A 115,343-nucleotide genomic window follows, 5' to 3' on the forward strand; every position below is an offset into this window, starting at 1 on the left:
CGTCAATGTCCTTGTATTGAGTTTTTGGATCGGGATTGTATATGAATGGTCCGGAAATCAATTGTTCGCTGTCATGGCGATGCACTTTACAATCGATTTTTTGCTGGGAATATATATAAAAAAGAAGTTTGATCAACAACATAAGAAGGGGTTAAATGATGGGTATGAATAAAAAGGGAAATGAATCGGGTGCAAAAATAGAAAGTCTGCCTTCAAGGACGGAATACCACAGATCAAGACATAAAAAAAAGCGTAAGGTGAAAATATCCGTTCCGCTTATCCTGGTGATGGTGCTGTTGTTGCTTCCGGTTGCGATATTGGCAATCATTAACGGCAGCGACAAGTCAAATGCCGATCGTGTAAACTCCAGTTCCGGGGAAGAAGTCCTTTTTGAGACTGATGAAGCGAAATCCTCAAAAGATACTGAAAAAGAGGTAAGTGAAAAAGAACAGAAACAAGAGGCAGAAAAAGAGAATACTGCGCAGCAAAAGGAAGAATCAACTGAGGTCAAAGAACAGGAGCCTCCGCCAAAACAAGAGGTGAAAAAAGAGGTACCGGTTAAAGAGGAACCTAAAAAGGAAGAGCCGATAAAGCAGACACCCAAAAAGGAAACGACACCTAGCAACAATGAACAAGCTCAGCAGGGGCAGGATGGTGTCATTTATCATCAAGTACAACCTGGAGAAACCTTGTTTAGAATAGCGATGAATTATTATAAATCCCAGCAAGGTGTTGACAAAATCAAACAGGCAAACGGATTATCCAGCAATGAAATCAGTGTCGGCCAAACGTTAAAAATTCCTAAGCCATAAAGATTTATCATAGATGCCCAAGTTGAATCATAGATTGAGGAAGAAGTCTATGAGGAGGCAGGGAACAATGACTATGGAAATGATTTTTCAAAAACTGGATGATCAAACAGACCAAGCGACGAAAAAAATGATTCAGAACTTAATTGAAAGAAAGCTCAAGTTTGACCGCTACAAAAACATTCATTTTTTTCTTTTAACGATTGCTTGTTTGTATTGTCTTGCGATAGGTTATGTTTGCTACGAGTATTTCATTATCCCTCATGACCTATCGGCGATAGAAGCGGTTTCGGCCATTATGGGGACAGCCTATTTTGCTTACCTATTCATCATTGGAGCATTATTGTTCGGTTCCGTCAAAATTTTTTATGAGAGAAAAGAGAAGGCTGAAAAGGAATATCAAGAATTGCGTTGTGAAATTATTGATAAAAGCAAGGATTTATGGCACGAAGACAGCTGGGGCGATCGCTATCAGGTTTTTGAACAAATCAAACGCCAATATGATATCAACTTGTTTCATGAAAGTAAGTAATTTCGAAACGATCTGCCGTTTAATTCGAAAATTGAATCGTATGTTTTTACACAAGCATGGGGTTTCCAGTCGAATGATCGACTAGAAACCCCTCTTCTTTTGAAAAAACAGGCAAACTTTCCGAATAAGTCACGTTCAATCTTTGTACACTAATACATATTCCAGCATTGGGAGGATGAACGGTGTCCGAAAATTGTTTTTATTATACGAAGCATATGAAGGAAAATGAATGGCATTTCGTCACTTTCCAAGTAAGTGACATGGACAGGGAAGAAGTACTTTGTGATGAATGTTATGATGATTGGCTTCAAGGCATGAAAGGATAATTTGTAGAACAGGCAAACACCCCGATATTTTCGGAAAATATCGGGGTGTTTGGTAAAAGCTTAAAAGAATTTCTTCTTGCCCCTTTCTTCTTTTAGTATTTCCACTGCCTCGCGGAAGCGTTGTGAATGAACAATTTCCCTCTCCCTTAAAAAGCGCAGGCCGTCATTTAAATCAGGATCATCACTCATGTTAATAATCCATTGGTAAGTGGCTCGCGCTTTTTCTTCCGCCGCGATATCTTCATACAGGTCGGCAATGGGATCACCTTTTGCCTGGATATATGTGGCCGTCCAAGGATTACCAGCGGCATTGTGATAAAACAGTGCCTTGTCATGATCCGCATAATGGGCTCCCAGCCCGGCCGCTTTCATTTGTTCGGGTGTAGCGTCTTTTGTCAGTTTATACACCATCGTGGCAATCATTTCCAGGTGGGCAAACTCTTCCGTTCCAATGTCCGTCAAGAGCCCAATGACAGAATCGGGGATCGAGTATCGCTGATTCAAGTAACGAAGGGCAGCGGCCAGCTCTCCATCGGCTCCACCATATTGTTCAATTAAAAATTTCGCAAGCATCGGATTGCATGTGCTTACTCTTACAGGATATTGCAGCTTTTTTTCATAAACCCACATGAGTGGAAGAACCTCCTTGTCATTATTTAGTCATCCTGGAATTGCAAGCAGTTATACTTGCCATGGCCATGGAGCCTCTTTCCAATCCCATGGGTGCCTTGAGTAAGTGGAACCGTGCGATAAGGCGCCAAATTGTTTTTCAAACTTTTTCACAGCGGTCTTTCTTAATTTTATATACTCATTATATTGGCGAATCGCGTCCATGTCGTTTGGGTGTGTATCTAGGTAAAGTGTCAGTTCCACAAGAACGAAGTCGATCGTTTGTATTTCTTCCAATTGGCTGTAATATTCAGGAGGCATCTGTTTCATGGGTCAGTCCTCCTTCGCCCTTTCATAGGGGCTATAATACGGATCGTAAAAAACTTTCCACAATGTTCCTGCTTTGAGCGCCTCCCTGGGAGGGAATTGAGGTAAATTAGGTGGTTGAAATCCCAAATATAAATTTGGAGGGGTGGAATAAGATTTTACTGTTATGGGCGGGCACGGATCAAAAGGACTGACGTATGGTTTATACGTCTTGTAAAGCGTGTACATTGGCTTCCTCCTTTTCCTATGGTCATTCCATTGTATTGTAGTTGTTCCGATAACATTCTTTAAAACAATAAAATTTTCTTATTTAAAGCATATTTTACTCTTCGTATGGTAAGATGTTACCCATATGATAAGGTGAAACTTCAATCAGCGGGGTTTTCATCCGCTGATTGTTAGTAGAACCAATCGGGCATATACAGGCAGTTGTCCCACCACTAGCCAATCACGTTTTATCTTGATTCTTAAAGCGGTGGGCTTACTGCCAGTTAATGCGGGGTAAGGTGAAACTTCAATCAGCGGGGTTTTCATCCGCTGATTGTTAGTAGAACCAATCGGGCATATACAGGCAGTTGTCCCACCACTAGCCAATCACGTTTTATCTTGATTTCTTAAAGCGGTGGGCTTACTGCCAGTTAATGCGGGGTAAGGTGAAACTTCAATCAGCGGGGTTTTCATCCGCTGATTGTTAGTAGAACCAATCGGGCATATACAGGCAGTTGTCCCACCACTAGCCAATCACGTTTTATCTTGATTTCTTAAAGCGGTGGGCTTACTGCCAGTTAATGCGGGGTAAGGTGAAACTTCAATCAGCGGGGTTAGGGATGCGGGGCGTACAGGCGCTGTACTTGTTGAGGCGTTCTGAGCCCGCGAACTTCTATCCGTTTGAATAAATAGGGTGATCGCATGTTTTTGGTGATGTTGTTAATCTTTTTGTTAGCCGTGTTTTTGCTGTTATTTATGGTAAAAGAGGCTTTTCGCAATGAAGTGAAAGAAGAGGTGCTCGCATTTCCCGACTTTCCAACACAATGGGGAGAATTAACGATTTTCTTCATTTCCGACATTCATAAAAGGCTCATTCATGAGAGCATCATTCAACAAATAAAAGGCAAAGCCGAGATTGTCATCATCGGCGGGGATTTGACGGAAAGAGGCGTCCCTTTGGCAAGAACGCGGAAAAATATTGAAATGCTGCAACAGGTGGCACCAGTCTTTTTCATTTGGGGTAATAATGATTATGAGGTTGATACTAAAAAGCTGAATGAATTGTTTGATGAATGTGGCGTCACTGTTTTAAAAAATGAAACGGCTTTTCTTCAAAAGGGAGAAAGTTCAATCGCATTGATCGGCCTTGATGATTATGAACCGTCCGAACCTTTATCAAGGGCTATTTCACATTCCTTGGACGATCGTCATTTTAAAATCTTGCTATCCCATAGACCTTCCATCCTCAAGCATATCAGGCCGTCCGATCATATTTCTCTTATTTTGAGTGGGCATACACATGGCGGCCAAATTCGAATTTTTGGATTCGGGCCTTACCAACGAGGAAGAACGTTTCATTGCCCCAGCGCTACGGTACTGATCAGTAACGGGTATGGAACAACACTATTGCCATTAAGGCTCGGCGCCCCGGCAGAAACCCATCTGATTACGATCAAAAATAAGGAAAATGACTAATCGTCATGAAGCGTGCTTTTTCGACAATTCGTCAATGAAAATGGTAGTCTGCAATGATTTATACTATTTCTCGTGAGGAAGCCCGCTTGCCAATACTCCTTTAAATTGGGTGTACGTGTCCGTTTTTCCACAACCTAGACCGCATCGCTTTGTTGGCGGAGGGATGAAGCGGATACGGCGATCTTGGGGGTTGCATATCATGGCGGGCGAGGTGACCTCATGAAGCAGGGACATCAGTTATAAACGAACTGGTATTAGTACGAATCGTGAAAATAAAAACCGCATGAAATCAAGGTTTTCCCATTTGATTTCATGCGGCCTATTCATTTTTACAGGTTTTTCCCCAGCGTCATTCTACTGGCAACTTGTTACCTGCTCCTCTTATAGTCTTCATTGGCGACCTGCCAAAATATGTAGGAATCGATTCGCTAAAATGTTTGATTATCGTGAGTTTTAGACCAGTGTACCGTCCTTCATGCGGATGATTCTGTCGCCATATTGTGCTGCTTCATTCGAGTGTGTGACTTGAATAATGGTAACCCCTTTTTCCTTATTGATCCGATAGAAAAGCTCCATAATGTTCGTTCCCGTCTTGCTATCTAAATTGCCAATCGGTTCATCCGCCAGGATGAGCTTCGGATTGATGATCAAGGATCGAGCAATGGCCACCCGCTGCTGTTGTCCTCCAGACAACTCCCTTGGGGTGAATTTCTTTCTATCTGCTAATCCAACAATTTCTAATGTTTCATCCAGCTGGCGCTGATAGTTAGCTGCTTTTTTTCCATCCATGATTAAAGGTAGCATGATATTTTCCTCAACGGTAAGATTGTGCACTAAATTATAAAACTGAAATACAAATCCGATAAAGCTTCGACGTATCGAACTTTTCTTTTGATCGCTTAGTTGATGAAGGTCTTGTTGTTCGATCAGGACTCTGCCCGATGTTGGTTCGTCAATGCCGCCAAGTAAGTAGAGCAATGTACTTTTTCCGCAACCGGAAGGCCCCATGATCGAGACGAATTCTCCCTTTGCAATAGAAAGGTCAATATTTTTTAAAATGGGCACGTCTTCCTGGCCCACCTTGTAAATCTTACAAAGATTTTCCGTTTCAACAATATGTTCCAACATAAGCACTTCCTCTCATCCGGCTCTCTATTCATACCGCAGTTCCTTCATCATATTTAATTTAAAGACTTGTCGGGCAACCGGTATTGTGGAAAGAATGAGTAAAATAAATACGAACGCACATAAAATTCCAAATAATTCAAAGGTAAACTGATATTCGATCCGTAATCCAATCGCATATAACAATTTTGTCATCAATTTATTTAATGCAAGCCCCCCTAAAAGACTAATCATGACCACAGCAATAAAAGTGATAAACATCTCCCAAAATAACATGCGTATGATTTGCATTCTGCTCATACAGACGGAATAAAGCACGGCGTATTGTTTTTTTCTCTGGGAAAACGAAACCAGCAAATTATTAGAAATGCCTAGTAGTCCGACCACCAGTCCCATAGCAATAATGACTTTGATTCCATTTATCAAAGTGTCAATCGTCGCCTTTTGCGAAGCGATCATTTCGTCAAACGTCATAACCGTTATTGGAGTATCCATAAATTGATCAGCAATCGCTTCCTTCACATCTTCAGCTTTATCTTCATCTTTGATTTTCACGGACAATTGATTGAAGAAACCGTCAAAGTGCTGAGCGAAATATTCTTGATGAATGAGAACGGTGTTTCTGTTTTGGGAAAAGGCTGAACTTTCCATCGCACCAGAAATTACGACTTCAATGAAACCGTCCGCCAACGGTTGAAAGTTGTCATCCAAAGGCTGCAAAAGAATTGTTTCACCGATTTTAAGGTCGTATTTATCGAGTTGATATTCATCTATAATAATGCCATTCCGAACTTCTTTCATTTTTGTTTCGGCGTCACCGAGCAACGTAATTCCCGAATAAAATGTATCAAATTCTCTAATATCATCTACCCCATGGACTGAAAAGGTCTCGCGGTTCCCATTCACCTGATACTCTGCCAGACTGACGTGATCATAATATGTGCGCGACACTTCGTCCATGGCCTTTACATTCTCTATCAGACCAGGTTCTAATTCACCACCTTCTGATCCTCTCACGGTCACGTCGAAGTCTTTTTTAAATGAATTTGTTAAAAATTGGTCTATCCCGGAACTGACCATCCCCACCATTAGCAATAGTAAGAGAACCACGATGATCATACTGGAATTATTAGAGACGATCTTGTTATTTGCAATATTTTTTGTTGAAAGGATGAGATTTCCACTTCTCGTCTGTTTTACAAAAAGATGAAATAAGTTGGATAGTCCATTTAACATACGCGGAGTTAATAAGACAATTGAAATAAATAAACATAAAACCGAAAAGATGGCCATGAGCAAGTGATCGGTATTATTTAGATAATATAAAATAAAGGCGGCCCCTAAAAAACTGATTCCAATCATTGTCGTGATTCTGGAATGCTGTTGTGATACGTGCTGTGTATTGAGGATTAAGTCTTTGAGCGGTGTCGAATTGGCCTTATGAATACGTAAAAAATTAATGCCTACCGGAAAAAGCAGCCCAAACAAGTATGCAATAGTCAACTGACTCAATGGGAGGTCTGTCACCAGTTTAACGTCATACTCTTTATATTCGTTGAAAATAGATGCCGTATAAGGGAGTATGATATAGGCGAACACGACTCCCAGTGTGGAGCCAAGCAAGCCATATACGAAAAATTCCAATAAAATAACGCGATTCATCATCCGCTTACTAAATCCGATACTGCGGAACGTACCTATGACGGGCATGCGTTCGGCAAGAATGAGTTTAGATAACGTTGAAATGACATAGGCACTGATGAGGACGATGATGATAATGGCTAACATCATCGTGATTTGAAACGTTTCTTCATCGCGAACGAGTGTATCGGCCGCGTTTGTTTGTTGAACGGTAAAATGAACGTTTTGATCCGCCAGCGTATTTATTGCTTTATCCAGTTCGTCCTTCGGGACTTGAATCAATGTTTGATTCACCGCTTTATCCATGCCATAAATACGATTCAGTTCGTCTAGCGATGTAACAAGAAGTATCTGCCCTGTCTCTGAGTAAAATATGCCATTCGTTTCACTTATCGCTCCAATGGTAAATGTTTCGTTACCCAGACTGTGCTCAATTTCAATGGCGTCCCCAAGGTTCAAACCATAATCGGATGCCGTTTTTTGACTGATCATAATCATCGTTTCATCCGAACCGTATCCATCCAGTTGACGAAGGGGGGAAACCAACTCGGCATCTTTTGCTTGCTCAACATTCATGCCACATAGTGAAACTCGAACATCTTTGTCAGCGGATTTCCATTTTCCATTCATGTAAAGTTGATCAATCCGCTGACCTATAGAAACGGAATCAAGCATAATATCAGACGGGGCATAAAACGGAGCATCACCATTTTTTTTCAAGACAATGTTTGTGTTTCCATACACGCCTTGCAACATTTTAGAGTACGTTTCGTTAATGACAGAATTCAAACTAAGCCCTGCAAATAAAACCGCCGTTGAGAGAAAAATGCTCAATAGTAAAATCAATGTTCTGAATTTTTTCTCTCTTATATTTCTTACCACATGTTTTAATATAATACTCAATTTATGACCTCCATTGGAAGTTTATCTTGCGTATTTTTATCATGTTGAGTGTAACAAAGTATGTTTTTTAATTCAATATATAAAAATAAAAGAAAAATAAAAATATAAAAATAGTTCCTAAGTCTCTTGTCTTATTAAAATAGTTGGACTATTCTATCGGTGAGATATGTACATGTACATAACGTCTTTGAAAAGGAGGGTTGAGAAATGAAAGTAACAAAAAAAGGTGAAGTAATTCGTGAGAAGTCATGCTTCTGTGTCGCTTGCACATGATTTGAAAACTCAAATAGTACCTATGGTGGTTTTCCTCCATAGGTACTATTCATGTTGTTTAAAGGGGGCATGAAGGTTTGAAAACATATGGTATAAAAGAATCACTTGAAATCTATGTAGAAGGTGAGGAATTTATACATTTTTTGTTTGTACATAATCAAAAACAACTTATCTATGATTATGATCCTGGTTTTTTGTCCTTGTTAAAAGTCATGGAAGAAAAAAGAAGCCTGAAAGAAATTATCTATGAAGTTAAACTAGTGAATCCAGAAATAACGGAAAACGATATAACTAATGCAATTAAACTTCTTCTAGAGGACGGAATTGTCTTTGAAGTATCCGGAAAATTAACACAAATAGACTCGTATAACAGAAATCAAAGACAAATTGATTTTTTCAACGAATACGATTCGTCACGGGGTGGAGAGATCATTCAGAAGGAATTATCTAGTAAAAAAGCCGTCATTATTGGACTTGGTGGAATTGGCAGTTGGGTCATTACCACACTTGCAATGGCTGGTATCAATCACTTTGTTATTTTAGACGGGGATATTGTCGAAGAAAGCAATTTAACAAGGCAAAATTTGTATACATATAATGATATTGGAAGAAAAAAAGTGGATGTTGTCAAACATAAAATTCGAATGTTGAACCAAGAGGCACAAGTAGATACATTTGATATATTTTGTCATCAAGACACCGACATACATAGTGTCGTAAATGGTAGTGACATTGTCATCAGTTGTATTGATGAACCAAGCGTAACCGAAACTGGGAAGTGGGTATCACGGGCTGCACAAGATTTAAAGATTCCACACATTGTTTCTGGTGGTTATTTGGGGCACTTGGGTTTTATTGGACCGACTATCATTCCGGGGGAAACAATTTGTTGGGAGTGTATTGTGGAAAGCTTAGAGAGTGATTATAAGGATTGGAAATTGATTAAATCCTCCAGACGAGTTGGTTCAATTGGCTCTCTCTCCTCAATTGTGGCAAATCTACATGCGTGGGAAGCTATTCGAGTCCTGACAAACATTAGCGAACCGATCATGAAAAACAAAAGAGGAGAATTTGATTTCATTAAATTGAATATTAAGCTCTTTGATATAGAAAGAAATAAAAACTGTGGGATTTGCTCTCATGCACAAAAACTAAAAAAGGTGAGATGATGATGGATAAGAAAGCCCAAAATCTAGTAGAAGGATTCTTTAACCCGATGGATTTACTCGACAAAAATGAATTATTTAAGCGCTTGAGAAATATGGAACCAGGAAACTTGTTTGACGTCATGGAAAGTATCCGAAGAGACGAGATAAAAAAATTAAGAGAGACGGGATTTTGGGAGTCCAACTTACAGCACATTCATCAGAATCTTAAACATTTCGACATGGAGAATGTGTTCCCAAAGGATCAGTTGGTTGAGTTCATCCAATACTTGATGTCTACAAGTTCCCTATGGCCTGCTTATTTTATGATCATGTCCCACGATGACCGGTTTATTTCAGAACATGTAACAATTAGGAATATTGAGTATTTAGATCAGGCTCTAATAGATGGGAATGGCGCTATTTTAGGCCAACTGCACTGGGGCCCTTTCCAGTTGTTATTTCCATTATTGGTAAAACTAGGTTACCCTATTTTCCAGTTATTTGGGGAAAAAGATGCTGAAATATGGGCAGTAGATATGATAAAAGCATATTTTCCCGAAAACTTATGGTCTAATTTTAAAACAGCAACCGTTCCGGAAAGCGGATTTTTAGTGAAGGCATTAAAAGCATTAAAACGGAATTCTTTTGTCGCTTTACCGCTTGAAGTGAATGGTTCAGATATTTTACCTAGGCAAACTCTTCAGTTCTTGGGTAACGAAATCTATGCGCCAGATGGATCGGCTTCCATTGCGGCAATCACGAAATCACCTATTATATTAGTAAGAGTTGAAGCCGTGCGTGATCAAGTGGAAATCATATTCGACGAACCTATTTATATTCATCATAAAAAAGATGTTGCTGAGGTGAACAAGCGGATTTTCAATAAAATGGAATACCATATAAAAGAGAATCCTCTACAGTGGAGAGGGTGGGCATTCTTAGAGGAAATGGTTGTGCAGAAAGAAATGAGTAAATAAAAGTTCATTTATGGTTCTGTTTATTTTAGCAGATTGACTCCCGGCGCAACCTGTACAACCAACCGTAACGAATCCATCTCACCGACCATCTTCCCCTTTATTGGGGTAGCTTTACCGAGTACTCTCGGAGGTTTGCGATTTCTTATATGAACGATGAAGATGTAAATGGATTCTTGATTCGTCTCTTGCGTAACTTAAACATAAAGGAGAGGATGAAGTAAGTGGGACTGGTGGTGGAGGTTAACAATATTACAAAAGCATATAAGAAACGAAAATCAAAAGAGCAGGTTCAAGCAGTAAATGGAATATCTTTCTCGGTTAAAGCGGGAGAAGTTCTTGGACTTTTAGGGCCAAACGGGGCCGGAAAAACTACAACGATCAAAATGATGTGTGGTCTCTTAATACCGGATGCGGGCACCGTTTTTATCAAAGGCATCGATAACAAAAAACACCGATTAAAAGCTCTAAGTCATATTAGCGCTGTTTTAGAAGGCAATCGAAACTTGTACTGGCGTTTAACTGTTAGGGAAAACATGGAATATTTTGCTGGTAACAGAGGAGTGTCGCAAAAGAAGATTACTTCGCGAGTGGATGATTTGTTGCGGAAATTTCGTCTTGAGGAAAAAGAAAACGAACTCGTTAATCGCTTATCTCGAGGAATGCAACAAAAGCTGGCGATTGCAGTAGCGATGCTTGCTGACAGTGATGTTATTTTATTGGATGAGCCTACTCTTGGTTTAGATGTAGGAACAAGGCATGAGGTTCGGGAACTATTAAGAAGTATTGCCCAGGTTGACAATCGCACAATTATTATTAGCACTCACGACATGGAAGTCGTTCAGGATTTATGTGAGCGAGTCATCATCATTAGTGACGGAGAAATCGTAGCTGATGATCAGGTTAGTAATTTGCTGCGCTTGTTTGACGCCCGTGCTTATTCCATTTCGTTGGAAGGACATTTAAATGAGCACCAATTGAGCAAATTAAAGAATAAATTTCCAATGTTCAATTATTTGCCGGCTTCTCACCATTCGGTATTAGAGATTAGCTTCTCTGTTAGTGAACAGATTTATGAACTGTTTGATATGTTGAGACATGAAGGAGTTGTGATTGAATCCATTGATCGCGGGATGCTCCATTTTGAACAAGTCTTTATTAAGCTGATAAAAGGGGAAAAAACACATGAAACGCTGGCTCAATCTATTTAAAGCAAATTTAATAAAAGAATATCTCGAATTAAAACGTTATTTGCCCAATACGATTGCGTTAGCGTTTACCTTCTACATCGTCTTTTTAGGAATGTTTCTGGGCATTCAGTTTTTTGGTGAAGCAACGATACAAGAGATTACGACACAACACGTGATCGTCAACTATGTTATTTGGTTTCTAGGAATCATGGTTATGCAAAATATTGGTTATGAAATCACGAACGAGGCGATGCGCGGGACGTTGGAACAGCTCGCCATGTCCCCTATGGGAATGTGGCGAATCATGGTTACCCGCTTAGTATCCCTGTCAATACTCTACTTTGTCATTATCTCTGGATTGCTCTTTCTTTCAATGGCGACCGCAAGACAATGGTTAAACTTGGATGTAATAACCATCCTGCCGATCTTATTTCTTACATTGCTAAGCATGTTTGGGGTCGGGTTCATGATTGCCGGTCTTTCTGTTATTGTGAAACAGATCCATGCCTTCCTGCAAATTTTTCAATTTATTTTGATGGGTTTGACCTTTGTTCCCTTATCGGTCGCTCCTTATCTCAAATTTGCTCCCTTCGTAAAAGGGGTTGATCTTATCCGGCATGTAATGATTTATAATGCTGGTTTGTTTGATTTTACTTGGGGTGACTATCTGTTTTTAGGGATTAACACAATTGTATATTTTGGTCTGGGTCTTTTTGTTTTTCTTGGTTGTGAACGTTTCGCGATGAAAAAGGGCTTACTGGCTCATTATTAAAAAGCTCCAGCCTATGCTAATGAGAACAAAACTTGCAAAAGCAGGAAGGATTGAAAAATCGTCCTTGCTTGAGATTTGGCTGGCGAAACCAATTCTCAAGCAAAAGAGGACGATAGCCATGAGTATAAATCGATTATCACACACTTCGATTGTACTGTAATGAACATCATCATATTCATTTCAAATACTGTCGGTAAGCTTTTCAATGAGATACGAAAAAAAGTACGGACCTACTTGAGGAGCTATGCCAACACAAAAAAGTGAATTGATCAAAGCAAGTGTGAGTGACGGAAAACGTTCATGTAGTGAAGATATACGACAATAGTGGGTCAGCATTTATGAAATTCCTCAAATGAAAAAGTGCCCTCATGGTGCTTGATCGTATTCTAAATGAAAAAGGAAGCGGCAGCCCAGATCTATTCCGCGAGAATAATGTCAGTTGCGCAGCAGGGATCAATAGCGAAGGTATATCCAGCAGCAAGAGGAAGCAGAGATCATCGAAGACGAGGCATCGTAATAAACACTCTCTTTAGTCGGCATAGGCAGTTATTAAACAGGAACAAGCGCCATTAGGCGCGGCAAGCATTATGCCTTATAGAGCCGAAATCAAACCACATGTTGAACGGGTGGCAATGATAAAACACGCCAATCCCACGCCATAGAACAAACAGCCCGAGTGGAAAGCGTTCTTCCTCGTGAAACGCAAACTTTTTCTTGAAGCAGTCTAAAACGCTTTCTTTTGGGTTCGCTCCATTTTTTAGAAACCATTCTTCACCCGTTTCAAGTTTCTTCCATTCCCGTTGCATTTTCAGCAGTCGGTTTTTGGTCAGTCTTGTCCTTTCCCGGTTTTCCTTTCCCGTATTTAGTCCGACCGTTTAGTATTGACCTGATCCGTGTTATGGATGCGTAAAAACGTTGCGCGCCTCTCATCCACATGGATGCGACGCACTACTTCCCTTAAAGCTCGGTGCCAGGCAAAAAAACCATCTTACACCGATCACACATGGAGAAAGTTAAAAGTAAATTTCATTCCAAAAGACCTTTCTTGAACCATCCGCCCGCTCCTTCATATGATGGAGGTAACAGCATCGGGCAGGGGGCGGATGACATGAAACTCGAAAGAATAGCAGCCAACAAAATTAAATATTCCATTACATTTGAAGAGCTGACGAAAAAGGGGTTTCTCCAAGATGAAATTTTGAAGGAATCTTTTTTATGGGACGTTTTATTTGATGAAATGTTGGATGAAGCCGGTCGCATATTTGAGTTAAATCATTTCGGCGCCGTCTCCGTTGAAATTTTTTCACTGACATCCAAAGAACTTGTTCTCATTTTGACGATTGAAGAAGATGATGAAGAAGACGATATTCCATCCATCATAGCTGGAAATGATTCCAATAAAAGGAACCGAAGTCTTCTGTTTCAATTTGATGATTTTGAACATGTCATATTATTGTCAAAAAGGCTAAAAGAATCTTCGGTGCCATTAGGGAAAAACTCTTTATATGCGTTTAAAAATAAGTATTTTTTCAAAGTGAAGGCAAATCCGAAGCACTATGAGTATTTTGACAGTCTGTTCAGCGAGTATGGCGACAAGTCCATCTTTTCTGATGCCTACTTGGACGATTATGGAGAATTGATTGTTAAAAATGAGGCAATCTATATATTACAGCAACACTTTTAAGGCCGGCACGTAAGTTTTGCACAACTTCTAAAAATCTCCTATCATAATGAATAGGAGCTTTTTTTGTAAGGTAAGGAAGTACAAGTTTTTTCGTTTTACATTTTAAACGTAAGGTTTTGTTGTCTAGTTCCAGCGCGCATCGACTAGCAGGCTTCGCCAGCAGGTTCGATGAGGGTTAAGCCTCGCCTCGTCGCACCGTGCACGACGGCGACACGAGGAAACATTATACGAGCACCATCTCAACATCGCTTCCTTGTTTCCTTTTTCCCGCCGAGGTGTTCCAGTCTGTGGGTCGATGAACAGACGCTTGCGCTTTTCTTATTAATCGCCAAGATAGGGGAGTTTTCGCACATGGTACAAGAAGAATGCATCATTGTTGGGGGAGGGCCCTGCGGCCTGTCTGCGGCAATTGCATTGAAAAATATAGGAAAAAATCCATTGATCATTGAAAAAGGAAATATTGTCAATGCCATATATCGGTATCCAACCCATCAAACCTTTTTCAGCACAAGTGAGAAGTTGGAAATCGGAGATATTCCATTTATCACCGTTAATCGTAAGCCTAAACGGAATGAGGCCTTGACGTATTATCGTGAAGTCGTCAAAAGAACGAATGTAAGGATCAACAGGTTTGAGAAAGTTTTAAGTATCCAGAAAGAGAACGGTTTTTTTACAATCACAACGGATAAAGACATCTATCGCGCGCGGTATGCCATTGTCGCCACCGGCTATTACGATAGTCCGAATATGATGAATATCCCGGGTGAGGAGCTTGACAAAGTGTACCACTATTTCAAAGAAGCTCATCCGTATTTTGATACAGATGTCGCCGTGATCGGCGGCAAAAATTCGGCCATTGATGCAGCCTTGGAATTGCAAAAATCCGGGGCGCGCGTGACTGTCCTATACCGTGGCAGCGAATATTCACCGAGCATTAAACCGTGGGTATTGCCGGACTTCGAAGCGCTCGTGAGGAACGGTGAAATTTCCATGGTTTTTAATGCTGTTGTTCGCGAAATTACAGATAAAACGATTCGGTATGTTGTGGATGATAAGGAAGAGGAGCTACATAACGACTTTGTTTTTGCCATGACAGGTTATCATCCGGATCACTCTTTTATCAAAGCAATGGGGGTCAACATGGATGACAGGACAGGAAAGCCTTTATTTGACCCGGAAACGATGGAAACGAACATCCCGGATTTATTTATTGCGGGAGTGATCGCAGCCGGAAACAACGCGAATGAAATATTTATAGAAAATGGGCGCTTTCATGGCGGCCAAATCGCCAAAGCGATTAAAGAAAAAGAAATGATGTGTGCATCCCGGTCTACTTAATATCCGGGATGTTTTTTTGTTAAAAGAAAAAATAAAGCCTTATTCGTACACGTGGTGAACACATCTTTTGGGAAAGTTTCCTGAAAGATGCATTCACCCATAGTAAAATGTTGATCTTTCAAGTATGACAATCGGTTCTGATCTGTAGCTTTTTGCAATCGCCACCATCGTCCTCCTCCGAGTCGGTACGTCAATCGCTTGCGGTTTTTAACGAATGTTCAATGGAAGGGGAAGAGTGTGTTGCCATGATTCGGGATAATTCGTTTCGGTCTTCCGTGTTCATCAATGCGGCCATTAATTTGATCCGGGCTTTTTGTCCGTTTACACCATGGCAAAAAATGACGCCCAAGTCTTTCAAGTGGCTTCCTCCTCCTTGGTAATCATACGTTGGATAAACGAATCCACTTTGACACCTTGACACAACCACAACAGGACATCCAGAATTTATAAGCATTTCGATGCCTCGTATTGATCCGGGAGGAAGATTTCCTTGCCCCAATGCTTCAATGACGATACCGTCATACGCCATATCCCTTAGTGCCAAAAACATGGATGAATCCATTCCGGCATATGCTTTTAACAACCCGACCTTTTTGCTCATTTCTTGTACTGGCAGTTTCTTCTGCAATAAAGGATTATAGTGGAATAAAATTTGATGGGGGGTAATGGTTCCGACAGGGCCTGCAACAGGGCTTTGAAACGCGGCCACGCTTGTAGTATGTGTTTTCGTTACTTCAATAGCTGTATGTATGTCATCATTAAAGACAACGAGCACCCCTTTGTTTTTCGCTTGTTCTTCCTCAGCCGTGCGGATCGCTGAAATGAAATTACGCAAACCGTCGGCGCCGTTTTCATTGCTTGAACGCATCGCCCCGGTCAATACAACTGGAACATCCACTTGTACTGTCAAATCCAGAAAAAAGGCGGTTTCTTCCAATGTGTCTGTTCCGTGAGTAATCACGACCCCATCGTAATCTTGCTCGGAACATTCCTTTTCAATGATTTTTTTTAAGTAAACCATGTCGGTGACGGTCATATGGGGAGAGGGCTTATGAAAAGGCTCAATGACGTTTATATGGGTGGAATCCGACAATTCGCCGGTCGATTCGGTCAACGGATTGCTTGGTCCGATTCCCACTGTTTGTGTAGTCGAATCTTTCTTCATCGCTATCGTACCGCCTGTATGAATCACAAGCAATGTTTTCATCTTTTCAACTCCTAGAATTTTTTACGATCTGCCATGTTCAAAAGGTCAGTTCCATGATACGATGAAAGGAAAGAAAAAGAAAGAAAAAGAGAGAAAAAGAGAAAGAGGGCCGCATAATGCTTGCAATTATATCAGCTGGAGTTGCCCCGGGGCTGGCTTTGCTGAGTTATTTCTACTTGCGGGACCAGTTTGGGCAGGAACCTGTGCTGATTGTCTTTAAAACATTTTTGCTTGGTGCCATTTTGACCTTTCCAATCATGTTTATTCAATATGTTATGAGTGTTGAAGGGATTTTTCAAAGCGATATTTTGTCATCATTTTTCTCTGTATCGTTAACGGAAGAATTTTTTAAATGGTTTGTCCTGTTTCTATATGTGTATAAACATGCCGAGTTTGATGAGCCGTTTGATGGGATTGTTTATGGAGCGAGTATATCACTCGGCTTTGCCACCGTGGAAAACATTATATACTTGGCTGCAAACGGCGTAAGTCTCGCCTTTGGCCGCGCTTTGCTCCCGGTGTCAAGCCATGCTCTATTCGGTGTTATAATGGGCTATTACTTGGGAAAGGGTAAGTTTCAAACGGAAAAAAATAGTTGGAAATGGGTGTTTACTGCTTTTTTTGTGCCTTTTGTTCTCCATGGATTATATGATTATATCTTGCTGTCCGGAAGGAACTGGATTTATTATATTTTTCCATTTATGCTATTTCTTTGGTGGCTTGGACTCAAGAAAGTGAAGCATGCCCATCTGATGACAAAAGAATTTTATAAGAAAAAACTTCAAAGCAGGGACGCCTCCATTTCTTAAGTGGGGGTGTTCTTTTTTTATAGTGGCCAAGGCCGGCCATTATGAATAAAAAATGCGTCATTCCTCATAATAACCCTATGACAATTTATTCTTTGGAGGGTGTGACATGAGGTTTGGCGCAAAATATAAACTTGTTCTCATCTTAATGATGTGCTGTTTCGGGCTATCAGCCGCACCTGCCCATAAAACGGACGCCTTTACAAACCAGGTGATCCAAAAGGGCGCTGTTGGTGATGATGTGATCGAATTGCAGTCACGGCTTCAGTATTTAGGCTACTATCAAGGGCAAATAGACGGAGTATTCGGTTGGGGCACATATTGGGCGCTTAGAAACTTTCAAGAAAGTTTCGGATTAAAAGTGGATGGTCTGGCTGGTGAAGCCACAAAAGCAAAATTGGTAAAAGCGTCCAAGTACAACAAGCAATTTGTCAAAGAGCAAATCAAGAAAGGAAAAAAATTCACTCATTACGGCGGAACAGAACCATCAAAGCAGACAGGTCCCGCTCCTGCTCCCAAAAGGCAGGCGCCAACAGCGGTCAATACGCCAGCAGGGTTTTCACAAAATGACATACAGCTAATGGCAAACGCTGTGCATGGTGAAGCAAGGGGGGAGCCTTATGAAGGGCAAGTGGCGGTTGCCGCCGTCATATTAAATCGGGTAAACAGTCCGCTATTTCCAAACACAGTCTCGGGAGTGATTTTTGAACCGAGAGCCTTTACCGCGGTAGCTGACGGACAAATATGGCTAACGCCGAATGAAACATCAAAACGAGCGGTTTTGGATGCCATTAATGGGTGGGACCCATCAACCAGCGCCCTATATTATTTCAATCCAGACACCGCAACAAGCGCCTGGATTTGGACAAGACCGCAAATTAAGCGAATCGGGAAACACATCTTTTGTAAATGACTGGAGGTGCCATCATTGCTTAGAAACATATTATTGGTTGTTCTTGCCGTTGCAGTTGTCGGGACAGGGGCGTGGGGCTATCAAGAACACCAGGAAAAAAACGCGATTTTGATCAATGCCGAAAACAACTATCAAAGAGCATTTCACGATTTAACATACCAAATGGACTTATTGCACGATAAAATTGGCAGCACACTCGCTATGAACTCAAGCAGGTCACTGTCGCCCGCTTTGGCCGATGTGTGGAGGATTACTTCCGATGCCCGCGGGCAGGTGGGACAATTGCCATTGACGCTGCTTCCTTTCAATAAGACAGAACAATTTTTGTCAAATATCGGTGATTTCAGTTATAAAACGGCAGTTCGAAACTTGGACGATGAACCGCTTTCTGCAAAAGAGCAAAAAACATTAAAGAGCTTATATAACCAAAGCGGTGAAATCAGGAATGAGTTAAGAAAAGTACAGAATCTTGTCCTCAAAGAAAATTTACGGTGGATGGATGTCGAATCGGCAATGGCCTCAGGAAAAGAAAATGCTGATAATACGATCATCGATGGTTTTAAGACAGTAGAGAAAAAGGCAACCGGTTATGATGAAGAAAATTTACAAAACTCGTCAATCGTCAGCTTTCAACAGCGGGACGAAAATTTTGATCACTTAAAAGGGAAAAAAATCTCCAAAAATGAAGCGATAAAACTCGCTCAAAAATATAGCGGGATACAAAAACCGAAAGATGTCCGTGTCACTGAAAACGGAAAGGGGTCCGCATATGGATTCTATAATGTCGTACTGAAAAACGGCAAAGGACATGAGGCTGCCATGGATATTACAAAAACCGGAGGTTACCCCATATATTTTATGGATAACCGTGAAGTAAAGGACCAAAAAATCAGTTTAAACGAGGCCGCGAAAAAAGCGGAACAATTTTTACAAAAGCATGGTTATAAAAAATTACAATTAGCGGAAAGTGTCCAGTACGATTCGACAGGCTTGTTGACATATGTCACCATGCAGGACGATGTCCGAATTTATCCGGAATCCATTAAAATCAAGGTGGCGCTTGATAATGGACAAATTGTCGGATTTACAGGCAGTGATTACTTGCAAAGCAATCGCGAGCGGGATCTGCCTTCCCCGAAAATAACGAAAGAAGAGGCTCGCGGTAATCTAAATTCCAATGTCAAGGTCATGGAGGACGGGCTTGCCGTCATTACGAACGACCTTGGGGATGAAGTGCTTTGCTACGAAGTAATTGGCACAATGGACAATGATACGTATCGAATATATATCAATGCTGAGAATGGCTATGAAGAAAAAGTGGAAAAAATGCAAAATGCCGAACCCATATACGAAGACGTGATTTAAGCAGCCCACTAGCGGCTGCTTTCTTTTATCCCTATTCAGAAATAATCTGGAAAATGTTGTTTTTTCATGACATAATAGATGTAACAAGAATGAGTAGGAAGTGCTTGCCCATGCTGTATATAGGTTTGGATTTAACGCTGGAAATGAATCAAGATGGGATGGTGAAACATTACAAAGGGAAAGTCGCTGACCTGAATGATACTCATTTCTATATCTATTACCCGATTAACAAGGAAACAAAAAGAGTGGCCTTTATACCTCCTGATACCGAGTTGACTGTTTTTTTTACAGATGAAAACTCCGCAAGTTATTGTTTTCATACGAAGGTAAGCCGAACTGTGAAAGATACTGTTCCGTTGGTTGAGCTCCCGCTTCCTGGAGATCACCATATAAAAAGAATACAGAGGCGGGAATACGTCAGGGTGGAAACAGCAGTTGACATCACCTTTCGCTTCCCGGGAAAGGCTATCGAATTTGTGACCGTCACTGACAATATCAGTGCGGGAGGTTGTGCCGCCATTCTTCCCGATGGCGTGCAATTGCAAAAAGGAGAACATGGCACCGTAGAATTTACCATTAAAATGAAATCCGGGAAAATGTATACAATGACTTTTCAATGTATCGTCATCCGAACATTTACGAGAAAAGAAACGGAGTATGTTTCCGTAAAGTATATGAATCCCGACCGAAATGACCAACAAGTGTTGACGAAATTCTGTTTTGAAAAGCAGCTTGCTCACCGAAAAAAAGGATTCTTACACTAAGTTTCACCGAATAATGCTCCCTCATTTATTGCATACTATAGAAAAAGGAGGGAGCCTATGTCTATTTTTGAACGGCTGCTTTGCAAGTTGATTATTGTTCACCTCATTATTCTCATCCTTGTTCAAGGTTTTTTTCAACCGTCTACTTATCTTTTAAATTTAAACAAAGTATTTTTATATGAGGGGGTTTCTTCCGAAATAAATGAAGCACCCCTCGATTTATGAACAGCTTTTCGAGATTTTTTAATATTTGTTTATGATCGACGTGTACAGAATATGGTAAAATAAAACATGTCCATAAACAGGTAAGCAGGTGAACAGGTTGACAAAAAAAATAAGCATTGCCATAGACGGCCCAGCCGGAGCCGGGAAAAGCACCGTGGCCAAAATTGTTGCGGATCGGCTTTCTTACATCTATATTGACACCGGTGCTATGTACAGGGCGTTTACATATAAGGCAATAAAGGAACATATAAATATACGCAGCGAAGAAGATTTGATACGTGTTCTAAAAGAAACAACGATTGAATTGAAACATGACGGCCAAAAGCAGATAGTGCTTCTTGACGGGAAGGATGTTACGAAAGAAATACGCGAGCCAGATGTAACGAATAATGTGTCTATTGTTGCTGCCCATAAGTTGATTCGCGATGAAATGGTTGCCCGTCAAAAAGCCTTGGGCAATGCCGGCGGCGTTGTAATGGATGGCAGAGATATCGGGACCAATGTACTGCCCCATGCAGAATTGAAAATTTTCTTATTGGCGAGTGCGGATATTAGAGCTGAAAGACGCCATAAAGAAAATATGGAAAAAGGATATCCTTCCGATCTTGCCAAAATCAAAACAAACATCCTGGCTCGGGACAAACAGGATACGGAGCGTAAAATATCGCCGCTCAGAAAAGCGGAAGACGCGATCGAAATAGACACTTCATTCCTCTCCGTGGATGAGGTCGTTTCCAAAATCATACATTTGGCAAATGAAAGGATCGAAGTGTCTTGAAATTTTATATATTTGCAAGAACAGTCGTCAAAGGCATTTTGAAGGTTTTATACCGGGTGGAAATAAAAGGAATTGAACATTTTCCAAAGTCAGGCGGGGTGCTCCTTTGCTCCAACCATATATCTAACCTCGATCCCCCGATGGTTGGGATAACTTGCCCGCGCCCAGTATCTTTTATGGCGAAAGAAGAGTTGTTCAAAGCCCCGGTTTTAAAGTGGGTATTGCCTCATGTGAGGGCGTTTCCGGTAAAAAGGGGCATGAGTGACAGAGGTGCTTTGAGAACGGGGCTGAAAGTCTTAAAAGAGGGGCATGTCATCGGGCTGTTTCCGGAAGGAACCCGCAGCAAAACAGGGGAAGTCGGCAAGGGGCTTGCCGGAGCCGGTTTTTTTGCTTTAAGATCTGAGGCAGCTGTTTTGCCTTGTGCGATTATCGGACCGTATAAACCTTTCGGAAAAATTACGGTCGTTTATGGGCCGCCCATCGACTTTGAAGAAATAAGAAGGGGAAAGCGTTCTGCCGAAGAGGCGACAGAAGTCATTATGTCTCACATAAAAAAATTAATCAATGACAACAAAGGCTGACGTGTATTGCTTGACAAAGATTCTTATTTGTAAGAAGTTAATATCAAGACGATTTTAAAGAAATGTGCGGATTGGTGTTCTTCTTTTTTGCTAAATGGAATCCATTCATGCGCATCTTTAAGCCGGATAGGAGGAGTAAAAGTGTCAGAGGATATGAACAATATTGAAGAGGTAACATTTAACGAAGGTGACAAGTTAAAAGGAACAGTTACCAAAATTGAAGAAAAGCAAGTTCTTGTGGACATTGAAAACAGCAAAGTAAATGGAATTATCCCGATTAGTGAACTTTCCAGTCTCCATGTTGAAAAAGCATCTGATGTAATATCTGAGGGAGATGTCCTTGACTTAATCGTTACGAAAGTAGAAGAGAACTTACTCATTCTTTCAAAGCGTAAGGTTGATGCTGAAAATGCGTGGGAAACATTGGAAAGACGCTTTGAAAATAATGAAATATTCGATGCAGAAGTAAACGAAGTGGTTAAGGGCGGCCTCGTGGTTGATCTGGGTGTTCGCGGCTTTGTACCAGCTTCTTTGGTTGAAGATTATTATGTAGAAGATTTCAGCGGATATCAAGGAAAAACTCTTTCGTTTAAGATTGTGGAACTGGATAAAGAAAAAAACCGCCTCATTCTTTCCCATCGCGCAGTTGTTGAAGAAGAAAAGAAACGGGAAAAGAAACAATTGCTGGAAAATCTTGAAGTTGGACAAGTGCTTGAGGGAACAGTTCAACGCATAACCGATTTTGGCGCATTTGTCGATATCGGCGGGGTGGACGGATTGGTGCATATTTCCCAGCTGGCCCACCATCATGTTGAAAAACCTTCGGACGTCGTAACGGAAGGCGAGAAAGTACAAGTAAAAGTATTGTCGGTAGATAAGGAAAACGAGAGAATTTCTCTGTCCATCAAGGAAACTTTGCCTGGACCTTGGACAAATATAGCGGAGAAGGCTCCCAGGGGAACAGTTCTCGAAGGAACAGTCAAACGTCTCGTATCATTTGGCGCCTTCGTTGAAGTCTTCCCGGGAGTAGAAGGACTTGTCCATATCTCCCAAATTTCCCATAAGCATATCGGTACGCCGCATGAAGTTCTTCAAGAAGGGCAAACCGTACAAGTAAAAGTTCTTGACACGAACGAAGAAGAACAAAGAATGTCTTTAAGCATGAAGGAATTGGAAGAACAAGATTACAGCCGGGATAACAATTACGAACCGGTTGAAGAGACAAAGGGATTCCAGCTTAGTGACATGATTGGCGACAAGCTAAAAGATTTTAATAACGAATAAGTCTGCAAACCTTCCGTTGAAGAACGGAAGGTTGTTCTATAAGGAAAACTTTATCGCGCGTAAACCGGCAGCAAGCTCCCTGCTTCAATCGCCTGATTGATGCGGGGCGGGTCGCCAAGACACGTAAAAAGCTTCGACCTTGATTCATGAACGCATCCTAAAGCGACCTGCGGGAAGTACGAGTGCGAGCGCGGCGATGGACAAGGAAAGCTTGGCCGCCACCGTCACGCTGAAGAAAAAGCGCGGGCTTCGGGGATGCGTTGCTTGAGCTTGCAACAGGGCGCTTTCGATCCTAGCCTTCGTCCTGTCTAAAAAGCCCACTGCTTGAAATTTCGCTCTATCAATTTGATTAAAGCCCTCATTTGTATCCCATAATGAAACAAATGGGGGTGATTTTCATGTCAGGAATTATATTTTTATTTTTTTTGTGGGGCGTATGGATTGTCGCGACCTTTTTATTAAATAAGGATGATCCGGCAAGGCTGCCGATTGCCGCTTTGTCTCTGTTATTGCTCGTAGTTTCATCGATATCGTTTTCTGTAAAATCCGTTACTGTGAACGGAGCCGCCGTTTTATTAATGATGGGAAGCTGTGTGGTGATCTCGAAGTGGTCTTTTCTCCAAAAAATGTATTTCATTTTTTCGGCACTCACGATCATGGTCGGCTACGCAGGTGCTTATTTACTTGAACTATATGATCCCGTATGGGTTCTCATAGATAAAAGAATCCTTCTTTCTTCCGCTTTGTATATCATCGGATGGATTCTATATCCTGCTTCATTGTTTTACCGATTTTTTGCGATCGTTGTCGGAACCTTGCTCGGGGAGATTTTTTTAGGAGTGTTTTTGTCACAGTGGAGTATGCCATATACAGTCGGCTCCTTGGAATATTTGGATATTTTTGGACTGAGCGCCACATTGCTTTTGATTGCTCATCTATTAACTGCTGTTAAACGAATAATGAAACAGCATGCCACTCAAAGGGTCATGCACTAACACTTCCCGCTGCCGGTTTCTTTTTGGCATAAAAATAAGTGCTGTGATACCATGTATGGATGTAATATAATTTGTACTGATATTTATTTAAAGTGAGTGATGAGAATGGGAATGCCGACCGTAGCTATTGTTGGAAGACCAAACGTCGGAAAGTCAACGATCTTCAACCGGATCGTGGGCGAAAGGATTTCAATTGTTGAAGACGAGCCTGGTGTAACGAGGGATAGGATATATGGAACCGGCGAGTGGCTGACAACATATTTTCATGTAATTGATACCGGTGGCATTGATATAGGTGATGCCCCTTTTCTGGAAGAAGTCCGCCAGCAGGCAGAGATTGCCATAGAAGAGGCTGATGTTATTATTTTTGTCAATTCCCGTGAAGGGGTTACGTCGGCTGACGAGGAAGTGGCAAAGATTTTATTCAGATCCAAAAAGCCGGTAGTTTTAGCTGTCAATAAAGTGGATAATCCGGAAATGAGATCGCAAATTTATGATTTTTACTCCCTTGGTTTTGGCGAACCTTTCCCTATATCGGGGTCCCACGGTTTGGGACTGGGAGATTTGCTGGATGAAGTGATAAAACATTTTCCGGCTGATCACGGAGATCCGTATGATGAAGATGTCATTAAATTTAGTTTGATCGGAAGACCCAATGTCGGAAAATCTTCTCTCGTGAACGCTCTTCTTGGTGAAGAAAGAGTCATTGTGAGCCCGATTGCCGGCACAACGCGTGATGCGGTCGATACCCCATACATTGTGGACGGCCAGGAATATGTCATCATTGATACGGCAGGCATGCGCAAAAGAGGAAAAGTATATGAAAGTACGGAAAAGTACAGTGTATTAAGAGCGTTAAAAGCCATAGAGCGTTCTGATGTCGTCCTCGTCGTGCTGGATGGGGAAGAAGGAATCCGCGAGCAAGACAAACGGATTGCCGGCTATGCCCATGAGGCTGGACGTGCGATCATTATCGTCGTCAATAAATGGGACGCCGTTGAAAAAGATGAGAAAACGATGCGGAATTTTGAAGAGAAAATCAGAGACCAGTTTCAATTTCTTGATTATGCTCCCATCGTTTTTCTTTCCGCCAAAACAAAGAAAAGAATCGGAACATTGCTTCCGGCGATTCAAATGGCTAGTGAAAATCACGCCAGGCGTGTCCAATCCAGCGTGTTAAATGAAGTCATTTTGGATGCGGCCGCAATGAACCCGGCGCCGGCAGATAAGGGAAAACGCTTGAAAGTTTACTATGCCACTCAAGTTTCTGTCAAGCCGCCAACCTTTGTTGTCTTTGTAAATGAACCAGAATTAATGCACTTTTCTTATGAAAGGTTTCTGCGAAACACGATACGGCAGGCATTCGAATTTGAAGGAACGCCGTTAAAAATTATCGCTCGAAAAAGGAAATAAAGTCAAAGCAGGTGAGTCTAGTGGACAATGATAAAGAAACCGTCGCGGTAATCGGAGCCGGGAGCTGGGGAACGGCCTTGGCACTCGTATTGGCTGACAACGAACACCGTGTACAATTATGGCTTAGAAATAAAGAACAGCAAAAGGAGATCAATGAGCAGCGGACCAATTCGAAATATTTGCCGGGGGTAAAACTGCCGGAAAATATTCAGGCATATGTTTCTTTGGAAGATGCCCTGGAAGGGGCCGAGACTGTCATTATCGCTGTTCCATCCGAGGCGATCAGAGAAATTGCCAAGGATATTGCCGCCATTATTGCCAAACCGCTGACATTTGTTCATGTAAGCAAAGGAATTGAGCCGGATACGCATAAAAGAATATCGGAGATGATCGAAGATGAGATTCCGTCTCGTTTGCTGAAAGACTTGGTCGTTCTATCAGGACCGAGCCATGCGGAAGATGTAGGTGAGCGGCATCCAACAACAGTGACGGTTTCCTCAAAAAATATGAAGGCCGCCCAAAAAATTCAAGATTTGTTTATGAACAAACATTTTCGGGTGTATACGAACCCTGACCTCATTGGAGTGGAAATTGGAGGAGCTCTGAAAAATATTATTGCGCTGGCGGCCGGTATTTCCGACGGCCTTGGATATGGAGATAATGCCAAAGCGGCACTCATTACGAGAGGACTTGCCGAAATATCCCGGCTGGGAACGAAAATGGGTGCGAATCCATTAACATTTTCCGGGTTGACCGGCATCGGTGATCTAATTGTCACATGTACCAGTGTCCATTCCCGCAATTGGAAAGCGGGGAATCTTCTCGGCAAAGGCCATAAATTGGATGAGGTGTTGGAAAATATGGGGATGGTTGTCGAAGGTGTACGGACAACCAAAGCTGCGTATCAGCTTGCACAAAAATATAAAACGAATATGCCAATTACGGAAGCGTTATACAATGTATTGTTTAATGCTGTCAATCCGAAGGATGCAGTTGACCAATTGATGGGAAGATTGAAGAAACACGAAATGGAAGATCTTGTGGGCATTCTGAGTGAGCAGATGGAACAAAGATAGCGGCCATAGGCATACGAGGATGCGTTCTTTTTCATGCAACATATGCTGTAATGAGATTCGCAGAAACCGTGGGCATGGGGTTTTTTAGTTCCAACACTTGATGAAGCAAAAAATCCATCTTTTTGCTTCATTTTTTTGTGAATTTTATTTTACCGGCATTTGCCGGGGTGTTATAATGATTTCGAGTTAAAGCCAAGTTTTTTATTTCTATACAATTTGGAGGGGACCTTCCGTGTCAGTATCAATGCAAAAAATGTGGATATCGATTATTGCCATGGTGCTTATGGCACTGGCGATGCTTACGATATATATTAGCAGATTCAAGCTTAATAAAGGGCTTTTAAAGGTTGTGACGGCCCTCGCTGCGTGGGCATGCATGATTATCGGGGGGCTGCTGATGCTGTTTGTCGTCTTGACAGGCCCGACCTATTAAGAAATGGAATAAGTATCAGGCATTTTAAGGAGTGTACATATACATGAAAAGGTGGTTGTTGCGATCACTGCCCATAATAGCCATTGTGCTCGTGTTACCCGGATGTTTTTTTCCTCAGGAACGAAAAGTGGAGAATCAGGTCCCTTATGAAGAGCAGATTGCATCAGTACAGCGGGCGGTGGATAAATACCAGGAAGCAAATGAAGGACTGCTTCCTATCAAGGAAAAAGAGATGGGCACACCCATTTATCAAAAATATCCGATAGACTTTAAAAAGCTGATACCGCAATTTTTAGAAGCCCCTCCAGGAAACGCTTATGAAAATGGGGGAGTATATCAATATGTTTTGATTGATGTAGAAACAAATCCGACGGTGAAAGTATTTGATTTGCACATCGCAGAAAAAATAAGAGAGTTAAAGATCAGGATGCAAGCGTATCGCTATCCGCCGTTTAAAGAAACTCTAGCAGATAATGTCTTTACGCTCGATTATAAAAAACTGGGATACGAAGAGGAGCAATATGCTACATCTCCCTATACGAACAACAATCTGCCGTTTGTCATTAATGGGGAAGGCGAGATTTTTGTAGACTATATTTCGGACCTCTATAATGCTTTGCAGGAGGAAAAAACAACATTCAAACAAGGAGAAGATATTAGGCCGATATTATATAAAAATTCGCCCATCGTGCCTGCCTTTTCCGTTCCGTATACAATAGATGAGAATAATGAGCCAATATATATGGCGAAATAGGCATAATCCTTCTTCCGCAAAATATAATGTGGAAGAAGGATTTATATTTTATCAAGTACATTTAAATCGGACAACATCACGCACCTTCTAGGTCTTACTTCGATAAAACGGGATCATGTTGTCCCTTGAATTCTAGGATAGGAGGGAAACTCTTGGAAAAGGTCGATATTTTTAAAGATATTGCAGAAAGAACGGGCGGGGATATTTATTTGGGCATTGTAGGGGCCGTCCGAACAGGGAAATCTACTTTTATCAAAAAATTTATGGAACTGGCCGTTTTGCCGAATATTAAAAATGAGGCCGACAGGGCTCGTGCTCAAGACGAATTGCCACAAAGCGCAGCCGGCAGGACGATCATGACAACCGAACCGAAATTTGTTCCAAATCAGGCAGTTTCCGTACATGTTGATGATGGACTGGAAGTAAATGTAAGGCTGGTAGATTGTGTAGGATATACGGTTCCTGGGGCAAAAGGATATGAAGATGAAAATGGTCCGAGGATGATTCATACCCCATGGTATGAAGAACCGATTTCTTTCCATGAAGCGGCCGAGATTGGTACGAGGAAAGTGATTCAAGAGCATTCTGTATTGGGGATTGTCGTAACGACAGATGGTTCTATCGGAGAAATTCCGCGGCAAGACTATGTAGATGCGGAAGAGCGTGTCATTGAGGAATTAAAAGAAGTCGGTAAACCTTTTATCATGGTTGTCAATTCAGCAAGGCCGCATCACCCGGAAACAGAAATGCTCCGTGGCCAGCTGCAAGAGAAGTATGATATTCCAGTGTTAAGCATGTCAGTGGAAAATATGCGAGAAGACGATGTGTTAAATGTATTAAGAGAAGCACTCTATGAGTTTCCGGTGCTTGAAGTCAATGTCAACCTTCCAAGCTGGGTAATGGTGTTAAAAGATCATCATTGGCTCAGGGCAGATTACCAGGAGGCCGTCAAAGAAACAGTGAAGGACATTAAACGGCTGCGTGATGTAGACCGGGTAGTACAGCATTTTAACGATTACGAATTTATCGAGGATGCCGGGCTTGCCGGAGTCGATATGGGCCAGGGTGTCGCGGAAATAGATTTATTTGCTCCAGATGCTCTTTATGATGAAGTTCTTACGGAAATTGTCGGAACTGAAATTCGAGGAAAAGATCATTTGCTGGAGCTGATGCAAGATTTTTCAGAAGCAAAGAGGGAGTATGACCAAATCTCCGATGCGCTCGTCATGGTAAAGCAAACAGGATACGGGATTGCTGCTCCATCATTACAGGACATGAGCTTGGATGAGCCAGAAATTATCAGGCAAGGCGCCCGGTTTGGTGTCCGGCTGAAGGCTGTGGCCCCTTCTATCCATATGATAAAAGTGGACGTAGAATCCGAATTTGCCCCAATCATAGGAACAGAAAAACAGAGTGAGGAACTTGTGCGTTATTTAATGCAAGACTTTGAAGATGACCCGCTTTCCATTTGGAATTCCGATATTTTTGGAAGAAGCTTAAGTTCCCTCGTTAGAGAAGGCATTCAGGCAAAGCTTGCGATGATGCCGGAAAATGCCCGTTACAAGCTGAAAGAGACATTGGAAAGGATCATCAACGAGGGTTCCGGAGGCTTGATTGCGATCATTTTATAGGACAAAAGGCGCTGAATATACAAAAATTCAGCGCCTTTTCCATTATTTATTGCATTTCTTCTTGCTATCACAATTTTTATATGATAATCTGTTAAGCAGAAAAGCTCGTTGAACCTTGATTCAAAAGCTTTTTCAACGATTTCTGGCATGAAAATGTTTAGAAATCCAAAAATTTGATAACACATGTAATAAGGCTTGTGAAAGGTTATAATGTGCCGATAGAGGAGGTGAACAGAATGAACAAAACAGAACTAATCAATGCGGTGGCAGAATCAGCTGAACTTTCCAAAAAAGACGCTACAAAAGCGGTAGAAGCTGTCTTTCAATCCATTCAAGATGCATTGTCCAATGGAAATAAAGTTTCCCTAATTGGATTTGGCAACTTTGAAGTGCGCGAGCGTGCAGCTCGTAAAGGACGCAATCCTCAAACTGGAGAAGAGATTGATATCGCAGCAAGCAAAGTACCTGCATTTAAACCGGGGAAAGCGCTTAAAGATGCGGTAAAATAATTACATACCTCATTGAGTGTATGAGAGGAACTGCCCGAGGCAGTTCCTTTTTATTTATATATTTGTATGGTAATATTGGACTGTTAGTGAAAGTATGGCAGGAGGATATCAAATGGCGAAAATGAATAAACCTAAAATCGAAGAAGCAGTCCGGATGATTTTGGAAGCAATTGGAGAAGATCCGGACCGGGAAGGACTCGTTGATACGCCAAAGCGTGTTGCCAACATGTATGAAGAAGTATTTGCGGGCATTCATATCGAACCAGAACAATATTTTGAAACGATTTTCGGGGAAGACCATGAAGAACTCGTATTGGTGAAAGATATTCCATTTTACTCGCTGTGTGAACACCATTTGGTTCCGTTCTTTGGGAAAGCCCATATTGCATATATTCCGAGAAACGGGAGAGTTACCGGTTTAAGTAAACTCGCGAGAGCTGTTGAAGCTGTTGCGCGGCGGCCACAGCTTCAAGAAAGGATCACGTCTACAGTAGCGGACGCCATTATGAATAGATTACAGCCTCACGGTGTTATGGTGGTATTAGAGGCGGAACATATGTGTATGACGATGAGAGGGATTAAAAAGCCTGGATCTAAAACCATTACATCCGCGGTAAGGGGAATCTTTTTAAAAGATATCCAGTCACGCAATGAAGTTCTCTCTTTAATCAAGTCGTAGAATAGAGGGTGTTACTATGAAAAGCCAATTGGGGCAAGGTGACTTTATCGTCATTAAAGCCATGGAGAATGGAGTCAATGTGATGGGGTTGACGCGTGGAACGGATACGAGGTTTCATCATGCGGAAAAGTTGGATAAGGGTGAAGTTCTGGTAGCCCAGTTTACAGATCATACATCAGCCATCAAAATAAGAGGGAATGCAAAAATCATCACAGCGGTCGGTGAAGTCGAAAGTGAAAGAAACGAATGATCATGTTATAATAGTGAAATTGAACCGGGAAGTAATGATGTGTAAAAGAAATGGGGAAAACGGATATGGGTCTTTGTGTAAATGAACAGAAAATTGATTTAATAAAAGCCATTGTTGAAAGGAAATTGCACCATCACTTTCTTTCAAAACAAATCGAATTTCCGGTTATTGACGAAGACCGTATCCTGATGTTGGCGATGGCGGTAAATGAGACGGAGCTGCCAGATACGCAGGCTGACCAATATGTGACATCTGCCATGCTTGTTCAAGTTGCCTTGGATACGCATGAAAAGGTGACGAATCCTTTATCATCCATGAAAGAGAGGCAATTAACGGTGTTGGCGGGCGACTATTTTAGCGGTCTTTACTACCGCCTTCTGGCTGATCACGAAAATCTTGACTTAATCCGAACACTTGCAAAGGCGGTTAAGTTCATCAACGAGTACAAAGTTTCTCTGTATCAATTTGAATTGGATGATATTGACACCTTCATGCTGTATTTAAAAAGAGTAGAGACAACGATTATTGAACAATTTTGCAACCATTTTAATTTTGTCCATTACCATTCATTATTTACGGAGCTGCTATTCTTTAAGAGGCTTGTATCAGAATGGGAGAAGTATAAGAACGGCCACTTTTCGATATTATTTGAAGGCCTTAAAAGATATACCGCCCAGGACAGAATGGAAAATGGACAGAACTTGGAAAGCATTTGTCAAATGTACATAGAAAAAAGCAAGACTGTCTTGCTGGAAGCAATGAGAGGGGTGGGCACACTGCCGTCCATCCTGCAAACACGTATTGTGGATCTGGTAAATGGCCATCATTTTGCAACATAATTTTGGAAGAAGGTTACCAAATGCAATCTAAAGAACAGCGTGTACATAACGTATTTGAATCAATTTATAAAAACTACGATAAAATGAATTCTATCATCAGTTTTCAGCAGCATACAAAATGGCGCCGAGAAACGATGAAAAAAATGGACGTGCAAAAAGGCGAAACGGCGCTGGATGTTTGCTGCGGCACCGGAGACTGGACGGTCTCACTAGCGGAGAAAGTCGGACATGAAGGACAGGTGTTCGGGCTTGACTTCAGTAAAAATATGTTAAAAATTGCCGAAGAAAAGAAAGCACAAAGAAATATGGAGCAAATGACACTCATTCACGGAAATGCAATGGAACTTCCTTTTGAAGATAATCGTTTTGATTATGTCACGATAGGATTTGGCCTTCGTAATGTTCCTGATTATATGCAAACATTGAAAGAGATGTATCGGGTGACAAAACCCGGCGGAATGGCCGTTTGCCTGGAAACTTCCCAGCCGACTCTGCCTGTCTACCGCCAACTCTTCTATGCCTATTTTCGGTATATTATGCCCGTTTTCGGGAAGTTATTTGCGAAAAGCTATGAGGAATATTCATGGCTGCAGGAATCTGCGCGTGACTTTCCTGGAAAGGAAGAGCTGGCCCAAATGTTTTGGCGGGCGGGCTTTACGAACGTCATCTACAAATCTTTTAGTGGAGGGGCTGCAGCGGCCCACATTGGATGGAAAGAGAAAAAATAGCTGGGTGGAAATGACATGAAACTAAAAAGGCTTTATTCAACCTTTAAATACGATCTGGATTTAATTGAAAAAGAACTGGAAAACGCCGTTTGTTCCAATTCAACATTACTGCAAAACGCCTCCCTCCAATTGTTGAAAGCTGGCGGTAAGAGAATACGGCCAGTCTTTGTATTGCTCTCCGCTCAATTTGGCGAATATAAAATCGACACGATCAAAAATGTGGCGCTTGCCCTCGAATTAATTCACATGGCGTCTCTTGTTCATGACGATGTCATTGACGAAGCCGATACAAGAAGAGGCAGGCCGACCATCAACTATACTTGGGATGACCGGATGGCCATGTATACAGGCGACTTTATTTTTGCGCGTTCTCTGGAATACATGACCAATATTTCCAACCCGATTGCCCATAAAAAACTGGCAAAGGCAATAGTCGAAGTTTGCATTGGGGAAATGGTGCAAATCCAGGATAAATTTCGTTTTGACCAAACAATAAGAGATTATTTACGGCGGATCAAAAGAAAAACAGCTTTGCTAATCGCGGTGAGCTGCGAACTAGGGGCTATTGCAGGGAAAACGGATGAGCGTATATACCGGCGCCTATACAAGTTTGGATATTATATCGGAATGTCCTTCCAAATTACAGATGACATATTGGATTTTACCGCGACAGAAAAAGAACTCGGTAAACCCGCCGGAGAGGACTTGCGGCAAGGAAACATCACCCTCCCGGCTTTATATGCCATGCAAATTCCCGAGCTGAAAGCTGAAATTATAAAGGTAAATGAAGATACGAATAAAGAGGAAATGCAAAAAATCATTCACCTCATCAAGCACTCCGGAGCGATTGAAAAGTCCCACCTGCTCAGCAGGCGCTATCTTGACAAGGCGCTTCACATTTTGCAAGAGTTGCCGGCCAACCGAGCAAAAAGACCTCTTCAAGAGATTGCCAACTATATTGGAAAAAGAAGGCATTGATGAGCCAAACAAAATTTGCCAGCTTGTATAAAAAGTGTTATCATTCTTTTTGAGTTTTTGTTTGTTATTTGTACTTGATCTTATGGCAGGAGTGAATGCAAATGGAAAAAACATTTTTAATGGTTAAGCCTGATGGTGTGCAAAGAGAATTGATCGGCGAAATTGTCTCCCGTTTTGAAAAAAAAGGGTTTCAGCTCATCGGAGCAAAGCTTATGCAAATTTCCAACGAACTTGCGGAAGAGCATTACGGAGAGCATAAGGAACGTCCTTTTTTTGGGGAGTTAGTTGACTTTATTACTTCCGGTCCTGTATTTGCCATGGTGTGGCAAGGAGAAAACGTGATCGCCACGGCAAGACAAATGATGGGGGCTACCAACCCTAAAGATGCAGCCCCAGGCACAATCCGCGGTGATTTCGGTGTTACGGTCGGCAAAAATGTTATTCATGGATCCGACTCCCCTGAAAGTGCCAAAAGGGAAATTGGCCTCTTTTTCAAGAAAGAAGAGCTGATTGAATACTCCAAGTTAATCAATAACTGGGTGTATTAAAACGAATGAAAACCGCCTGCGTCGAGCAGGTGTTTTTTCATTTTCATAACGAGGTGATTTGATTGAAAATGATCGTTCGCACTGCATCTAAAAGTTACCCTGTATTCATCGGTCCGGCTTCTTTGGACGAGCTGGGAGACCTCGTCGTTCAAAACAATTATACAAAACTGCTCGTCATTACCGACGAGATTGTAGGCTCCCTCCACTTGGATACTTTAAAAGCGAACATGCCGCAGGAGATTCCATCGGTTGTTTACACCGTTCCCGCCGGAGAAAAAGCGAAACAATTGACGGTTTTTGAAGCATGCATTACGCATGCGCTCGAACATGGCTTAGATCGGAAATCTTGCATCATTGCCTTTGGCGGAGGGGCTGTCGGCGATTTGGCCGGCTTTGTCGCAGCGGCATATATGCGGGGAATTTCCTTTATTCAGGTTCCGACAACGATTCTTGCCCATGATAGTGCCGTAGGTGGAAAGACCGCCATTAACCATCGGCTTGGCAAAAACATGATAGGCGCATTCCATCAGCCTGATGCAGTGCTGTATAATACATATTTTTTAAAGACGCTCCCGATAAAAGAAAAAAGATCGGGCTTTGCCGAAGCGGTGAAGCATGCATTTATTTCCGATCCCGCTTTTTTACAATATTTGATGACCGAAATTACTGATCTAGCTACTATTGCCGATGACAAGCTGGCATATATTTTGCGGCGGGGAATCGAAATTAAAGCTGGAGTAGTTTCTGTCGATGAAAGAGAAAGCGGGCTGCGAGCCATACTAAACTTTGGCCATACACTGGGACATGTTATTGAAACATCCAAAGGTTACGGTATTTTTGCCCATGGCGAAGCGGTGATGGTTGGAATGATTTACGCGCTCCATTTAAGTGAACAAGTCACTGGCTTGAGATTTTCAATCGGAGATTTTGTCCAATGGGCGAAACAGTTGGGATATCAGACGACCATACCGGATGATCTTGAGTTTCAGCAAGTATATCAAACGATGTTGCGGGATAAAAAGACACTGAGTGATCAGCCGCGCTTCGTATTGTTGGAGGAAATTGGCAAGCCGGTAATCGTTGACATGGACCAAAAGATATTGGAAAATACGTTCTCTAAACTAAAAAAATAAGCTTCATTTTTTAAAAATGAAAAGAGGATTTTCACAAGTTGATGGAGAAACAATAATATAATCTTCTTGATCAAACCATAGATGGTTTTTGGAAGGGTTTTGCTTATGACAGATGCCGAGTTAATGATACAATATATACAAACGCAAAATGTTGACAAAGCCATGCAATCTTTTTCAAGAGTGAAAAAATACAGTTCCGATGAGGAAAAGTACTCACTTGCCGGCCAGTTGGCTCAGTATGGATTTTTGGAAGAGGCGATTGAGCTTTATGAATCTCTTCTGAATCAATACCCTGATCTCAGTGACATTAGGTTGTCCATGTCTGAACTGCTCATTGAAATGGGCCAGGAGGAAAAGGCACTGCTTCTTCTGGAAAAAATCCCTGATACGGATGAGCTGTATGGGGCGGCACTTCTCCTTGAAGCAGATTTATACCAAATGCAAGGCTTGTATGAGGTAAGTGAACAGAAACTTCTTACAGCAAAACAGAAATTTCCTGATGAACCGATCATAATGTACGCATTGGGAGAGCTGTATATGTCACAGGGCCGCTTTCTTGATGCCGGCGTATGCTACAAGCAATTATTAAGCACAGGGGAGCACACTGTTGCAGGACAGAACATGGATGCAAAGCTTGCTGAAGCGTTAAGTTCGGGCGGCGCCTTTGAAGATGCCATCCATTATTATGAGAAGGCTCTGGAAGAACATCAGGAATTAAACGTGCTTTTTGGCTACGGCTTGACATGCTACCAAGCAGGAAACGACCAAAAAGCAATAAAGGCATTCAATGAACTGAAACAGCTTGATCCCGACTACACTTCACTTTATTTATATTTGGCCAAATCCTATGAGCGGGTCCGCGAATTGGAGAAGGCCATACAGATTGGCAAAGAGGGGTTGGCTGTCGATGAATTTAATCCCGATTTGTATGCATACACTGGAACATTGTTATTAAAAGCCGGCCGGAGTGACGAAGCGGAAAGCTTTTTGCGAGAGGCGCTTTCGCTTGACCCGGAACTTTCGGAGGCAGCCAAACGGCTGACAAGGCTTCTTATGAAACAGGAAAGATATCATGAAGTGCTGGAAATGACAGCCATGTTTAAAGACAATCAGGATGCTGAAATGCGCTGGGATGCAGCGTACAGCCATCAGCAACTGGAACAGTATTCTGATGCATTAAACGAGTACAAGCAGGCATATAATGATCTTAAACACAACCCGGAGTTTTTAAAACATTTTGCATACTTTTTGATTGAGGATGGAAAAGCGGAAGAAGCGGTGGATATCTTTCATTCATTGGCTGAAATGGAGCCTGAGAATGAGGAATGGCACGAATGGATTGACCGTCTGCAAGATTAAGATCAGCCTTTGGGGCTATATCTTCACAGAGGAGGGAATAGAAATGGCCACCCCTGTATCTGTCAACGAAAAAAAAGATTTTATTCGCTGGTTTTTAAATCGTTATCAACTCAAAAGGAGAGAATCTGTCTGGATTCTGAATTATTTGATGAGCCACGATCAGTTGATGGAGAAAGTTCATTTTGTTGAAGAAGCCCAGTTCTGTCCCAGAGGATTAATCATGTCCACTCATTGCACAAGAGAAGTTCCTTTCCGGTTTTATAAGGATAATATTATGACAACCGATGCGGAAAAATCTTTTCATGATATTCGATTGAATCGGGATGAAGATATTTATATTCAGATCAACTTCCGTGGTTCACACTTGTCTCATCAATATGCCGCGGTATTGGAGGAGAATCCATTCGTTAAAAAGACGGTTCTGATCAGTGAAAAAGATAAAGCCATCGCGGAACAATTTTTGAAAGAAAGTCTGCTGAAATTTCAAGAGGACAAATTGTTAACGGCCATTGATGAGGCGCTTGATCGCCGCGATAAGGATCTTTTTGAAAAGCTGTCGCTGCAGTTAAAAGAACTGAGAGAGCAAAAATAAAGTCTGGGACACAACTAAATCAGCTGATGAAAAAACGAACCATAAAGTGAAACTTCATTCAGTAGGGCCTCCTACTGAATGTTGGTTGAACGAATCGGGCATTTAGGTGCCGTTTTCTCCCACTCGGACCTTTTGTATTCACTCAAGATTTTGAAGTGGGAGTTTTACGGCACCTTACATGCGTGCCGGGATAAATGGATCCCATTGTATCATACGCAAACTTTTAGCGTTGTCAAAATAGGTAGACTCCTGCGGGAATAGCTCGAGCCGAAGATCCCGCAGGAAAGCGGCCTTTGCTTTCCGAGGAAGCGGAAGAGACCTGCGGAAAGCGAAATATGTTGACGTAGCGATGATAGGGATTTTTTTAACACAAATAAACCGAACAATTATAAATGAATTGTTCGGTTTTTGCTATTTCGTATTTGCTTATGTTCCAGCCTTGTTTTTTTTGTCTTAGTCGCATTCTTTTGGTAGAATGGTAACCAGTGTCTTGGAGCATACTTAAAGAAAGGAGAGTGAAACATGGAGTGGAAGGCAAAGGATATTGAAGTTTACTTGAAGGAAAAAAGTTACATTGATACTGTAATTGTTCCGCTCATACCGATCAGCTTTGGCTCCCACATGAAACAAATTGCCGAAAAGGGAGAATTCACCCATTTGTTGTCACAGCACCTTGAAAGACAATTTAAGGGAAGAGCGCTTGCATTGCCGCCTTTTACATACTTAAGCGAGATGGCGGACAATGAAAAAGTTTCTTCGATTCAAAAGTGGGTCGAGCACATGAAAGAACATGAAGTGAAGTATGTCTTTTTACTGACATCGGACGAAAGTTGGCGCAGTATGGCTGAACAGCTTTCCGCTTCTCTGCTGTTTGCCGCATCTGTTCCCTTGGAACATTTGGATGAGCAGTATAAACACTCTATCATGGAAACTCAGGTCAAGCAGCTGATGAATGAAATCGTTCAAGGGTGGCAGGGAATCGCCACATAGTTGACATTGTTTCCGATTGTATATTATTGATTTTCATGGTTTATTGATATATTATTATGATGTCCTAGTTTGTAAATGTGCGCAATAAATTGTCCGATGGACTAACCTTACTGACAGAGGGGGGATAGGGATGAGCAAAAATCCAGTAACAAGACGCCAATTTCTAAGTTATACGCTAACTGGAGTGGGCGGCTTTATGGCGGCTGGAATGCTGTTGCCGATGGTTCGGTTTGCAGTGGATCCTGTGTTAAAGGCAGAAGCTGCTGGTGATTTTAAAATGACCGATAAAAAGATGGCCGATATTACAGAAGAACCTGTCCGTGTTGACTTTAAGTATGAGCAAAAGGATGGGTGGTACACCTCCGAGGTAACGCAAACAGCTTGGGTGTATAAAAATGACAAAGGAGAGGTTGTAGCACTTTCTCCCATTTGTAAACATTTAGGCTGTACCGTTAACTGGGCAGGTAGTGAAAAGCACCCAGATATGTTTTTCTGTCCATGCCATAACGGCCTTTACACGAAAGACGGGAACAATGTTCCGGGAACTCCGCCCAGAGGACCGTTGGATGCTTATCCAGTCAAGGAAAAAGACGGCTTTTTAATGTTGGGTAATCCAGAAGAAAATCCGTTCGTTAAAAAGAAGTAAAGGGGGCGTAATCATTGCTGAACAAAATGTACGACTGGATTGACGAGCGAATGGATATTACGCCGATTTGGAGAGACATTGCAGATCATGAAGTGCCCGAACATGTCAATCCGGCACACCATTTTTCTGCGTTTGTTTACTGTTTTGGCGGGTTAACGTTTTTCGTTACCGTTATCCAAATTTTATCGGGAATGTTTTTAACGATGTATTATGTACCCGATATCAAAAACGCCTGGGAATCCGTTTATTACCTTCAAAATGAAGTGGCTTTCGGACAGATCGTCCGTGGCATGCATCACTGGGGAGCCAGTGTCGTTATTGTTATGATGTTTTTACATACGTTGCGTGTGTTTTTCCAAGGAGCATATAAGAAGCCTCGTGAGCTTAACTGGATTGTAGGAGTCCTTATCTTTTTTGTCATGCTGGCCCTTGGACTTACAGGTTACTTGCTCCCATGGGATATGAAGGCATTATTCGCAACGAAAGTTACATTGGATATTGTCGAATCGATTCCGTTTATCGGAGTTGCTATGAAAACTTTAATAGCAGGAGACCCGACGATTGTCGGTGCGCAAACGTTGACACGCTTTTTTGCCATACACGTATTTTTCCTTCCTGCTGCATTGTTGGCTTTAATGGGTGCTCACTTTATCTTGATTAGAAGACAAGGAATTTCTGGTCCACTATAAAAAAATAACCCATTAACCATTATTGAATAGTAACGGATTAAAGGAGGGGACAAAATGAAACGAGGAAAAGGGATGAAGTTTGTCGGCGATTCACGTATTCCTGCTGAACGGATGCCGAACGTTCCCAAAGACTATTCCGAATATCCGGGAAAAACGGAAGCATTCTGGCCGGACTTTCTGTTGAGAGAATGGCTTGTTGGCGCTGTGTTCCTCATCGGATTCTTATGTTTGACGGCAGTTCATCCGGCACCGCTGGAACGTATTGCCGATCCGACGGATACCGGTTATATTCCACTGCCTGACTGGTACTTCTTGTTTCTTTATCAATTAATCAAATATCGTTTCGCTTCCGGGCCGTATAACGTCATTGGCGTCTTGATTATCCCGGGTCTTGCCTTTGGTGCTTTAATGCTTGCGCCATTTCTAGATCGGGGGCCTGAACGACGTCCGATAAAGCGTCCATTGGCAACGGCCTTTATGCTGCTTGGATTTGCTTCCGTTTTTTACCTTACTTGGGAAGCAGTTGCGAATCACGATTGGGCAGCGGCCAAGGAACAAGGGAAAATTACCGAAGAAGCCGATGTTGAGATAGACACAGAGGCAGAAGGTTATAAAATATATGCGGCTCAAAGCTGTATTAATTGCCACGGTGAAAACCTTGAAGGCGGACCTGCGGCGCCACCATTGGTCAATCTTGATTTAAGTCCAGACGAACTTAAAGATATTGCGGTAAATGGTGTTGGGACAATGCCCGCGGATCAATATAATGGCTCTGAAGAAGATTTAGACAAGCTTGCAGAATTTATTGCCAGCTTGAAAAGTGAATAATATACTCTGAAAGCCGGCAAATTTGCCGGCTTTTTATGTAAAGGGAAGGCGGTGTGCCCCGTGAAGTTGTTGTTAACGATCTTGATGGATAGACGTATATTATGGATGTTATTGATCGTCAATGCCATCGGTACAATGTATGGCTATTACTGGTATAAAAGCCAGTTGGAAATCACACCTTTGATCTTTATTCCATTCGTTCCGGATAGTCCGACAGCCAGCCTTTTTTTTGTTTTCGTGCTGATGGCTTTTATTCAAAATAAAAACTCCCCCATCTTTGAAGCGTTTGCCTGCGTAACGCTTGTAAAGTATGGAATTTGGGCTGTTGTCATGAATATCCTGACACTGAATGTCACGGGTGTACTGCCCTGGCAGGGATATATGCTGATCGCTTCTCACGGGGCAATGGCCCTGCAGGCAGTATTATATGCACCTTTTTATCAATTGAAGATCAAACATGTTTTGGCGGCAGCAGTATGGACTTTCCACAATGACGTCATAGATTATGTATTTATGCAATATCCCAAATATCCCGGACTCGAGCTGTATGTACGTGAGATTGGCTATTTTACATTTTGGCTGAGTATTATATCGGTGGGAATTGCTTATTATGCAGCGCGCAGAAATCGTGACACAATACATATTCAATAATCATTAGGCAAATATTAAAAAAGGTCTATTCTTGTCCACTTTCTCATACATTTTTACAAGTAGTATGAGGAGGGGCACTTATGAAATTGTTATCCGGGATCCTTCTGAGCCTGACTCTCTTTCTAAATGGCGGCTTAGCCAATTCAAAACCTGATCCTGTCATTGAGGAGCTCGATCAACTGGCTGACGAGGCCTTGCAGCTAACAAAATTTTCGCGGTTCGACGAAGCAAAGGTCCTTTTGGAACGTTATGCCGTGCAGTTCTCTAAGCAAGGCATGAAAGAACAAACGTTTACTATGGACGAGTTAAGAGTGCTTACTGCCGCTCATCATGAGGCGCTCAGGGCAGTTACAAGCGTTGACATGGATAAAGAAGAAAGGATTCGGATGGTGACAGCCTTCCGATTGGCCAATGACGCTGTCCAATCCAATCATCAACCCATGTGGCTTGAAATGGAAGGCTCTATCATGGACAGCTTTCGCCAAGTGAAAAATGCTGCGCTGGACGGCGACCAGGAATCTTACAATCGTCATTTAAACGACTTTCTTTCCATATATAGCGTAATCCAGCCAAGTTTAAAAATTGATCTTCCCGCTGAAAAGCTTCAGAAAATTGATTCAAGAATTGCTTTCTTTGACAATTACCGCTCACAATTTACTGAACAAAATTGGACATCCCAACTAGAGGATTTTGAAGCCGATTTAAAGCGTCTCTTTGCCGAAGTGGATGAGGATGAGGCGGATCCTTCATTATGGTGGGTCATATCCATGACCGGAAGCGTGATTATTTTGACACTTTCCTATGTCAGTTGGCGCAAGTATAAAGGTGAGAAAAAAGAGAGGAAGCGAAAAGATCCAAATAATTGACCAACAGCAAGTTATCCCATAAAATAATAGTAAAGCTACTTGTATTGGAGGGTAAAAATGGGCGGATATTTAATGTATTTTTTGTTGATCATAATCATACCCATATGGGCACAATTTAGGGTCCAAAGTACGTATAAAAAATTTGCAAAAATTCCAACAACCGCCGGCATTACAGGAGCAGAAGTGGCCAGAAAAATATTGGATGCCAACGGTTTATATAATGTCCAAGTTAAGGAAACCCCTGGCGTTTTAAGTGACCACTACAATCCGATCACCAAATCGGTGCATTTGTCATCAGACAACTTTCATCGTCCATCGGTTGCCGGTGCCGCTGTGGCAGCCCATGAAGTCGGACACGCCATTCAAGACCAGCAGGGATACGCGCCTTTGCGCTTTAGACACGCATTGGTACCGGTTGCAAACATCAGCTCCAACATTGCCTGGATATTTATTATCATTGGCTTGCTTTCCACCGCGTTTTCCAACATGCTGTTAATCGGCATTGTTTTGATGGCGGCGGGAGTTTTATTCCAACTCGTTACACTGCCGGTTGAATTCAATGCTTCTTCCAGAGCCATGGACCAGATCGTCTCGCTTGGCCTGATCAGCAACTCGGAAGAACGCGACGCGAGAAAAGTCTTGAATGCGGCAGCGATGACATATGTTGCGGCAGCCGCTGTCGCCGTATTGGAATTGCTCAGATTGATCCTTATTTTTACAAATCGTGAATAGGTAAATATGTCCGGCGCTCTTTTGCACCGGGCTTTTTTTATGATTGATTCAACTGGAGGAAGGGCTAAACATCAAGCTGATGCAAGCTAAGTGAGAGAAGGGAGGAAACATAATGTCAGGTGCCTATTGGCTTACTCCCAGCTCTCCGGTTAGCTCCACTCAAAGCTGCATATGAAGTTCTTGAACTGCTTGCGCGCTGACAAGCCGCCTCCTGGAAACGTCTACGTCTCATTCCTGGCGGGCGGCTTAAGGTTCTTCATTTCAGCTCGTGCTGTTAACATATCAAGAAAGCCTACCTTATAGATCAAGCGGTCTTTTATTTTCATCAAGTGTAAATCCTTCGCCCATCACATCGTGAACGACGATGACAGACACAAACGCCTGCGGGTCGATTGTTGAAATAATCCGTTTTAAATGGACAATTTCATTTCGGCCAACCACACAATAGAGCACATCTTTTTCCTCTTTTGTAAAAGATCCCCGTCCTCTTAATACAGTTACGCCCCGGCCCATATCTTTCATGATGGCGTCAGCTACTTCGCCGTGGTGTTTCTCAGAAATGATCATGGCGCCCCTCGCTGCATAAGCCCCTTCCTGCATGAAATCAATGACACGCGCTCCGACAAATACGGCAACGAGCGTATACATTGCTTCCCGATGATCCAAGTAGGTGATTAAAGATAAAAGGATGACGCATGCATCAAAAATGAACATTGTTCTGCCCATGCTTATGCCTTTGTATTTGAATAAGAGACGGGCGATAATATCAACGCCTCCCGTTGTTCCCCCAAAGCGAAAAATCATTCCCAGGCCAATGCCGGCAAACACTCCGGCAAATAACGCAGCGAGAAAAAGGTCGCCATCCAGCGGAATGGAAATCTCAAATCTCTGAAAAATGAACAAAAATATCGAAACGGCAACCGTCCCTATAAGGGTATAAAGAAAAGGTTTTTTGCCAAGCAATTTCCAGCCAATGAAAAATAAGGGCACATTCAATAGTAAATTTGTGAGGGAAGGATCAATGTGAAATAGAAAATAAAGAAGAAGGGTAATTCCCGTAAATCCTCCTTCAGCCAAATGGTTTTGCATGTTAAAATGAACAAGTCCGAATGCAAAAATGCCCGCACCCAATAAGATATATAGGATATTCTTTACTTTTAATTGAAAAGGCACAATTCCTTCTCTCCCTGCACATTTTTTTCACCGAGTATTTCACATTATATCCAATAACTCCATTTAGCGGCAACTTTTACCCCACATGTAAGGTGCCATATACACCACTTCAAGACCTGATTTGATACAAAAGGTCAAAGTGTGAGAAAACGGCACTTAAATGCCCGATTGGTTCAACTAACATTCAGTAGGAGATGGAACTCCTACTGAATGAAGTTTCACTTTACTGAAGCATTTTCATTTGTATAAAAAAAAAGAATTAGCTAACATATGGTAAGAAGGTGAAGAAATAATGAATCAAGGTGAGAAATGATGAGTCATAGAAAAACGTTACAGGAAATGCAGCATGAAGTGGATAACTATATCGGCCAGTTTAAAGAAGGGTATTTCAGTCCCTTGGCCATGACTGCCAGATTAACCGAAGAGTTGGGGGAACTGGCAAGGGAAGTTAATCATTATTATGGTGAAAAAAAGAAAAAAGCCGATGAAACAGAAAAAACAGTAGAGGAAGAACTTGGCGATTTGTTATTTGTCGTGATTTGCTTGGCCAATTCCTTGGACATCGATTTACAAGATGCCCACGACCGAGTCATGCATAAGTTCAAAACGAGAGACAAAGACAGATGGACTAAAAAAAATGAAGGTGAACAAAATGATGAATGAGATTAACATTATTGTAGCCGGCCCGCGGGGAAGAATGGGCAGGGAAGCAGTAAACCTTGTAAAAGAAACACCGCATTTTCGGCTTACAGCCGTCATTGACCGCATCAATAACGGAAAGCTGTTATCGGATACGGAAGGTTTTTCGGGACTGGATGTTCCGATCTACACTGATATACATGAGTGCTTCCGGGAGGTGGAAGCGGATGTATTGATTGATTTAACAACCCCCGATCTAGGTTTCTTACATACAAAATCAGCTTTGGAAAACGGAGTGCGCCCGGTTGTCGGCACGACCGGTTTTACGCCGGAACAACTTGAAGAGTTAAAAGAGCTTGCTGAACGCAAAAGTCTGGGTTGCATCATTGCTCCGAATTTTGCGGTCGGCGCCGTATTAATGATGAAATTCGCCCAAACGGCGGCAAAGTACTTTGAAGACGTTGAAATTATTGAAATGCATCATGATCGAAAGTTAGATGCTCCATCAGGAACCGCTGTCAAAACGGCAGAAATGATCGGCGTCAACAGGGAACCAAAGGCACAGGGACACGAAAATGAAAAGGAAACCATTTCAGGTGCGAGAGGCGCCGAAGTTGACGGTATGAGAATACATAGTGTAAGACTTCCGGGATTAGTCGCCCACCAGCAGGTGATCTTCGGTTCTAACGGACAAACCTTAACAATCAGGCATGACTCGTATAACCGGGCATCTTTTATGTCCGGAGTGAAAGTCTCGGTGGAGACCGTACTTCAATTAAACACCCTTGTCTACGGTTTGGAATCTATCATAGACTAAAAAGGGGGATTTCTGTTGAAACTGGAGCAAATAGATATTCTTGCTTTTGGGGCTCATGCCGATGATGTAGAAATCGGCATGGCCGGCTCCATCTATAAATGGGCATCTGAAGGCAAAAAAATTGTCATTTGTGATTTAACTGAGGCCGAACTCTCTTCCAATGGAACTGTCGAGAAGAGACACGCTGAAGCAAAGGAAGCGGCCCAAAGGCTGCATGTGCATGAGCGAATTAATCTGCATTTTCCGGACCGCGGCTTATTCATGAAAGAAGAATACATAAAAAAAATCGCGGGGGTCATTCGCCGTTACAAGCCGATTGTCGTTTTTGCTCCTTTTTGGGAAGATCGGCACCCAGACCATGGCAATTGCGCGGCTCTTGTGAAGGAAGCCTTTTTTTCGGCCGGCATTCAAAAGTATGATGCGGATGGCCAAAGTGTACATAAAGCAAGACAGTTACTATATTACTTTATCAACAGCCAGCCGCGTCCTGATGTTGCCGTGGATATTTCTTTGTTTATCGAAGAAAAGCTGTTCGCGCTTCGTGCCTATGAGTCGCAGTTTATGAAAGGGCCTAACGGCGTGGAGACAGTGCTTACAAACGGTTATCTAGAACGAATTGAGGCAAGGGAAAGGCTTTATGGTCTTGAAACAGGGGTTGCTTTTGCAGAAGGGTTTAAAACGGATCGCCCTTTGCTTGTAAATAACAACATATTTGGGGAAGGCTTGTAGCTTATGAAACTGAAAATTGGTGTTACTTGTTACCCGACAGTGGGCGGATCGGGTGTCGTTGCGACCGAGCTTGGGAAACTTCTTGCCGAAAGAGGGCATAAAATCCATTTTATATCTTCCAATATTCCGTTCCGGTTGAATAGATGGGACCCGAATATTTTCTTTCATCAGGTTGCTGTAAATCAATATTCGCTTTTTCAATATCCGCCGTATGACATCGCCCTAGCCAGTAAAATGGCGGAGGTAATCAAACGGGAAGAACTGGATATACTGCATGTGCACTATGCGATCCCGCACGCAGTTTGCGCCATTTTGGCCAAACAAATGTCGGGGCAGGATATAAAAATTGTAACGACGCTTCATGGAACAGATATATCCGTTTTGGGCTATGATTCAACCTTGGCGGATGCCATCCGTTTCGGCATTGAAAAATCAGACCGGGTAACAGCTGTCTCATATGCCCTTGCTGAACAAACACGAACGATTGTATCACCTGATAAGGAAATTGATGTCATTCACAATTTTATCGATGACAGGGTATATAAAAGAATACAAGTAAATGGATTGAGAGAAACGTACGACATCTCTCCTGAGGAAAAAGTGATCATCCACGTTTCCAATTTCAGGAAGGTAAAGAGGGTACAGGACGTTGTTAAAACTTTTTCAAACATCGCCTCCCGCTTGCCCGCAAAACTGCTGCTCGTCGGTGATGGACCGGAAATGACGAAGATATGTGAACTCGTAAAAAACTTGTCTTTGGATGGAAAAGTGTTGTTTCTTGGTCGGCAAGATCATCTCGAAGAGCTATATTCGATGAGTGATTTGATGTTGCTATTATCCGAAAAAGAGAGCTTCGGGCTGGTGGCATTGGAGGCAATGGCGTGCGGCGTGCCTTGCATTGGAACAAGAGTCGGGGGAATCCCCGAAATTATTGAAGATGGATACAACGGTTTTCTCTGTGAACTAGGAAATACCGATGAAGCAGCCGAAAAAGCACTGATTTTACTTGAAGATAAGGAGAAGCATGAAATATTTTCGGCGAATGCCGAACACACTCCGCAGGAGCGATTCCAGGCTGATGCTATCGTATCATCATATGAAACGTTGTATACATCTCTCCTTAACTTATGAGAAAGAAGGATCGGCATATGAAAGAACCTTTCTTGTCCGCATTGCCGCTTATTCATGAGATTGAAGCGGCTGGTTATGAGGCTTGCTTTGTCGGCGGTGCTGTGAGAGATTTTTTGCTTGGCAGAGACATTCATGATGTGGATATTGCAACATCGGCGACGCCGGCTGAGCTGAAAACCATATTTTCAAAAACGGTCGATGTGGGTATTGAACACGGAACGATTATGGTCATACAAAATGGAAAATCTTACGAAGTGACCACATACCGCTCAGAAGGCGACTATCAAGACTATAGAAGGCCGGAATCAGTTACATTTGTCCGAAGTTTATACGAAGACTTAAAAAGACGCGATTTTACAATGAATGCGATCGCCATGGATAAAGAGGGAAATTTCATTGATCCTTTTGCAGGCCGTTTGGCACTGGAAAAAAAAGTCATTGTCACCGTTGGATCGGCTGATGAGCGCTTTCAGGAGGACGCCTTGCGGCTAATGCGTGCTGTAAGATTCGTCAGCCAGCTCGGTTTTCATTTGGAGAAACAAACCGAAAAAGCGATAAAAGAGCATGTCGATTTGTTGCGCCATATTTCCGTAGAAAGAATAACGGCTGAATTTGAAAAGCTATTAGATGGAAAATACAAAAAGAAGGCTTTGGAATTGCTTTTTCATACAGGCATTTATAAGCAATTGCCTGCTTTATTCAATCAAGAACATGTCGTGCAGTCAGTGACCAAGCTGGAAATCTCTTCCTTAAAAAACCTTGATATGTGGCTGTTAGCATTATATTTCTCCGGGGAACATCCTGTTACTATATTAAAGAAATGGCGGCTTCCGTCCAAAAAAATAAAACTGCTTTCAATGGCTCTTTCATACCTGATGCTGCGTAAAGATCACTTTTGGAGCAGGGATGAACTGTTTACCGCTGGAAAAGAAATCGCTCTTCTTGTAGAAACGGCTTTTCTGACGATCAAGAGAGAGGATGTACAATTGGCTCATTTGCTGGATAAGTATGAAAGTCTTCCCATTAAATCGTTGAAGGAATTGACTGTGAACGGAAATGATCTCATTCGCTGGACAGGTAAACAAAGCGGGCCCTGGATCGGAAAGGTTCTCCATGAAGCGGCGCAGGCGGTCATAAACGGTGAAATCGCAAATCATAAACAAGAAATCAGGAGTTGGATGGAAAATTGTCGATTGATATAAGAAAACAATTGATTAAAGCACTTTCTGATGCCGATGGCGAATTTTTGTCCGGCCAGACACTTGCCGAGAAGATCGGTTGTTCCAGGACAGCTATTTGGAAACATATAGAAGAACTAAGGAAGGACGGCTTCATTTTGGAAGCTGTCAGAAATAAAGGTTATAAAATCATCAATACGCCGGAAGATTTGACCGAGAGTGACATTTTATTTGGTCTTGAAACGGAGCATTTTGGAAGAAATATACATTTTTACGAATCAGTCGAATCCACCCAAAAGGTAGCGCATCAGCTGGCACATGAAGGAGCGCCTGAAGGGACTATCGTTGTGTCCGAAGAGCAGAGAACAGGAAGGGGCCGGCTAGGGCGGAGTTGGTCGTCATTGCCGAAAAAGGGAGTATGGATGAGTATGATCGTCCGTCCGGTTCTGCCTCCCCAAAAAGCTCCGCAGTTTACTTTGATTACGGCTGTTGCAGCAGCAAATGCCATTGGCGAAGTGACAGGCCTTCATCCGGAGATTAAATGGCCGAATGACATCTTGATAAACGGTAAAAAAGTAGTCGGGATATTGACCGAGCTTCAAGCGGAAGCGGATAAAATCTCATCTCTCGTTATTGGCATTGGTATAAACGCCAACCATGATATAGAAGATCTCCATGAAAGTATCCGGGGAAAAGCCACATCATTATATATTGAAAAAAGGAAAAAAATTTCGCGAGCGCAACTGATCCAAACGTTTTTAAAAGATTTTGAAAAATACTATGGCATTTATTTGGACAAGGGGTTTGCGCCGATTAAACTATTATGGGAAACGTATGCGATCAGCATTGGAAAAGTAATCACAGCCAGAACGGTTACCGGAGAGATTGTCGGCAGGGCACTTGGCATTACGGATGAAGGCGTATTAAAAGTGGAGGATGAACACGGCACGATACACGAAGTTTACTCTGCCGATATAGAACTATCGGATTGATAGAATTTTTCTATTTATTTTGCTATTATGTTATTGGGCGGTATCTTAACGAGCTGCACCATTTTCATTTGATGTATTTTTTATATTAATATCTGCCTTGATCCATAGAGAGGACGGGGACAGAGGACCGAAGCGAGTGAAAGGGATGTTACGGAGTCCTTCTGCCTTTTTGGAGAGGATTCCTTTTGTATTTTAGGCGTCCAATTGCTCGAACTGCATTCGCTCCTCTAACAAAAAGGAGGAAATGAAAAATGAAAACGACTGCTGATTTTGTAAAAATGAAACAGGCGGGAGAAAAAATCGCTATGGTCACCGCATATGATTTTCCCCAGGCAAAACTGGCGGAAGGGGCGGGGGTGGACATGATTCTTGTCGGGGATTCCCTTGGCATGGTCGTACTCGGTTATGATTCTACCGTACCTGTCACTGTCAATGACATGGTCCATCATACGAAAGCCGTGAAACGCGGTGCAAAAAACACGTTTGTCGTAACGGATCTCCCTTTTATGTCTTTTCATATCAGCAGGGAAGAAGCGATGCGGGCGGCTGGCCGTATTATGCAGGAGAGCGGTGCCAATGCTGTCAAAGTGGAAGGCGGGGGTGAAGTCATACAAACGATCCAGGCTCTTACAACAGCGGGAGTGCCCGTCATGGGACATTTAGGATTGACTCCGCAGACGGCAGGGGTGCTTGGCGGCTATAAAGTACAGGCGAAGACAGCAAAAGCGGCTGAAACGCTTATTAAAGAAGCCAAAAAATGCGAAGAGGCGGGTGCCTTTGCGCTCGTTCTCGAATGCATTCCCCAGCAGCTTGGCAAAGAAGTGGCGAAACAATTAAATATTCCGGTGATTGGCATTGGCGCCGGTCCTGAGACAGATGGACAAGTTCTTGTTTTTCATGATTTGGCCACATTTGGTGTCGATAGAATTCCAAAGTTCGCCAAACGATATGCCGATGTGAATGAACATGTAACCACAGGGTTGAAGCAGTACATTCATGAAGTAAAACAAGGTGTATTTCCTGATGCGCAAATACACACATTTAATATGGAACAGAGCCAGTTGGCTTCTTTGTACGGAGGAAAATAAAATTGAAAATCATCACCGAGAAAAAAGAGATGCAACAAATGGCAAAACAGCTTCAGTCTAAAGGCAAAACGATTGGATTTGTTCCAACGATGGGGTATCTTCATGAGGGTCACTTGACCCTAGCGCGCAAGGCCAAAAAGGAAAATGATATCGTTGTTATGAGTATCTTCGTAAATCCCCTGCAATTTGGACCGGATGAAGACTATGAAGCATACCCCCGTGACCAAAAAAGGGACGAAAGGCTTGCTGAAACGACAGGTGTCGATCTATTGTTTATTCCAAACGTTTCAGATATGTATGACGCCGAATTGTCGACAAAAATGAGTGTCGTAAAGCGTAATCATGCGTTATGCGGCAATGACCGGCCAGGACATTTTGACGGGGTGGTCACCGTACTGGCAAAATTATTTCACATCGTCATGCCCGACAAGGCATACTTTGGGTTAAAAGACGCCCAACAATTTGCGGTTGTTGCCGGCATGGTTGCCGATTATGATTTCCCGGTACAACTTATACCCGTTGAAACTGTTCGGGATGCAAACGGCCTTGCGGTCAGTTCAAGGAATGTATATTTATCCGCTCGTGAAAAAGAGCAGGCCCCGTGCATTTATAAAAGCTTGCTCCTGGCAAAACATAAAATTGAACAAGGAGCAACCGATATCGAGGAAATAAAAAATGCGGTTATAGACTTTTTAAAGAGCCGTACGGACGCTTTGATCGATTATGTCGATATCCTAAGCTATCCGGAGCTTCAGCCTCTTGAACAAATCCATGGACGCATCATCATCGCCATAGCTGTCAAATTCTCTAAAGCCAGACTCATCGACAACATCATCTTTGATGTGTCATAATATATGACCCGCAGCCAACAAAAGGCTGCGGGCATTTTTAAGGCCATTAACGGGCAACAGCCCCCTTTTAAAGCTGAAACAATGGTGAAACTGGTTTATTGAATTACGAAAAGCGGCCAGAATCTATTAAGCCATATCCCGTTTTATAAAACTACGCAAACCATACAGGAATAAAGCGGTAAAAGATCCAATAACTACTGTATAAAATAAGAAGTAAGATTGAATTGGTGATTCATCTTCAGGTGACATAGCTAGCATAGGTTGGGTCCAAGGATAAATCTGCCCTAAAGGTGTGCTAGCAACAATTATAGACGGAAGAGTAAAAATAATACTAACCGCTAATGGTATACCGAATGTTTTTGCCCTTATTGATATGATTAATTGTAGCAAAATCAATGGCAAGCACGCTAAAGTACCTTTAAGCATGAATCCAAGTATTGTAAATAATGGAAGACTGCCTTCTACTCCTTTTATATAACCAAATCCTATAAAAAAGATTAATAAGATTAACATTGTGATAACAACCATTTTTACCACTGTTAGAAATTTCCCTAAAAAGACTTCTGAATGTTTGATCGGTAAGGCTAATAGTTGTTTCCATCCTCCTCCGACATGTTCACTTCTACAAACAAGAGCTGCGTAAATCCCAACTAATATTGGCAATATAAAAGGCCCCATAAATAACGCCACTTGTGTCCATACTTCGATCCATTCATGATCTCCTGGCTGCATGAAAAGGTCATAGTTTTTAAAGAAATTAAAATAAGCCACGAATACACCTAATAGCGGGCCTAAGACGTAAAGTAGCCAGAGCTTAGAGCGTTTTAATTTTAATTGTTCAACGTATAAGACATTTTTCAAAATAATCTCCCCTTACTGGACATTTCGTGTAGCAAAATGCTTAGAACCTATAAACAAAAGGATGATCCCTACTATCAAGTTGATGACGAGATAGGCTGAAAAATCCGGGTTAAGTCCTATCCCCTCGTATTGCAATATAACCGTTGATGATTGGATGGGATAAGCTAAAGGAAACCACCTTGTTGTTTGGGCAGCCGCTAAAAATAAACCCATAATAGAGGAAATTGATCCAATAAGAATAGAGAAAGCTTGATTTTTAATCGTCATGGATAACCAAAATTGAAAAGCCATTATGGGTAATACTGTAACCAACATCCCGTAACAATCCGCTATCAATAAGCCCCAAGGAATCTCTCCTTCAAATGCCAGTACTTTTCCCAATACAACCATGCCAATCAGAAAAATAGAGGTGGAAAGGAATAGACTCAATGTTAGCCAAACAAATTTACTTATATAAACTTTACCTCTAGATAAAGGCAGTGAAAGAGTTAGTTTCCACCCACTTGCCTGATGTTCAATATTTGCTATCACTGATGCGGCAAGTGTAACGGCTAATGGGAAACCCAAACCAAACAACAAGCTATTGTCATACAATAGATACATCCACATAGACCCCGCATTGAACATCTCAGCTTGTTTTTCCACAAACTCGGCACGATAAGTGAGATTCACCAACTCATATGCCAAGATCAGTAAGGGAACTAGTAAAACAATAATCAATAACGACGACCGTTTTAATTTTAATTGATCTGCCCATAATATATTTTTCATAAGCTTCCCTCTGTACCCGTTAATTCTAAGAAGATATCTTCAAGCGTTCTTTTCACTTCTTCAAGTCGATACACTGAGACACCCGAATGAACAAGGGTGGCGTTAAGTTTTGAAACAAACTCTGGATCTGTTTGGGATAACCACAAGAAATCCCCTTGTAAATCAGCCCTTACTCCCCGTTCTTTACATATTTCCTTTGCTTTCATCACATTACTAACTCCTATTTTTAATAAAGGTTTCTGTTTTTTTCGTAAACATTCAATGGAATCTTGGAAAATCATTTTTCCATTATGAATGATTCCTACATGTGTTGCCATTTGATCTATTTCACTCAACAAATGGCTAGATACAAGGACACTCATACCATTCTTCGGTAATTCTTTAATCAATTCTCTCATCTCTTGAATTCCAGACGGATCTAACCCATTCGTCGGTTCATCCAGAATTAATAAATCTGGATGACTAAGCAAGGCCGTAGCAATCCCGAGGCGCTGCTTCATACCAAGCGAATACTCTTTTGTTAGTCGATTCGCCACTTTCGTTAACCTGACAATTTCCAGTACTTCATTTACACGTTTTTCTGGAAGATTTCGTAACCGGCGAACAGCTTCTAAATTTTCACGTCCGGTTAAGTTTCCATAGTATGTTGGGGACTCCACCAACGATCCAATCCGCTGTAAAATTTGTAGGCGGTTTTTGTTTAGGTTTTGACCAAAAATTTCAATACTGCCTTTTGTTGGCTTGACCAAACCAAGCAACATCCGAATCGTTGTTGTCTTTCCGGCCCCATTGGGACCAAGAAATCCATAAATTTGGCCACGCTCCATTCGCAAATGTAATCCATCTACAGATGTGTGTTTTCTGTATTTTTTAGTTAGATCATCAGTCATCAAAATGTGATCATTCATCTGTTCCTCACCTCATTTCTATCGTAAGCGAAACTGATTAAACAGGAATGAAACTTTTCCTTAACATTTGCTTAACGGCTTATCCCCATAATTTTTTCAACTTCATTTACAGTCATAGAACAACAAAGGATCACATCATTATTCCGATTATTGAGAAATTTAAACGGATTATTAATTTTTTTCTCAACAGCTTTTTTTATTTTGCTTTTATGTAAAATATAGATGGAGATAGGGGGAGGATAAAGGATGACTTTTAAACTTGAGGATCATAACATTTTGATGGTTGACGATGATCAACACATTTTAGATTTATTAATAACCGTCTTTGAAAAGGAAGGGTTTCAAAACATCTTAAAAGCTGCCACTGGAGCAGAGGCGCTTTTCATAACAAAGCAATATAACCCAGATATTATTTTGTTAGATGTGATGTTACCCGATACAGATGGCTTTACTCTATGTAATAAAATTCGTTCAAAGACGGATGTCCCCATACTGTTTCTTACAGCTAAAACGACAGATTTAGATAAATTGCAGGGGTTTAGTTTTGGAGGAGATGATTATATTACAAAGCCCTTTAATCCACTAGAAGTAGTTGCTCGAGTAAAGGCGCAATTAAAACGCTCTACGAAAGTTCCGGCCCGGTATTCGCGAAAAAAGATATATGACTTTAGCTCTTTTAATATAGATCCCAATACAGGGAGACTAATTGTGAATGGGGAAAGAATAGAGTGCCCTACTCAGGAAATGAAACTTTTACTTTATTTTTGTGAACACCCTAATCAAATTTTAAGCAAACATCAAATCTATAAGGATGTATGGGGAGAATTATATGGTGGTGATAGTACAGTGATGGTACATGTACGACGTTTACGTGAAAAAATAGAAGAAGATCCCAGCAGACCCAAATGGATAAAAACGGTTCGCGGACTAGGATATATATTTGAAGTAAAAACGAATGAGGAATTGTAGTGAAATTAAAAAATCATGTCGCCAATTACTTTGTGTCACGACTTTTCTGGTTAATGATTATTTGGGGTTTACTGATCGTCATTAGTATTGTTTTATTCAGCTTCTTTCTGGATTATAACAAAACAGAAACTCCCCGATTGTCAATTAAAAAAATTGTCGGACATACGGTTGTTGTTGATCAAAAACTTTCAATAAACTCGAAAATCAAAAAAGATTTAGTTAAAAATAAAATGTGGGTGCAAGTATTGGATGAACAGGGGAATGAAATTTTTTCCTTTAATAAACCAAAAAGGATACCAGATCATTATATTCCGGGGGAACTTGTGTCTGATTATCTATATCCTGCTAAAAAAGGATATCAGTTATCTACATGGTATAAAACTGTAGGAGATCATGATCTAACATGGGTTTTGGGGAAGCCTTCGAAAGAAAGTAATCCCTTTCTGTATTGGATGAATAATGTATGGATTCTTTCTATCATTTTAATTGGAATATTAATCGCTTATTTTTTTGGAAGACAATTAGGCGCTCCTTTACTTTATATCGTATCTTGGATTGACAATTTGTCTAAAGAAAAATACGAAGAACCTGCTAATAACAGGGAGTTAAGTTTAAAACAGCGCTGGAGAAACAAAGCTGAATATAAAACGTATCAAGAATTGATAAATGCCCTTTCTGAGCTTACATCAGCCCTTCAGAGAAACAAAGAAGAACGCAAATTATTGGAAAAAACAAGGGAAGAATGGATGACCGGAGTCTCACATGATCTTAAAACCCCTTTGTCTGTTATCAAGGGATATACTGTACTTCTATCTTCTCACGAATATAATTGGGAACGAGAACAGGTACGTCACTTTTCCAAAATCATGGAGGAACGTGTGGAGTATATGGAGCAACTAATTGAAGACTTTAACTTAACTTTTCAATTAAAAAATAATGCCATTCCGTTACAATTAGAACAAAAAAACCTTTCAGATGTTTTGAAAGATATTTTAAAACATCTGAAAGGATTGCCCGAATCAAAAAACAAAAGATTTTCATTTGAAACGAATAAAGAACAAATGTATCTCAATATGGATATGAAATACCTAAAGCGAGCCCTTGAGAATTTAATTGTCAACAGCATAAAACATAATCCCCCCGAAACTAACATTAAAGTCATACTTCATGAACAACAGTCTTATCCAAGACAAATTCGCATTTTCATTATGGATGATGGGGTTGGCATGGATCGAGAGACGATTGAACACTTATTTGAACGGTATTTCCGTGGGACGAGTGCATCAGTTAATAATACCGGAACAGGATTAGGAATGGCCATTGCGAGGCAAATCATTATTGCTCATGGTGGAGATCTTAGCATTAAGAGCACACCACAACTAGGAACCGAGTATAATATTACTTTCCCGCTCGACTAAGAATGCTTTCTTCCTTCTTGTTCGATTATTAAAAGCCGATGATTTCTTTAGCATAGGAAAATTCGGCGTTTTTCGTTTTTTATGACGGGATTTGTTAGCATATATTTTGCTTTATGTTCGCAGGAACCCCCTCTTCAAGAAAGCGAACATGGCAAGAGGACGATCAACTGCCAATAAGGAACAGCAGGAAAAGAAATTTTGCGAGAGCGCGTGACGATCATAAAGGCATTTTTGCAAACAGGATATACGAGTGCAAGCGAAAAGACAGGACAAACAGTTTTGCCAGCATTGCCAGCGCACGCAAAAAAACGCAAACTTTATAAAAACGTCGTTGCCTGAGATTGCCAACAGAAGGTCGCTTTTGCCCCTTGTTTTTGGGGTTTTCAGGCTGAGAATCCACATCGTAAAGCCAACGTCTGCACGACCCGCCTCTTGCGCATCAGCCCACTTATTTTTATATTCCGTGTCTGTGGCTGAATCAATCTGCGTGTGATACACTATCATAGAGCCGAATGACGGCAGTGATTAAAGGTGTGAAAGAAATGGAAAAAAGATATGTCACAGTAGATTTGGAAACAACCGGAAATTCTTTTGAAAAGGGCGACAGAATCATTCAAATTTCGATTGTGATCATTGAAAAAGGAAAGATCATTGATCAATACACATCACTTGTAAATCCCGAAAAGCCTATTCCGGCTTTCATTCAAGAACTAACGGGAATTGATGATCAAATGGTTACGGTTGCCCCGAAATTTGAAGAAATTGCTGATAAAGTATATACAATATTGGAACACTCGATATTTATTGCCCATAATGTCAAGTTTGATTTGGGCTTTTTGGATGGAGAGCTGAAACATGCGGGAAAACACCACCCGGTGAATCTGACTTTGGACACCGTCGAACTGGCCAAGATACTTCTTCCCTGCTCTCCTAGCTACAAACTACAAGATTTAAGTGATCAAATGAACGTGGTCCATGACAATCCCCATCAGGCGGACAGTGATGCTCTGGCGACAGCAGAACTTTTCCTCCTTTTGGTGAAAAAAGCAGAAAATCTTCCCGTGGTTACGTTGGAAATGCTGTACCGTTTGGCAGAAAAAGCCGACAGCGGCTTGACTTTTTTATTTGGAGCCATTCTTGCCCAAAAACGCAAACATGTAGAAAATCTCCCCGGAAACTTGGATGTATGGCGCGGCATTGCTTTAAGGAAATGCCCGGATGCAAGAGAGGATGTTGCGTTACAAACGGAAACATTTCCGCTGGGAACAGATGAGAAGGCCCAATTATTTCAACAGCACTTTCACCATTTCACTCTGCGTGAAGGCCAATTTGAAATGATGGATACGGTGTATAAAGCGTTGACAACGAATACCCATGCGATGATTGAAGCGGGAACAGGGATTGGCAAGTCGATCGCCTATTTGTTGCCAAGTATTTATTTTGCGGTTAACAACAATAAGCAAGTGGCCATCAGTACATATACAATCCATCTGCAACATCAATTGATCGAAAATGAACTGGACAAATTGAAAAACATCATCCCCTTTCCTTTTAAAACGGCGCTTTTAAAGGGAAGAGACCATTACATCAGTCTATTTCAGTTTGAACAATCGCTGCGAGAAAATAGTGACTCATACGATGAGGCCATCACAAAAATGAAAATACTCGTATGGCTTGTGCAAACGGAAACAGGCGATGTGGACGAATTGAATTTATCGGGCGGCGGCGTGTTTTTTTGGGAAAAGATACGCCATTCGAACAGAAACGTACATCAGCGGGAAGATCCTTGGCATCAAAGAGATTTTTATGCGCGCGCAAAAAGAAAAGCATTCGAAGCCGATATTATCATCATGAATCATGCCAGCTTGATGAAAAGCTTGGAAGGACGGATGGATATTCCGCAGCTTGAATATTTTATAATTGATGAAGCGCACCGATTGGAAAAAGCGGCACGAAATACATTTGGTGTCCATTTGGGATACTACGACCTGAAAAACATGCTCGGACGAATCGGCACATCGGAAAAGAAAAAGCTATTGTATAAACTTGAAAAAAGCGTAAAACGGCTGAAACTGGAGCCAAGCATTCATGTATTTGAATTGGACGAAGCCTTAAACAGCTTTGATCTTGAAATAAATGATTTATTTTCACTAATGGGGCAACTGCTTTTTCAACAACATAAAAATAATGCCTATAAAGCGCAGGTAAGCATCACATCACAAACAAGGCTTGAAAGAAAGTGGCAGTCGATCGAATTGTGTGCCGAGAGGGTAGCGGCCGGACACCGTTTTATCCAAAAAGGAATTGCGGAGCGGCTTGGCTTGATGGAAACATCAAGGAAGGCGCTTAAACCGGAAGAGTTGGCGCTATTGGAGGAAACGACGGCTTTTTGTGAGCAATGGAATACCATTCAAACAACCCTTGACAGATTAGTGTTTCATCCAAAAAAAGAAGATATTGTCTGGATTGAAGGAGAAAAAAAACAAATATTAAACAGGACATTTATACATGCGAAGCCGCTTAACGCAAATCGCTTTTTATCCGAAAAGCTGTTCGGCACGGCGAAAAGTGTCGTATTAACTTCAGCTACCTTGACCGTAAACCGTTCGTTTGCATTTTTTGCGGAAGAGTGCGGCATTCAGCCATTTCAAAAGCTTGAAAAAATGATTGAATCCCCGTATGCATATGAAAAGAAAGCAAAGCTATTTATTCCAAGTGACTTGCCAGATATTAGCGCAGTCGCAAGCGATGAGTATACAGAAGCGATCGCTTGTCATTTAATCGCTATTGCCCACGCAGCAAGGGGACGAATTCTTGTGTTGTTTACTTCACACGATATGCTGAGAAAAACGTTTGATTTGTTAAAGGACAGCGAAGAACTGCATGAGTATGTTCTCTTGGCTCATGGAATATCTTCAGGAAGCCGCCACCGCCTTCTGAAAACGTTCCAGCAGTTTACAAAGTCCATTTTGCTGGGAACGAACAGCTTTTGGGAAGGAATTGATATGAACGGGGAAAGTATATCCGCGATCGTTGTCACCAGGCTCCCGTTTTCCCATATTCATGAACCGGTAACCGCTGCAAAAATGCAGGCGATCAAGGAAGCCGGGAAGAATTCTTTTTCCGCATACTCATTGCCTGAAGCAATCATACAATTTAAACAAAGTTTCGGAAGATTGATCCGGAAAGAAACAGACAGGGGGGCATTTATTGTGTTTGATCGCCGAATCGTTACAACGATGTATGGAAGCGCGTTTCTGCGTTCACTTCCTCCGATCCAGGTGGAACAACAGCCATTAAAGGAGCTTATCCCCGCAATAGAGCAATGGCTGGAGAATGAATAGAACGCCGCAATTGCGACGCTCCTGGAATGTGGACTAGAATGTATTTATAACGTCATTCCCATCATGTTATAATGATGGGTGAGCAATGCGTTGTTTAATGATATTTTGGCTTTCAAACGGCTTATTATGAGTAACAAAATTTGTGTATTCGGCGCCCGCCGTTAAATGGGGGATGTTACATGTATAAATGGCTTATTATCATTTTTTCAGTCTTATTGCTTCTAGCAGGAGCAGGGGGATACATATATACAAAGGCGATGGATCCGGTCAAACAAGCCAGAAAAGAGGCGGAACAAAGAATAAACGCCGATGAAAAATTGAAGAAAATTGATGATTTTTATCTATACAACGGTTCGCAAACGTATTATGTTTTGATTGGAGAAGAAAAAAAGGGCGAACAAGTTGTTTTTTGGATTCCGGAAAAAAAGGATGAAAAAACCATCTCTAAAAAGCTGGCTGATGGCATTTCCAAGCAGGAAGCCATCGATATGCTGGTGAAAGAAAAGCAGCCCAAGGAAATTCTTGGCGTCAGGCTTGGCATGGAAAAACAGCTCCCCGTATGGGAATTGTCCTATTTAGACAATCAATCCCGTTTAAATTATTATTACATTCATTTTGACACCGGAAAATGGTGGAGAAATATTGAAAATCTATAAGGAAGCAGGGATAGGCATGAACATTCAATTATCAAACCGTGTTTCAAAAGTTACACCCTCATCCACTTTGGCCATCACGGCCAAAGCAAAAGAATTAAAACAAAACGGGCTTGATGTGATTGGCCTTGGTGCTGGAGAGCCTGATTTTAATACGCCGGAAAACATCATTGAAGCGGCTAGCCGCTCCATGAAAGAAGGACATACGAAGTATACGGCAACAGGCGGCTTGCCTGAATTGAAAAAAGCGATCATAGGAAAGCTGCAAAGAGACCAAGGGCTTGATTACAAGCCGGCGGAGATCATTGTGACAAACGGCGCAAAACATGCTTTGTACACCCTTTTTCAAGTGATTTTGGATGAGGGGGATGAAGTCATTATCCCCGCACCGTATTGGGTAAGCTATCCGGAACAGGTAAAGCTGGCTGGAGGAAAGCCAGTATATATTGCCGGCGAAGAATCCCAACATTTCAAGATTACAGCGCAACAGTTGAAAGCAGCCATTACACAAAAAACAAAAGCTGTCATCATCAACTCGCCGAGCAATCCGACGGGCATGATTTATACGAAAGAAGAATTGGAAGAAATCGGCGAAGTCTGCTTGCGGCATAACATCGTTGTCGTATCGGATGAAATATACGAAAAGCTTTTATATGACGGCAACCAACATGTGTCGATTGCGGAAATTTCACCTGAACTGAAGGCGATTACCGTCATCATTAACGGTGTTTCGAAATCACATTCCATGACGGGCTGGAGAATAGGATACGCCGCGGGTGATGAAGCCATCATTAAAGCGATGACAGATGTCGCCAGCCACTCCACATCCAATCCGGCAGCGGCATCCCAGTACGGGGCTATCGAAGCCTACAATGGGACACAGGAACCGGTTGAACGGATGAGACAAGCTTTTGAAGAACGAATGAACATTATATATAAAAAGCTGAATGAAATCCCGGGAGTCACTTGCCTGAAGCCGCAAGGAGCCTTTTATTTATATCCGAACGTAATGGAGGCTGCCCGGATAACCGGCTATGAGGACGTGGACAGCTTTGTCGGAGCATTGCTGGAAGAGGCCCTTGTTGCTGTAGTGCCCGGATCAAGCTTTGGGTCGCCGGAAAATATCAGGCTTTCATATGCAACTGCGCTGGAGTCGCTTGAAGAAGCAATCCGCCGTATTCATTCTTTTGTAAAAGAAAAGAGCCGATAAGCCGATCATTGCGTTATACAAGCCACGTGCATGTTGTACGTGGTTTTTCCATCGAAGGAGTAAAAAAACTCTCCACATGAATAAAGATGAGGTGCTGAATGTGGATAAAGAAATGATTGTATCGTGGATGGAAGAAGGTATGGTTCAAATACCAAGTGTGTTGTTAAACAAATATAAACAAATCGGCCTTGACGAAAAAGAGTTGGTGCTGCTTTTGCATATTCAATTCTTTATGGATCGGGGAAACGAGTTTCCAACACCCGAGCAACTGTGTGAACGGATGTCCAGCACTGCGGATGAGTGCTCTGCGATGTTGGGGAAACTCGTCCAAATGCAGCTCATTGCCATAGAAGAGGGAATGTCCGAGGAAAAAATCCGTTTTGAAAAGTATTCTTTGAAGCCTCTATGGATTCGGCTGGCGGAAGAACTGATTGCGGAGAAAAAACAACAAGACTTGGAACATACACTTCATGATGAGCATGATTTATACACGGTCTTTGAGCAGGAATTTGGCAGGCCCCTTTCCCCGATGGAATGCGAGAATCTCGCCATGTGGCTGGATGAAGACAAACAGGACCCCTCCATTATAAAAGCGGCGTTAAGGGAGGCAGTCATATCGGGAAAAGTAAATTTCCGTTATATTGACCGCATATTATTCAGTTGGAAGAAAAATGGGGTTAAAACGATTGAGCAGGCTCGCATGCAAGGAAGTCAATTCAGACAAAGGGCAACTAAACAGGGGTCAAAAGTCATTTCGCATGAGCCTTCCAACAAAATACCATTTTATAACTGGCTGGAACAATAAAGGCAGGTGCTTATTGAATTGCTGACTAAACAAGAAATTCGCTATTGTCTTGATACGATGGGTGAGATGTTTCCGCACGCCGATTGTGAACTAAATCATTCCAATCCTTTTGAACTCGTTATTGCGGTGCTGCTTTCCGCTCAATGTACAGACGTTCTCGTCAATAAGGTAACCAAAACGTTATTTGAAAAATATAAAACACCTGAAGATTATTTGGCTGTTTCCGAAGAAGAACTTCAAAATGATATCCGTTCAATCGGCCTCTTCAGAAATAAAGCGAAAAACATTCGAAAGCTGTGTAGCATCCTGATAAACGAATATGATGGCAACGTACCGAGTGACCGCGACAAATTAATGCAGCTTCCCGGAGTAGGCAGAAAAACAGCTAACGTTGTCGTGTCGGTAGCATTTGGAGTGCCGGCGATCGCTGTAGATACTCACGTGGAAAGGATCAGCAAACGCTTGGGATTTTGCCGATGGAAAGACAGTGTACTGGAAGTCGAAAAGACTTTGATGCGAAAAATACCGAAGGAAGAATGGTCCATCAGCCATCATCGGATGATCTTTTTCGGCCGCTACCATTGCAAAGCGCAAAACCCGCAATGTGCGAGTTGTCCGCTGTTGGAGCTTTGCAGGGAAGGGAAGAAAAGAATAAAGAAAATGGAAAAACAAATGGCTGAATAAGGCTGTTGAGGGGAACCTCGACAGCTTTTTTTTAAACAAGCGATGTTCTGTACAATCACACCTATTAAAAAAGCTTGTAGAGAAAGTGCGTCGACTTTCTCTACAAGCGGAGGGCGCCTCTTGTGCGCTCTTTTTTCTTTTGTTGGTTATTTTACCCGGTCATTCTATTCGCCGGGCGAACGGCCTGTGGAGGGGAGCCGCCGGATTGGTCTGTATTGTCGTCCGGGGTCTCGCCCGAATCGCCACCTTCTTGCTGGTTGCCGTTATTGCCAGGATTTTGGTTATTACCAGGGTTTGGGTTATTCCCATTATTGTTTCCGTTATTCCCATTTTGATTATCATTAGGATTATTGTTATTGTTATTGTTTTGCCCGTTTTGATTGTCGTTTTGATTGTCGTTTCCGCTTCCGTTTTGATCGTTATCGGCAGGCGGATTTTCTTCATTCGGTTCTTCTTCGCCGTCTGTTGGTTCTTCTTCGTTCTGATCCTCTTCGTTGGATGGAACCGTGACACTTGCCGATCCTGGTGAGCTTGTTTGCGATTCCGACACGGCAGTCACTTTGATTGAATAAGTCTTGCCAGGCTCCACATTGCTAATCGTATAGCTTGTATCCGATATTTCTCCAAGATCTTTTTCTGTTCCTGCAATATTTACTTTCACCTGAAACTTAAGCTCACCTGATTCAGGATGCGACCAATTAAACACAACCGCTTTTTCTCCTTCTTTATATTCGCCGGAGACGGATGGAGCATCCAGTTTGTCAAAGGCCTGTGATACTTGTTTCGGTTCTGTTCCGGCTACAAACAGCTCGTGTACGATATTGCTTTCAGGCGTATGTTTGCTTGGCTTTTTCGGCGGATTGGAGCCTTTTTCAACGGCTGCCCGTACAACGCTTTTTGGCATTTTGAAATCAGGTGTTTCAATGTCTGAAGATGCATGGCTCATCAAGTTTTTAAACAATTGCTGGGCGATTTTTAAATCTTTCGGCAGAATCGGATTTGTCCGTTTTTCATATCCGGTCCAAACAGCAACTGTATAGTTCGTTGTATAACCGGCAAACCATGAATCGGGAGAACTTCCCCTTGGAATATTGTGTTCCCTCATTTCTGCTTGGGTATAGTTTGTCGTACCCGTTTTTCCGGCTACAGGAAGTCCTGGAATCGCCGCTGCTTTACCGGTGGCACCTGCTTTAGAGGAAAGTACATCTTTCAGCATATCGGTAACCATATAAGCAGTAGAGTCTTTCATGGCGATTTTCGGTTCAACTTTATTTTTAATCTCCGTTTCTCCATCCATCAGCACGATTTTTTTCACCGTGTGCGGCTTATGATACATCCCGTTATTTCCAAATGCGGCAAACGCGCCGGCCAAAGTAAACGGTGACGGATTTTGTTTTCCCCCTCCGATTGAATCGGATTCGGTCATATCGATATTTTCAAAGCCCAATCCCGCCGCAAACTTTCTGACATTTTCTGCTCCCGCTTCTTGGAAAGCTTTTAACGCGGGAATGTTTCTCGAGCGGTATAAAGCTTCTCTTATCGACATTTGTCCAAGGTGCCGGTTGTCAAAGTTGTTGATCGGCGTACCTCCTGTATACGTATAAGGCTCGTCTTTGACTTGTTCATATGTTGACCAGTTTAAATATTCTATGGCCGGACCATAGTCAAAAATTGGTTTGACAGTCGATCCCGGTTGTTTGTCGCTGAGCTGTGTAGCGTAATTCCGCCCGCGCTTTACGTCTTTGTTGCGGTTGCCACCAATCGCTCTTACCTCTCCTGTTTTGGTATCCATAAGAACGATTCCCGCTTGAAATTTCTCATCGGGATATTGGACGACTTCATTCGTGTATAACATTTTTTCAGTATACTGTTGTGCATCCGGGTCGAGAGTTGTATATATCTTTAGCCCATCAGAAAATACATTGTAATCTCCAAGTGCTTCAACTTCTTTTATGACCTGATCAACAAAGGAATCATATTTGTAAGAGTCTTTTCGATTTTCTTCTTCAGGAACGAGCGTTTCGGTGACGGATATGTTCTTTGCCTTTTCCATTTGTTCTTTGGAAATTTTGCCATGCTGGTGCATGAGGGACAGCACAATATTCTTGCGTTTATCCGCCCTTTCCGGGTACTCGTACGGGTTATATCTGTTTGGGCTTTGCGGCAGTCCCGCAAGGAATGCAGCTTCTTGGAGCTCAAGCTTATCCAGCGGCTTTCCGAAATAATACTTGGAGGCTGTTTCTATTCCATGAACACCGCTGGAATAATATATTTTGTTCACATATATCTCAAAAATCTGGTCTTTGGTATATTGTTTTTCCAATTGAAAAGCAAGCCATGCTTCTTGAGCTTTTCTTTTTAGCGTTTTTTCATCTGACAAAAATGAACGCTTGACGACTTGTTGGGTCAAGGTGGAAGCTCCTTCCGATCCAAATCCCCGAGAGAAGTTCGCAAGTACGGCCCCTGCAATTCTTCTAAAGTCAATTCCGTGATGTTTATAAAATCTCACGTCTTCCGTGGCAAGTACCGCGTCTTTCACTAATTGTGGAATCTGGTCAATCTCAACATAGTCCCGGCGCTCCGTTCCCAGTGTTGTAAATACTTCACCGTTTATATCCAGCAATTCAGATGCAACCGGATCAACGAGCAACTTTTTATCCAGTTTCGGCGCATCTTTCACATACCATGCAAAGGTGCCGGCCCCTGTTACCAATCCTGCAAACATGAGTATGACAACGAAAAGAAAAGTTTTTTTCAGAAAGCTTTTTGGCTTTTTTTGTTTTTTTTGTTTTGTTACTTTTCGGCGTTCTGTCCGTGTTTGAAACTTGTCTGCCATATAAAGAGTCCCCGCTTTCAATGTTTAAGAAGTCTGTTTTGATTAAAATGCATAAATCTCGCGTATAACTTTCAAATAATCGATTCTCGGCCTATAGCCTAGCTTAATTTTATGCCCGTGCGCTACAATCTCCTTTTTGGAGATTGACTTTCGGCCTCCGGATATCATGCGATCCCAATATGCAAATAAAAACTTGCTTTCAAGCAAAAATATTTCTTCGGTTGTCGTAAATCTAATGATGACGAAAGTTATTCCATTTTGCTTGACAACATGATGCATATGTTCGATTTGATGGGCGTGAAAATTTTTTAACGGAAATGATGTCTTGCTTTTTGTTTCTTTTGCCTCAAAATCTATATACTTGCCTTCACATACACCGTTGTAATCTGTCGTGGATGCTTGGCGAAAGTAAGCTTCCTTGATGACTGCCGTGCTTCTTTTGGCATAGTCCACATGAACAATTTGGACCGGAGTCGGTTTTTTATGAATGACAGCTATTCCACTGGCCAAATAATACCGATTTGTTTCATTAAGATCTTCCTCCAACGTCATGCCTCTGTTGCTGTAATTAGTGGCTGCAGTCGTGTCCGGGGTTTTTTGCTTTGCCGCGGACAGGTTTTCGTATTTACGGCCATTAGGATAATGAAATTCCATGTTTCATCCCCCTTTATGGACTAAATTATATCATAGCAGAAAAAAACGAATAAAAATAAGAAAATGAGAACATATGAAAATAAAAGGAACAAGAGCCGGTCTAAAGGGTATCTAAAAGAGCTTCCCTTATTCCAATGAACATTTTATAACAAATTTATCCTGTCAGGAAGTATTTAAAGGAAAAGTAAATGATTTATAATGATTTTCCAATATATCCATTTTTTTACTATATGGGAAAACCAGCGGAAACGATATGCTCTTGCATAATCCATCACACTTTTACATCATTAGCACGAGGTGAAATAAACAAGAACATTTGGCGATTTGCTTCTAGTTTTGTCACCAAGGCAGGAAGTTCTTTGAAAAGAAAGAATACATTACCCAACAGTTTCATGGGGGGATTCATAATGAATAAACAGGACTGTATCGACAAGCTGGAAGAAATCAAGGCACAATTAAATCGGTTGGAACAACAAATTGCCCGTCGTGTAAAAAAAGAGGAAACAAGGTTGGGAGCGGTCATAACGAAGGAAAATAATGAAATTGGAAAAAAGCTGGCTCAATTGGAGTTGGCGAAAGCAAGAGAGAAGATCAGGCGCTATCAAGTATCCTGAAACGACCATGACACTTGAATTGCATTCCGGCAGCTTGTAAAATGAAGCCAGCAGCTAAAAAGCTGCTCCTTTTTATTACGGGGGCTGATTGAAATGGATGAGGTACAATTAAAAAAATGGACGGAACAACTTCTTCATTATTGTCATGAAGCTTCGTCAAACTTTCACAACTCTCGGGAAACCGGAGTGGAGGGTGATTTTTTTGGAGAGGTAAAGCCGTTTGCCGACAAAGTAAAGCAGCTTTGTGAGCAATGGGAGCCTTTAGCGGTCCAATGGACGATTGCCTGCGCGCCCAAAAATTTATTTCCTCAACAAATCAAACATACGGCAGAAAACATCCAAATGGTATCTATCCGCTCCTTTTATCCTGATTCGAGTCTCAAAAGATTCAAGAGCCATATTCAATCTATTGAATATGTTTTACACCGCATTATGGAGGAAATCAACGAAAATAAATCCCGCTGACAGACGTCAGGGGATTTAATCTCTCTATTTGTAATCGTTTCCAAATAATTGTTTGGCCTCTGTCATTTGCTTGATTTTTCAGTTTGATAAACGGGTTCTGGATTTCTTGCACCGAGAGCTTCCAATTCACGAATTATGTTTCGAAATTCCTTAACAGTAATTTCATTGTTAATGTATGTTTGCTTCGCAAAGTCCAACAGTTGGCTGACATCCTCAATTGCATGTGACCTTTTCATCATAAACTTTTGCTTTAATTCGTGAATTGACATGTACATTCCTCCTAGGCTTTTTTTTTATAGTAACATAATTTTTCCGGTTTGCCTTTTTATAGAAAAGTGAGACTTCAGACAAAAGGTTCGACATTTCGACACCGCTTTCATATATGATTTATATTATTGCACAATAATCTGCGTATGGGCATAAAATAGATTGACTTAGCAGTAAAGGCAGGGGAGGATTATGCATTTTTTTCATGGTCATTATCCACATATGTTACGGTACACCCCTTCTCCATATTATTATGCAACACCGTACGGGCCGGGAGGATTTGAAGGACAGCCCATCGGGTTGCAAGGTTATGGAGGAATTCCCAATTTTACGCTTCAACAGCAAACTTTAAACGGGCAGTATATGGCCGGCGCGGGCCAGCCTCATCAATATGGTACGCCAAATACCCAATCACAATTGTTTCAAAACCCATTACAGCCGGAAGAAGACAAGGGGCTTTCCATGCCTGAGTATGGGATGGGCCCTCAACCATATCCCATTCCAAACCAGCAGCCGGGGATTTTTCCAAAGCCTCCTCCAAGCCAATTCGGAACGATTCTGAACTCATTTAAATCACAAAGCGGGAGTTTAGACATTAATAAAATGGTTGATACTGCCGGACAAATGATGAATGCGCTAACGCAGTTATCCAACATGGCAAAAGGAATAGGAGGCCTTTTTAAAGGTGGATGAATTGCGTGAGAAAATGAAAAAAGGAATCGGTGTTTCAAACCGGTTCCTTTTTAAGGTATTTCGATTCTTTTTCCTTTTATTTTTGGAATGTTGATTTTCAACAGCCCGTTTTCGAATGCAGCTTTTACACCTTTATTATCGATGGGCTTTGTTAAGGGAATCGTCCTTGTTGATTTTTTCATCGTTTCTTTCTGCTGGATGATTTCCTTGTGTTCATTTTCTGCTGTGAACGATTCATGGTGAAGCACCGAAATTGTAAGATGTTGGTTCCATACATCGATTGCAATTTGTTCTTTTCGAATTCCTGGAAGTTTTGCTTGGATGACATACTCCTTTTCTGTTTCTTTCAGTTCTGCCGGAAAGCTGCTTAATGGGGAGGATGCAAATAATTCGTCCATGCTCTCTAAAAATCCTTTAACAGGACGGTGTTCAAAAAAATCATTCATCGCTTTAAGAAAGTAATGAACAGCTTCAGATGGCTGCCCTGGCGAATTTTTATCTTGATTTTGATCCGTCATTTTACACGCTCCTCTGCTTTTTAATCAATGTATGAAGAATTCATAAAAAAAGTTCTTGGAGAAAAGGGAATAGCCGTCATTTCCCGGGCAAGCGCAGCTTTCGACTTTGCGGCGAAATGATTATCATGATTTGTTGAAATGGACAGAAATTAATCAAAAAATTTCAAGACCGACGCGGCTTGTTCGGGGGGCATTTTGTGTGGAAGCCTTGAAAATAGGTGTTTGTATTAGTACATGGTTTCTTTTTTCTCATAGGTTATAGTGTAAACAAATAATCAATACAGAAAGGGGATATATTATGTATATAAATTGTGGCACTAAAGTGTTGCCCGCAGTCGTGCACCCAACAAAATGTTGTGTAAAACATAAACAGTATAATTATGTCATCCCTGAAATCCATCCTTCACATACGACAACGGTCAATCATATTAATTACCAACACCAACACTCGTTTCCGCACACTGAGTCTTGCGTAAATGAAGTGACTAACACCCAATCTTTTGGTCCGGCCCCAGGCCCAGGAATGGTTCCGCCTACAGGCCCGGGAATGGTTCCACCCGCAGGTCCCGGATTCGGTCCTCCAATGCCGGGGTTCGGTCCCGGTGGTCCGATGATCCCTTATTAGGTCAGGCTGATACAAGGATGAATAAACGCCATATTCATCCTTGTAGGGATTTTTATGAAGAAACAGTTGTGTCAAATCAGATATTGTTTTACACTGGATAAACCAAATGGAAAATTGGAACTGTAAAATTGACAAATGGCCTATATTCTGAAAGAATAATAGTAATGTCGTTGGATTTGAGGTGGTCTCGAATGATGGCTGATAAATTAAAATTAACTGCCAAAGAAATATTAGAAAAAGAATTTAAAACCGGTATTCGTGGTTATAAACAAGAAGATGTTGACAAGTTTTTGGATCTGATTATCAAGGATTACGAAGCAATGCATACAATCATTGATGAAATGCAGCAAGAAAACGTAAGGTTAAGAAAGCAATTGGAGGAAAGCAGCCGAAGACAGCATGTACAGCCGCCGGCTGGCACAACGAATTTTGATATTTTAAAACGCCTGTCAAATTTAGAAAAACACGTATTTGGGAGCAAGCTTGATGATAATTATTAACAATTCCAGATAATGGAGCTTGCTTTTTTTTACCCTACATACTATAATAGTAATTCGACATCAATAACATTCGGGTAATCGCTGTCATTTTTTACGATGGCAGAGGAAAGTCCATGCTCGCACGGTGCTGAGATGCCCGTAGTGATCGCGCCTGGCGAAACGATAAGCCAGGGCAGCCGAAATTTCGGTTGACGGCAGGGAAAGCATCTAAGTCTATTGCAGATATGATGCGAATACCTTTAAAGTGCCACAGTGACGAAGCCTTGCCGGAAACGGCAAGGGTGGAACGAGGTAAACCCCGTGAGCGAGAAACTCAAATAATGGTAGAGGCACTCTTTCCGAGGAATTAAGGAACGAGGAAAGAGGCGGGTGGTTGTGCCCGCAGATAGATGATTACCGCCGGAGTACGAGATCAGCCTACGGTCGCTTGCAGTACAATGGCACAGAACATGGCTTACAGAATGTTATTGAAATAGGCGAGAAAGTTCAATGAACGACCTTCCGGAGCAGGAAGGTTTTTTTTATCTCGAATAAAAATAACATCTTTGGAATATACTTTTTTGTGTACACTTTGATAGAGAGGATGTGATTCTTGGCATGCCGCAACAAATCAATGAACTGCAAAAAATCTCGAAAGCGCTCACTTCATCTTATGAAATCCTGCAGAAGGAATGTGTGCAGGACTTGGCCACAAAGAGCCTTCAGGATGCCGAACAAAGCTTCACCAAAGCGCTGCATTATGTATTGTCCAACAATGGTTGCTTAAGGGCAAAATGAAACGCTATGGAATCATTCGCCGCGTTTCATTTTTTATTGCGATCTACTGGACGATAGGACTTATATTATACTAATATGATGAGGAAGGCTTGGTCCTTTTGCAAATATGGAGTGATTATTTTAGAGGGGGCTGTCATATGGGGAAACGCGCGCTTGAAAAAGAAGGAAAATTCTTAAATTATGTAAAAAAAATGGAGGCGTATGACGAGGCGTTGCAGCTTATTTACTGGGATATGCGGACAGGGGCGCCGAAAAAAGGGTTGCAGCAACGGTCGCAAGTGATCGGTGTTCTTGCTTCTGAATACTTTCACATGTCTACGTCTGAAGAAATGGCCGCATTTATTGCAAGCCTTTCAGGAAAAAAAGAGACACTGTCAAGCCTTGGACAAAAAACACTGGAAGAGTGCAAAAAAACATATAATCAAAATATAAAAATACCTCCAGCAGAGTATAAAGAATATGTCATTTTACAAGCAGAAGCCGAATCGGTTTGGGAAGAAGCACGGGCCAAATCCGACTTTGAAATGTTCCGGCCTTATTTGGAGAAGCTGGTCGAGTTTAACAAAAAATTTATTAACTATTGGGGATACAGCGAAAATAAATATGATGCACTGTTGGATCTTTATGAGCCGGGAGTAACGGTAAAAACGATTGACAAGGAATTTTCCGCGTTGAAGAAAACAATCGTTCCATTGGTCAGGAAAATTGCCGACTCGGGAAAAAAGCCGTCCAAAGATATTTTCTGGGGTTCCATCCCCATCAAAAACCAAAAAGAATTCAGCCTGAAAATATTGGAACAAATGGGCTACGATTTCCAAGCCGGCCGGCTTGATGAAACGGTGCACCCATTTGCCATAGGACTAAATCCGGGGGATGTGCGTATCACAACGAGATATAATCAAAACGATTGGAGGACTGCCGTATTCGGAACAATCCATGAAGGCGGGCATGCAATCTATGAGCAAAATATCTCACAAACACTAATTGGAACCCCGCTTTGCACCGGAACGTCAATGGGTATCCATGAATCCCAGTCGCTTTTTTATGAAAATATCGTTGCGCGGGACCGATCATTTTGGGTTCACAATTATCATTTGCTGAAATCTTATGCCAATGGCCAACTTGATCATGTTCCTCTCGATGATTTTTATTTCGCCATAAACGAGGCAAAGCCTTCTTTCATCCGAATTGAAGCGGACAATTTGACGTATTCTTTACATATCATTATCAGGTATGAAATTGAAAAAGCGTTGTTTAACGATGAAGTCAGCGTAAAAGATTTGCCGGAGATGTGGAACGCCAAGTATGAGGAGTATTTGGGAATCTGTCCTAATAACGATGCCGAAGGCATTTTACAGGATGTGCATTGGTCGTCAGGGAGCTTTGGCTATTTTCCGTCCTATGCACTTGGTTACATGTATGCTGCCCAAATGAAACATGCGATGTTGCAAGACCTGCCTTCATACGACGAGCTGTTGGAAAATGGCGAACTATTACCGATAAAAAAATGGCTTAATGAAAAGATTCATCAGTTCGGAAAAACAAAAAAACCTTTGGAAATTATTCAAGATGTAACCGGCGAACGCTTAACTGCTGATTATTTGAATCGCTACCTCGTTGATAAATATTCGGCTCTGTATGCTTTGTAAGCATTTTCTTTATAAAGACGATGTCCAATATTTTTGTTGAAATACGCACCTCGCTGTTTTGGTCGTTCTGATTCAAGGATATGACAAGCAAATAGACATATTCCTCGCCGCGGTAATGTACCGAATGGCGAGGTTTTTTTGATAAGCAGGGATTGTGAGAAACTTTTTCATCGGTAAGAACAGTAGGTGGAGGGGAGGGAACAGCCGTCATGTTCGGTTTCGGATTCCCAAGACATAAAAAAACGATTCACTTCACGCAATGCGAAGCGAATCATTTTAAATGATTATATGTCGGCTGTTTCTTTTTGGATTTTTTTGGCAAATGTCTTGACATCATCCATGTATTCGTTAAATTGGGCGATGTCCATTTGTTGTGCTGAATCAGAAAGAGCCACAGCAGGATCTGGATGAACTTCAGCCATGACCGCATCCGCTCCGATCGCAATGGCTGCTCTTGTAGCAGGAAGCAGGAGATCTTTACGGCCGGTGGAATGTGTAACGTCCACAACGACAGGCAAGTGGGTCTCTTTTTTCAAGATCGGCACAGCGGAAATATCGAGCGTATTCCTTGTTGCTTTTTCATATGTGCGAATGCCTCTTTCACAGAGGATGATCTCGCTATTTCCTTGGGCGTGAATATATTCTGCCGCATACATAAACTCTTCAATAGTGGCAGCCAATCCCCGTTTTAACAATACAGGCTTTTTGACAGCTCCGGCCACTTTCAATAACTCAAAGTTTTGCATGTTGCGGGCGCCGATTTGAATGATATCAACATAGTCGAGTGCCGCTTCCATGTCGTATGGGTTCAAAATTTCACTGACAACCGCAAGTCCTTCTTCATCAGCCACTTGTCTTAAAATTTTTAGTCCTTCCAGACCAAGGCCTTGGAAATCGTATGGTGAAGTTCTCGGTTTGAAAGCGCCCCCGCGTAACAGCTTGAGCCCATTATTTTTCAAGGCTTTCCCGACAGCTTTTACTTGATCATAGCTTTCAACGGCACACGGTCCCATAATAAAGTAGGTCTGCCCGTCCCCGATTTTTTCCCCGTTTACTTCAACAATCGTATCGTCAGCTTTTTTCTTTCTTGATACAAGCAGGGCCTGACGGTGATCATCTTCCTGTAGTTCAAGACTCGCTTTGAAGATTTGTTTGAAAATATGCTGAACAGTGGCGGTTGAGAATGGGCCTTTATTATGGTCGGCCAATAAGTTCAGCAATTTACGCTCCTGAACAGGGTCAAAGCGCTTAACGCCCTGCATTTCTTTTAATTTCCCAATTTCTTGGGCAATACTGCCGCGTTCATTCAATAGTTCCAACATTTGTAATGTTGTTTTTTCAATTCGAGAACGCAATGTTTCGAGATCAGACAACGATAAGCCCTCCTTAAATATTTTCACTGAATTTCCCCGTTGAAGTGAATCTTACTTTAGGACTTCAACGCTGTAAAGCAGATGTGTTATAATTTTTGTTGATAGCTCAACACATTATACCGTTATTCAAGTTTTGTCAATAGACTTTTTTTAATTGTTTGCACAATATGTATTGTAACAGCTATAAAATAAAAGGGGAGAAAGATTATGTAAAGTTTTTATCAATTTTTAGGATGATTCAAATGCCCTCTTTACAAACAAGGTTTTATGTGGTAAAAATTAATGATAAATAACTTTGATAATTGGCAATGACAAGGTGAGAGTAGTGTTCATTTCACTATTGCAGAGAGCTGGTGGATGGTGGGAACCAGTATATAAATGAACATGAATTACGGCCTCGAGCTTCTTTTCTGAACGATTGGCGTCTTGTAACAAGTAAGAAAAGACGGGACATCCGTTATCTGTATAAAGAGGTGGAGTTTTTTTCCACAATGAGGGTGGTACCGCGATGATCAATCGTCCCTGCTGACAGCAGGGGCGATTTTTTCATTTTATTTACTTTTTATTGGAGGTAATTGGGAATGAGGTATTTAACGGCAGGGGAATCACATGGCCCGCAACTAACGACCATTTTGGAGGGAGTTCCAGCGGGGCTGACTTTAACGGCTGACATGATCAATGAGCAGTTGGCCCGCAGACAAAAAGGGTATGGCCGTGGAAGAAGAATGCAAATTGAAAAGGATGAAGTGCAGATATTAAGCGGGGTTCGCCATGGTAAAACGATCGGTGCTCCCATAACACTTGTTGTCACAAATCGCGACTTTAAACATTGGAGAAAAATTATGGGGGCCGAACCCCTTTCAAAAGAGGAACAAGACGAGGTAAAAAGACAAATTACAAGACCGCGCCCAGGTCATGCCGATTTAAACGGCGCTATCAAATATGGCCATAGAGACATGCGGAACGTTCTGGAACGCTCTTCTGCGCGAGAAACGACGGTAAGAGTGGCGGCAGGGGCGGTTGCCAGAATCATACTCGCTGAACTGGGAATCAACATCGGCGGGCATGTTCTGGAAATTGGCGGCGTCAGAGCCGAAAATGTCCATTACGACCATATCGAGGATCTCCAGAAAAGGACAGAAGCTTCTCCAGTGCGCTGTCTTGATGAAGCGGCTGCGGAAAAAATGATGAAAGCCATAGATGATGCGAAAGCGCAAGGTGATTCAATTGGCGGCATCGTTGAAGTAATAGCAGAGGGCATGCCGATTGGGGTGGGCAGCTATGTCCATTACGACAGGAAGCTTGATTCCAAACTTGCCGGTGCCATTTTGAGCATAAATGCTTTTAAAGGTGTTGAAATTGGTGTCGGATTTGAAGCGGCTCATAAACCGGGAAGCCTTGTACATGATGAAATTATGTGGGATGAAGAAAACGGCTATACGAGAAAAACGAATAATGCCGGAGGTCTTGAAGGCGGTATGTCGACCGGGATGCCAATCGTCATCAGGGGCGTGATGAAGCCGATTCCGACCTTGTACAAACCGTTAAATAGCGTAGATATTGATACGAAGGAGCCTTTCCAGGCAAGTATTGAACGCTCTGATAGCTGCGCTGTTCCGGCAGCAAGCGTTGTTGCTGAAGCGGTGGTCGCTTGGGAATTGGCGGTTGCGCTCTTAGAAAAGTTTGGCCATGATCAGATCGGACAAATTCAAGAAAATATCAATCAGTATAGGACATATACAAAAAATTTCTAGGCGAAAAAATAGAAAGGTGGGATCAACATGGAAGTAGTAAAGGTAAACCCTGAGTTGTTGACATTAAAAGCCTATTCACCTGGAAAATCAAGCGAAGAGGTGAAACGGGAATACGGATTAACAAAGATTGCCAAATTGGCATCGAACGAAAATCCCTACGGTTCTTCACCACTCGTACGCAAAGCCATTTCTTCCTTGGAGAGCTTTGCTGTATACCCTGACGGAGCAGCTATTACGCTAAGGGAAGAAGTAGCCAAGTTCTTAAAAGTGGATGAAAATCAGCTTATTTTTTCAAGTGGCTTGGATGAATTAATCCAAATGATCAGCAGGGCAATGCTTTCAGAAGGTGCAAATACTGTCATGGCTGATGCGACATTTCCCCAATATCGCCACCATGCTGTTATCCAGAAAGCGGAAGTTCGGGAAGTGCCGCTAAAAGACGGCTGCCATGATGTAAACGCCATGGCGGCAAAAATTGATGATCGTACACAAGTTGTATGGATTTGCAATCCGAATAATCCGACAGGAACATATGTAAACAGTGAGGAACTCCATGAATTTTTACAAAATGTTCCGCCCCATGTGCTGGTCGTGTTGGATGAGGCTTATTATGAGTATGCGGTTGCCGAGGATTTTCCTGATACGATTCCTTTGCTGGACCGCTATAAAAATTTGCTTATTTTACGCACATTCTCAAAAGCATACGGGTTAGCGGCTTTCCGCATTGGCTACGGCATCGCGGACGCACAGCTTGTTAAACAATTGGATGTGGCGCGGCTTCCGTTTAATACTTCGGTCCTTGCGCAAACAGCCGCCATTGCGGCGCTGCAAGATCAAGCTTTTGTGGAAAAGTGTGTCAATGAAAACAAAGATGAATTACAAAAATTTTATGATGTATGTAAACGGAACGGGTTTGAATATTACCTTTCGCAAGGAAATTTCATATTCATTCGGATTCCTGGAAAAGAAAGTGCGGACGTTTTTCAATATTTGCTTGAAAGAGGTTTTATCGTCAGGCCATTTCCAAACGGCATCCGAATCACAATCGGAACAAAGGAACAAAACGAGGAACTTTTTCAACTCTTGGAAAAGATGATGCTTGTAACACAATAGACAGATAGAGAGGGACATCTTTTGGATAGACGCGTATTAATTGCGGGTGTAGGGCTTATTGGCGGTTCGATAGCTCTTGCCATCAAAAAAGAACATCAAGCCCATATTGTGGGGTTTGATTTGAACGAAGAAAATTGCAAACTGGCCGCAAAAATGCACATCATTGATGAAATTGCGTCATCGCTTGAGAAAGAAGCCGTTTTAAGTGATTTAATCATATTGGCTTGCCCGGTTGAGGAAGTGGGTCATATGATCGGGCGGCTTTCGGAGTTGCCTTTAAAGCAAGGCGCGATTGTGACAGATGTTGGCAGCACGAAGGAAAAAATTATGGAAAAGGCTGAAATTCTTAGCGAAAAAGGGGTCGCTTTTATCGGCGGCCATCCGATGGCCGGATCCCATAAGACAGGGGCAGGAAGCGCAAGGGGTCACTTGTTTGAAAATGCTTTTTATGTGTTAACACCATCTTCCCAAACTGAAGAAAACAAAATTGCTGAGTTAAAATGTTGGTTGAAAGGAACGAAAGCTCACTTTGTGGTGATGGAACCAAAAGAGCATGATCAGGTAACTGGAGTCGTCAGCCATTTGCCCCATTTGATTGCTTCAAGCCTTGTCCGGCAAGTGGAAAGCCATGCCCAAACCAATGACCGTGTCCGCTGGCTGGCGGCAGGCGGTTTCCGAGATATTACCAGAATCGCCTCTAGCAGTCCGGAAATGTGGCGGGACATCATTATACAAAATAAGTCAAGTTTAATTGCTTTGTTGGATGAATGGATCGATGAAATGGACTTTGTTAAATCACTCGTTAAAAAAGGGGATAGAGAACAGATTTATCATTATTTTTCCGGAGCGAAGAAATTTCGCGATTCGCTCCCTGTTCGTGCAAAAGGAGCCATTGATGCATTTTACGATTTATTTGTGGATGTGCTGGATAAGCCGGGTGTCATCTCCCATGTAACGACTATTTTGGCGAAAGAGCAGATCAGCTTGACAAACATCCGTATTATTGAAGCTAGGGAAGACGTGTTCGGTGTTCTTCGTTTAAGCTTTCAAACGGATGAAGACAGGCATCGGGCCAAAGCGTGCTTAGAAAGAGATGGTTTTGAGACATATTTGAACATGTAAAAGGGGGATGCATGATGAGTATGCGGTTGAAGACAGAAGAAGGGATACGGTTAAAGGGCATTTTCAGCGTTCCGGGAGACAAATCCATTTCCCATCGTGCGGTCATGTTTGGTTCGATTGCGGAGGGAACGACTAAAATACATGGACTTTTAACCGGAGATGATTGTCTCCGGACAATTGATTGCTTTCAAAAAATGGGCGTTCAAATCGAAAGAGATGGAGATTATGTTGAAATTAGAGGGAACGGAATTGACGGCTTACAGGAACCGAAAGAGATATTGGACGTACGAAACTCCGGGACAACGATCCGTTTGCTCTTGGGGATTTTGGCGAATGCCCCTTTTCATGCATGCGTCATCGGGGATGGTTCCATTGCCAAAAGGCCGATGGATAGGGTAGTGCAGCCACTCTTGCTAATGGGAGCGAAAATAGACGGCAGGGAAAATGGGCGCTTTACACCGCTCAGCATTCGCGGCGGCACATTAACCGGGATTGATTATGTTTCACCTGTAGCAAGCGCACAAGTAAAATCGGCGGTATTGTTGGCAGGGCTGCGTGCTGATGGAGTGACATCCGTTACTGAACCGCAAATGTCAAGAGACCACACGGAGAGAATGCTGCGTCTATTCGGCTGTAATGTGGAAGAAGATGGTTTAAAAAAATCCATAAAGGGAAACCAATCATTAAGAGGAACGACCCTCCATGTGCCGGGAGATATTTCTTCCGCGGCATTTTTCCTCGTTGCGGGGCTTATTGTTCCAAACAGTGAATTGACGATTCGAAATGTGGGAATAAACCCAACGAGAACCGGCATAATAGAAGTATTGAAAGAAATGGGCGCAGATATATTAGTGGAAGGAAAAGACGACCGTTCAATTGAACCTGTAGCTGATATTACCGTGAAAACTTCTTCCTTAAAAGGAATTGAAATCGGCGGAGACGTCATTCCTAGATTAATTGATGAAATCCCCATTATCGCCTTGGCGGCAACCCAAGCGGATGGTGTCACGATCATTAAAGATGCGGCTGAGCTGAAAGTGAAAGAAACGAACCGGATCGATACGGTTGTAAAAGAACTGTCCAAAATGGGCGCGCGGATTGAGGCGACAGATGATGGAATGAACATTTACGGCCCATCCAAACTTCGGCCGGCAACCGTTAACAGCCACGGGGATCATCGAATTGGCATGATGCTCGCCATTGCCTCTTGTCTCGCCAAAGGTGAAACAGTCATAGAAAATAACGAGGCGATCGGCATTTCTTTTCCTCGATTTTTTGAACAGTTGAAGCAATTAAAACACGCAAACACATAAAGTGAAACTTCATTCAGTAGGGCTCCTACTGAATGTTAGTTGAACCAATCGGGCATTTAGGTGCCGTTTTCTCCCACTTAGACCTTTTGTAACAACTCAGGTCTTGAAGTAGGAGTATTACGGCACCTTACATGCGGGATAAAGAAAAGCGGGAAAGGGGATAGGAAGTTGCCGCAGATCCTATCAGTTGGAACAGGAGTTCCTGAACATATTGTTTCACAAGATCAAGCTGTAGAGTTTGCCAGGCAATTATTTTCCCATTCTTTTAAAGATGTGGAACGTTTACTTTCTGTTTTTCATAACGGCCACATTAAAAAGAGACATATCGCAAAAAATCTGGAATGGTACGATGAGGACCATTCCTTTTCTGAAAAAAATGATGCTTTTTTGGAGTGCGCCCTTCCCTTGTGCAAGCAGGCTGTCAACGACTGCCTGGATGACGTACATATAAGTCACGAGGAAATCAGCGCTATGTTTATGGTGTGCACCTCGGGGCTGGCGACCCCAAGCCTGGATGCCAGGTTGATGAATGAATTGCCATTTTCCCGGAATATGAAAAGAATTCCGATTTGGGGCCTTGGATGCGCGGGAGGTGCCGCAGGTCTTTCTAGGGCTTTTGAGTATTGCCGGGCATTCCCCAATGAAAAAGTCCTCGTCATTGCAGTAGAATTATGCAGCTTAACTTTTCAAAAAGATGACGTTTCCAAGAGCAATTTGATCGGCACTTCTCTGTTTTCAGACGGAGCTGCAGCTGTTCTCGTTGCCGGTGACCATGTATCATTGGAAAGTGTCAAACAACACGTCCCGCACATTGTGGGGACGCAGTCCACATTGCTGGAAAACTCATTGGATGTAATGGGATGGAATATCAAAGATAATGGATTGTATGTCGTTTTTTCAAGAAGCATTCCCTCCCTGATTGAAAAATGGCTAAAGCCAAACGCAACAGGGTTCTTGGAACATCATGGGCTTCATATCGAAGATATCGACCACTTTATTGCCCACCCCGGAGGAAAAAAAGTGATTTCCGCCTATGAAAAATCGCTTGGCCTCCCTCCGGATAAAACAGCTGATTCCCTTGAAATATTGATGAATTATGGAAACATGTCCTCTGTAACCGTTTTATTTGTCCTTAAACGGTTTTTAGAAAAACAAATCGGTGATGGCGACTATGGACTGATTACGGCGCTTGGCCCCGGCTTTAGTTCGGAAATGCTTTTGGTCAGGTGGCAATGATGGTGTTTATCATATTTTTGGCTTTTTTGATTTTTCAACGGGTAGTGGAATTGTTCATTGCCAACAGCAATGAGCGCTGGATGAAAGAACAGGGTGCCAAGGAGTATGGCCATAATCATTACAGATTTATGGTTTTGATCCATGTGGGATTTTTCATCTCTTTAATAGTAGAAACTTTTCTCATGAACCGATCTTTGCATCCTTATTGGCCTCTCTTGCTGTTCCTTTTTATCATTGTTCAAATGGGACGAGTTTGGGTCATTTCCAGCCTGGGCAAATATTGGAATACCAAAATTATCGTCCTCCCAGGCGCGGAAGTGGTGAAAAAGGGTCCGTTTAAATATATGAAGCATCCAAATTATTTCATTGTAACAATTGAATTATTGGTGATTCCTTTATTATTTCAAGCTTACGTAACGGCTTGTGTCTTTTTTATTTTAAACCAGGTCATTCTAATGGTAAGAATTCCATTGGAAGAAAGAGCCCTCAAAGAAAATACAGATTACGACATTCATTTCTGACGATTACTATGGGAAAAAAGCGAAAAATTAGGTAAAATGGAGTAGAAAAAAGAAAAGTAACATTAAGGGGTTAATCAAAAGGATGCTAAAAGTACTGGAAAAAGACGCAAGAGTTTCCCTGCTTGAAAAATCATTAACTTTCATTGAAAGGTTTGAGCAAAATGGTGACGGGGAACGTGTCGACAAAGCCAAAAAATTACTAAAAAAAATCTATTCCAATGATTTTATCGCAGCTTTCAGCGGCCATTTCTCTGCCGGCAAATCAACGATGGTGAATGCCTTGATTGGGGAGGAGATTCTTCCTTCAAGCCCCATTCCCACGAGTGCAAACCTCGTAAAAGTTTTTGCGTCCGAGCATGAATTTGCCAAAGTGTATTATCAAAATAAGAAGCCGCTCGTATTTCATGCGCCATACAGCTTTGAAACAGTAAAGCAATTTTGCAAAAATGGTGATGCGCTTGAAATTGAGATTGGCAAAACCACGAGTAAAATTCCGGAGGGAATCACGATAATGGACACGCCGGGGGTGGACTCCACAGACGACGCTCATCGGCTGTCAACCGAATCGGCACTTCATTTGGCCGATCTTGTTTTTTATGTGATGGACTACAATCATGTGCAGTCGGAATTAAACTTTATTTATACAAAAAATTTGTTAAAGCATGGGGTAAGGCTTTATTTAATCATTAACCAAATTGATAAACATAATGACAGCGAGCTGTCTTTCGACGATTATAAGCAGTCGGTGCAACATGCATTTGCATCCTGGGATGTCCATCCGGAAAAAATGTTTTTTACTACTTTGAAAGATCCTCATCATGAACACAATGAATTTCTTGAAGTAAAAACGATTATTCAACATGCGATGCTCGACCATAAACAATGGATGGAAGAAACCATTCAAACAGCCCACAGTCAATTGATGGAAGAACACAAAATCTGGCTACAGGAACAAAAGTCCTTGGCAATTGAACCATATGACAATGTGCTTTCCCAATATTCGCAGGAACGTATCGCTGAGGCTTTTCAAAAAGAGGAACACCTTGAAAGCCAATTGGAGGAATTGTCCGAAAGAGGAAGCCGCTGGGCTAGTGAATTGGATCAGGAACGGGAGCGTTTATTGAAAAACGCCTATTTAATGCCATACGAAACGAGGGAAGCGGCGGAAAAGTTTTTGGAGGCATACCAGCCCGAATTTAAAGTCGGTTTCTTTCGAAGCAAAGCAAAAACAGAAACCGAAAGAGAACAGCGGTTGCGCACTTTTTCCGAGCAGGTAAAAAAGCAGGTTGAAACAGAATTGGAGTGGCATATGCGCGAGCTGTTCGCCAAAAAGCTGTCTGAGGCGCAAGTATTCAACTCCGAACTTGAATCTGCGGCCCAAAGTTTAAAAATGGACATAGATGACCGGCTGTTCATTGAAACGATCAAAAAAGGAGCCCGTGTAACGGGAGAATATGTACTGAATTATTGTGAAGAGATTGCAACTCGGATCAAAAGAATAGCAGTCAGCCAATCCGAGGAGTTGAAACAACTCATCACAAAAGAAATGGAGAAGAGGGCTGAAAAAGAAATGAGCTCGCTTCGCCAAGAGCTGAAGCAAGTAAAAGAAATGACGGACGCCCTGGGCAAAGCGGCAGAAATAGAAAAGGAGTTTGATGAAAAAGCGGACATCATCACCGAACCTACCGGAACCGAGGAAGAACGGTTAACAGAAATGATTTCGGAATGGAAGTCATTGGAGCAACAGGTGGAAGTATTTGATGAAAGCCGACATATGCTAGAGAATGAACAAGAACATAAAGAAGAGATTGTGGGCGGGCATGAAACAACAGCCACTCTAACAGTCCCTGTCGATGAAACGTTGGCCAAAATGGAACAAGCCGCCTTGCTTTTAGCTAAAGAAAAGCAATTTCACCGTATCACAGAGCAGTTGCGGCAAAAAGTGAACAGATTAAAAAACAGCCGGTTTACAATTGCTTTATTTGGCGCTTTTAGTGCCGGAAAATCATCTTTTGCCAACGCCTTGCTTGGAGAAACTGTCCTTCCGGTATCACCGAACCCGACAACGGCGGCCATCAACAGAATTTGTCCGCCCGATAACAAGCATGAGCACGGCACAGCCGTTGTCCGGTTCAAAACGGCGGAAAACATGCTTGCCGACGTAAGCCAGTCATTGCAACTGTTTGGCCATACAGCCCATACATTGGATGAAGCCCATTCACTTATCCCCACAGTGTTGGCCAAACAAGCCGACCGGAATGATGGAAATGAAAAAGTGCATTTATCTTTCCTTTCCGCTTTTATGACCGGGTATGAGGTATTTAAGGGCGAATTGGGACATGATATTCAAACTGATTTAAAAGACTTCCAACAGTTTGTGGCAGTGGAATCAAAATCATGCTTCGTCGAATCAATCGATTTATACTATGACTGTCCGTTTACACGCAAGGGAGTGACACTTGTAGACACTCCTGGAGCCGATTCAATCAATGCAAGGCATACGGGAGTTGCTTTCGAATATATTAAAAACTCGGACGCGATTTTATTCGTCACGTATTACAATCATGCATTTTCAAAGGCCGACAGGGAGTTTCTGATCCAATTGGGAAGAGTGAAGGACGCTTTTGAACTGGATAAGATGTTTTTTATCGTAAATGCTATTGATCTGGCATCTTCCAAGGGTGAGGTGGATGATGTATTACGGTACGTCAAAAGCCAGCTTACCGAATACGGCATCCGTTTCCCGAGAATTTTTGGCTTGTCAAGCAAGCAGGCCCTGCAGCAAGAAACGAGAGAACAGTCTGGTATTGGTGAGTTCCAGGATGTGTTTCGGCAATTTCTTGATTCCGACTTGACGCAAATGGCGGTGCAATCAGTCGAAGCGGAATTTGAACGGGCAAGAACGCTGCTCGACCAAATTATTGCGGCTGCTAGCGAGGATGAACATATAAAAGGGGAAAGAAAACGAGCACTGCTAGAAGCGAGAGATCAATTAAATCAATGGCTCAGCTCTGCTCAACCGGGCTCCATGCCTGACAGGCTGCATCAGGAAGCGCAGGAATTAGTCCACTATGTGAAACAGAGGGTATTTTTCAGGCTGCCGGATTTCTTTAAGGAAGCTTTTAACCCCGCAAGCTTGCAACAGCGCGATTCACTCCATAAAGCGTTGGATGAATATTTACAAGCAGCCGGATTTGACTTTGCCCAGGAATTGAGGGCTACTTCATTACGTCTCGAACAGTTTGCGAAAAAGTTGTTGAAAGAACGCTTTGAGCAAATGTTGACAGAAGCAAAAGACATTCAGCAGGACTTGGCCTTTTCTCCAATCGAGTTTGAAAAAGCGGAATCCATTGATTTTGAGCCTGCTTTTCAAACGATTGAAAAGCGCCAACTTGAAGGGGCCTTTAAATATTTCAAGAACACAAAATCCTTTTTCGAACAAAACGGTAAGAAACGAATGGAAGAATATTTGGAATCCATCCTTTCGCCACTTGCAGACGACTATTTGCAGGAAGGTTTGGCACAGTTGAGCCGGCATTATCAGCAATTGCTCGAGCAAGAATACAGCCTTCTCATCAAACATATACAAAGGGATGCCGAGGCACAATTTGAGGCTTGGCTCGTCGCCTTTGAAGACGCGGGGAAATTGTCCGAATGGATTCGCCTGCGCGATGCTCTCGCCAGTTTGTCATAAAGAGGAGGAAAGACATGAAACATATAAAAACGGTCAAATGGCTCAAAGATAGGCTTGGAGATAAAAATGTCAGAATCGTAGATTGCACCTATCAGTTGGGAGATCCATCCAAAGGGCGAAAAATATATGAGATGAAGCATATCCCCGGCGCCATCCACTTTGGTTTGGGATCCGATTTATCAGGAGAGGTAAAAGCCCATGGCGGGCGCCACCCCTTGCCCGATATGGAAACTTTCAAAAGAAAATTGGAAGCAGCCGGCATTGGCAATCATACGCATGTCATTGCTTATGATGGGGGAGAAGGCTGTTTTGCTTCTCGTTTTTGGTGGCTCATGACATATGCGGGCCATGAACAAGTTTTCGTTCTTGACGGGGGCATGAAATCCTGGGAGGCGGCGGGGTTGCCTGTAACAGACGACATCCCTGAATTTGAACGCGCCCAGTTTGAGATACGATTGGACCATTCCATGTTAGCTTCTTATGAAGAGGTTAAAAAGCAGACGATTTCCCGTTCGGCTGTTTTGATAGATTCACGGGCCAAAGAACGCTATTTGGGAATAAAAGAGCCGCTAGACCGCATCCCGGGCCATATCCCGGGTGCCATTAACTGCGTTTGGACCGAGAGCTTTGAAGGAGGCCGCTGGAAAAGTCCCGAGGAACAGAAAAAGCGGTTTTCGCACTTGAAAAAAGAAGATGACATCATTGTGTATTGCGGCTCCGGTGTTTCTGCCACGCCAAATATAATCGCCTTATTAGAGGCCGGGTTTGAAAAGGTCAAGCTGTACGCGGGAAGTTATTCCGACTGGGTTTCCTATCCGGAAAATGAGGTTGAAAAGGGAAACGGGCAGTAGGGGATTGAGTTCGGAATGATCGGAATCATGCACCAATGTGGGGAGGCGTTTGGTTTAAGGGAAGCTTGGCCAGTGTCTCGGCAGTTGCGTTTTTACTTCGGGCATTAACATTTTCATATTACTCCCACTTTACTACTTTCTAATGTACTACGATTATCAATAAACAAATGATTTAAATGACTAAATCGAACGAAGGAACACCGCGATGAAAGAATGATTTACTTGTACTAAATGATACAGAAGCAATCATGTTCTGCGGTGTTTATAAAAAAAGCAATTGGAAATGACCGGAACGTACATGCTTTTCAAGACAAGCCCCTCCATTGTAAAGCGCAGTAGTAAACCAAAAACAGATTGCCAAGTCAAATTTTCAATATGGCCATAAACAGTCCCGAAGAATGTTTAACCTCTACTAAAAATAGTAGCACAAGCCTTGGTCTGTGCTACTATGTGTTTGACATGAACTTTATCCCATTGTTGAAGACTGCTAATCGTGTTTCTGGTTTACCCGATAAACCTAATCCTGACAGTATCTTCAGGATTTATCAAGAGTAAAAGTCGCGATTCACGAAATAGCTTTTTCATTTCCGGATCAAGGGGGCTATAAATCCGCAATTTTGTAAATGGTTAATCGAGCTGCCGGCCCATCTGGCTGGTTACCGATTGCGCCACCAATCGAGGTAGGTGCTCCAATATTAAAAAGTGCAACGGTATCTCCAACATTTAACGAAGCTAAACCAAAGGCGACAACTTCTTGACCGGCGGGAGTTCCATAATTTGCAGCACTAAATCCAAATTGTGGTGTTGTGCCATTAATACCTATCTGCACCCCAAATGAACCGCCTACTCCTACGCTTGGCATGAGTGCTCCAATCATATAATAGATCCCTGGCTGTTGAATAATTAAAGAATCGCTTCCGTTAAAGCCTATATTTGAAATGAAAGTTCTTGATGGTGCAACAGTCCAGATCACTGTACTTTGATTATTAATCGCACGAACTCCATAAACTGAAAGATCAGCAAATGTGTTAAATGCTGGTCCCGTTACGCCCGTCGGTCCCGTCGGCCCTGTGGGTCCCGTGAGTCCGATAGGTCCTGTTGGCCCCGTCGGTCCCGTTGCTCCAGTAAGTCCGATAGGTCCTGTTGGCCCCGTCGGTCCCGTTGCTCCAGTAAGTCCGATAGGTCCTGTTGGCCCCGTCGGTCCCGTTGCTCCAGTAAGTCCCGTAGGTCCTGTCGGCCCCGTCGGTCCGTCTGGCCAAGGTGGTACAGGTGGACATTTTATGACGTTTATAACTTTGCAGTTTTTGTGATGATGACAGTTACAGTCATCTTTTCTCGGAGAATGACAATACCTTTTACTATGCTGATATTCTTCCGTTTTGTAGCTTTTGTGATGACTCCAACAATAATCGCAGGTACAGTCAACTCTATAATTTCTCGGAGAATGACAATATCTTTTACATTTATTGCAACACTCTCCTGTTTTGCAACTTTTACGAAAATGACAGCAATAAACACAGTTACAGTCATTTCTATAATCTCTCGAAGATCGACAATATCTTTTACGCATATTGCTATTTCCTCCCTTCTTAATGTATTGAAAAAATCAATTTCCGTATAATGGTCTTACCCAAATAAAAAAAATGTGCTAAACACTAATTTATTAGTAGACTATTACAATGGATGTAAATGAACCTTCTAAACTCTTGGCTATTTTGGGATTTGAAAATAGATGAATAGAGATTAAATAGCGGATAAAAGACTTCATTCTCTTTTTATGTCATAATTAAAGTAAGCTTGGCTGGCGCAGAGCCTCTGGCAAGACGATTTGCCTAATGTCACTCAAATTTGAACATGAGCTTCAATGCTTTATATCACTTCCGAGCCAGATACGTTCCCGGGCGTGTAAAGCCAAATCCACAGAGAATGGGGTAAGATATAAAATGAGAAAAAATCACTTATTAGTGATTGATGGGATGGCGCTTCTTTTTAGGGCCTTTTACGCCACTTCCATCAGAAAGCATTTTATGTTTAATAGCAAAGGCGTTCCAACTAATGCAGTTCAGGGATATTTGAGACATATCCTGTCGGCTGTGGAAGCGGCCTCTCCTTCCCATATTACCGTCTGTTGGGATATGGGAAGCAAAACGTATCGAAATGACATTTTTCCAGATTATAAGTCAAACAGGGAAGCGCCTCCTCTTGAATTAATTCCGCAATTTGATTTTGCAAAGGAAGCGACTCATGCGTTTGCCATTCCGAATATTGGTGTGAGCGGCTATGAGGCGGATGATTGTATCGGGACGATTTGCTCCAAAAACCGGCACAATGCCAAAATGACGGTATTAACGGGAGATCGCGACCTATTACAAGTAATTGATGAAAGTGTAGACGTGTGGCTTTTGCAAAAGGGGATCGGCAACTATGCCAAATACACAAAAGAAACATTCCAAGAGATGTATCAGCTTGATCCCCATCAGCTCATAGATGTAAAAGCTTTGATGGGTGATGCAAGCGACGGATATCCGGGGGTAAAAGGGATCGGTGAAAAAACAGCACTAACGTTAATCCGGCGTTTCGGCAGTATAGAAACACTTCTTGAAAACCTCGCCGATGTAACACCTTCACAGCGTGCCAAGATCGAAACTCATTTGGAATTGCTGCATATATCCCGGGAGCTTGCTGCCATTAACTGCAGCACCCCTTTCCAATTTGACTTCGAGAAAACTTATTGGAATGACATCCCGCGATCTGCCTTCGACTATGTGGATGAGCACGAATTAAATGTGGTTCAAAGGCAGCTGCAAATTTTGAAAAAAGACTTCGATCATCCATTTACAGACCGGGAATTGACAAAGTCAAATTAGTTTAAGCGGATCGCTTTTTTAGCAAGTTCGTCCGCTTTTTTATTTTCTTTTGAAGGTACCCATTTAATGAAGAAAAGGTTGAATTGCTCTGTCAACCTTAGTGCTTGATCAAGCAGATGAGTGTATTTTTTATTTTTGACAAATTGTTTTTCAATGGCGTCAACAACGAGAGTGGAATCAGACCGGACCGAAATGATGGCATCTTCTTCTCCCGAACATAATTCCAACGCTTTTATGAGAGCGAGGAATTCAGCTTCATGATTGCTGGCAATCCCAAGTGGGAGGGCATATTGTTTCACTTTCCCATCATTGTTGATAAAAATGCCTGCTCCGCTTGGGCCAGGATCTCCGGCACTGGCCCCATCTATGTAAATTTCAATCATTTGTCCATCTCCTGATCCGTTATTTTTTCTTCTACTGAAAATAACATATAATACAAATGATTATATCTAAATAAGCGCATGGAGCCAACAAGCAGATGTCCCGCTTTAACTGGCAGTAAGCCCTTCGTTTCAAGTGTTTAAAGGAAAAAACTGGAATGGAAAATAAAGGGATATCAAACTGCCAGTAAAAGCCCGATTGGTTGGGGGCGATAGGACAAGGAAAGCTTTGACAGCACTGTCAGCGCATGAGGAAAAAGCGTAATTTTTTTCGAGGATGGATGAGTGCGAGGGAGCGACAAGAGGGTCATTACCTGGGTTTTGCCAATAGGATGCTTTCTATCTTAGCCTTTGTTCCGCTTCTATCAGCGGAGTAAAAGGATTTCACTGTATAGGTGGTGGGTCAAATGAATATTAAGTTGACTTTTGAATACGAAACTCCCAATAAAGATAAAGTGCAATTCGAAACAAATTGGCTTGATGATCAAATCTTGGAATATATCTTGAACGATTTTTCCAAAATAAATCGCATAAAAGCAATAACGATATTAGATGATATGGGAATGGAATGGAGCCTGAAGGAATTCAGGAAATTAAAGCAAAAAGTGGAGGCTGAAGCAAGAAACCCCACTATTTATTTCGATGGAGGTTATCATAAAGAGAGCGGCGAAACAGGCATTGGTATTGTCATCTATTACGAAATCGGCGCTGATCAATTTCACATGCGTTATAATGATAAAATAGATGGTATTGCTTCAAGTAACGAAGCGGAATACGTGGCGCTGTTCAACGCCGTCAACATGTTGGAACAATTGGACATTCGCCATACCCCTTGCACAATCAAGGGGGACGGACAAGGGGTTTTAAAGCAGCTCGCCGGTGAATGGCCCTGTTATGAACAGGAATTATGCCGCTGGCTGGATAAAATCGAAATGACATTAAATAAACTTCATATCAAACCCACAATAGAAGTAATCTCAAGGGCTCAAAACAAGGAAGCGGATAAGTTGGCGCGCCAAGCACTTGAAAATAAATTTATCCATAGTCATACTAAGTTAGAGTAAGCTTTGGATGCTGGGAGATGTTTTCCATGAATCGTACGCATGTGATAAAAGAAATCGATGAAATCCTACAGCAATATTGCAATGATTGCTTTTTAAAAAAGCATTTCAGAAAAGCATACAGTAAGACATATGCCCATCAATTTTGCATCAACCAATGTACAGTTGGAAGCAGCTTGCGGGAAAAGGGCAAGGAATTGGTAAACACGGAGGAGGCTGGGCTGGATCCATGATCGTGGGGCGGCCTATCATCTTTTATCAAAAAACTCCGCTTAACACTTCCGTATTTAAATCTTGTAAAAAACTCCTCTTCTTGTTTTTAAAAAATCATATAAAGTTCGTTATGGCGGCTTCATTTTTTTCGGTTTGCAAGACTAATGCCATTGATCAATACAATAGAAAAAGGAAAAAGCTATTTGCTGCTATCGCAAGAATGCCTGCACTAGGATTAGGGGCGTCCCCATATATACAAAAAGAATGGAATCCAAAGGGGTACTTGTCCAAAAGTTAGCCTTTTATCTTTCAACCATTTTTAGAAAAACGTGCAAAATGATGTAAAATCAAACTCGGCAACAATCACTATATAATATTGACAGCATGAATACCCCACTCTGGTATCCTTGCACACCATCAGAACAAAAATTTTTTATAAAATAAACCATTTTAAACATTCCCCAAAGCCTCTAATGAAGCCACACTCGACTTCAAATCAGCTTCCAAGCTCTCTGGCGTTTTTCCGCTGATCAGCAATCACTACTAAGTCTTCCTAAAAGCTTCCATTGACTTTCTATCACGTTCTAAAACCCCTAACATCAATGTTTTTTAAGTAAGAAAAGCTCCGTGGCCAATTCCAAGAAGGCAAATGGTATAGTCGTCATCAAGCCAGCAGTTACCCTTTTAAACGCTTATTACACATTGAGTTATTTTCCATTTTATTAAGTGGAAAATTGTACGACTTCAGCAAGTGTCTGCTATTGGAAACAATGATCATTCCCGATCAGGAGATACCTTTTCCTTACTAGAACAAAAAAAGGCTGACGCAATAGTCAGCCTTGTGCATTTTATATTGTGGTTACTTTGTTAACGTTAGCAGCCTGAGGTCCACGGTTTCCTTCAACGATTTCAAAAGAGACTTCTTGGCCTTCTTCCAATGTTTTAAAGCCTTCGCCTTGAATGGCAGTGAAATGTACGAATACATCGTCTCCGCCTTCAACTTCGATAAAACCGTAGCCTTTTTCGTTGTTAAACCATTTTACTTTTCCGTTTTGCATGCACTTAATCCTCCTAAAATCTTACGGCACCGCTATGTGCCATGAAAAAATATTATCATAAAACAAAACAACTGAAAACTCTGTCCATTTCACTTATTTTGCTAAATGATACATCAACTATACACTAGACGTTCCCTCGAGTCAAGAAATCATCAGAAAGTTGTGATCACTTTTTAGAAAATTAGAATAAAGTAAAGGGTTTTCATTCCCCTTTACTTGTGAAAAACCGCTGTATATAGTAAACTTTTAGGTGCTTATAAAAGGTATTTGGAGGGATTATCATGCCGACTCCTAGCATGGAGGATTATATAGAACAAATTTATTTATTAATCGATAACAAAGGATATGCACGAGTTTCCGATATTGCAGAAGCTCTGGAAGTCCATCCCTCCTCAGTTACAAAAATGGTTCAAAAACTCGATCGGGAAAGCTACATTGTTTATGAAAGGTACCGGGGGCTAATTCTGACGTCCAAAGGAAAGAAGATTGGAAAACGCCTTGTTGAGCGTCATGATCTATTGGAAAAATTTTTACAAACGATCGGAGTCAAACAGGAGAACATTTATGACGATGTAGAAGGAATCGAACATCATCTGAGTTGGGATTCCATTGACCGAATTGGTGATCTTGTCCAATATTTCGAAGAAAACCCGGAAAGAGTAGCAGATTTGAAGTTGATTCATGATAGGACTGAGGAAGAAGAAGCAAAAAAATAACGCCCTATAACCGCGGCAGGTTGGGATGAGACCATTTTTCGTGGGAAGAAGCCGCCAAAACTTCGCGGGATGTTCGGGTTGCATCATGGCATGAGCCGAATGTGGGAAAATGGGAGCATGATTCCATTTTTTCAAAAGCATATCCCAAAGGGCTACATAGGGATTTGGGCTGCGGCGATGGATACGGCTCATCTCTTAAAGCAGAAAGGTTTTACAGTGACAGGATTCGACTTGTCAGGAAATGATCGCACTTGCCAAAAAGAACGAAAGGCCTGGCCTTTTGTTCTTGGCGGGAAATTTTGAATAACCCTCTTTTTCGCGAAAAGGAGCTTGACGCGTCTATTCAAGCGAATGAATCGCCGCATTACAAAACATTCGGAAAATCATAAAACCCGGCGGCTATGCTGTTTTGGCATCTTAGGCCCTACAGCAATGCCCCGAAAGTACAGCTATCCACGACTTTTAGGGAGAAAAATCATTTGCAACGAGAATTTGCAAAGCTTGCCGCTGATCATGGATGGATAAAAGTCGCGGGAAAAAGACGTGTATAAAAGGGGCGTGCAAGAGCACCTCCTAAGCGGTCTTTCCAACGACTTAAAGCAAGCTTTGTCATTTATAGATCTTTTCAATTTAAAAATAACAAAAAAATAGATGGGGGACAACGATGGCAGAAAACCGTTATTCCATCAGCGAATTTATTAGGGAAACACAACAAGAAGACAAAGGCGAAGGCTTATTTGAGTTGGAGACGCCCCGTTTGTTAGAGGTGAATTTGGACGGACAGGTTTGGGCAAAAGCGGGAGCAATGGTCTCATACCGAGGAAATATAAAATTTGAACGGGAAGGGATTTTGGAACACGGAATCGGAAGATTATTTAAAAAGGCATTCACCGGGGAAGGAACCCCACTCATGAAGGCAAATGGAAATGGCAAGCTGTACCTGGCCGATGCGGGGAAGAAAATCTCCATCCTGAATCTGAAAAATGAATCCCTGTTTGTAAACGGAAACAACTTGCTTGCTTTTGAACCTGCCCTTTCATGGGATATTAAGCTTATGCGGAAGATTGCCGGAATGATGGCCGGCGGCTTGTTCAATATTAAGATAACAGGAACCGGCATGACTGCCATTACCACACATTATGAACCGTTAACTTTAGCTATTGCACAGGGTAACCCCGTATACACCGACCCTCACGCAACTGTGGCCTGGTCAGGGAACTTGTCTCCCGAATTCGTAACGGACGTTCAGTTAAAAACCTTCTTTGGCAGAGGAAGCGGCGAGTCGATTCAAATGAAATTTGAAGGTGACGGTTTTGTGGTGGTTCAGCCTTATGAAGAGACCTATTTTGGACAGTCAAGCGAGTAAAAAATCATATGATCTTAAATATAAAACAGGGAGGTTACATTTATATATGGATGAGAAAAAAACGTTAAGCGACATTGAAATAGCCCAAAGTTCGAAATTGGATCCCATCCTCGAAATTGCCGAAAAAGTCAGCCTTACTGAGGACGATATTGAGTTATACGGGAAATTTAAAGCGAAAATTTCTTATGAAAAGATGAGGGAGCTGGAGCAACAAAAAAACGGAAAGGTTATCTTGGTCACTTCAATCAATCCAACCCCTGCCGGTGAAGGCAAGTCTACTGTAACAGTTGGTTTGGGTGATGCTTTGTCAAGACTGGGGAAAAAAACAATGATTGCGTTAAGAGAACCTTCTCTTGGTCCTACGATGGGGATCAAAGGCGGTGCAACCGGGGGCGGGTATGCACAGGTATTGCCGATGGAGGATATCAACCTGCATTTTACCGGTGACTTGCACGCGATCACCACTGCCAATAATGCATTGGCTGCGCTGTTAGATAACCATATGCACCAAGGGAATGAGTTGCGGATTGACCAGAGGAGAATCGTTTGGAAGAGAGCTGTCGATTTAAATGACCGGGCTTTGAGGGAAGTGGTCGTTGGATTGGGCGGTCCGGGTCAAGGAATTCCTCGTGAAGATGGTTTTGACATTACTGTCGCTTCGGAGATTATGGCGGTTTTATGCCTAGCGACGGATTTGGATGATTTGAAGCGCAGGTTGTCTAGCATGGTTATTGCATATGACTTTGACCGCAAACCTGTGACCGTAAAAGATCTTGGAGGTGAAGGGGCGCTTGCGCTTCTGCTGAAAGATGCCTTAAAACCAAATCTGGTTCAAACGATTGAACATACACCGGCCATTATTCATGGTGGTCCGTTTGCCAATATCGCACACGGGTGTAACAGCGTAATGGCGACAAAAACAGCAGCAAAACTTGCCGACTTTGTGGTAACGGAAGCAGGCTTCGGCGCTGATCTTGGAGCGGAGAAATTTCTTCACATTAAATCAAGAAGTGCGGGTGTTGAACCCGCGGCAGTGGTTATCGTTGCGACGATCCGCGCGTTAAAGATGCATGGCGGCGTACCAAAGGACGAGTTAAAGCATGAAAACATTACGGGTCTTAAAAAAGGACTGGAAAACTTGAAAAAACATACAGAAACCATCTCCGAATTCGGCTTGCCTTTTGTTGTTGCCATCAACCGGTTTGTGGCTGACTCCGAATCCGAAATTCAAGTTTTGCAAGAATGGTGTGCAGGCAACTCCATTCCCGTTTCCTTAACAGAGGTTTGGGCGAAAGGCGGAGCTGGCGGCATCGATCTGGCGGAGAAAGTATTACGTGAAATGGAAACAAATGACCGGAAGTTTCAATATTTGTATGACACGACTGCTCCGTTGGACGAAAAAATCAGAACAATTGTCCAAAAAGTTTATGGCGGAAAAGATGTGGAATTTTCCGTTAAGGCCCTTAAACAACTAGAGGAATTTGCGGAAAATGGATGGAGCGATTTGCCTGTCTGCATGGCGAAAACTCAATATTCACTATCCGATGACCCTGCCAAACTGGGCAGGCCTACTGACTTTACAATTCATGTAAGAGAACTGAAGCCGAAGATTGGTGCGGGATTTATTGTGGCTTTGACTGGGGAAATGATGACAATGCCCGGCCTTCCAAAAAAACCGGCTGCGTATCAAATGAATGTCGATGAACAAGGAAGAGCTCTCGGGTTGTTTTAAAAATAATTGGGCACGTACCGCATCACTGGTCGTGCCCAATTTTATCCAACGTTAATGGCAGTAAAACCCTTGGTCTAAAGAGTTGTCCTGGAACAATTGCCACCTAAACGCCCGAACGGATCAACTAACAATCAGTGGGAAAAAAGCCCCCGTTTCTTGAAAGTTTTGTCTGATCCCGGCGTTAACTGGCAGCAAGACTCTCGCTCTGAAAAGGATTGGCTGGAGGGGAACTTCCAGTAACCGCCAGATTGCGGGGTAACAGGGCAGAAGAAACATTCGGAAGCGCCACAGCGCGTTTTTTTATAGGTATTTATAGATTAAGCGAAACGAAAGGGAGTAGCTGCCTGAGCTTGCCAACAGGATATGCGAGCTTAGGCTTTATTTGCTTCTAATTAGCGGATACAAAAACCTCTCCTGCTTACAGTTTCGCCTTATATAGGAGAATGGACTGGTTATTTATGAAAGTTTTTTCGGCAAAAAGAATTTCTAAAACTTATGGAGAAAAAGATGTATTTGTAAACCTTGACTTTCATATTCAAGAAAAAGACAAGATCGGCATCGTAGGGGTAAATGGTACGGGAAAATCAAGCCTTCTTAGAGTAATCGCGGGGGTGGAAGAACCTGATACAGGTTCTTTCGCATCTCCGAAAGATTATACGGTCGGTTATTTGGCCCAAGTCCCGGAGCTGGATGATCATTTAACTGTCCTGGAAATTGTGTTTCAGGGGAAATCCAGCCTTATGGAGCTTGTCAAGAAATATGAAGAAGTTCTTGCCAAATTGGACAAAAACCCGAAAAACGAACTATATCAGCAACAATTATATGACATACAACGGAAAATGGATGCCGAAAACGCCTGGGACGCGGTGACGAATGCGGAAAAGATTTTATCGAAACTGGGCTTTGCCAACGTCAATGAAAAAGCAGCCTATTTATCGGGAGGTCAAAAGAAACGTGCGGCACTGGCTCAAGTTCTTGTAGACACGCCGGACTTGCTGTTGCTGGACGAACCGACAAACCATCTGGACTATGGAAGCATTCAGTGGCTGGAAGAATATTTGCGAAAATACGATAAGGCATTTGTTGTCGTGTCTCATGACCGTTATTTTTTAGATAGGGTTACAAACCGAATGGCCGAACTTCATGATGGAAACATATATTTTTATGATGGAAATTATCAATCATATATTGAGGCAAAAGCCCTCCGGGAAGAAGAAGAAATGTTGGCGGAAAAAAAGCGCCGAAATATGTATCGCAGAGAATTGGAATGGATTAAACGCGGGGCGAAAGCGAGATCGACCAAACAAAAAGCAAGAATTCAACGGTTTGAACAGTTGGAAGCGAAGTTGGGGGGATTTTCAACGGGAGAAAATCCTGATATCACGATCGGCAGTTCCCGGCTTGGAAAAAAAGTATTTGAATTCATGAATGCTTCTAAGTCTTTTGACCATAAAACAATCATGTCCGAGTTCAACTGGATCTTAAAACCAGGGGACCGCATCGGCATTGTCGGCGAGAACGGAAGCGGAAAATCAACATTTCTAAATATACTAGCCGGCGAGACAGTTCTTGACACGGGAACGCTTGATATCGGTCCAACCGTCAAAACAGCTTATTACAGGCAAACGAATGAGGACATGAACGGCGACCAAAGAATGATTGCTTATATACAAGAGCTCGGGAATGAGATTGAAACATCTTCGGGAGATGTTCTTTCAGCGGCACAAATGCTCGAACGGTTTCTTTTTCCGAAGCACACACACGGTACACTGATCAGGAAGCTGTCCGGTGGAGAAAAGCGCCGCTTATACTTATTGAGACTGCTTATGTCTAAGCCGAACGTTTTACTGCTTGATGAACCTACAAATGATCTCGATACTGAAACATTGACCGTGTTGGAAGACTTTATAGAAGAATTTCCAGGTGTAGTGATTTCTGTTTCACACGACCGATATTTTCTGGACAAAACAGCTAAGGAACTGCTTGTTTTTCATGGGAACGGCCAGATTGACCATTACTACGGCAGTTTTACCGACTATATTGAGAAAGAACAACTAGCGGAAGTTCCAGTTGACCGCAAAGTGGAAAGCAAAAAAGAAGCTACTTTACTTGCATCAAAGAAGAAAATGACTTATAAAGAGAAAAAAGAATGGGAAACCATTGAAAAAGACATTGAACAAGTAGAAGAAAAACTGGAAGTGCTGCAACAGGAGCTAAATGACACTGGCAGCAATTTTGAACGGGCCCAGGAAATCATGGAAAAGATTCAGAATGAAAGTGCCAATCTGGAACATTTGATTGAAAGGTGGACATATTTGTCTGAACTGGACAATGAAAGCTTTTAATGAAATGATGAAAGGGGATTGCCGTGAGAATTAAAACGATTGAACCGACACCAAGCCCGAATACAATGAAAGTGATTTTAGATGAGGAATTGGCAGCGGGGGTAAGCAATAATTATAAGAAAGAACATGTCGGCCAAGCCCCGCCCTATATTCAATCCATTTTGCAAATAGATGGCGTAAAAGGCGTATACCATGTTGCGGATTTTTTAGCTGTTGAAAGGCATGGAAAGTATTCATGGGAAGAGATACTGCCGAAAGTCCGCGAAATTTTCGGGGAAGAAGACAATCGCATTGAAACAGAACAGGGAAAAGTGGATGAGCACTTTGGAGAAGTCGATGTACAGGTGCAGCTATTTAAAAACATTCCGATCCAGGTTAAATTGACGACTGGGACAGAGGAAAAGCGATTTGGGTTGCCTGATAGATTTATAATGGCCATGGAGGCTGCCCAGCTTGAAGGAGAGAACTATGTTCTTTTGCGAAAATGGAAAGATATGGGCGTACGTTATGGTGAACTTGATGAAATCGGTATGCAAGTAGTGGAAGAGTTAGGTGCAGCGTATCCTGAAGATCGGCTTAAGCAACTTGTCGACAGAGCCTTGAAAAATGAAGTGGATAGTCCCTTACAGACAAAAAAATATTTAAAGTTGACAGAAGAGATGCTTGACAACCCTGATTGGCGAAAAAGGTATCAGCTGTTGGAGCAAATGGAAAACCCGACGCTTGAGGATCTCCCCGTTTTGGAAAAAGCTCTTCATGATGAAAAATCATCTATCCGCAGGCTCGCGGTCGTTTATCTTGGCATGATCGAAGACCGAAAGGTATTGCCCTTGTTGTATAAGGGATTAAAAGATCAGACGGTTACCGTACGCAGGACAGCTGGGGACTGCCTGTCTGATCTTGGTTTTCCCGAAGCCATGGAAGAAATGAGCAAAGCATTGGAAGACAAAAGTAAAATTGTCCGCTGGCGCGCCGCCATGTTTTTATATGAAGTGGGAGATGAACGTGTCCTCCCGGCATTAAAAGCGGCGGAGAACGATCCGGAATTTGAAGTCAGACTGCAAATCAAAATGGCGATCGAGCGGATCGAAGGCGGCGAGGAAGCAAAAGGTTCTGTATGGAAACAAATGACTGAAGCCAGAAAGCAAAAAAATTGAATAAATAACAGGAACGGAGGTATGCCCATGTCGATGGCATATGAGGAATATATGAGGCAAGTTGTAAAACCGATGAGGGAAGAGCTTGTTCACGCTCAATTCAAAGAACTCCTTACCCCCGAGGATGTGGAAAACTTTATGAACGAGGTCACAGGCACGACATTTGTCGTTGTCAATTCCGTATGTGGATGTGCCGCGGGGCTAGCCAGGCCGGCGGCCATTCAGGCTGTTCAGGCAAGTGAAAAGAAGCCGGACAATTTGGTGACCGTTTTTGCCGGCCAGGAAAGGGAAGCGACAGCCAAAATGCGTGAATATTTTACGGGCTATGAGCCGTCATCTCCTTCAATGGCCCTTTTAAAAGGAAAGGAAATCGTCTTTTTTGTTCCACGTGATCAAATTGAAGACAATGAGATGGAACAGATTGTACAAGAATTAACAACCGCATTTGAAAAGTATTGTTCTTAAAAAAACAGGGTTTTGGGCAATTTCTGCCCAAAACCCTAATCTGCAATGGCTAAATAAACGAAGTAGCCGATCATTACGAAACAGCCTATATAGATAAGTGCAGTCACTTCTACTCCTCCTTTAGTCAAAGCAATAATCATATTATACCTTATCATAAAATTTTTTCCATTTTTATTTCAATTGTTTGAGGGTCCATATCCTTGTTTGAACATCGTCTTCACCCTCATCGCACAGGTTTGAAATGATCTTATTTAGCCCTATGATATGGTATAATAAGATACGTTTTTCACTGTTTATACGGAGAAATGGAGGCGGGCCACTGCTTTCTTTCAATCTACCTCTTTATATTTCCAGGCAGAGGAGCTTTGTGTGGAGGGAAGGGAGCGAAGATTGCTAGACGCTCGGTGCTGAAGCTAGACAACGATAAATGATTCAGCAGCACTTTCCATGAGTCCGTGGATGAAATATGGAACTTCGATTAAGGGACTTTTAGTTAAAAAAATAGAAATGTCAATGTGCATAAAATATAGGGCTTAGACTTTGGTGCGGACCCCAAGCGAACATAAAATCTCTAGGGGACCCGCACCAAAAAAGCCAGTATAAAGCGGAAATATATGGTAAAATTGAAGAGAACGCAGGCGAACTCCCCCAACAAACAGGCTATTTTGCTAGATTTAGGGGTCGATTTTCCATTTATTAGGGAAATTTTCGCTGTCGCACTCTATATGAGTGCGTGGATTGAAATATAATGCGTGGGCCTCCCGTCCTGCCAGGTAATCACGTCGCACTCTATATGAGTGCGTGGATTGAAATATCAATGATCTGATCCAAAGTGGCGTATTTGTTTGTCGCACTCTATATGAGTGCGTGGATTGAAATCAAAAATGCCAGCCGATTTTGCAAAAGCATATCAGTCGCACTCTATATGAGTGCGTGGATTGAAATGGTGATATGCAGATAAGCAGTACCCTTTCCCTCGTCGCACTCTATATGAGTGCGTGGATTGAAATGTTTGGGGCAGACCGTCCGGATCAAGGACGAGGATTACGTCGCACTCTATATGAGTGCGTGGATTGAAATAAAAAATGTATAAGAGCAATGTTTTGGGATTTGGTCGCACTCTATATGAGTGCGTGGATTGAAATCTGCTTTTCGGCAGGAGTTGTCTTTCCGTCGGCGGTCGCACTCTATATGAGTGCGTGGATTGAAATAGGATAATCCTTGTAACGAGATATGGACACATGTTGTCGCACTCTATATGAGTGCGTGGATTGAAATTTTTTTACATGTTGCTTAGTCATAAAAAACCCCCCTGTCGCACTCTATATGAGTGCGTGGGTTGAAATTCCACCTTACTGACATACTTTTAATGACATCTGCGTCGCACTCTATATGAGTGCGTGGATTGAAATATAGATGCTCACCTTCATTGTCGGCGACCATCATGGTCGCACTCTATATGAGTGCGTGGATTGAAATGATGTTGAGATTCCGCAAGTATGCTTCATCATAGTCGCACTCTATATGAGTGCGTGGATTGAAATCTGAATATGGATAACGATGAGACGACGGGACAATGTCGCACTCTATATGAGTGCGTGGATTGAAATAATTTAGCGAAGCAATCAAGACAGCGGAGGTGCCCAGTCGCACTCTATATGAGTGCGTGGATTGAAATTGGATTTGAGTCTGACAATGTTAACAGCGGTGATCAGGTCGCACTCTATATGAGTGCGTGGATTGAAATTCCCTTTTGTCACTTCTTCCGGGCGGCCGTTGAAGTCGCACTCTATATGAGTGCGTGGATTGAAATCATGCTTTGCACGTAATTCAGCAATTGTTATCAAGTCGCACTCACATGGAGTGTCGCACTCTATATGAGTGCGTGGATTGAAATAAATGTTGCCATGTATAAAATCGCTCCCTTGCGTGTCGCACTCTATATGAGTGCGTGGATTGAAATTAGGGCTGAATGAGGACGATTTTACGCCCTTTGAGTCGCACTCTATATGAGTGCGTGACTTGAAACATTTGTGGATTCCTCCGTTTTCGTGATATAATATGTCGCACTCTGCTGGATAGAAGTCTCTATATCTGCCAGTTTACTTCGTCCGAATATTACATATAAAAGTAATCTTTTCTTGCCTTTGGGATAAAGGCTAAGATGGAAAGCGTCCTGCCTGTTGGTAAGCCTAGGCCAGTCAGGCACCCGAAGTTTATCTTTTTTTCGTGAGGTGCCAAGGCTGCCGGACTTTCCTTACTCTATCGCTTTGTTTGCAAAAGTATACCTTGCGGCAGCCATCTTTGTGACCGTCATCTTTGAAACAGTGCTGTTGTTTATTCCTTGCCCTATCGGCCTCAGCCAATTGGGCTTTTTACAGGTAGTTACACGCTGAGGCAAGCCTTTCTAAAGCGGTTGTCCTCCTTTTGAGTTAATGAGGAATAAAAGTAGTGTGAGTGGGGAAAAGTCCGCTCCCACCATGTATGAATCATTTTAGCGGAAGGGTGTATTTCTATGGAACAATATTTGAAGTTGTGTAAAGAGGTCCTTGAAAAAGGGGTACATAAAAATGATCGGACCGGTACAGGAACCATCAGCTTATTTGGTTATCAAATGAGGTTTGATTTGCAGAAGGGCTTTCCGTTGTTAACGACCAAAAAGCTTCATACGAAGTCCATTATTCACGAGCTGCTTTGGTTTTTGGCCGGTGATACAAACATTGCCTATTTGCAAGAGCACGGGGTTCGAATTTGGAACGAATGGGCCGACGAAGAGGGAAATTTGGGTCCTGTATACGGAAAACAGTGGCGTTCCTGGGAAACGGCAGACGGCCGAACGATTGACCAAATTAAGGATGTGCTCCACCAAATTAAAACAAATCCGGATTCCAGGCGCCTCATTGTCAACGCCTGGAATGTTGGCGATATTGATAAGATGGCGCTTCCCCCATGCCATTGCTTATTCCAGTTTAATGTAAGCAACGGAAAATTGTCCTGTCAGCTCTATCAGCGTTCGGCGGATATTTTTCTCGGTGTCCCTTTTAATATTGCTTCCTATGCATTGTTAACGATGATGATGGCTCAAGTCTGTGACCTGGAACCCGGTGAATTTGTGCATACATTTGGTGATGCCCATATTTATCAGAACCATATTGAACAAGTAAAGCTTCAGATGTCACGTGATCCGCGGCCATTGCCTACAATGAAAATCAATCCAGATGTAAAAGATTTGTTCACTTTCACATTTGAAGATTTTCAATTGGAAGGATATGACCCGCATCCTCATATAAAAGGGGTGGTAAGTGTATGATCTCTTTTCTATGGGCGGAAGACGAAAATGGATTAATAGGAAAAAACAATGAACTGCCATGGCGTTTGCCGGCGGATTTAAAGTATTTTAAAGAAACAACGATGGGGCATCCGATCGTGATGGGGAGAAAGACGTTTGAATCGATTGGAAGGCCCCTTCCCGGAAGAAAAAACATTATTTTAACGAGGGACAAGGCATTTCAAGCGGAAGATTGTCTTGTTTTTCACTCAAAGGACGAGTTGCTTGAATGGATTGAACAATATGATTCTGAAGTCTTTATTACAGGTGGATCAGAAATATTTCGCCTTTTTTTAGATGAAGTTGACCGTTTATATGTAACAAAAATCCATTGCCATTTTAAAGGGGATACGTACTTTCCAGATGTCAACTGGGACGAATGGCGTCTCGTTTCGACAAAACCAGGGCCAAAAAACGAGAAAAACCCCTATGATTATGAATTTCGCATATATGAACGAAGCTAATATGAGGTTGGTTTAAAAAGTCCCAATTAGAGTAAATGCACTAAAAGTTAAAACCCAAGAATGTTGATTTTACGGCAATCTTGGGTTTTCTTTTTAATTTTAAGCTGAAATATTACTTTTCGGACAAACTCAATTTCAATTGGAAAATATTGTCAGATTAGTATGTCATAGGGGTATACCACAAATTCTCATTTTACAAATGTTTCCAATCCCCAGCAGCCGTACACACGAATAGTAGAGCGGATTTTCATATTATGTCTAATAGGAGGCGATCATATAATTGATCGTCTTTTTTTCACGTTCGAAAAAACAGTGACGCATGTATGATCTTGTATAAAGCTTCAAGAAATACTTTTTATCATAAAAATAAATGTCAGAGCTTTGTTGTTGTGGTTGAAACGCTGACTCCTCACTGCTTATTAACGGTTAGCTTCATAACAGCAAGCATGTTTTTGTCAAGCTTTTCATCGCATTCAGCATATCATGTTATAATAAGAACACCAAAAAAAGAGAGTGAATCTTAAGATGAAAAAACACGTTCTTTTCATTTTGTCGCTAGTTTTTATCGTAGCTGGTTGTTCAGCCCCATATAAGGAATTAAGTGAAAAGGAAATTCGGATGGAGGCGAAGGGAGCTCCGCCTGAAAACTTTATCCCGAAAAATATAAAAGTGGTTTCCATTGGCGACTCTTTAACCCAAGGTGTGGGCTCCGGAGAGAATGTGAATGGATATATTCATTTTTTAAAGAAGGATATTGAACAATTAAAAGGCATTAAACATGCTGAATTTCAAAACTTCGGGGTAAAAGGAAACAGAACGGATCAATTGTTAAAGCGGCTGAAAAATCCAGCGATCAAGTACAACATCCAAGAAGCGGAAGCGGTGATTATTACAATTGGCGGCAATGACATTATGCAAGTGATAAAAGACAATTTATTGGGCCTCAAGGTCGATACATTTTCTGTGGCAGAAACCGGATATCGCAACAGACTGCAGGAAATTTTAATGACCGTAAGGGAATATAACAGTACGGCAGCCATTATTCTTGTTGGAATCTATAATCCGTTTATAAAATGGTTTTCGGATATGAAAGAAATGGATATGGTTGTGAAAAATTGGAATGATGTAAGTGCTGAAACGGTTGCCAATTATGATAACGCCTTGTTTGTCCCAGTAGACGATATATTTAAAAACAATGAAGAAAGCCTTCTATATACAGATTATTTCCATCCCAACAGCCGCGGATATAAAAAAATAGCCAAACGGATTTTTGAATATATGGAGAGGGAAGACTATATTTATCAGTAACGGGGGGGGGAGTGAAGCATGGGAAAGAAGAAAAATGTATGGAAATACGCTTTTACTGGATTAATTATATGTAATCTGCTTGTTACAGGCATTCTGTTATGGTTTCTTTTCTCAGGGTCAGACCAGCAAAAAATTCCCCGTAATACTGAGGTAAATGAAAAAACCCATTCCGAATTTATCATATCGGTCCAAAAGGAAGATTTAAACAAGCTCATCAACCACTATATTGAAAAAGAAGGCTTAAATGGTCCTATACATTACAATGTATATTTAACCGATGAGGTCGAACTGTACGGGGAGGTATCGGTCTTTTCCCAAACGCTGCAGCTACAAATGACTTTTGAACCGATAGCGCTGGAGAATGGAGATCTTATATTGAAACAGAAAAATCTATCCCTTGGCGATGTCAAGCTACCCGTTTCATACATATTAAAGTTTATCCGGGATGCTTACAAACTGCCTGAATGGGTGACCATACTTCCGAACGATAAACAAGTGTATGTGGCGTTGCACCGTATGAGGCTTAATAATGACATCCAGGTTCGTGTTCAAGAATTTAATTTGAAAGAAGACCGTATTTCATTAAGAATGCTTGTCCCTTCCGAGTAATAGCCAGTACAATATGGAAAAGGAGGAGTTGCGACATGAAAGTAACATACGAGACAGCTACATTTGCCGGTGGATGTTTCTGGTGTATGGTGAAACCATTTGATGAACTGCCTGGTATCATAAAAGTTGTTTCTGGATATACCGGAGGCACGAAGGAAAACCCGACATATGAAGAAGTATGCTATGGACAAACTGGCCATGTTGAGGCTGTACAAATCACATTTGATTCAGGGAAAATGACGTATAAACAGCTCCTTGATATTTACTGGATGCAAATTGACCCAACAGATGCCGGAGGGCAGTTTTACGATCGGGGGGAATCGTACAAACCAGTGATTTTTTACCACAATAAAGAACAGCGGGAAGTGGCGGAAGCTTCCAAACGGGAATTGAACGAAAGCGGGAAATTTTCAAAGCCCATTGCTGTTGCTATTGAACCCGCGGGTCCATTTTATTCGGCGGAAGAATATCACCAAGACTTTTATAAGAAAAATCCGGAGCGGTACAATGCCTATCAGCACGGTTCAGGTCGGGCCGATTTTATCCTAAAACATTGGGGTGAACGTATTGAAAAAAGATGATTTTCAAAAAAGATTAACGCCTTTACAATTTGAAGTAACGCAAAATAATGGAACGGAACCGCCGTTTCAAAATGAATATTGGGATCATGAAGAAGAAGGAATATATGTAGACATCATTTCGGGGAAACCTTTATTCAGTTCGCATGATAAATATGATGCGGGCTGCGGTTGGCCCAGTTTTACAAAACCGATTGAGGAAAGTGAAATCGTCGAGAAGGAAGATGTAAGCTACGGAATGGTGAGGACGGAAGTACGAAGTAAAACGGCGGACTCCCATTTGGGCCATGTATTTCCCGACGGTCCCGGGCCGGCAGGACTGCGCTATTGCATTAATTCTGCGGCCTTGCGTTTTATACCAAAAGACAAGCTGGAAGAAGAAGGATACGGCGAATATGTAAAGTTGTTTCGATAACTTGAATCATTTTTTTAAATAAATTAGGCAATTGCACATGCGGCCCATTAGACATATACATAGTATATGAACGAAACAACCAATTACTGGGGAGTGAAAATCATGTACTATGGCGGTTGTTACGATTATTGTTATCCGGCATATGGATATGGATATGGCGTTGGAGGATTTGGCGGCGGTTTTGCGCTGATTGTTGTGTTGTTTATTTTACTTGTCATTATTGGAGCATGCTGGTGCTTTTAATGAAAACGACGAGCCCCCGAATAGGGGGTTTATTTCGTGAAAGGATAAGGAAGAACACTGCCAACACATCTGCGTTGTGCCGATTTAAGAAGGTTCATTCGCCACTCGCTAGACGGCCGTTCGGTTGAGTTTTGACGGTGGCCAAGCTTCTTATTCTTTAAATCTGGCGGTCCGAAAACAAAAGTTTTTACTTGTCGCGTTCAATTCGCTATATTATCTGTATACACGACATGCTGGAGAAGGTGCAACCAATGCGGAAATCATTTTTTCACTTTTTGATGAAATATCGGGAAGATAAAACGACGGACGAAATCAGCCGTTTTGCCAATGCGGCCTATCATGATCATAGTTTTCCAAAGCATTCAGAGGATTACGATGAAATCAGCACTTATTTGGAATTAAACGGAAATTATTTGCCAACGATGGTCCTGTTTGACCAGGCTTGGGAGTTATATTTGGAATCAGAGAATCAATCTGGACATAAGCAAATATGACAAAAAGGGGCGAGTTGTATGCATGAAATGGATGTTTTTGTTGATACGGACGAAATAGCTGAATTTTTTTATCAGGAGCTGTTAAGACGGGGCTTCGTTCCCAGAGAAGAAGATATCGCTGAAATAGCAGATATCACTTTTGAATATTTGCTCGCAAAACATATGATTGATGAAGATGTGGATACATAACATCCATTGTTCGCTGATAGAAAAAATGGGGCTGGGCCACAACAAAATCAGCTGATGAAAAAACGAACAATAAAGTGAAACTTCATTAAGTAGGGCTTCTACTGAATGTTAGTTGAACCAATCGGGCATTTAGGTGCCGTTTTCTCCCACTTAGACTTTTTGTATTCACTCATGTTACGGCACCTTACATGCCGGATAAATTGTCCCAGTGTATAATACGCAAGCCTTAAGCGTAGTCAAAATAAGTAGACTCCTGCGGGAATAGCTCGAGCTGAAGATCCCGCAGGAAAGCGAAATATTTTGACGTAGCGATGATAGGGATTTTTTTAACATAAATAAACTGAACAATTATAAATGAATTGTTCGGTTTTTGCTATTTCGTATTTGCTTATGTCCCAGCCTAATTTTTACCCACGCAATGTAAAACGAGAATGGTAAGTGGGAAATTAACTGCCCAGCCAAAACCCGATGTTCAAGCCAGCAGGATAAGAATAATCTTCCATAGAAACCATGTTAAGGATACCAGCCATAAAGGTGGCCGGTAAGGGTGCTACGAAGCGATAGGACAAGAAAGCTTCCATTTCATGAAGAAAAGCATTTGAGGGCGCTGCAGCCTGGGTTTACCTTAGAAATTTACGATCGCTTCTAGGGTAAGGCTCGCCGACTAAGAGCGTGTAATTGCCTGCATGGCCTACATAAGTGAGCGGATTGGAATTCAAATTAGAAAAGTGAGGTACAAAGTTGAGGGGAGTCGCACTCTATATGAGTGCGTGGATTGAAATAAACAATCTGCTATTTCTTTTTTTAAAACCCCTCAATTCTTTCTTTGTAAAATGCGCTTAAATATTGTTGTTCAAATGCTTTTGCTGCTGTTAAGAGTTGTTTTTCCCTGAAATGGCGGCCAATCAACTGTATGCCGATCGGGAGCTTCTCCTTGCTCAGTCCGGCTGGAATCGATAAAGCGGGGTGGCCCGTGACATTAAAATAAGATGTATATCGGATCATGCAATTAAAAAGCGGCTCAATGTCTCCTTGGATGTTAACCATCTCTTTTCCAATTTCTATGGGCAAGACAGGCAAGGTAGGGGTAACGATCAGATCCACTTCCGTAAAAACATTGTTGAGAGCACTGGCTATTTCTTCTTTTCGTTTCAGTGCGGATATATATTCGAGTGCAGTGATGTTTTTTGCCGCTTCCATTACGAGCCGCACATCGTCACCGTATTTGTCCAAATGCTTTTTTGCCCGTTCTTTATGGACATGGCCCGCTTCCGCCGTGGCAATCGTAAATGCCAAGTCCTCCATTTCCTCAGTGTAAGGAACTTCTACATCTACCAATATTGCCCCGATCGCTTCCAGTTTTTTCAAAACATCTTTATAACATTGTAAAATCTCTGTTTCCATTCGTTCATTAAAGACATGCAACGGTACACCTATTTTAAGTCCGCGGATGTTCACCTCATGCTCATTAAATGAATAATGATCCCCCGTTAAAGCTTCGAGGACAATGGATACATCCCCAACTGTCCGGGCAATGGGACCGGAGTGATCCAAATTCCAGGATATTAAAGAGACCCCGGAATGATCTATTAATTGATAGGTTGGTTTTAGGCCGACGAGGCCGCAGCATGAAGCAGGTATCCGGACCGATCCTCCCGTATCTGTCCCGATGGAGATCATACTGGAATCCAGCGCTACCGAAACAGCCGATCCGCCGCTGGAACCGCCGGAAATAAGCTTTGGATTCCACGGATTTCTGGACGGACCGTAAAAAGGGTTGTGATTTGTAATCCCGAATGCGAATTCATGCATATTTGTCTTGCCGATCATCACTGCGCCTTCCTGTCTTAATACTTTCACTGTCTTGGCATCTTGCTCCGGTATAAATTCCCGGTCAATTTGAGAACCGCTGGTGGCAGGGAATCCTTTTACAAAAATATTGTCCTTGTAAGAAACCGGAATCCCCTCCAATTTCCCAGCTTCCCCGCATGTCCACCGCTCCTCGGCAATATGGGCCTGATGGAGCGCCCTTTCTTCCGTAATCGTTATAAAGGCGTTCATTTCTTCCGTTGCTTTTGCTTTTTCGATATACGATTTGGTGATTTCAACCGGAGAAAACTTCTTTTTTCGATAACCATCCAGCAACTCTTGAATAGTAAACATTCCGTACACCCCCTCCAAAAATTGAAAACATCAACCTAACTATATCACATCCATTTTTAAAAAATTTAAAATTGAAAAAACGAATTGATTTAATATAACGAAAAAGTTATAATTCGTTTAAAATATGATATAAAAGGAGCCAGGATACATGATTAAAAAATATAGTGTTACCGATTTACAAAAGGTAGTAACAGAACGTCTAACTCCGCCTCCTTGTGATCAAACAATGCAAATCACGATCCATAGTGCCGAGAACGGAATTGCACGCGGAATATGGCAGGTTGATCGTAAATACATAAATGGACTGGGTGTCGCCATGGGCGGCTTTTTATCCTCGGCCGCAGATATTACGATGGCCTATGCCATATCTTCCTTATTAACAGAAAAAGAGGGTTTTGCATCAATCGACCTTGATACCACTTTCCATCGCCCAGTGTTGGAGGGAGAGGTGGAAATTATTGCCGAAGTGGAGAGGCTCGGGCGCTCCGTTGCATATGTGACAGCCGAATTGAGGCAAAATGGAAAAAAAGCCGCCTCATGTGTTTCATCGCAGTTAATCAATCGTGCTGAATCAGATAGGGGAGGGGCGAATACATGAGAAGATAGACGGCGATCAAGTTTATGACATCTTCTATCAAGAAATCTACGATACGTTAAAAGAGGAACCTTATGCAAATCATCTCGAAATAAAGTTGCAAAAGGAACAGCTTTAGCTACTTTGGATGTTCAAGAACACATGCTAAATACACATGGGACGGTACACGAGGCGGTTATGTTCGCCATCGCTGATTATGTGTCCGCCGCTGCAAGCAATTCATATGGGAAAACATCTGTGACAATGAATTTTATGGCAGCTGCCATAAAGGGGGAGCTGTTACAAGCGGAGGCTCGGGAAGAAAAGCGGCCCCATACGCTTGCTTGGTATAGAATTCACGTAAAAAGCGACGATCATGTCGTTGCTGTGATGGATACGACCACGACCGTTTATCGGAAAAATGATTGTTTTGTCCCGATCGATGAACTGGAAAAGGGAGCCCAGCCCTTAAGAAATGAGTCTGGCTCTTTTTTTCCTCTCCAATAAGCATCTCTTACACATGTACATTCCCCCCTGTCACGCACCATTTATTTGGCTATTTCGAAAAATATAAACATACACCTTCCAATGGCTGGCTAACAAGAGCCAACAGGTAAAATGTTTAACCGTGCCTGTTTTGTCACCCCCGTCTTGCGACCCTATTACAAAACTAAAACGATGACCTTCATATTCAGAGCAGATACCATCATCCATTTTTAATGTAAACAAAATCATTAAAATATTTGTTCACATCTATATAAAAGTGAAATATTCGCTTTCCGAAATACATAAAAAGTGATGAAGTAAAAAAACACTCAATTTTCCGAAAAGATAGTTGACTTTTATGATTATTGATATTACATTAAAACATAACCAATAAGATAAACGTCACATTTTATTTGTTATAGAAAATTCACTATGCAATGTAAATGGAGGGAAAGGGAATGTACAATCCTGAAATGGAAACGCTGTCAAATGAACAAGTGAAAGTACTACAGCTTGGACGTCTCCAGAATACCATTGACAAAGTTTACAGCAATGTGGCATTTTACAAACATCAATTTGATGAGCAGAATATAAAGCCTGAACAGATACAATCACTGGAAGATGTCGCATTGCTTCCTTTTACGACAAAGAAAGATTTGCGGGATCAATATCCATTTGGATTGTTTGCAGAACCCATCGATCATATTGTCCGTCTCCATGCTTCCTCCGGAACGAGCGGAAAGCCGACAGTAGTGGCGTATACAAAAAATGATATAGCCGTTTGGTCGGAACTGATTGCGAGGGCCATTGTGGCCGCCGGAGGCAGAAAAGGGGATGTCTTTCAAAATGCATACGGTTATGGCTTGTTTACGGGCGGTTTAGGGTTGCATTTTGGAGGAGAGGAGCTTGGCTGTGCAGTCGTTCCCATTTCAGGAGGAAATACAGAAAGACAAATTTTAGCTATCCGGGATTTTAAGCCAAGAGGGATTGCCTGTACTCCTTCTTACGGACTGAATATTGCCGAAACTATGAAGGAAATGGGTCTTCATCCAAGTGACAATACACTTGAATATGGGATTTTTGGAGCTGAACCGTGGTCGGAAGAGATGAGGACAGAATTGGAAGAGATGCTCGGTATTAAAGCTGTCGATATATACGGATTGAGCGAAATTATGGGGCCGGGTGTATCCATAGAGTGCCGCGAGGCGCAGGATGGGCTCCATATTGCAGACGATCATTTTCTCGTTGAAGTGATTGATCCGGATACATTGCTGCCTGTAGATGAAGGGCAAGAAGGAGAGCTTGTCTTTACAACATTGACGAAGGAAGCCTTTCCTGTTATTCGCTATCGGACCGGCGATATTGCTTCCATTACCAGGGAAAAGTGCCAATGCGGCAGAACGACAACAAGAATGTCTCGAGTTAAAGGGCGTACAGATGATATGATCATCATCCGCGGCGTCAATGTATTTCCTTCCGAAATCGAACGCGTTCTTCTGCAAATAAAGGGATTGGCGCCACACTATCAAATTCATCTCGTGAAAAATGGCGCACTCGACGGAGCTCAGCTTCATGTTGAAGTAAATGAAGAGTTTTATACAGCAGCAGGCAATGATTTACAATGTGAAAAAATTCATTTGCTTGAACAAAGAATCAAGCATGAATTAAAATCAGCCTGCCTTGTTACGATTCAAACGGTCGTGAATAAACCAAAAAGTTTGCCGCGATCCCAAGGGAAAGCGGTCAGAATTATCGATCATAGAAAGAGCAGTCCCATCATGCTTACTTAAAGGAAAGGAGTGTCGAAAACAGAATGAGCGGTCAAAAGGTGTTTGATATTACAATTATCGGTGGAGGCCCTGCCGGTATGTTTGTCTCTTTTTATGCAGGGCTCCGGAATATGTCCGTTAAAATCATTGAAAGTCTGCCACAGCTTGGCGGCCAGCTGTCTGCTTTATATCCGGAAAAATATATTTATGATGTAGCAGGCTTTCCCAAAATCAAAGGACAGGAGCTTGTTGACAGACTCACTGCCCAAATGCAAATGTTTCCCCACGAAGTCTGTTTAGGCCAATCGGTCCAGACGTTGGAAAAGTTGGGAGACGGCACATTCCTTCTTCAGACAGACAAGGAAACACATTATACGAAAACAGTCGTCATTACCGCCGGCAACGGGGCTTTTCAGCCAAGAAAACTTCCAATTGACAAGGCAATAAAATATGAGGGAAGCAACTTGTATTATTTTGTAGACAATATGAGCCGGTTTGCTGGTAAGAGGGTCATCGTGTTCGGCGGAGGCGATTCTGCGGTTGATTGGTCGTTAATGCTTGAGCCGATTGCGAAAGAAGTAACTATTGTTCACCGAAGAGATCGCTTTAGAGCACATGAACACAGTGTATCACAGCTGTTTGAATCATCCGTCCATGTAATGACTCCATACGTGCCGACTGATTTAGCGGGAAAAGAACAGATTGAGCACGTCATTTTAAGACATGTAGCATCAGGGGAAGAACGGACCGTTGATGTCGATGCAGTGCTTGTTAATTATGGCTTTGTAGCTTCCCTTGGCCCCATTAAAGACTGGGGGATTGAAATTCATAAAAATTCGATCGTGGTCAATTCCAAAATGGAAACAAATATAAAAGGGGTCTATGCCGTTGGCGACATCAACACATATGAAGGGAAGGTAAAATTAATTGCTACAGGATTTGGGGAAGCCCCTATTGCTGTCAGCAATGCCAAAGTATATATTGACCCTTCATCCAAAATTCAACCTATCCATAGTACCACAGTCATGGAGAAATCGAAGAAGAAAGAAACAGTGTAAACCGGAGGTGAAAAGCATGAAAACATACACGAGGGTGGATCAGGACACATGCATAGCTTGCGGCTCGTGCGGAGCATGCGCACCCGACATATTTGATTATGACGATGAGGGATTTGCCTATGTTACCCTGGATCATAATACGGGTACCGCTGCGGTGCCGGAAGAATTGCAGGATGACCTGGAGGACGCTTTGGACGGCTGTCCGACTGACTCCATTAAAGTGGCGGATGCGCCATTTAATGAAGAAGAAGAGAAGGCAGGCTAATAAATAGAAACAGAAACGGAATTTCTTGTTGCTTTCAATATAACGTTATAATAAAATAACGTTAAATATACGTTATATAATGGAGGGTTACGAAGATGTCCAGCCTAACATATATTGATCAAGAATCGGAATCTTATAAATTGGCAAAGTTTATGGAGCGGATTGAAGCAGGGGAGAAAATTGAAGCGGACGATTGGATGCCGGAAGAATACCGGATTGCGTTGATTAAGCTCATCTCCATGCATGGCATCAGCGAAATTATGGGAGCGCTTCCCGAAAAGGAATGGGTGCCAAAAGCCCCCACATTAAGAAGGAAACTTGGCATCATGGCGAAAGTGCAGGATGAAATGGGGCACGGACAGTTGCTTTTACGAGTAGCTGAAGATCTTTTAAAACCGTATGGAAAAAATAGGGATGACTTAATGAAAGATTTATTTTCCGGAAAATTGAAGTTTCATAATGTGTTTCATATGAAAACATATACGTGGGCTGACGCCGGCCTGATTGCCTGGCTTGTGGATGGTGCGGCGATCATTACACAAACAAATATGTTGAATGCCTCGTACGGTCCATATGCCCGGGCTCTACAACGCATTTGTGCGGAGGAAGTATTCCACGCGCAACACGGAGAGGCGATCATTTTGGCTTTGGCAGAAGGAACAGACGAACAGCGGGAAATGATACAAGACGCGCTCAATCGCTGGTGGGACGCTTTATTAATGTTTTTCGGTCCTGCGTCAAAGGAAACGACCGGCTCTTCCAAGCAGGATGTAACAATTCAATATAAGATCCGGACAAAGACGAACGAACAATTAAGGCAAGATTTTTTGAGCAAATATATTCCGAGAATTTTGTCACTCGGACTGACAATCCCTGACCCCAACCTTCATTATGATGAGCAAAATGAAAAGTGGAATTATACGCAGCCTGATTGGAACGAATTCAAGAAAATTATTAAGAACGAAGGCCCAAGATCCAAGGCAAGGCTTAACTTGCGAAAAATATCCTATGAGAATAATGCTTGGGTGCGTGAAGCACTAAGCAATGCATAAGGAGAATAGCCATGAGAAATGAAAAAAAGAAAAGCTTTTATCAGGAATTCGAAGTATTCAGCAAGCGAACGGCGACATCGCCGTTCCAACACCAATTTTGCCTGCTGGCCCCAAACGAAGAAGTAGCCATGGTTATGGCCCAGGAAAACTTTATGAGACGGGAACCGGTGGCAGATATTTGGGTTGTTAACAGAAAGCATATCCGCACACTTCATCCTGAAGAAAAGAGAATGCTGGCCCGCATTGATAATAAAGATTACCGAACAACAAAAGGATACGGCTATTTACGGAAAAAATGGCGTCAATATGAGCAAAAAATGCTTGATGAAAAGGAAATTCTTTCTTGGGGAGGAGACAAAAAGTGACAGGGGCACAAATGAAAGATATGAAAAAAGAGGTGATAGGCGACCTGCTTTTTCAACTGGCCGATGATGACTTTTTAATTGCTTTTCGAGGATCCGAATGGCTGGGACTGGCGCCCCATATTGAGGCGGATGTTGCCTTTTCCTCCATCAGCCAGGATTGCATGGGCCACGCCTCTATGTATTATAGATTGCTAGAAGACCTTGGTTTCGGCAAAGCGGACGACCAGGCCCATTTACGCCCTGCAGAAGAACGCCGGAACAGCATTGTAACAGAGAGAACGAATGGCGAAGGCGATTATATAGAAACACCGAAATATGATTGGGCCTATGCAGTTGTCCGAAACTTCTTTTATACAGCAGCCAAAAAAATCAAGATAGATTCTTTGAGGAAAAGCTCCTATAAACCTTTGGCGGATGCCGCCACTAAAATAAACATGGAGCTATATTATCATCTGCTTCATTGGAAAACATGGTTTGTCCAGCTCATCGACTCTACAGACGATGCCAGAAACAGAATGGAAAATGCGGTGAAATTGGTAGAAAAAGATTTTGGCGACATGTTTCGTTTCGGGACATATGCGAAAGAGATACACAAGCAAAAGCTGATCGAGGAAGGTTCCTTATTGCAGGAAAAATGGCAGGGTGAAATGGTAAAAGTATATACATCTATTGGAATGGACCCTCCCAAAATTTCTCTTAAAGTCGAACGGGACGGCCGTTTGGGAGAACATACGAAAGATTTGGAAACAGCTTTGGAGACGCTTTCGGCAGTTTATCGGATGGACACAGCAGCCTCATGGTAAAACAATAAGGAGGGATGTGAAATGGAGGCGGTGCAGCCGATTTCCAAACAACAAGTCGTGGATATATTGGATCGTGTGAAAGATCCGGAAATTGACACTGTCAGTGTCATTGATTTAGGGATGGTCGAGCATGTGCACATTCAAGGATCGGAAGTGTCTATCCAAATGCTTCCCACTTTTTTGGGATGCCCGGCTTTGGAAATCATCGAAAAAAATATGATCGAAGAAGTTTCCAAGCTGCCCCAAGTGACAAATGTACACGTCGAGTTTATATTTGACCCTCCCTGGACTTCGGACCGCATTACCCAAAAAGGGCAGGAAGGTTTGAAAAAATTCGGCATTGCTCCTCCGCCAAGGAGGCTTGAAGAAGACGGTTCATGGCATGTGGATTGCCCATATTGCGGTTCTACGTACGTTACCCTTGAAAATATTTTTGGTCCTACAGCCT

121 protein-coding genes, 1 other RNA gene, 1 CRISPR repeat array and 1 other annotated feature (2 of these 124 cut by a window edge) are annotated in these 115,343 nt (G+C 42.1%); of the genes, 102 read left to right on the plus strand and 20 right to left on the minus strand.

Features of this window, described 5'->3' with window-relative positions:
* The 4 genes from MHB50_RS07915 to MHB50_RS07930 all read left to right on the plus strand — a co-directional run.
* Positions 1 to 172, plus strand: partial view of a type II CAAX endopeptidase family protein gene (locus tag MHB50_RS07915; RefSeq protein ID WP_077113281.1) — the final stretch only. The gene continues 443 nt to the left of window position 1, outside the view; only the last 172 of its 615 coding nucleotides appear in the window; its start codon lies off the left edge, out of view; the stop codon is at positions 170 to 172.
* Entirely contained in the window at positions 156 to 812 is a 657-nt protein-coding gene (locus tag MHB50_RS07920) for a LysM peptidoglycan-binding domain-containing protein (protein ID WP_205178575.1), read from the plus strand. The genes MHB50_RS07915 and MHB50_RS07920 overlap by 17 nt, the downstream gene beginning before the upstream one ends.
* Before the next feature lie 67 nt (positions 813 to 879).
* A complete protein-coding gene (locus MHB50_RS07925; RefSeq protein WP_236016955.1) occupies positions 880 to 1,341 on the plus strand; it encodes a DUF2663 family protein in 462 nt (153 codons plus the stop codon).
* A 182-nt stretch (positions 1,342 to 1,523) separates the two neighbouring features.
* Positions 1,524 to 1,667, plus strand: coding sequence for a hypothetical protein (locus MHB50_RS07930; protein ID WP_205178701.1), 144 nt, complete (start codon positions 1,524 to 1,526; stop codon positions 1,665 to 1,667).
* A gap of 60 nt (positions 1,668 to 1,727) precedes the next feature.
* On the opposite strand, the gene MHB50_RS07935 is transcribed toward MHB50_RS07930, so the two are convergent.
* Genes MHB50_RS07935 through MHB50_RS07945 form a run of 3 tightly spaced genes read right to left on the minus strand, consistent with a single transcriptional unit; the run spans position 1,728 to position 2,831 of the window.
* Complete coding sequence (locus tag MHB50_RS07935; RefSeq protein WP_077113283.1) at positions 1,728 to 2,297, minus strand: manganese catalase family protein; 570 nt, start codon at positions 2,295 to 2,297, stop codon at positions 1,728 to 1,730.
* A gap of 51 nt (positions 2,298 to 2,348) precedes the next feature.
* Entirely contained in the window at positions 2,349 to 2,606 is a 258-nt protein-coding gene (locus MHB50_RS07940) for a spore coat protein CotJB (protein WP_205178566.1), read from the minus strand.
* Between the two features lie 3 nt (positions 2,607 to 2,609).
* Positions 2,610 to 2,831 (minus strand): spore coat associated protein CotJA, encoded by a 222-nt coding sequence (locus MHB50_RS07945; protein WP_077113285.1) that lies wholly within the window; start codon positions 2,829 to 2,831, stop codon positions 2,610 to 2,612.
* Between the two features lie 681 nt (positions 2,832 to 3,512).
* Here MHB50_RS07945 and MHB50_RS07950 point away from each other — a divergent pair.
* The gene (locus MHB50_RS07950; protein WP_205178562.1) at positions 3,513 to 4,286 is read left to right on the plus strand and encodes a metallophosphoesterase; all 774 of its coding nucleotides are present in this window, start codon (positions 3,513 to 3,515) and stop codon (positions 4,284 to 4,286) included.
* A 453-nt stretch (positions 4,287 to 4,739) separates the two neighbouring features.
* Here the strand turns inward: MHB50_RS07950 and MHB50_RS07955 are convergent, their stop codons facing one another.
* Together MHB50_RS07955 and MHB50_RS07960 are read right to left on the minus strand one after the other, a co-directional pair.
* Positions 4,740 to 5,414, minus strand: coding sequence for an ABC transporter ATP-binding protein (locus MHB50_RS07955; RefSeq protein ID WP_077113287.1), 675 nt, complete (start codon positions 5,412 to 5,414; stop codon positions 4,740 to 4,742).
* A gap of 24 nt (positions 5,415 to 5,438) precedes the next feature.
* The gene (locus MHB50_RS07960; RefSeq protein ID WP_205178560.1) at positions 5,439 to 7,955 is read right to left on the minus strand and encodes an ABC transporter permease; all 2,517 of its coding nucleotides are present in this window, start codon (positions 7,953 to 7,955) and stop codon (positions 5,439 to 5,441) included.
* 350 nt (positions 7,956 to 8,305) lie between these two features.
* Here MHB50_RS07960 and MHB50_RS07965 point away from each other — a divergent pair, with 350 nt between their 5' ends.
* The 6 genes from MHB50_RS07965 to MHB50_RS07990 all read left to right on the plus strand — a co-directional run bounded on the left by MHB50_RS07965 (position 8,306) and on the right by MHB50_RS07990 (position 15,334).
* Entirely contained in the window at positions 8,306 to 9,397 is a 1,092-nt protein-coding gene (locus tag MHB50_RS07965) for a ThiF family adenylyltransferase (RefSeq protein ID WP_205178558.1), read from the plus strand.
* 2 nt (positions 9,398 to 9,399) lie between these two features.
* Positions 9,400 to 10,353 carry a hypothetical protein gene (locus tag MHB50_RS07970; RefSeq protein ID WP_205178556.1) on the plus strand — a complete coding sequence of 318 codons (954 nt, stop codon included), beginning with the start codon at positions 9,400 to 9,402 and terminating at the stop codon, positions 10,351 to 10,353.
* A 221-nt stretch (positions 10,354 to 10,574) separates the two neighbouring features.
* Positions 10,575 to 11,561: an ABC transporter ATP-binding protein gene (locus MHB50_RS07975; protein ID WP_077113291.1), complete on the plus strand. Its 987-nt coding sequence runs from the start codon at positions 10,575 to 10,577 to the stop codon at positions 11,559 to 11,561.
* Positions 11,536 to 12,312, plus strand: a complete 777-nt coding sequence (locus MHB50_RS07980; RefSeq protein ID WP_077113292.1) for an ABC transporter — start codon at positions 11,536 to 11,538, stop codon at positions 12,310 to 12,312. Before MHB50_RS07975 ends, MHB50_RS07980 begins: the two co-directional genes overlap by 26 nt.
* 1,108 nt (positions 12,313 to 13,420) lie before the next feature.
* Entirely contained in the window at positions 13,421 to 13,996 is a 576-nt protein-coding gene (locus MHB50_RS07985) for an adaptor protein MecA (RefSeq protein ID WP_077113294.1), read from the plus strand.
* 351 nt (positions 13,997 to 14,347) lie between these two features.
* On the plus strand, positions 14,348 to 15,334 hold the full coding sequence (locus tag MHB50_RS07990) for a YpdA family putative bacillithiol disulfide reductase (protein WP_340085117.1): 987 nt from the start codon (positions 14,348 to 14,350) through the stop codon (positions 15,332 to 15,334).
* A 190-nt stretch (positions 15,335 to 15,524) separates the two neighbouring features.
* Here the strand turns inward: MHB50_RS07990 and MHB50_RS07995 are convergent, their stop codons facing one another.
* Positions 15,525 to 16,541 carry an asparaginase gene (locus MHB50_RS07995; RefSeq protein ID WP_340085118.1) on the minus strand — a complete coding sequence of 339 codons (1,017 nt, stop codon included), beginning with the start codon at positions 16,539 to 16,541 and terminating at the stop codon, positions 15,525 to 15,527.
* Between the two features lie 116 nt (positions 16,542 to 16,657).
* Here MHB50_RS07995 and prsW point away from each other — a divergent pair, with 116 nt between their 5' ends.
* The 31 genes from prsW (at position 16,658) to MHB50_RS08150 (ending at position 42,576) form a co-directional block, all read left to right on the plus strand.
* Positions 16,658 to 17,350: a glutamic-type intramembrane protease PrsW gene (prsW, locus tag MHB50_RS08000; protein ID WP_077113297.1), complete on the plus strand. Its 693-nt coding sequence runs from the start codon at positions 16,658 to 16,660 to the stop codon at positions 17,348 to 17,350.
* A gap of 145 nt (positions 17,351 to 17,495) precedes the next feature.
* The gene (gene sleB / locus MHB50_RS08005; protein WP_236016959.1) at positions 17,496 to 18,260 is read left to right on the plus strand and encodes a spore cortex-lytic enzyme; all 765 of its coding nucleotides are present in this window, start codon (positions 17,496 to 17,498) and stop codon (positions 18,258 to 18,260) included.
* A gap of 15 nt (positions 18,261 to 18,275) precedes the next feature.
* Positions 18,276 to 19,625: a germination protein YpeB gene (ypeB, locus tag MHB50_RS08010; protein ID WP_340085119.1), complete on the plus strand. Its 1,350-nt coding sequence runs from the start codon at positions 18,276 to 18,278 to the stop codon at positions 19,623 to 19,625.
* A gap of 110 nt (positions 19,626 to 19,735) precedes the next feature.
* Positions 19,736 to 20,389 (plus strand): PilZ domain-containing protein, encoded by a 654-nt coding sequence (locus MHB50_RS08015; protein ID WP_077113300.1) that lies wholly within the window; start codon positions 19,736 to 19,738, stop codon positions 20,387 to 20,389.
* A 57-nt stretch (positions 20,390 to 20,446) separates the two neighbouring features.
* On the plus strand, positions 20,447 to 20,614 hold the full coding sequence (locus MHB50_RS08020; protein ID WP_171973995.1) for a DUF5359 family protein: 168 nt from the start codon (positions 20,447 to 20,449) through the stop codon (positions 20,612 to 20,614).
* A 97-nt stretch (positions 20,615 to 20,711) separates the two neighbouring features.
* The gene (gene cmk, locus MHB50_RS08025) at positions 20,712 to 21,392 is read left to right on the plus strand and encodes a (d)CMP kinase (protein WP_077113301.1); all 681 of its coding nucleotides are present in this window, start codon (positions 20,712 to 20,714) and stop codon (positions 21,390 to 21,392) included.
* Positions 21,389 to 21,973: a lysophospholipid acyltransferase family protein gene (locus MHB50_RS08030; RefSeq protein ID WP_340085120.1), complete on the plus strand. Its 585-nt coding sequence runs from the start codon at positions 21,389 to 21,391 to the stop codon at positions 21,971 to 21,973. Before cmk ends, MHB50_RS08030 begins: the two co-directional genes overlap by 4 nt.
* Positions 21,974 to 22,114: 141 nt before the next feature.
* Complete coding sequence (rpsA, locus tag MHB50_RS08035) at positions 22,115 to 23,257, plus strand: 30S ribosomal protein S1 (RefSeq protein ID WP_077113303.1); 1,143 nt, start codon at positions 22,115 to 22,117, stop codon at positions 23,255 to 23,257.
* A 398-nt stretch (positions 23,258 to 23,655) separates the two neighbouring features.
* Positions 23,656 to 24,252, plus strand: coding sequence for a hypothetical protein (locus MHB50_RS08040; protein ID WP_077113304.1), 597 nt, complete (start codon positions 23,656 to 23,658; stop codon positions 24,250 to 24,252).
* 105 nt (positions 24,253 to 24,357) lie between these two features.
* Positions 24,358 to 25,665 (plus strand): ribosome biogenesis GTPase Der, encoded by a 1,308-nt coding sequence (gene der / locus MHB50_RS08045; protein WP_340085121.1) that lies wholly within the window; start codon positions 24,358 to 24,360, stop codon positions 25,663 to 25,665.
* Between the two features lie 20 nt (positions 25,666 to 25,685).
* Positions 25,686 to 26,741 carry an NAD(P)H-dependent glycerol-3-phosphate dehydrogenase gene (locus tag MHB50_RS08050; protein WP_077113306.1) on the plus strand — a complete coding sequence of 352 codons (1,056 nt, stop codon included), beginning with the start codon at positions 25,686 to 25,688 and terminating at the stop codon, positions 26,739 to 26,741.
* A 232-nt stretch (positions 26,742 to 26,973) separates the two neighbouring features.
* Positions 26,974 to 27,174, plus strand: coding sequence for a DUF2768 domain-containing protein (locus MHB50_RS08055; RefSeq protein ID WP_077113307.1), 201 nt, complete (start codon positions 26,974 to 26,976; stop codon positions 27,172 to 27,174).
* Between the two features lie 43 nt (positions 27,175 to 27,217).
* Entirely contained in the window at positions 27,218 to 27,928 is a 711-nt protein-coding gene (locus MHB50_RS08060) for a hypothetical protein (RefSeq protein WP_077113308.1), read from the plus strand.
* 152 nt (positions 27,929 to 28,080) lie between these two features.
* A complete protein-coding gene (gene spoIVA, locus MHB50_RS08065) occupies positions 28,081 to 29,559 on the plus strand; it encodes a stage IV sporulation protein A (RefSeq protein ID WP_077113309.1) in 1,479 nt (492 codons plus the stop codon).
* A 236-nt stretch (positions 29,560 to 29,795) separates the two neighbouring features.
* Entirely contained in the window at positions 29,796 to 30,068 is a 273-nt protein-coding gene (locus tag MHB50_RS08070) for an HU family DNA-binding protein (protein WP_077113310.1), read from the plus strand.
* A 112-nt stretch (positions 30,069 to 30,180) separates the two neighbouring features.
* A complete protein-coding gene (folE, locus tag MHB50_RS08075) occupies positions 30,181 to 30,747 on the plus strand; it encodes a GTP cyclohydrolase I FolE (RefSeq protein ID WP_340085122.1) in 567 nt (188 codons plus the stop codon).
* A 16-nt stretch (positions 30,748 to 30,763) separates the two neighbouring features.
* Entirely contained in the window at positions 30,764 to 30,997 is a 234-nt protein-coding gene (gene mtrB / locus MHB50_RS08080; RefSeq protein WP_077113312.1) for a trp RNA-binding attenuation protein MtrB, read from the plus strand.
* 65 nt (positions 30,998 to 31,062) lie between these two features.
* On the plus strand, positions 31,063 to 31,836 hold the full coding sequence (locus tag MHB50_RS08085; protein ID WP_077113313.1) for a heptaprenyl diphosphate synthase component 1: 774 nt from the start codon (positions 31,063 to 31,065) through the stop codon (positions 31,834 to 31,836).
* Between the two features lie 20 nt (positions 31,837 to 31,856).
* Positions 31,857 to 32,564 (plus strand): demethylmenaquinone methyltransferase, encoded by a 708-nt coding sequence (menG, locus tag MHB50_RS08090; RefSeq protein ID WP_077113314.1) that lies wholly within the window; start codon positions 31,857 to 31,859, stop codon positions 32,562 to 32,564.
* A gap of 15 nt (positions 32,565 to 32,579) precedes the next feature.
* On the plus strand, positions 32,580 to 33,542 hold the full coding sequence (gene hepT, locus MHB50_RS08095; protein WP_077113315.1) for a heptaprenyl diphosphate synthase component II: 963 nt from the start codon (positions 32,580 to 32,582) through the stop codon (positions 33,540 to 33,542).
* Positions 33,543 to 33,643: 101 nt separating this feature from the next.
* Positions 33,644 to 34,090, plus strand: coding sequence for a nucleoside-diphosphate kinase (gene ndk / locus MHB50_RS08100; protein WP_077113316.1), 447 nt, complete (start codon positions 33,644 to 33,646; stop codon positions 34,088 to 34,090).
* A gap of 68 nt (positions 34,091 to 34,158) precedes the next feature.
* The gene (gene aroB, locus MHB50_RS08105; RefSeq protein ID WP_077113317.1) at positions 34,159 to 35,223 is read left to right on the plus strand and encodes a 3-dehydroquinate synthase; all 1,065 of its coding nucleotides are present in this window, start codon (positions 34,159 to 34,161) and stop codon (positions 35,221 to 35,223) included.
* 105 nt (positions 35,224 to 35,328) lie between these two features.
* A complete protein-coding gene (locus MHB50_RS08110; RefSeq protein WP_077113514.1) occupies positions 35,329 to 36,582 on the plus strand; it encodes a tetratricopeptide repeat protein in 1,254 nt (417 codons plus the stop codon).
* A gap of 43 nt (positions 36,583 to 36,625) precedes the next feature.
* Positions 36,626 to 37,174, plus strand: a complete 549-nt coding sequence (locus MHB50_RS08115) for a ReoY family proteolytic degradation factor (protein ID WP_077113318.1) — start codon at positions 36,626 to 36,628, stop codon at positions 37,172 to 37,174.
* A 522-nt stretch (positions 37,175 to 37,696) separates the two neighbouring features.
* Complete coding sequence (locus MHB50_RS08120) at positions 37,697 to 38,164, plus strand: YpiF family protein (protein ID WP_077113319.1); 468 nt, start codon at positions 37,697 to 37,699, stop codon at positions 38,162 to 38,164.
* A 130-nt stretch (positions 38,165 to 38,294) separates the two neighbouring features.
* On the plus strand, positions 38,295 to 38,810 hold the full coding sequence (locus MHB50_RS08125; protein ID WP_077113320.1) for a ubiquinol-cytochrome c reductase iron-sulfur subunit: 516 nt from the start codon (positions 38,295 to 38,297) through the stop codon (positions 38,808 to 38,810).
* A 14-nt stretch (positions 38,811 to 38,824) separates the two neighbouring features.
* Positions 38,825 to 39,499 carry a cytochrome b6 gene (locus MHB50_RS08130; protein ID WP_077113321.1) on the plus strand — a complete coding sequence of 225 codons (675 nt, stop codon included), beginning with the start codon at positions 38,825 to 38,827 and terminating at the stop codon, positions 39,497 to 39,499.
* Positions 39,500 to 39,553: 54 nt separating this feature from the next.
* Complete coding sequence (locus tag MHB50_RS08135; protein ID WP_077113322.1) at positions 39,554 to 40,327, plus strand: menaquinol-cytochrome c reductase cytochrome b/c subunit; 774 nt, start codon at positions 39,554 to 39,556, stop codon at positions 40,325 to 40,327.
* An 84-nt stretch (positions 40,328 to 40,411) separates the two neighbouring features.
* Positions 40,412 to 40,978: a DUF1405 domain-containing protein gene (locus tag MHB50_RS08140; RefSeq protein WP_083717685.1), complete on the plus strand. Its 567-nt coding sequence runs from the start codon at positions 40,412 to 40,414 to the stop codon at positions 40,976 to 40,978.
* An 80-nt stretch (positions 40,979 to 41,058) separates the two neighbouring features.
* A complete protein-coding gene (gene ypjB / locus MHB50_RS08145; protein WP_077113324.1) occupies positions 41,059 to 41,844 on the plus strand; it encodes a sporulation protein YpjB in 786 nt (261 codons plus the stop codon).
* A 57-nt stretch (positions 41,845 to 41,901) separates the two neighbouring features.
* Positions 41,902 to 42,576 carry a zinc metallopeptidase gene (locus MHB50_RS08150; RefSeq protein WP_077113325.1) on the plus strand — a complete coding sequence of 225 codons (675 nt, stop codon included), beginning with the start codon at positions 41,902 to 41,904 and terminating at the stop codon, positions 42,574 to 42,576.
* 297 nt (positions 42,577 to 42,873) lie between these two features.
* Here the strand turns inward: MHB50_RS08150 and MHB50_RS08155 are convergent, their stop codons facing one another.
* Complete coding sequence (locus MHB50_RS08155; RefSeq protein WP_077113326.1) at positions 42,874 to 43,749, minus strand: YitT family protein; 876 nt, start codon at positions 43,747 to 43,749, stop codon at positions 42,874 to 42,876.
* A 312-nt stretch (positions 43,750 to 44,061) separates the two neighbouring features.
* Here MHB50_RS08155 and MHB50_RS08160 point away from each other — a divergent pair, with 312 nt between their 5' ends.
* The 8 genes from MHB50_RS08160 (at position 44,062) to panC (ending at position 51,174) form a co-directional block, all read left to right on the plus strand.
* The gene (locus MHB50_RS08160) at positions 44,062 to 44,412 is read left to right on the plus strand and encodes a nucleotide pyrophosphohydrolase (protein ID WP_340085311.1); all 351 of its coding nucleotides are present in this window, start codon (positions 44,062 to 44,064) and stop codon (positions 44,410 to 44,412) included.
* Positions 44,405 to 45,205 (plus strand): 4-hydroxy-tetrahydrodipicolinate reductase, encoded by an 801-nt coding sequence (gene dapB, locus MHB50_RS08165; protein WP_340085312.1) that lies wholly within the window; start codon positions 44,405 to 44,407, stop codon positions 45,203 to 45,205. The genes MHB50_RS08160 and dapB overlap by 8 nt, the downstream gene beginning before the upstream one ends.
* A gap of 15 nt (positions 45,206 to 45,220) precedes the next feature.
* Positions 45,221 to 45,934: a bacillithiol biosynthesis deacetylase BshB1 gene (gene bshB1 / locus MHB50_RS08170; protein WP_339163084.1), complete on the plus strand. Its 714-nt coding sequence runs from the start codon at positions 45,221 to 45,223 to the stop codon at positions 45,932 to 45,934.
* Positions 45,935 to 45,937: 3 nt separating this feature from the next.
* A complete protein-coding gene (gene bshA, locus MHB50_RS08175; protein ID WP_339163085.1) occupies positions 45,938 to 47,065 on the plus strand; it encodes an N-acetyl-alpha-D-glucosaminyl L-malate synthase BshA in 1,128 nt (375 codons plus the stop codon).
* 17 nt (positions 47,066 to 47,082) lie between these two features.
* Positions 47,083 to 48,267 carry a CCA tRNA nucleotidyltransferase gene (locus MHB50_RS08180; protein ID WP_339163087.1) on the plus strand — a complete coding sequence of 395 codons (1,185 nt, stop codon included), beginning with the start codon at positions 47,083 to 47,085 and terminating at the stop codon, positions 48,265 to 48,267.
* The gene (locus MHB50_RS08185) at positions 48,252 to 49,235 is read left to right on the plus strand and encodes a biotin--[acetyl-CoA-carboxylase] ligase (protein WP_339163089.1); all 984 of its coding nucleotides are present in this window, start codon (positions 48,252 to 48,254) and stop codon (positions 49,233 to 49,235) included. Before MHB50_RS08180 ends, MHB50_RS08185 begins: the two co-directional genes overlap by 16 nt.
* A 251-nt stretch (positions 49,236 to 49,486) precedes the next feature.
* Positions 49,487 to 50,323 carry a 3-methyl-2-oxobutanoate hydroxymethyltransferase gene (gene panB / locus MHB50_RS08190; RefSeq protein WP_339163091.1) on the plus strand — a complete coding sequence of 279 codons (837 nt, stop codon included), beginning with the start codon at positions 49,487 to 49,489 and terminating at the stop codon, positions 50,321 to 50,323.
* Positions 50,324 to 50,325: 2 nt separating this feature from the next.
* Complete coding sequence (gene panC / locus MHB50_RS08195) at positions 50,326 to 51,174, plus strand: pantoate--beta-alanine ligase (RefSeq protein WP_340085123.1); 849 nt, start codon at positions 50,326 to 50,328, stop codon at positions 51,172 to 51,174.
* A gap of 126 nt (positions 51,175 to 51,300) precedes the next feature.
* On the opposite strand, the gene MHB50_RS08200 is transcribed toward panC, so the two are convergent.
* Genes MHB50_RS08200 through MHB50_RS08210 form a run of 3 tightly spaced genes read right to left on the minus strand, consistent with a single transcriptional unit; the run spans position 51,301 to position 53,714 of the window.
* A complete protein-coding gene (locus MHB50_RS08200) occupies positions 51,301 to 52,035 on the minus strand; it encodes an ABC transporter permease (RefSeq protein WP_340085124.1) in 735 nt (244 codons plus the stop codon).
* Between the two features lie 12 nt (positions 52,036 to 52,047).
* Positions 52,048 to 52,806: an ABC transporter permease gene (locus MHB50_RS08205; protein ID WP_340085125.1), complete on the minus strand. Its 759-nt coding sequence runs from the start codon at positions 52,804 to 52,806 to the stop codon at positions 52,048 to 52,050.
* Positions 52,803 to 53,714 carry an ABC transporter ATP-binding protein gene (locus MHB50_RS08210; protein ID WP_340085126.1) on the minus strand — a complete coding sequence of 304 codons (912 nt, stop codon included), beginning with the start codon at positions 53,712 to 53,714 and terminating at the stop codon, positions 52,803 to 52,805. Before MHB50_RS08210 ends, MHB50_RS08205 begins: the two co-directional genes overlap by 4 nt.
* A gap of 246 nt (positions 53,715 to 53,960) precedes the next feature.
* On the opposite strand from MHB50_RS08210, the gene MHB50_RS08215 reads away from it, so the two are divergent.
* From MHB50_RS08215 to nth, 7 genes are all read left to right on the plus strand, one after another.
* Positions 53,961 to 54,683, plus strand: a complete 723-nt coding sequence (locus tag MHB50_RS08215; protein ID WP_340085127.1) for a response regulator transcription factor — start codon at positions 53,961 to 53,963, stop codon at positions 54,681 to 54,683.
* Positions 54,683 to 56,101: a HAMP domain-containing sensor histidine kinase gene (locus MHB50_RS08220; RefSeq protein WP_340085128.1), complete on the plus strand. Its 1,419-nt coding sequence runs from the start codon at positions 54,683 to 54,685 to the stop codon at positions 56,099 to 56,101. The genes MHB50_RS08215 and MHB50_RS08220 overlap by 1 nt, the downstream gene beginning before the upstream one ends.
* Before the next feature lie 542 nt (positions 56,102 to 56,643).
* Positions 56,644 to 59,445 carry an ATP-dependent DNA helicase DinG gene (gene dinG, locus MHB50_RS08225; protein WP_077113335.1) on the plus strand — a complete coding sequence of 934 codons (2,802 nt, stop codon included), beginning with the start codon at positions 56,644 to 56,646 and terminating at the stop codon, positions 59,443 to 59,445.
* Between the two features lie 179 nt (positions 59,446 to 59,624).
* Positions 59,625 to 60,101: a DUF5590 domain-containing protein gene (locus MHB50_RS08230; RefSeq protein ID WP_077113336.1), complete on the plus strand. Its 477-nt coding sequence runs from the start codon at positions 59,625 to 59,627 to the stop codon at positions 60,099 to 60,101.
* A gap of 22 nt (positions 60,102 to 60,123) precedes the next feature.
* Positions 60,124 to 61,308: a pyridoxal phosphate-dependent aminotransferase gene (locus MHB50_RS08235; RefSeq protein ID WP_077113515.1), complete on the plus strand. Its 1,185-nt coding sequence runs from the start codon at positions 60,124 to 60,126 to the stop codon at positions 61,306 to 61,308.
* A 100-nt stretch (positions 61,309 to 61,408) separates the two neighbouring features.
* A complete protein-coding gene (locus MHB50_RS08240; protein ID WP_339163095.1) occupies positions 61,409 to 62,113 on the plus strand; it encodes a DnaD domain-containing protein in 705 nt (234 codons plus the stop codon).
* A gap of 18 nt (positions 62,114 to 62,131) precedes the next feature.
* Positions 62,132 to 62,797 carry an endonuclease III gene (gene nth, locus MHB50_RS08245; RefSeq protein ID WP_340085129.1) on the plus strand — a complete coding sequence of 222 codons (666 nt, stop codon included), beginning with the start codon at positions 62,132 to 62,134 and terminating at the stop codon, positions 62,795 to 62,797.
* Positions 62,798 to 62,948: 151 nt separating this feature from the next.
* On the opposite strand, the gene MHB50_RS08250 is transcribed toward nth, so the two are convergent.
* Positions 62,949 to 65,633, minus strand: coding sequence for a PBP1A family penicillin-binding protein (locus MHB50_RS08250; RefSeq protein WP_339163099.1), 2,685 nt, complete (start codon positions 65,631 to 65,633; stop codon positions 62,949 to 62,951).
* A gap of 42 nt (positions 65,634 to 65,675) precedes the next feature.
* A complete protein-coding gene (recU, locus tag MHB50_RS08255) occupies positions 65,676 to 66,287 on the minus strand; it encodes a Holliday junction resolvase RecU (protein ID WP_339163101.1) in 612 nt (203 codons plus the stop codon).
* Between the two features lie 407 nt (positions 66,288 to 66,694).
* Between recU and MHB50_RS08260 the strand changes: the two genes are divergently transcribed.
* Positions 66,695 to 66,901, plus strand: coding sequence for a hypothetical protein (locus tag MHB50_RS08260; protein WP_339163104.1), 207 nt, complete (start codon positions 66,695 to 66,697; stop codon positions 66,899 to 66,901).
* Positions 66,902 to 66,994: 93 nt separating this feature from the next.
* Positions 66,995 to 67,366: a YppE family protein gene (locus tag MHB50_RS08265; RefSeq protein ID WP_340085130.1), complete on the plus strand. Its 372-nt coding sequence runs from the start codon at positions 66,995 to 66,997 to the stop codon at positions 67,364 to 67,366.
* A gap of 62 nt (positions 67,367 to 67,428) precedes the next feature.
* Here the strand turns inward: MHB50_RS08265 and yppF are convergent, their stop codons facing one another.
* On the minus strand, positions 67,429 to 67,635 hold the full coding sequence (yppF, locus tag MHB50_RS08270) for a YppF family protein (protein WP_339163106.1): 207 nt from the start codon (positions 67,633 to 67,635) through the stop codon (positions 67,429 to 67,431).
* Positions 67,636 to 67,825: 190 nt separating this feature from the next.
* Between yppF and MHB50_RS08275 the strand changes: the two genes are divergently transcribed.
* Positions 67,826 to 68,326, plus strand: coding sequence for a YppG family protein (locus MHB50_RS08275; RefSeq protein ID WP_339163108.1), 501 nt, complete (start codon positions 67,826 to 67,828; stop codon positions 68,324 to 68,326).
* Positions 68,327 to 68,376: 50 nt separating this feature from the next.
* Here the strand turns inward: MHB50_RS08275 and MHB50_RS08280 are convergent, their stop codons facing one another.
* Positions 68,377 to 68,844, minus strand: a complete 468-nt coding sequence (locus tag MHB50_RS08280) for an Hsp20/alpha crystallin family protein (RefSeq protein WP_340085131.1) — start codon at positions 68,842 to 68,844, stop codon at positions 68,377 to 68,379.
* A gap of 298 nt (positions 68,845 to 69,142) precedes the next feature.
* Here MHB50_RS08280 and MHB50_RS08285 point away from each other — a divergent pair, with 298 nt between their 5' ends.
* The 5 genes from MHB50_RS08285 to MHB50_RS08305 all read left to right on the plus strand — a co-directional run bounded on the left by MHB50_RS08285 (position 69,143) and on the right by MHB50_RS08305 (position 72,395).
* Positions 69,143 to 69,469: a CotD family spore coat protein gene (locus MHB50_RS08285; RefSeq protein ID WP_339163112.1), complete on the plus strand. Its 327-nt coding sequence runs from the start codon at positions 69,143 to 69,145 to the stop codon at positions 69,467 to 69,469.
* Between the two features lie 191 nt (positions 69,470 to 69,660).
* Complete coding sequence (gene gpsB, locus MHB50_RS08290; protein WP_339163114.1) at positions 69,661 to 69,969, plus strand: cell division regulator GpsB; 309 nt, start codon at positions 69,661 to 69,663, stop codon at positions 69,967 to 69,969.
* 66 nt (positions 69,970 to 70,035) lie between these two features.
* An RNA gene (gene rnpB / locus MHB50_RS08295) (RNase P RNA component class B) lies at positions 70,036 to 70,431 on the plus strand.
* A gap of 135 nt (positions 70,432 to 70,566) precedes the next feature.
* Complete coding sequence (locus MHB50_RS08300) at positions 70,567 to 70,746, plus strand: hypothetical protein (RefSeq protein WP_339163116.1); 180 nt, start codon at positions 70,567 to 70,569, stop codon at positions 70,744 to 70,746.
* A gap of 137 nt (positions 70,747 to 70,883) precedes the next feature.
* Positions 70,884 to 72,395 (plus strand): carboxypeptidase M32, encoded by a 1,512-nt coding sequence (locus MHB50_RS08305; protein WP_339163118.1) that lies wholly within the window; start codon positions 70,884 to 70,886, stop codon positions 72,393 to 72,395.
* A gap of 284 nt (positions 72,396 to 72,679) precedes the next feature.
* Here MHB50_RS08305 and MHB50_RS08310 read toward each other — a convergent pair whose 3' ends face one another.
* The gene (locus MHB50_RS08310) at positions 72,680 to 73,717 is read right to left on the minus strand and encodes a bifunctional 3-deoxy-7-phosphoheptulonate synthase/chorismate mutase (RefSeq protein WP_340085313.1); all 1,038 of its coding nucleotides are present in this window, start codon (positions 73,715 to 73,717) and stop codon (positions 72,680 to 72,682) included.
* Between the two features lie 350 nt (positions 73,718 to 74,067).
* Positions 74,068 to 74,295: a binding site (T-box leader), on the plus strand.
* Positions 74,296 to 74,349: 54 nt separating this feature from the next.
* Here MHB50_RS08310 and aroC point away from each other — a divergent pair.
* From aroC to MHB50_RS08350, 8 genes are all read left to right on the plus strand, one after another.
* Complete coding sequence (gene aroC, locus MHB50_RS08315; RefSeq protein ID WP_340085132.1) at positions 74,350 to 75,522, plus strand: chorismate synthase; 1,173 nt, start codon at positions 74,350 to 74,352, stop codon at positions 75,520 to 75,522.
* 27 nt (positions 75,523 to 75,549) lie between these two features.
* The gene (gene hisC / locus MHB50_RS08320) at positions 75,550 to 76,635 is read left to right on the plus strand and encodes a histidinol-phosphate transaminase (protein WP_340085133.1); all 1,086 of its coding nucleotides are present in this window, start codon (positions 75,550 to 75,552) and stop codon (positions 76,633 to 76,635) included.
* A gap of 21 nt (positions 76,636 to 76,656) precedes the next feature.
* The gene (locus MHB50_RS08325) at positions 76,657 to 77,757 is read left to right on the plus strand and encodes a prephenate dehydrogenase (RefSeq protein ID WP_339163126.1); all 1,101 of its coding nucleotides are present in this window, start codon (positions 76,657 to 76,659) and stop codon (positions 77,755 to 77,757) included.
* 20 nt (positions 77,758 to 77,777) lie between these two features.
* Entirely contained in the window at positions 77,778 to 79,070 is a 1,293-nt protein-coding gene (gene aroA, locus MHB50_RS08330; RefSeq protein ID WP_339165646.1) for a 3-phosphoshikimate 1-carboxyvinyltransferase, read from the plus strand.
* A 168-nt stretch (positions 79,071 to 79,238) separates the two neighbouring features.
* On the plus strand, positions 79,239 to 80,306 hold the full coding sequence (locus MHB50_RS08335; RefSeq protein WP_339163127.1) for a 3-oxoacyl-[acyl-carrier-protein] synthase III C-terminal domain-containing protein: 1,068 nt from the start codon (positions 79,239 to 79,241) through the stop codon (positions 80,304 to 80,306).
* Positions 80,303 to 80,827: an isoprenylcysteine carboxylmethyltransferase family protein gene (locus MHB50_RS08340; RefSeq protein ID WP_339163128.1), complete on the plus strand. Its 525-nt coding sequence runs from the start codon at positions 80,303 to 80,305 to the stop codon at positions 80,825 to 80,827. The genes MHB50_RS08335 and MHB50_RS08340 overlap by 4 nt, the downstream gene beginning before the upstream one ends.
* 82 nt (positions 80,828 to 80,909) lie before the next feature.
* Positions 80,910 to 84,521, plus strand: a complete 3,612-nt coding sequence (locus tag MHB50_RS08345) for a dynamin family protein (protein ID WP_339163130.1) — start codon at positions 80,910 to 80,912, stop codon at positions 84,519 to 84,521.
* A gap of 14 nt (positions 84,522 to 84,535) precedes the next feature.
* Positions 84,536 to 85,372 carry a sulfurtransferase gene (locus tag MHB50_RS08350; RefSeq protein ID WP_340085134.1) on the plus strand — a complete coding sequence of 279 codons (837 nt, stop codon included), beginning with the start codon at positions 84,536 to 84,538 and terminating at the stop codon, positions 85,370 to 85,372.
* Positions 85,373 to 85,973: 601 nt separating this feature from the next.
* Here MHB50_RS08350 and MHB50_RS08355 read toward each other — a convergent pair.
* A complete protein-coding gene (locus tag MHB50_RS08355; protein ID WP_340085135.1) occupies positions 85,974 to 86,249 on the minus strand; it encodes a hypothetical protein in 276 nt (91 codons plus the stop codon).
* 148 nt (positions 86,250 to 86,397) lie between these two features.
* Here MHB50_RS08355 and MHB50_RS08360 point away from each other — a divergent pair, with 148 nt between their 5' ends.
* A complete protein-coding gene (locus MHB50_RS08360; RefSeq protein ID WP_340085136.1) occupies positions 86,398 to 86,682 on the plus strand; it encodes a hypothetical protein in 285 nt (94 codons plus the stop codon).
* Here the strand turns inward: MHB50_RS08360 and MHB50_RS08365 are convergent.
* The gene (locus MHB50_RS08365; RefSeq protein ID WP_205179879.1) at positions 86,660 to 86,902 is read right to left on the minus strand and encodes a hypothetical protein; all 243 of its coding nucleotides are present in this window, start codon (positions 86,900 to 86,902) and stop codon (positions 86,660 to 86,662) included. The two genes, MHB50_RS08360 and MHB50_RS08365, sit on opposite strands and share 23 nt — an antisense overlap.
* Before the next feature lie 413 nt (positions 86,903 to 87,315).
* Here MHB50_RS08365 and MHB50_RS08370 point away from each other — a divergent pair, with 413 nt between their 5' ends.
* Positions 87,316 to 88,239, plus strand: coding sequence for a 5'-3' exonuclease (locus MHB50_RS08370; RefSeq protein ID WP_205179878.1), 924 nt, complete (start codon positions 87,316 to 87,318; stop codon positions 88,237 to 88,239).
* On the opposite strand, the gene MHB50_RS08375 is transcribed toward MHB50_RS08370, so the two are convergent.
* The gene (locus tag MHB50_RS08375; protein ID WP_205179877.1) at positions 88,236 to 88,622 is read right to left on the minus strand and encodes an RNase H family protein; all 387 of its coding nucleotides are present in this window, start codon (positions 88,620 to 88,622) and stop codon (positions 88,236 to 88,238) included. The two genes, MHB50_RS08370 and MHB50_RS08375, sit on opposite strands and share 4 nt — an antisense overlap.
* Positions 88,623 to 89,026: 404 nt before the next feature.
* On the opposite strand from MHB50_RS08375, the gene MHB50_RS08380 reads away from it, so the two are divergent.
* Positions 89,027 to 89,683: a reverse transcriptase-like protein gene (locus MHB50_RS08380; protein ID WP_205179875.1), complete on the plus strand. Its 657-nt coding sequence runs from the start codon at positions 89,027 to 89,029 to the stop codon at positions 89,681 to 89,683.
* Positions 89,684 to 89,709: 26 nt separating this feature from the next.
* The gene (locus MHB50_RS08385) at positions 89,710 to 89,913 is read left to right on the plus strand and encodes a zinc-finger domain-containing protein (protein WP_077113362.1); all 204 of its coding nucleotides are present in this window, start codon (positions 89,710 to 89,712) and stop codon (positions 89,911 to 89,913) included.
* Positions 89,914 to 90,741: 828 nt separating this feature from the next.
* Here MHB50_RS08385 and cspD read toward each other — a convergent pair.
* On the minus strand, positions 90,742 to 90,951 hold the full coding sequence (cspD, locus tag MHB50_RS08390; protein WP_077113364.1) for a cold-shock protein CspD: 210 nt from the start codon (positions 90,949 to 90,951) through the stop codon (positions 90,742 to 90,744).
* A 281-nt stretch (positions 90,952 to 91,232) separates the two neighbouring features.
* Between cspD and mntR the strand changes: the two genes are divergently transcribed.
* From mntR to MHB50_RS08470, 16 genes are all read left to right on the plus strand, one after another.
* Positions 91,233 to 91,667, plus strand: coding sequence for a transcriptional regulator MntR (gene mntR, locus MHB50_RS08395; protein WP_077113365.1), 435 nt, complete (start codon positions 91,233 to 91,235; stop codon positions 91,665 to 91,667).
* Positions 91,668 to 91,757: 90 nt separating this feature from the next.
* On the plus strand, positions 91,758 to 91,970 hold the full coding sequence (locus MHB50_RS08400) for a hypothetical protein (RefSeq protein WP_139345705.1): 213 nt from the start codon (positions 91,758 to 91,760) through the stop codon (positions 91,968 to 91,970).
* Positions 91,971 to 92,331: 361 nt separating this feature from the next.
* Complete coding sequence (locus tag MHB50_RS08405; RefSeq protein WP_077113367.1) at positions 92,332 to 93,033, plus strand: AIM24 family protein; 702 nt, start codon at positions 92,332 to 92,334, stop codon at positions 93,031 to 93,033.
* Positions 93,034 to 93,079: 46 nt separating this feature from the next.
* Positions 93,080 to 94,765, plus strand: coding sequence for a formate--tetrahydrofolate ligase (locus MHB50_RS08410; RefSeq protein ID WP_340085314.1), 1,686 nt, complete (start codon positions 93,080 to 93,082; stop codon positions 94,763 to 94,765).
* 458 nt (positions 94,766 to 95,223) lie between these two features.
* Positions 95,224 to 97,110 carry an ABC-F family ATP-binding cassette domain-containing protein gene (locus tag MHB50_RS08415; RefSeq protein WP_340085315.1) on the plus strand — a complete coding sequence of 629 codons (1,887 nt, stop codon included), beginning with the start codon at positions 95,224 to 95,226 and terminating at the stop codon, positions 97,108 to 97,110.
* A gap of 23 nt (positions 97,111 to 97,133) precedes the next feature.
* Positions 97,134 to 98,267: a conserved virulence factor C family protein gene (locus tag MHB50_RS08420; RefSeq protein ID WP_340085137.1), complete on the plus strand. Its 1,134-nt coding sequence runs from the start codon at positions 97,134 to 97,136 to the stop codon at positions 98,265 to 98,267.
* 27 nt (positions 98,268 to 98,294) lie between these two features.
* Positions 98,295 to 98,732: a BrxA/BrxB family bacilliredoxin gene (locus MHB50_RS08425; RefSeq protein ID WP_340085138.1), complete on the plus strand. Its 438-nt coding sequence runs from the start codon at positions 98,295 to 98,297 to the stop codon at positions 98,730 to 98,732.
* A gap of 713 nt (positions 98,733 to 99,445) precedes the next feature.
* A CRISPR array of direct repeats spans positions 99,446 to 100,761; the repeat unit is 32 nt; unit sequence GTCGCACTCTATATGAGTGCGTGGATTGAAAT.
* Between the two features lie 486 nt (positions 100,762 to 101,247).
* On the plus strand, positions 101,248 to 102,042 hold the full coding sequence (locus MHB50_RS08430; RefSeq protein ID WP_339163151.1) for a thymidylate synthase: 795 nt from the start codon (positions 101,248 to 101,250) through the stop codon (positions 102,040 to 102,042).
* Positions 102,039 to 102,524, plus strand: a complete 486-nt coding sequence (locus tag MHB50_RS08435) for a dihydrofolate reductase (RefSeq protein ID WP_339163154.1) — start codon at positions 102,039 to 102,041, stop codon at positions 102,522 to 102,524. Before MHB50_RS08430 ends, MHB50_RS08435 begins: the two co-directional genes overlap by 4 nt.
* Positions 102,525 to 103,049: 525 nt before the next feature.
* A complete protein-coding gene (locus tag MHB50_RS08440) occupies positions 103,050 to 103,832 on the plus strand; it encodes an SGNH/GDSL hydrolase family protein (RefSeq protein ID WP_340085139.1) in 783 nt (260 codons plus the stop codon).
* Positions 103,833 to 103,850: 18 nt separating this feature from the next.
* Entirely contained in the window at positions 103,851 to 104,441 is a 591-nt protein-coding gene (locus MHB50_RS08445; protein ID WP_339163158.1) for a YpmS family protein, read from the plus strand.
* 35 nt (positions 104,442 to 104,476) lie between these two features.
* Positions 104,477 to 105,022: a peptide-methionine (S)-S-oxide reductase MsrA gene (msrA, locus tag MHB50_RS08450; protein WP_339163161.1), complete on the plus strand. Its 546-nt coding sequence runs from the start codon at positions 104,477 to 104,479 to the stop codon at positions 105,020 to 105,022.
* Positions 105,009 to 105,434, plus strand: coding sequence for a peptide-methionine (R)-S-oxide reductase MsrB (gene msrB / locus MHB50_RS08455; RefSeq protein WP_077113376.1), 426 nt, complete (start codon positions 105,009 to 105,011; stop codon positions 105,432 to 105,434). Before msrA ends, msrB begins: the two co-directional genes overlap by 14 nt.
* Positions 105,435 to 105,536: 102 nt before the next feature.
* On the plus strand, positions 105,537 to 105,677 hold the full coding sequence (locus MHB50_RS08460; protein ID WP_077113377.1) for a YjcZ family sporulation protein: 141 nt from the start codon (positions 105,537 to 105,539) through the stop codon (positions 105,675 to 105,677).
* Between the two features lie 251 nt (positions 105,678 to 105,928).
* The gene (locus tag MHB50_RS08465) at positions 105,929 to 106,171 is read left to right on the plus strand and encodes a YozE family protein (RefSeq protein WP_077113378.1); all 243 of its coding nucleotides are present in this window, start codon (positions 105,929 to 105,931) and stop codon (positions 106,169 to 106,171) included.
* 18 nt (positions 106,172 to 106,189) lie between these two features.
* Positions 106,190 to 106,360 carry a YozD family protein gene (locus MHB50_RS08470; protein WP_077113379.1) on the plus strand — a complete coding sequence of 57 codons (171 nt, stop codon included), beginning with the start codon at positions 106,190 to 106,192 and terminating at the stop codon, positions 106,358 to 106,360.
* A gap of 804 nt (positions 106,361 to 107,164) precedes the next feature.
* Here the strand turns inward: MHB50_RS08470 and MHB50_RS08475 are convergent.
* Positions 107,165 to 108,523, minus strand: coding sequence for an amidase (locus tag MHB50_RS08475; protein ID WP_340085140.1), 1,359 nt, complete (start codon positions 108,521 to 108,523; stop codon positions 107,165 to 107,167).
* 148 nt (positions 108,524 to 108,671) lie between these two features.
* On the opposite strand from MHB50_RS08475, the gene MHB50_RS08480 reads away from it, so the two are divergent.
* From MHB50_RS08480 to paaD, 9 genes are all read left to right on the plus strand, one after another.
* Positions 108,672 to 109,121 (plus strand): PaaI family thioesterase, encoded by a 450-nt coding sequence (locus MHB50_RS08480; RefSeq protein ID WP_339163167.1) that lies wholly within the window; start codon positions 108,672 to 108,674, stop codon positions 109,119 to 109,121.
* Positions 109,122 to 109,259: 138 nt separating this feature from the next.
* Entirely contained in the window at positions 109,260 to 109,604 is a 345-nt protein-coding gene (locus tag MHB50_RS08485; RefSeq protein WP_339163170.1) for a hotdog domain-containing protein, read from the plus strand.
* Positions 109,605 to 110,041: 437 nt separating this feature from the next.
* Complete coding sequence (locus tag MHB50_RS08490) at positions 110,042 to 111,373, plus strand: AMP-binding protein (RefSeq protein WP_077113382.1); 1,332 nt, start codon at positions 110,042 to 110,044, stop codon at positions 111,371 to 111,373.
* 23 nt (positions 111,374 to 111,396) lie between these two features.
* A complete protein-coding gene (locus tag MHB50_RS08495; RefSeq protein WP_077113383.1) occupies positions 111,397 to 112,410 on the plus strand; it encodes an NAD(P)/FAD-dependent oxidoreductase in 1,014 nt (337 codons plus the stop codon).
* A gap of 16 nt (positions 112,411 to 112,426) precedes the next feature.
* Positions 112,427 to 112,675 (plus strand): ferredoxin, encoded by a 249-nt coding sequence (locus MHB50_RS08500; RefSeq protein ID WP_339163172.1) that lies wholly within the window; start codon positions 112,427 to 112,429, stop codon positions 112,673 to 112,675.
* 95 nt (positions 112,676 to 112,770) lie between these two features.
* Positions 112,771 to 113,727: a 1,2-phenylacetyl-CoA epoxidase subunit PaaA gene (gene paaA / locus MHB50_RS08505; protein ID WP_077113385.1), complete on the plus strand. Its 957-nt coding sequence runs from the start codon at positions 112,771 to 112,773 to the stop codon at positions 113,725 to 113,727.
* An 11-nt stretch (positions 113,728 to 113,738) separates the two neighbouring features.
* A complete protein-coding gene (gene paaB / locus MHB50_RS08510) occupies positions 113,739 to 114,092 on the plus strand; it encodes a 1,2-phenylacetyl-CoA epoxidase subunit PaaB (RefSeq protein ID WP_077113386.1) in 354 nt (117 codons plus the stop codon).
* 11 nt (positions 114,093 to 114,103) lie between these two features.
* Positions 114,104 to 114,895: a 1,2-phenylacetyl-CoA epoxidase subunit PaaC gene (paaC, locus tag MHB50_RS08515; protein ID WP_077113518.1), complete on the plus strand. Its 792-nt coding sequence runs from the start codon at positions 114,104 to 114,106 to the stop codon at positions 114,893 to 114,895.
* 21 nt (positions 114,896 to 114,916) lie between these two features.
* Positions 114,917 to 115,343: the 5' portion of a 1,2-phenylacetyl-CoA epoxidase subunit PaaD gene (paaD, locus tag MHB50_RS08520; protein WP_339163175.1), read on the plus strand. 71 nt of this gene lie beyond the right edge of the window; the window shows 427 of its 498 coding nt (coding positions 1-427); the start codon lies at positions 114,917 to 114,919; the stop codon falls past the right edge of the window.

The sequence above is a fragment of the Siminovitchia sp. FSL H7-0308 genome (genome assembly GCF_037980985.1).
Lineage (GTDB): Bacteria > Bacillota > Bacilli > Bacillales > Bacillaceae_C > Siminovitchia > Siminovitchia thermophila.

What these genes read in the sequence shown, in the direction of transcription:
- MHB50_RS07920 (WP_205178575.1), top strand. Translation starts at nt 156, where the DNA reads ATGATGGGTATGAATAAAAAGGGAAATGAATCGGGTGCAAAAATAGAA.
- MHB50_RS07925 (WP_236016955.1), top strand. Translation starts at nt 880, where the DNA reads ATGACTATGGAAATGATTTTTCAAAAACTGGATGATCAAACAGACCAA.
- MHB50_RS07935 (WP_077113283.1), bottom strand. Translation starts at nt 2,297, where the DNA reads ATGTGGGTTTATGAAAAAAAGCTGCAATATCCTGTAAGAGTAAGCACA.
- MHB50_RS07940 (WP_205178566.1), bottom strand. Translation starts at nt 2,606, where the DNA reads ATGAAACAGATGCCTCCTGAATATTACAGCCAATTGGAAGAAATACAA.
- MHB50_RS07945 (WP_077113285.1), bottom strand. Translation starts at nt 2,831, where the DNA reads ATGTACACGCTTTACAAGACGTATAAACCATACGTCAGTCCTTTTGAT.
- MHB50_RS07950 (WP_205178562.1), top strand. Translation starts at nt 3,513, where the DNA reads ATGTTTTTGGTGATGTTGTTAATCTTTTTGTTAGCCGTGTTTTTGCTG.
- MHB50_RS07955 (WP_077113287.1), bottom strand. Translation starts at nt 5,414, where the DNA reads ATGTTGGAACATATTGTTGAAACGGAAAATCTTTGTAAGATTTACAAG.
- MHB50_RS07970 (WP_205178556.1), top strand. Translation starts at nt 9,400, where the DNA reads ATGGATAAGAAAGCCCAAAATCTAGTAGAAGGATTCTTTAACCCGATG.
- MHB50_RS07980 (WP_077113292.1), top strand. Translation starts at nt 11,536, where the DNA reads ATGAAACGCTGGCTCAATCTATTTAAAGCAAATTTAATAAAAGAATAT.
- MHB50_RS07985 (WP_077113294.1), top strand. Translation starts at nt 13,421, where the DNA reads ATGAAACTCGAAAGAATAGCAGCCAACAAAATTAAATATTCCATTACA.
- MHB50_RS07990 (WP_340085117.1), top strand. Translation starts at nt 14,348, where the DNA reads ATGGTACAAGAAGAATGCATCATTGTTGGGGGAGGGCCCTGCGGCCTG.
- MHB50_RS07995 (WP_340085118.1), bottom strand. Translation starts at nt 16,541, where the DNA reads ATGAAAACATTGCTTGTGATTCATACAGGCGGTACGATAGCGATGAAG.
- prsW (WP_077113297.1), top strand. Translation starts at nt 16,658, where the DNA reads ATGCTTGCAATTATATCAGCTGGAGTTGCCCCGGGGCTGGCTTTGCTG.
- sleB (WP_236016959.1), top strand. Translation starts at nt 17,496, where the DNA reads ATGATGTGCTGTTTCGGGCTATCAGCCGCACCTGCCCATAAAACGGAC.
- MHB50_RS08015 (WP_077113300.1), top strand. Translation starts at nt 19,736, where the DNA reads ATGCTGTATATAGGTTTGGATTTAACGCTGGAAATGAATCAAGATGGG.
- MHB50_RS08020 (WP_171973995.1), top strand. Translation starts at nt 20,447, where the DNA reads ATGTCTATTTTTGAACGGCTGCTTTGCAAGTTGATTATTGTTCACCTC.
- MHB50_RS08040 (WP_077113304.1), top strand. Translation starts at nt 23,656, where the DNA reads ATGTCAGGAATTATATTTTTATTTTTTTTGTGGGGCGTATGGATTGTC.
- der (WP_340085121.1), top strand. Translation starts at nt 24,358, where the DNA reads ATGGGAATGCCGACCGTAGCTATTGTTGGAAGACCAAACGTCGGAAAG.
- MHB50_RS08060 (WP_077113308.1), top strand. Translation starts at nt 27,218, where the DNA reads ATGAAAAGGTGGTTGTTGCGATCACTGCCCATAATAGCCATTGTGCTC.
- MHB50_RS08070 (WP_077113310.1), top strand. Translation starts at nt 29,796, where the DNA reads ATGAACAAAACAGAACTAATCAATGCGGTGGCAGAATCAGCTGAACTT.
- folE (WP_340085122.1), top strand. Translation starts at nt 30,181, where the DNA reads ATGGCGAAAATGAATAAACCTAAAATCGAAGAAGCAGTCCGGATGATT.
- mtrB (WP_077113312.1), top strand. Translation starts at nt 30,764, where the DNA reads ATGAAAAGCCAATTGGGGCAAGGTGACTTTATCGTCATTAAAGCCATG.
- MHB50_RS08085 (WP_077113313.1), top strand. Translation starts at nt 31,063, where the DNA reads ATGGGTCTTTGTGTAAATGAACAGAAAATTGATTTAATAAAAGCCATT.
- menG (WP_077113314.1), top strand. Translation starts at nt 31,857, where the DNA reads ATGCAATCTAAAGAACAGCGTGTACATAACGTATTTGAATCAATTTAT.
- hepT (WP_077113315.1), top strand. Translation starts at nt 32,580, where the DNA reads ATGAAACTAAAAAGGCTTTATTCAACCTTTAAATACGATCTGGATTTA.
- ndk (WP_077113316.1), top strand. Translation starts at nt 33,644, where the DNA reads ATGGAAAAAACATTTTTAATGGTTAAGCCTGATGGTGTGCAAAGAGAA.
- aroB (WP_077113317.1), top strand. Translation starts at nt 34,159, where the DNA reads ATGATCGTTCGCACTGCATCTAAAAGTTACCCTGTATTCATCGGTCCG.
- MHB50_RS08110 (WP_077113514.1), top strand. Translation starts at nt 35,329, where the DNA reads ATGACAGATGCCGAGTTAATGATACAATATATACAAACGCAAAATGTT.
- MHB50_RS08115 (WP_077113318.1), top strand. Translation starts at nt 36,626, where the DNA reads ATGGCCACCCCTGTATCTGTCAACGAAAAAAAAGATTTTATTCGCTGG.
- MHB50_RS08120 (WP_077113319.1), top strand. Translation starts at nt 37,697, where the DNA reads ATGGAGTGGAAGGCAAAGGATATTGAAGTTTACTTGAAGGAAAAAAGT.
- MHB50_RS08125 (WP_077113320.1), top strand. Translation starts at nt 38,295, where the DNA reads ATGAGCAAAAATCCAGTAACAAGACGCCAATTTCTAAGTTATACGCTA.
- MHB50_RS08135 (WP_077113322.1), top strand. Translation starts at nt 39,554, where the DNA reads ATGAAACGAGGAAAAGGGATGAAGTTTGTCGGCGATTCACGTATTCCT.
- MHB50_RS08140 (WP_083717685.1), top strand. Translation starts at nt 40,412, where the DNA reads ATGGATAGACGTATATTATGGATGTTATTGATCGTCAATGCCATCGGT.
- ypjB (WP_077113324.1), top strand. Translation starts at nt 41,059, where the DNA reads ATGAAATTGTTATCCGGGATCCTTCTGAGCCTGACTCTCTTTCTAAAT.
- MHB50_RS08150 (WP_077113325.1), top strand. Translation starts at nt 41,902, where the DNA reads ATGGGCGGATATTTAATGTATTTTTTGTTGATCATAATCATACCCATA.
- MHB50_RS08160 (WP_340085311.1), top strand. Translation starts at nt 44,062, where the DNA reads ATGAGTCATAGAAAAACGTTACAGGAAATGCAGCATGAAGTGGATAAC.
- dapB (WP_340085312.1), top strand. Translation starts at nt 44,405, where the DNA reads ATGAATGAGATTAACATTATTGTAGCCGGCCCGCGGGGAAGAATGGGC.
- bshA (WP_339163085.1), top strand. Translation starts at nt 45,938, where the DNA reads ATGAAACTGAAAATTGGTGTTACTTGTTACCCGACAGTGGGCGGATCG.
- MHB50_RS08180 (WP_339163087.1), top strand. Translation starts at nt 47,083, where the DNA reads ATGAAAGAACCTTTCTTGTCCGCATTGCCGCTTATTCATGAGATTGAA.
- panB (WP_339163091.1), top strand. Translation starts at nt 49,487, where the DNA reads ATGAAAACGACTGCTGATTTTGTAAAAATGAAACAGGCGGGAGAAAAA.
- MHB50_RS08205 (WP_340085125.1), bottom strand. Translation starts at nt 52,806, where the DNA reads ATGAAAAATATATTATGGGCAGATCAATTAAAATTAAAACGGTCGTCG.
- MHB50_RS08210 (WP_340085126.1), bottom strand. Translation starts at nt 53,714, where the DNA reads ATGAATGATCACATTTTGATGACTGATGATCTAACTAAAAAATACAGA.
- MHB50_RS08215 (WP_340085127.1), top strand. Translation starts at nt 53,961, where the DNA reads ATGACTTTTAAACTTGAGGATCATAACATTTTGATGGTTGACGATGAT.
- dinG (WP_077113335.1), top strand. Translation starts at nt 56,644, where the DNA reads ATGGAAAAAAGATATGTCACAGTAGATTTGGAAACAACCGGAAATTCT.
- MHB50_RS08230 (WP_077113336.1), top strand. Translation starts at nt 59,625, where the DNA reads ATGTATAAATGGCTTATTATCATTTTTTCAGTCTTATTGCTTCTAGCA.
- MHB50_RS08250 (WP_339163099.1), bottom strand. Translation starts at nt 65,633, where the DNA reads ATGGCAGACAAGTTTCAAACACGGACAGAACGCCGAAAAGTAACAAAA.
- recU (WP_339163101.1), bottom strand. Translation starts at nt 66,287, where the DNA reads ATGGAATTTCATTATCCTAATGGCCGTAAATACGAAAACCTGTCCGCG.
- MHB50_RS08260 (WP_339163104.1), top strand. Translation starts at nt 66,695, where the DNA reads ATGAATAAACAGGACTGTATCGACAAGCTGGAAGAAATCAAGGCACAA.
- MHB50_RS08265 (WP_340085130.1), top strand. Translation starts at nt 66,995, where the DNA reads ATGGATGAGGTACAATTAAAAAAATGGACGGAACAACTTCTTCATTAT.
- yppF (WP_339163106.1), bottom strand. Translation starts at nt 67,635, where the DNA reads ATGTCAATTCACGAATTAAAGCAAAAGTTTATGATGAAAAGGTCACAT.
- MHB50_RS08275 (WP_339163108.1), top strand. Translation starts at nt 67,826, where the DNA reads ATGCATTTTTTTCATGGTCATTATCCACATATGTTACGGTACACCCCT.
- MHB50_RS08280 (WP_340085131.1), bottom strand. Translation starts at nt 68,844, where the DNA reads ATGACGGATCAAAATCAAGATAAAAATTCGCCAGGGCAGCCATCTGAA.
- MHB50_RS08285 (WP_339163112.1), top strand. Translation starts at nt 69,143, where the DNA reads ATGTATATAAATTGTGGCACTAAAGTGTTGCCCGCAGTCGTGCACCCA.
- gpsB (WP_339163114.1), top strand. Translation starts at nt 69,661, where the DNA reads ATGATGGCTGATAAATTAAAATTAACTGCCAAAGAAATATTAGAAAAA.
- MHB50_RS08300 (WP_339163116.1), top strand. Translation starts at nt 70,567, where the DNA reads ATGCCGCAACAAATCAATGAACTGCAAAAAATCTCGAAAGCGCTCACT.
- MHB50_RS08305 (WP_339163118.1), top strand. Translation starts at nt 70,884, where the DNA reads ATGGGGAAACGCGCGCTTGAAAAAGAAGGAAAATTCTTAAATTATGTA.
- MHB50_RS08310 (WP_340085313.1), bottom strand. Translation starts at nt 73,717, where the DNA reads ATGTTGGAACTATTGAATGAACGCGGCAGTATTGCCCAAGAAATTGGG.
- aroC (WP_340085132.1), top strand. Translation starts at nt 74,350, where the DNA reads ATGAGGTATTTAACGGCAGGGGAATCACATGGCCCGCAACTAACGACC.
- hisC (WP_340085133.1), top strand. Translation starts at nt 75,550, where the DNA reads ATGGAAGTAGTAAAGGTAAACCCTGAGTTGTTGACATTAAAAGCCTAT.
- aroA (WP_339165646.1), top strand. Translation starts at nt 77,778, where the DNA reads ATGCGGTTGAAGACAGAAGAAGGGATACGGTTAAAGGGCATTTTCAGC.
- MHB50_RS08340 (WP_339163128.1), top strand. Translation starts at nt 80,303, where the DNA reads ATGATGGTGTTTATCATATTTTTGGCTTTTTTGATTTTTCAACGGGTA.
- MHB50_RS08345 (WP_339163130.1), top strand. Translation starts at nt 80,910, where the DNA reads ATGCTAAAAGTACTGGAAAAAGACGCAAGAGTTTCCCTGCTTGAAAAA.
- MHB50_RS08350 (WP_340085134.1), top strand. Translation starts at nt 84,536, where the DNA reads ATGAAACATATAAAAACGGTCAAATGGCTCAAAGATAGGCTTGGAGAT.
- MHB50_RS08355 (WP_340085135.1), bottom strand. Translation starts at nt 86,249, where the DNA reads ATGATTGGAGCACTCATGCCAAGCGTAGGAGTAGGCGGTTCATTTGGG.
- MHB50_RS08365 (WP_205179879.1), bottom strand. Translation starts at nt 86,902, where the DNA reads ATGACTGTAACTGTGTTTATTGCTGTCATTTTCGTAAAAGTTGCAAAA.
- MHB50_RS08370 (WP_205179878.1), top strand. Translation starts at nt 87,316, where the DNA reads ATGAGAAAAAATCACTTATTAGTGATTGATGGGATGGCGCTTCTTTTT.
- MHB50_RS08375 (WP_205179877.1), bottom strand. Translation starts at nt 88,622, where the DNA reads ATGATTGAAATTTACATAGATGGGGCCAGTGCCGGAGATCCTGGCCCA.
- MHB50_RS08380 (WP_205179875.1), top strand. Translation starts at nt 89,027, where the DNA reads ATGAATATTAAGTTGACTTTTGAATACGAAACTCCCAATAAAGATAAA.
- MHB50_RS08385 (WP_077113362.1), top strand. Translation starts at nt 89,710, where the DNA reads ATGAATCGTACGCATGTGATAAAAGAAATCGATGAAATCCTACAGCAA.
- cspD (WP_077113364.1), bottom strand. Translation starts at nt 90,951, where the DNA reads ATGCAAAACGGAAAAGTAAAATGGTTTAACAACGAAAAAGGCTACGGT.
- mntR (WP_077113365.1), top strand. Translation starts at nt 91,233, where the DNA reads ATGCCGACTCCTAGCATGGAGGATTATATAGAACAAATTTATTTATTA.
- MHB50_RS08400 (WP_139345705.1), top strand. Translation starts at nt 91,758, where the DNA reads ATGAGCCGAATGTGGGAAAATGGGAGCATGATTCCATTTTTTCAAAAG.
- MHB50_RS08405 (WP_077113367.1), top strand. Translation starts at nt 92,332, where the DNA reads ATGGCAGAAAACCGTTATTCCATCAGCGAATTTATTAGGGAAACACAA.
- MHB50_RS08410 (WP_340085314.1), top strand. Translation starts at nt 93,080, where the DNA reads ATGGATGAGAAAAAAACGTTAAGCGACATTGAAATAGCCCAAAGTTCG.
- MHB50_RS08415 (WP_340085315.1), top strand. Translation starts at nt 95,224, where the DNA reads ATGAAAGTTTTTTCGGCAAAAAGAATTTCTAAAACTTATGGAGAAAAA.
- MHB50_RS08425 (WP_340085138.1), top strand. Translation starts at nt 98,295, where the DNA reads ATGTCGATGGCATATGAGGAATATATGAGGCAAGTTGTAAAACCGATG.
- MHB50_RS08430 (WP_339163151.1), top strand. Translation starts at nt 101,248, where the DNA reads ATGGAACAATATTTGAAGTTGTGTAAAGAGGTCCTTGAAAAAGGGGTA.
- MHB50_RS08435 (WP_339163154.1), top strand. Translation starts at nt 102,039, where the DNA reads ATGATCTCTTTTCTATGGGCGGAAGACGAAAATGGATTAATAGGAAAA.
- MHB50_RS08440 (WP_340085139.1), top strand. Translation starts at nt 103,050, where the DNA reads ATGAAAAAACACGTTCTTTTCATTTTGTCGCTAGTTTTTATCGTAGCT.
- MHB50_RS08445 (WP_339163158.1), top strand. Translation starts at nt 103,851, where the DNA reads ATGGGAAAGAAGAAAAATGTATGGAAATACGCTTTTACTGGATTAATT.
- msrA (WP_339163161.1), top strand. Translation starts at nt 104,477, where the DNA reads ATGAAAGTAACATACGAGACAGCTACATTTGCCGGTGGATGTTTCTGG.
- MHB50_RS08460 (WP_077113377.1), top strand. Translation starts at nt 105,537, where the DNA reads ATGTACTATGGCGGTTGTTACGATTATTGTTATCCGGCATATGGATAT.
- MHB50_RS08465 (WP_077113378.1), top strand. Translation starts at nt 105,929, where the DNA reads ATGCGGAAATCATTTTTTCACTTTTTGATGAAATATCGGGAAGATAAA.
- MHB50_RS08470 (WP_077113379.1), top strand. Translation starts at nt 106,190, where the DNA reads ATGCATGAAATGGATGTTTTTGTTGATACGGACGAAATAGCTGAATTT.
- MHB50_RS08475 (WP_340085140.1), bottom strand. Translation starts at nt 108,523, where the DNA reads ATGTTTACTATTCAAGAGTTGCTGGATGGTTATCGAAAAAAGAAGTTT.
- MHB50_RS08480 (WP_339163167.1), top strand. Translation starts at nt 108,672, where the DNA reads ATGATTAAAAAATATAGTGTTACCGATTTACAAAAGGTAGTAACAGAA.
- MHB50_RS08485 (WP_339163170.1), top strand. Translation starts at nt 109,260, where the DNA reads ATGCTAAATACACATGGGACGGTACACGAGGCGGTTATGTTCGCCATC.
- MHB50_RS08490 (WP_077113382.1), top strand. Translation starts at nt 110,042, where the DNA reads ATGTACAATCCTGAAATGGAAACGCTGTCAAATGAACAAGTGAAAGTA.
- MHB50_RS08495 (WP_077113383.1), top strand. Translation starts at nt 111,397, where the DNA reads ATGAGCGGTCAAAAGGTGTTTGATATTACAATTATCGGTGGAGGCCCT.
- MHB50_RS08500 (WP_339163172.1), top strand. Translation starts at nt 112,427, where the DNA reads ATGAAAACATACACGAGGGTGGATCAGGACACATGCATAGCTTGCGGC.
- paaA (WP_077113385.1), top strand. Translation starts at nt 112,771, where the DNA reads ATGTCCAGCCTAACATATATTGATCAAGAATCGGAATCTTATAAATTG.
- paaB (WP_077113386.1), top strand. Translation starts at nt 113,739, where the DNA reads ATGAGAAATGAAAAAAAGAAAAGCTTTTATCAGGAATTCGAAGTATTC.
- paaC (WP_077113518.1), top strand. Translation starts at nt 114,104, where the DNA reads ATGAAAGATATGAAAAAAGAGGTGATAGGCGACCTGCTTTTTCAACTG.